Origin of the sequence: Pseudomonas sp. AAC (genome assembly GCF_000725445.1) — a bacterium.
In the GTDB taxonomy this organism is placed as follows: Bacteria; Pseudomonadota; Gammaproteobacteria; order Pseudomonadales; family Pseudomonadaceae; genus Pseudomonas; species Pseudomonas citronellolis.
In genome coordinates this window covers 702341-814679 of record NZ_KL647098.1, presented here as the reverse complement: position 1 = coordinate 814679, position 112339 = coordinate 702341, and the positions used below count along the sequence as shown (strand labels likewise).

Here is a 112339-nt window from a genome sequence, read left to right as displayed (position 1 = left end):
GACGGCGCCTACGAACTCAAGCAGAGCCAGGGCCAGAACGGCGAGGAGCTGCTCAAGCAGGCGGCCCAGGTCGGCCAGCTCTACCGCCTGGTGCTGCAGGGCCTGAACGAGGCCCGCGCGCGCCTGGAGCAGAAGGACGGCGAGGCTGCGGGCGATGCGCGCATCAAGTCCGCCGACGAGGCTCTGGAGCTGTCGAAGCAACTGCAGACTGCAATCACCGACCCGGCCTACGTCTCGGTGATCAAGGACGTGGCCACCAACATCGACGGCTTCGGCAACAACCTCGGCGACTACTCCGCCGGCCTGGCCAAGGAACAGCAGGCGCACCGCGAGATGTCGCAGCGCGCCGAAGAGATGATGCAGCAGGTGGATGCCTCCTACGCCACGCAGCAGGCGGCCATGGTCAGCGTGTTGCACAGCAGCGTGGGCGCGATGCTCGGTTCGGCGGCGCTGGCGCTGCTGGTCGGTACCCTGGCTGCGCTGCTGATCAGCCTGCTGATCGTGCGCCCGTTGCGCCAGGTGATCGGCATGGCCAGCCGCATCGCCGAGGGCGACCTGAGCCAGACCATCCGCGTCGAGCGCAAGGACGAGGTGGGCCAACTGATGGCCGCGGTGGACGCCATGGCGCAGAGCCTACGCGGCATCGTCAGCCGCCTGCATGAAGGCGTCGGCCGCATCACCTCCTCGGCGCAGGCGCTATCCGGCGTCACCGAGCGCACCCAGAGCGGCGTCAACAGCCAGAAGGCCGAGACCGACCAGGTGGCCACGGCGATGAACCAGATGGCCGCCACCGTCCACGAGGTGGCGCGCAACGCCGAGGCCGCGGCGCACTCCGCCGAGCAGGCCGACGGCACCGTGGCCAGCGGCCAGCAGGTAGTGCGGCGCACCCTCGGGCGCATTTCCGAGCTGGCCGAGGCGGTGCGCGAGGCCTCCGCCAGCATCCACGACTTGGGTCGCGAGAGCCAGAACATCGGCAGCGTGCTCGACGTGATCAAGGCGGTGGCCGAGCAGACCAACCTGCTGGCGCTCAACGCCGCCATCGAGGCGGCCCGGGCCGGCGAGCAGGGCAGGGGCTTCGCCGTGGTGGCCGACGAGGTGCGCGCCCTGGCGCGGCGCACCCAGCAGTCGACGGCGGAGATCGAGAAGCTGATCGGCGCGCTGCAGAACGGCGCCCAGGCCTCGGTGCAGCACATGCAGCACAGCCATCAACTGGTGGAGAAGAGCGTTGGCGACGCCGAGCAGACCGAGACCGCGCTGGGCGAGATCGCCGCGGCGGTGGCGGTGATCCACCAGATGAACCAGCAGATCGCCGCGGCCTCCGAGCAGCAGAGCGCGGTGGCCGAAGAGATCAACCGCAGCGTCACCAGCATCCGCGGCATCGCCGACGAATCGGCCCAGGCGATGGAGTCCACGGCCTCCTCCAGCGTCGAGCTGGCCCAGCTCAGCCGCGACCTGCAGGGTATGGTGGGGCAGTTCCGCCTGTAGGCAGCACCGAGCCCCTGTAGGAGCGGACTCTGTCCGCGATTCGCGCGCAGGGCGCGCTCCTGCAGGGGAATGACATCTGCGCTCGGGCTTTTCCCTCACCCCAGCCCTCTCCCGGAGGGAGAGGGGCTAGTCGGTGCCGAGAGACGGCCCGGTTTCAGCCGGCAGTCCCTGTGCTAGCCGGCTAACGCCGAAACACCCATGTACTCCGAACGGTCCCCTCTCCCTCCGGGAGAGGGTTAGGGTGAGGGGGCCGCAGGCCTGCCCAGGGCAAGAACAGTTGCGCTTGCGGCGGCCTCCTGCTGGCGCTTGTACCAGCGCCGGTAGGCGTTCACCCCCGCGCGCACCGAGCTGAACACCAGCGGCGGCTTCAGCTCGCCCAGCTGGCCGGAGCGCTCCAGCATCGCCAGGGTTTCCCGCGGCACCCGCGCCAGGGACAGGTGCACGTCCTGCGCCGCCAGGGTCTGCTGCACCTCGCGCAGCACCGTCAGGCCGCTGACGTCCAGGTTCAGCACGCCCTCGGCGTTGAGCAGCACGGCGCGCGGCGCCTTGGTCTGCGCCACCACCTGCAGCAGGCGCTGCTTGAAGTAGTCGGCGTTGAAGAACAGCAACGGCGCGTCGAAACGGTAGATCACCAGGCCCGGCAGGGTGTGCGCCTGCGGGTAGCGGCTCAGCTCGACCTGGCCGTCGATGCCGTGGACCCAGCCGAGCACCGCGTCGCTCGGCTTGTAGGTCAGGTACAGCAGGCGCAGCAGGGCGATGACGATGGCCACGAAGATGCCCGGCAGCACGCCGACGCTGAGCACCCCGACGGTGGTCAGCAGGCACAGGCCGAACTCGAAGCGCGACAGGCGCCAGAAGCCCTTCAGCGCGCTGAAGTCGATCAGCCCCCAGCCGGCCATCAGCAGCACCGCGCCCAGGGCCGGCATGGGAATCCAGCCCAGCGGCGCGCTGAACAGCACCAGCGCCAGGCCGATGACCAGGGCGGCGACTATGCCGACCATCTGCGTCTGGCCGCCGACCATGTCATTGACCGCGGTGCGCGAGTCGGCGCCGCTGATGACGAAGCCCTGGGACACCCCGGCGCCGATGTTGGCCACGCCCAGGGCGACCATCTCGCGGCTGGCGTCGATGCTGTAGCCGTGGCGCGCGGCGAAGCTGCGGGCGGTGAGCATGGCGCTGCAGAAGCTGACGATGGTGATGCCCAGGGCGTCGCGGAACAGGTTGCCCATTTCCTGCACGCTGGTGCGCGGCCAGCTCAGCTCCGGCAGGCCCTGGGGCACCGCGCCGAGCAGGGCGACGCCGTAGCGGTCCAGGCCCAGCGCCACGCTGGCCAGGGTGGCGAACAGCACGCCGACCAGGGCGCCGGGGATCTTCGGGTAGCGCCGCGGCAGCAGGATCATCAGCAGCAGAGTGGCCGCGCCCAGGGCGAGGGTCGGCCAGTGGGTGCTGCCGAGGTTGCGCAGCAGCGCCAGCAGGCCGGCGAGGAAGCCGCTGGTCTCGGTGTGGTAGCCCAGCAGCTTGCCCAGTTGGCCGGCGATCAGGCTCAGGCCGATGCCGTTGAGGTAGCCCACCAGGGTCGGCCGCGACAGGAAACTGGCGATGAAGCCGGCGCGCACCAGGCCGCCGACGATGGACAGCAGGCCGACCATCACCGCGACGATCATCGACAGTTGCAACAGGCGCTGCGGGTCGCCCGCCGCCAGCGGGGTGATGGCCGCCGCGACCATGGCCGCGGTGGCGGCGTCGGGGCCGACCATCAGCTGTTTCGAGCTGCCGACCAGGGCGTAGATCAGCATCGGCAGGATGCAGGCATAGAGCCCGACCTGGGCCGGGAAGCCGATGATCTGCGCATAGGCGATGGCGGTGGGAATCTGGATGGCCGCCACCGACAGGCCGGCGACGACATCCGGGCGCAGCCAGGCGGAGCGGTAGTGCAGCAGGTTGTCCAGGCCGGGCAGCCAACGGGTGAGGGGCATGGGTGTCTTCCGTGAAACGTCGGGCTGAAGCTTAGCCACAGTGTAGGGCCGCGGCTTGCCCGGCGTCAGTCCCGGGCGAAGGAAGACGAAGGATTTCGAGAGGACGCTAGAAGGGCTGCGCCGGGATGCTCTTCGTAGGATGGGTTGAGCTTGCGAAACCCATGCGGTCACGGCGATGGGTTTCGCAAGCTCAACCCATCCTACGTCAGCGTTTCTCCTGCACCTGTAGGAGCGGGCCCTGCCCGCGATTCGCGCCCAGGGGGCGCTCCTGCAGGGTGTCGCAAAGCCTTCAGAGCTTGAGGATGAGTTTGCCGAAGTTCTCCCCGCTGAACAGCTTGAGCACCGTCTGCGGGAAGGTCTGCAGGCCTTCGACTATGTCTTCCTTCGATTTCAGCTTGCCCTCGGCCAGCCAGCCGGCCATCTCGCGCATGGCCTCGGGGAAGCGGCTGGCGTAGTCCATCACCACCATGCCTTCCATGCGCGCGCGGTTGACCAGCAGCGACAGGTAGTTGGCCGGGCCCTTCACCGCCTGCCTGTTGTTGTACTGGCTGATGGCGCCGCAGATCACGATGCGCGCCTTGGGCGCCAGGCGCGCCAGGCAGGCGTCGAGGATGTCGCCGCCGACGTTATCGAAGAACACGTCGATGCCGTTGGGGCAGCAGCGTTTCAGGCCCAGGGCGAGGTCTTCGTTCTTGTAGTCGACGGCGCCGTCGAAGCCCAGTTCCTGCACCAGGTAGCGGCACTTGTCCTCGCCGCCGGCGATGCCGATCACGTTGCAGCCCTTGATCTTGGCGATCTGCCCGACCACGCTGCCCACCGCGCCGGCCGCGGCGGAAACCACCACGGTCTCGCCGGCCTTGGGCAGGCCGACGTCGAGCAGGCCGAAGTAGGCGGTCATGCCGGTCATGCCCAGGGCCGAGAGGTACAGCGGCAGCGGCGCGCGGTTCGCGTCGACCTTGTAGAAGCCCCTGGGCTCGCCGAGGAAGTAGTCCTGCACGCCGAGGGCGCCGTTGACGTGGTCGCCGACGACGAAGGCCGGGTTGTTCGAGGCCACCACCTGGCCCACGCCGAGGGCGCGCATCACTTCGCCTATGCCCACCGGCGGAATGTAGGACTTGGCGTCGTTGAGCCAGCCGCGCATGGCCGGGTCCAGCGACAGGTACAGGTTGCGCACCAGCACCTGGCCCGGGCCGGGCTCGCCGAGCGGGGTTTCCTGGTAGCGGAAGGTGTCCTGGTCGATGGCGCCCTGGGGGCGCTGGGCGAGCACGAACTGGCGGTTGAGCGGGGCGGTCATGGCAGTGGCCTCGGGGAGGGGGAAACCTAGGGATAGTCCGCGGCAGCGGCGTCGGCAAGCTGCCGCCGACCACGAGAATGCCCGGTTATCCATGTAAATGATCCAGGCGCGAGGTATTCATCACTCGCACGGATAGTACGAGCTACAGCGGCCTGATAATGCTTTGCCCGCGGTGGGCGCCGGCTAGACTCGGACGATTCTCCATCCGTTCGAGGACAGTCCATGAGTCAGCTGCTTTCCGGCCAGGTCGCCCTGGTCACCGGCGCCGCCGCCGGCATCGGCCGCGCCACCGCCCAGGCCTTCGCCCGCGAGGGCATCAAGGTGGTGGTTTCCGACGTCGACGCAGCTGGCGGCGAAGCCACCGTCGAGCTGATCCGCGCCGCCGGCGGCGATGCGCGCTTCATCCGCTGCGACGTGACCCGCGACGCCGAGGTCCAGGCGCTGGTCGCCGCCACGGTGGAGGCCTACGGCCGCCTGGACTACGCCTTCAACAACGCCGGCATCGAGATCGAGCAGGGCCGGCTGGCCGAGGGCAAGGAAAGCGAGTTCGACGCCATCATGGGGGTGAACGTCAAGGGCGTCTGGCTGTGCATGAAGCACCAGATCCCGGTGATGCTCGCCCAGGGCGGCGGCGCCATCGTCAACACTGCCTCGGTGGCCGGCCTGGGCGCGGCGCCGAAGATGAGCATCTACGCCGCTTCCAAGCACGCGGTGATCGGCCTGACCAAGTCGGCGGCGGTGGAATACGCGAAGAAGAAGGTGCGCATCAACGCCGTGTGCCCGGCGGTGATCGACACCGACATGTTCCGCCGCGCCTACGAGGCCGACCCGAAGAAGGCCGAGTTCGCCGCCGCCATGCACCCCGTCGGCCGCGTCGGCCAGGTCGAGGAGATCGCCGCGGCGGTGCTCTACCTGTGCAGCGACAACGCCGGCTTCACCACCGGCATCGCGCTGCCGGTGGATGGCGGGCACACCGCGCTCTGAGGCTCAGTGCCTGGCCAGGCGCTGCGCCAGGCCGCTGCGGCGGATCACCCACTTCTCCAGCTCGGCGCCGAGGAACACCAGCAGCCCGGCGCCCAGCGCCCGTAGCCATTCGGCCGGGCTCAGGCCCCTGGAGCCGAAGATCTCCTGCATCCAGGGCGCGTAGGTGAAGGCCAACTGCAGCGGGATGCACGCGGCGATGGCCAGCAGCACCCAGCGGTTGCCGAACAGGCCCTCGCGGTTGAGCACCGAGCCGAAGATCGAGCGGCTGTTGATCAGGTAGAACATCTCCCCGATCACCACCGCGTTGACCGCCATGGTCCGCGCCGACTCGATGCCGGTGCCGCGCTGCAGCTCCCAGAGGAACAGGCCGAAGGCGCCGAGCATCATCAGCAGCGCCACCATCAGCACGCGCCAGACGAAGAACCCGGAAAGCAGGGCGTTGCCCGGCGGCCGCGGGCGGCGGCGCATGATGTCGCGCTCGGCCGGCTCGAAGGCCAGGGCCAGGCCCAGGGTGCTGGAGGTGACCATGTTGATCCACAGCACTTGCGCCGGCGTCAGCGGCAGGCCCAGGCCGAGGAACAGCGCGGCAATCACCACCAGCGCTTCGCCGCCGTTGGTCGGCAGCATGAACAGGATGAATTTCTTCAGGTTGTCGTAGACCGCGCGGCCCTCGCGCACGGCGCTGGCGATGCTGGCGAAGTTGTCGTCGGCCAGCACCACGTCGGCGGCCTCGCGCGCCGCCTCGGTACCCTTGCGGCCCATGGCCACGCCGACCTCGGCGCGCTTGAGCGCCGGGGCGTCGTTGACGCCGTCGCCGGTCATCGCCACCACCTGGCCGTCCTCCTGCAGGGCCTGCACCAGGCGCAGCTTGTGCTCGGGGCTGGCGCGGGCGAACACGTCCACCTCCAGGGCCACGCGGCGCAGTTCGGCGTCGTCCATCAGCGCCACCTCGGCGCCGGTCACCGCCGGGCGGCCGACGCCGATGCCCAGCCGCGCGCCGATGGCGCGGGCGGTCTCGGCATGGTCGCCGGTGATCATCTTGACGCGGATGCCGGCCTGCTGGCAGTGCGCCACGGCGGCGATGGCCTCGGCCCGCGGCGGGTCGATCAGGCCCACCAGGGCCAGCAGAGTGAAGCCCTCGGCGACGTCGTCGAAACCCAGTTGCGCGCCCTGCGGCGCCGCCTGCCGCGCGGCCAGGGCCAGCAGGCGCAGGCCGCGGGCGGCGGTGTCGGTGGCCATGCGCCGCCAGTAGTCCGGGTCCAGCGGCGCCGCGCCGGCATCGGTGAGCTGCGTCGAGCACATTTCGAGGATGCGCTCCGGCGCGCCCTTGACCAGTATCCACGGGCGGCCTTCGGCGTCCTGGTGGCTGCTGGCCATGAAGCGGTGCTGCGACTCGAAGGGAATGCTGTCCAGCCGCGGCCAGTCCCGGGCGCAGGTTTCCTGGGGCAGTCCGGCCTTGGCGCCGAGCACCAGCAGCGCGCCTTCGGTGGGGTCGCCCTCGATGCTCCACTGGCCGCCGTCCTCGCGCAGCTGGGCGTCGTTGCACAGCACCCCGGCGCGGATCGCCTGCTGCAGCGCCGGTTGCGCGTCCGGCTGCACGGCGCGGCCGTCGACGCTGAAGCCGCCCTCGGGGACGTAGCCGACGCCTTCCACCTCATACACCCGCTCGGCGCAGACCAGGCGCTGCACGGTCATCTCGTTGCAGGTCAGGGTGCCGGTCTTGTCCGAGCAGATCACCGTCACCGAGCCCAGCGTCTCCACCGCCGGCAGGCGCCGCACGATGGCGCGCTGGCGGGCCATGCGCTGCACGCCCAGGGCGAGGGTCACGGTCATGATCGCCGGCAGCCCCTCGGGGATGGCCGAGGCCACCAGGGCCACCACCATCATGAACATCTGCTCCGGCGTCTCGCCCAGCCACAGGGTGCCGAGCAGGAACACCAGGGCGCCGATGCCGAGGATGACCATGGCCAGGATGCGGCCGAAACGGTCGATCTGCCGCAGCAGCGGGGTGGTCAGGTTCTCCACGCTGCTGAGCATCTGGTTGATGCGCCCCAGCTCGGTGTCCGCCCCGGTGCCCACCACCAGGCCGCGGGCCTGGCCGTAGACCACCAGGGTACCGGAGTAGGCCATGCCGTAGCGGTCGCCCAGGGGCGCGTCGGCGGCCACCGCCTGGGCGTTCTTCTCCACCGGCAGGGATTCGCCGGTCAAGGCCGCCTCGTCGACGCGCAGTTCCTTGCCGCCGAGCAGGCGCAGGTCGGCCGGCACGCGGTCGCCGGAGGCCAGCAGCACCAGGTCGCCGGGGACCAGGGCGGCGGCGTCGATCTGCTGGCGCTTGCCCTGGCGCACCACGGTGGCGGTGGAGGAGAGCATGCCGCGGATGGCGTCCAGCGCCGATTCGGCCTTGCCTTCCTGGATGAAGCCGATCACCGCGTTGATCAGCACCGCGCCCAGCAGCACCGCGGTGTCCACCCAGTGGCCGAGCAGCGCGGTGACGAGCGCGGCGGCGAGCATCACGTAGAGCAGGATGTTGTGGAACTGCAGCAGCAGGCGCAGCAGCGGGCCGCGCCGGCGCGGCGGCGCCAGGCGGTTCTCGCCGTATTGCTGGCGGCGGCTTTGCACCTCGGCCTCGTCGAGGCCGGTGGGGCCGCTGCGCAGGCGGGCCTGGACCTCGTCGGCGGCGAGGCTGTGCCAGGGCGTGGCGCTGGCGTCGGAGTGGGAAACGCGGCGTCGGCTCATGCAAGGCTCCTGTCGGATGGGGCAGGGATGAGCTACAGCATGGACAGGCGGGCGTCCGCCGGGCTTGACCTGGAACAGCGCAGGCGACCGGCGTCCGCCCAGTGTTTTGCATTCTGTTACAGCAGGAGCCTGTTTTGGCCGGCAGGGAGAGGGGACCGTTCGGCGTGCGTGGGTACTCCACAGTTAGCCGGCAACACCGAAGGTTTCCAGCTGAAACCATTCCTCCTCTCGGCACGGACTAGCCCCCTCTCCCTTCAGGGAGAGGGCTGGGGAGAGGGGCTCTTGCTCAACCCCTGAACTCTCCTCACCGTGTGCGCAACATCAAATCGCCCGACGCCAATTCAACACCAACTGCGTCATCAACCCCGCCACCAGCCCCCAGAAAGCCGAGCCCACGGAAAACAGCGTGAAACCCGAAGCAGTCACCAGGAAGGTAACCATCGCCGCCTCACGCTGGCGGGCCTCGGCCATGGCGTTGCTCAGGCCGTTGGTGATGGAGCCGAGCAGCGCCAGGGCGGCGATGGACAGCACCAGTGCCTTGGGCAGGGCGGCGAACAGCGCCGCCAGGGTGGCGCCGAAGATGCCCGCCACGCCGTAGAAGACCCCGCACCAGAGCGCCGCGGTATAGCGCTTGTGCGGGTTCTCGTGGGCTTCCGGACCGGTGCAGATGGCCGCGCTGATGGCCGCCAGGTTGATGCCGTGGGAGCCGAACGGCGCCAGCAGCAGCGAGGCGATGCCGGTGCTGGAGATCAGCGGCGAGGCCGGCACCTGGTAGCCGTCGGCGCGCAGCACGGCCAGGCCCGGCATGTTCTGCGAAGCCATGGCGACGATGAACAGCGGGATGCCGATGCTGATGGTGGCGGCCAGGGAGAAGCTCGGCGTGGTCCACACCGGTTTCGCCAGCTCCAGCTGGAAGTGGCTGAAGTTCAGCAGGCCCAGGGCGCCGGCCAGGGCCACGCCCACCAGCAGCGCGACGAACACCGCGTAGCGCGGCGACAGGCGCTTGGCCAGCAGGTAGCTGAGGAACATCGCCGCCACCAGCAGCGTCTGCTGCTCGGCCGCGCGGCAGATCTCGATGCAGATGCGGAACAGCACCCCGGCCAGCAGTGCCGCGGCCAGCGAACCGGGCACCTGGCGCATCAGGCGGTCGAAGCTGCCGGTGATGCCGCACAGGGTGATCAGCGCGGCACAGACGATGAAGGCGCCGATGGCCTCCGAGTAGGGCACGCCCGGCAGGCTGCTGATCAGCAGCGCGGCGCCGGGGGTGGACCAGGCGATGACGATGGGTGTGCGGTAGCGCAGGGTCAGGCCGATGGTGGTCAGCGCCATGCCGATGGACAGCGCCCAGATCCACGAGGAAATCTGCGCGTTGCTCAGCCCGGCGGCCTGGCCGGCCTGGAACATCAGCACCAGCGAGCTGGTGTAGCCGGTGAGCATGGCGACGAAGCCGGCCACCACGGCGGCGGGGGAGGAGTCGGCGAAGGGGCGCAGGCGCGCGCTGGTCGAATCGGTCATGCGGGGGTGATGTCCACGAACAGGGGGTAGAGGGAGGCTACCAGCAGCAGGGCCATGCCGATATTGAACACGCGGCGCCGCGCCGGCTGTTCCAGCCAGTGCCGCAGGCAACTGCCGAGCACCGTCCAGACGCCGACGCTGGGCAGGTTGACCACGGCGAACAGCACCGCGATCAGCAGCACGTTGCCGGCGAAGCCCTGCTGCGGGGTATAGGTGGTGATGGCGCCGATGGCCATGATCCAGGCCTTGGGGTTGACCCACTGGAAGGCCGCCGCCTGCAGGAAGCTGAACGGCTTGCCGCTGCCGCGCCCGTTGGCCTGCGGCGCGCCGGCGCGGGCGATGCCCCAGGCCAGGTACAGCAGGTAGGCCGCGCCCAGGTAGCGCAGCGCCTGGTAGGTGAAGGGGAAGGCGTGGAACAGCTGGTCCAGCCCCAGGCCCACGGCGACCACCAGCAGCAGGAAGCCGATGCTGATGCCGAGCATGTGCGGGACGGTGCGGCGCACGCCGAAGTTCACCCCGGAGGCCAGCAGCATCATGTTGTTCGGCCCGGGCGTGATGGAGGTGACGAAGGCGAAGCCGATGAAGGCGGCCAGGAGTTCGAGGGGCATGGCGGCACGCGTCTTGTGGTTTTTCCGCAGCCTAACCCCCGGCCTGCGGGCTGTCGCGTAACAGCCAGGGGCGGATCGGGCCGTACAGTGGCGCGCCCGGCGTGCTGTGGATATGGTGGGCAGGTCGCAGTCGTGGAGTCCCGCCATGGACCACAACCCCTATGCCGCGCCCAAGGTCGAGCTGATCGAGGCGCGCACCCCGGCCAGCCTCGCCGGCGGCCGCTGGAGCCCCGGCCACCTGCGCCTGCTGGCCTGGTTGAGCCTGGCGCTGCTGCTGGCGCAGAGCGTGCTGTTCGGCCTGTCGTTCCTCGGCGGCAGCGGGCGCGGCGACGCCCTGGACAGCTACAGCCTGTGGCTGGGCGTGCTCTGCACGCTGCTCGGCTGCTACCTCAGCTGGCGCGCCACGCAGTTCCTGGTCGAGCGCTTCGGCGCCCGCGGCATGGCCTGGCCGCTGTGGCTGTCCATCGGCCTGGCGCTGGTGATCCAGGCCTACGCGGTGATCTTCGACGCCCAGCTCGACGGCACGCCCAACGCCGCCCTGGCCGGCTTCATGGCGCTGTTCCTGCCCAGCGGCCTGGTGGGCCTGTGGTATGGCGTGCGGGTGCTGAAGATCGGCCTGCCGTACCCCTCGGTGAAGGTGCTGGGCTGGCTCGACGTGCTCTCGGGCGTGTGCATGGCCAGCATCCTGCTGTTCATCCCCGGCACCGTCCTGGCCGCCGCGGCGCTGCTGCCGCTGGCGCTGATGTTCCTGCGCGGCGCGCGGGAGCTGGAGGGCGGCGCTCAGGTTTCCTGAAGCGGCTGCGCCAGGGCCTGGTTGACCGCCAGCCAGCCGTGCACCGCCTCTTCGCCGGCCTCGGCGAAGGCGCGCTGCAGCAGGCGCGCCTGCTCGTTGCGCAGGGCCCGTTCCAGCTTGGCGCCCTCGGCGGTGAGGCTGAGCAGGCGCTTGCGCTTGTCGGCCGGCGAGGCTTCGCTGCGGATCAGCTGCATCTCCTGCAATTGCCGCAGCGGCATGTTCAGCGCCTGCTTGCTCACGCCCAGGGTGGCCAGCAGTTCCTTCACGCTCAACCCGCTCTGGCGCGCGACGAAGAACAGGATGCGGTGGTGCACCCGGCCCAGGCCGCGGCGGGCGAGGATCTCGTCCGGCTTGGCGGTGAACGCCCGGTAGCTGAAGTAAAAGGCTTGCATGGCTTCCGACCAGGTGTCGGAGGGCAGAAGGTCAGGCATATTGACGTATCCGTTCGGCCGTCGTAGCTTCGGTCAACCAGTTTGACCCATTTGCTCCTGCCTCCGCTACCGGTGACCCCATGGCCTTCTCCGAACGTATCGCCCGCCTGAAAAGCTCCCTGATCCGTGAAATCCTCGCTGCGGCGCAACGTCCGGAGGTGATGTCCTTCGCCGGCGGCCTGCCGGCCGAACCCATGTTGCCCAAGGTGGAATGGGCGGACATGCCGGCCAGCATGGGCCAGTACGGCATGAGCGAGGGCGAGCCGGCCCTGCGCGAGGCCATCGCCGCCGAAGCGCGGGCCCTGGGCGTGCCCTGCGATGCCAGCCAGGTGCTGATCGTCAGCGGTTCGCAGCAAACCCTCGACCTCGCCAGCAAGCTGTTCATCGACCCGGGCACCGAGGTACTGCTCGAAGCGCCGACCTACCTGGCCGCGCTGCAGGCCTTCCAACTGTTCGGCGCCGACTGCGTGAACGTGCCGCTGGGCGCCGAGGGCCCGGACGTGGCCGCCCTGCGCCAGCGCCTGGAGCGGCACAAGCCGGCCTTCGCCTACCTCATCCCGACCTTCCAGAATCCGTCCGGCGTGCGCTACAGCGAAGAACGCCGCGACGAAGTGGCGGCGCTGCTCGACGAGTTCGGCGTGACCCTGATCGAAGACGAACCCTACCGCGAGCTGGTGTTCGACGCCGGCAGCGCCACCCCGCTGGTCAGCCGCCTGAAGAAGGCCAGCTGGATCTACACCGGCACCGTCTCCAAGACCCTGCTGCCGGGCCTGCGCGTGGGCTTCCTGATCGCCACCCCGGACCTGTTCCCGCACCTGCTGCGCCTGAAGCAGTCGGCCGACCTGCACACCAACCGCATCGGCCAGTGGCAGGCCCTGCAGTGGTTCGGCACCGAGGCCTACCGTGGCCACCTGGCCGAGCTGCGCGACTTCTACCGCATCCGCCGCGACGCCATGCAGGCCCAGCTGGAAGAACACTTCGCCGACCTGGCCGAGTGGAACGTGCCCCAGGGCGGGCTGTTCTTCTGGCTGACACTGAAGCAGCCGCTGGACACCCGCGGCCTGCTGGACGAGGCCCTGCAGCAGAACGTGGCCTTCATGCCCGGCGAACCCTTCTTCACCGACCCCGATGCCAACCCCGGCCACCTGCGCCTGAACTTCAGCCACGTGGCGCCGGAGCGCCTGGGCGAAGGCCTGCGCCGCCTGGCTGCGGTGATCCGCGAAGCGCAAGCGGCCCAATCTGCCTGAGGAGGCGCCATGTACACCGTCTACGGCGACCGGTTGTCCGGCAACTGCTACAAGGTCAAGCTGGTCCTGCACCTGCTGGGCCTGCCGTACCAGTGGCGCGATGTCGATATCCTCAAGGGCGAGACGCAGACCCCCGGATTCCTGGCCAAGAACCCCAACGGCAAGGTGCCGGTGTTGGAACTGGAGGACGGCAGCTGCCTGTGGGAGTCCAACGCCATCCTCAACTTCCTCGCCGACGGCAGCGAGCTGCTGCCGAAGGAGCCGCGCCTGCGCACCCAGGTGCTGCAGTGGCAGTTCTTCGAGCAGTACAGCCACGAGCCCTACGTGGCGGTGGCGCGTTTCATCCAGTTCTACCTGAAGATGCCGGACGAGCGCCGCGCCGAGTACGAGGACTGCCTGAAGGGCGGCTACAAGGCCCTGGACGTGATGGAGCAGCAGCTGGCGCGCACGCCCTACCTGGTGGGCGACAGCTACTCCATCGCCGACATCACCCTGTACGCCTACACCCACGTGGCGCACCAGGGCGGTTTCGACCTCTCCGGCTACCCGGCGATCAACGCCTGGATGGCGCGCGTCGCGGCGCACCCGCGGCACGTCGGCATGCTCGACTGAGGGGCCCGAAGTGTCAGAAGAAGCCCGCCATCGCGCGGGCTTTTTCGTATTCGTGCGCTCTGGCTCGCAGTTTAAGGGCCTCCCCATTGACGGGCATCATGGCGCGCGCCGTTTCGCCTCCCTACCCTGGACCCAGCCAACAATAGAGCAGTAGCCGGGCCGCGGCGGCAGGAATGCCGGCGACCGGTGGGGGAGGGAAAAATGGCCTATCTGGTCTGGCAGGATGACCTGAACACCGGCATCCAGGTGATCGACAACCAGCACAAGCGAATCGTCGAGATGATCAACCAGCTGCACGAGGCCCAGGGCACCCTGGACAAGGCGCGGGTCGGCGAGGTGATCGAGGAACTGGTGGACTACACCCAGTCGCACTTCGCCTTCGAGGAAACCCTGCTGGAAGACTCCGGCTACCAGTTCACCCGCGCCCACAAGAAGGTCCACGAACTCTTCATCAAGCGCGTATCCGACTACCGCCTGCGCTTCGCCGCCGGCGAGGACGTCGCCGAGGAACTCAAGGGGTTGCTCGGGCGCTGGCTGTTCACCCACATCCGCAACGACGACGCCAACTACGTGGAGTCGGTCAAGGCCAGCATGCACGAGCTGACCCACGACCAGAGCCACGGCGGCTGGCTGTCGCGCTCGATGAAGCGCTTCTTCGGCTGACGCCGGCGGGCGAAACCGCGGCGGCCATCTATGCTCAGTCCAGAACAAGAAGGGACGACATGGAGGACCCTGCATGAAACGCCTGTTCAGTGCGCTGCTGTTCTGCCTCGCCTGCCTGGCCCCGCTGCACCTGCCGGCCGCCACCAGCACCGCGGCCGACGCCGCCCAGGCCCAGCGGGCCCGGCAGTTGCTGGAGAAGGCCGTGGCCTACTACCGCCAGGAGGGCGACAAGGCCTTCGCCGCGTTCAGCCGCCAGGGCGAGTTCATCGATAACGAGCTGTACGTCTACGTCGTCGACAGCAAGGGCGTGATGCTGGCCAGCGGCGGCCCCTCGGTGGTGCTGATCGGCCGCGACGTCTCGCAACTGCTCGACCCGAACATGCGCAAGCAGTTCGCCAAGGCCCTCAAGGCCCCGGAGAACGGCAAGGTGCAGGAAACCGAGTACCGCTGGAAGAACTGGGCCGACGGCCGCGTCGAGCGCAAGCACACCTACTACCAGCGCATAGGCGACCGCTTCCTGGCGGTGGGCTACTACATCCCGCGCGCCGACGCCCGCCAGGCCGAGGCCATGCTGGAGAAGACGGCGAAGGCGGTGGAAGGCGCGCCGGAAGCGACCTTCAAGCGCATCAACGACCTCGACAAGGCCTTCATCGAGGATGACCTCTACGCCTTCGTGGTCGACATGGACACCGGCAAGTTCGTCGCCCACGGCTACAACACCCGGATGGTCGGCACCGACTTCGCCAGCCTCAAGGACCCGGCCGGCAACGCCATCGGCCAGGCCATGCTGGCGCTGGCCAAGAGCAAGGGCGAAGGGCAGTTCGACTACCAGTGGCGTAACCCGGTGACCGGCAAGGTGGAGAACAAGCACGCCCTGCTGCGCAAGAGCGGGCATTACCTGGTGGCGGTGGGGTACTACACGGCGGGGGGCTGAAAAGCCCTGAGGGCTGTTCGTAGGAGCGAGCAAGCTCGCGAACGGGGTTTGCTGGGGGCTGTGGTGTTGGGTTCAAGAGCGCCCTCTCCCCAACCCTCTCCCGCAAGCGGGAGAGGGGGCTTGTCCTGAGTGAGGGGGGAATCCTGAGTCATCCTGAAACGCCCAACCATCCCCGTCATTTCCGCGAACGCGCACTGCTGTCCGGCACGCCTCTAACAGCTGCCCCTGACGCAGGTTGATCTCGCGTATTCGCTCCTGCCGTCGTCGGTAACGTTCGGCCTCCAGGCCAGGACGCTGAAACAGCGTCGCCTGTACCTCCACCATCAGCATCCACAGGCTTTGCCGCGTTCCCGTCCTGCGTTGGTAAAGGTTCAGCAGCAAGTAGCTGATCAGCGCACAGAGAATCTGGAGGCGCACGGCATTCTCGCTACGACCCAGGAAACGCCTGACCTTCAGGTGTTGCTTGATCCATTTGAAAAACAGCTCGATCCGCCAGCGATCCCGATAGCGCTCGGCGATTTCTGCCGCCGGGCTGCTCAGGTCGTTGGTCGCTAGGCTCAGAGGCGGCTCATCGCCTGGGCGGTTCACCAGGATCCGCCGCAGGGGCTGGGTGTAGTGATTACGCCGTCGGCCACCTGGGTTGCGGTTGGAGAAGCTCACCTCTTCGTCTCGCAGGATCGTTTCCCGGTCTTGCTGGGGAACCTCGCGATGGGCCAGGACCTTGAGCCGCACATTGGACTTGAATCGTGTGACGAAGCGGGCCTTCTGGGCATCCAGGCTCGACCACCAGTTGAAGTCGTAATAGCCCTTGTCGAATACGTAGGTGGCCTGTGGCTCGATACCCAGCATCCGGCCTTCGTCGATGTCGTTGACGTTGGCTGCGCTGAAGCTGCAATGCACCGGCGCCGCCGCCTGCTCGGCATACAGCACATGGACTTTCAGCCCCTGGGAGCGGGTTCGATTGGACAGCGTCCATTCGTCGAAGCCAGGGCCCTTGAGGGTGATCGTGGTGGAGTCCAGCAGGTACAGCAGTTCCTTCCCGTCACGGCGTAACTGCCGGCAGACGCCCGCCATCAGGTAGTGCGCGACCTGGGCGAAGACCTCGGTATTACGGCGTTCGTTGGCGTCGGCCAGGGTGGAACGCCGGATCGGGCCCGTACCCAGGTGATAGTGCTGATGGGGATGGCTGTTGAAGCTGGTTTCAAGCGCCCGCAGGCTGCTCACGCCGGCCAGTTGGGCATACACCATGGCGACCAGGTGATCCCAGCTGCCAAAGCGCTTGCTGTGCTTGTCGGCGCCGTGTTCGGCGACCAGTCGATCGAAGACGCCGCGAGGCAGCGCTTTTAGTACATCGTGAAAACGGCTTATCCTGAACATCTTGCGGGGGCTGTGAGGTTGAGTTGGCGCTCAACGGTTTAACCCGTGCCTTCAGCCCCCGCAAGCCCTCCAGACGCCCCCTCGAAAATATTCCGGACAGTAGTGCGCGTTCGCGGGAATCCAGTGACGAGCGGTTCGCGAGCAAGCTCGCTCCTACGAAAAGCCAAAGCGCATTCGCTCTGGCTTTTGCTCTTGAGACTTCCAGAGAAACATCCGCGCACTCCGGAATGCCCCTTCAGAAGGCCGAACGAAACCGGCGCTCAGGAGGTCATGCGACATGGATGTCGCGAGAGCCCCGATGGGCTACAGGGACGTACCCTCGGGGCGGGCCTCCGTGGCGGGGGAATTCGCGAGGGTAGCCCGGCTCCATCGGGCCCGTATGTCGGGGCAAGCCTTTTTGGTTCCTTTTGTGGCGTTTGACAAAAGGGACTCGCCCGAGGGGGCGAAACCAGAAACCTCCGAACACTCGGTGCGGCGCGTCACACCCAAGCAGGAAGTCTCTGGGTGCCCGCGTTCGCGGGAATGACGGGGGGTAGGAGGATGGCGCCTGACTGACAAGCAGCTCAGGACAGCCCCCTCTCCCTTCAGGGAGAGGGTTGGGGAGAGGGCGCTCTTACACCCAACACCTACGTCACCGGTAACCACCGTTCGCGAGCAAGCTCGCTCCTACAATCCACATGAGGCACGGTGGTATTCCCCCGTAGGAGCGGACTCCGTCTTACAGGCAAGAAAAAACCGGCCCCACAGGCCGGTTTTCCATCCCCGCAAGCGACCTCAGCGAATCAGGCTGAGAAACTCGCTGCGGGTAGCGGCGTTCTCGCGGAACTCGCCGAGCATCACCGAGGTGACCATGGAGGAGTTCTGCTTCTCCACGCCGCGCATCATCATGCACATGTGCTTGGCCTCGATGACCACCGCCACGCCCAGGGCGCCGGTGACCTGCTGCACGGCCTCGGCGATCTGCCGCGACATGTTCTCCTGGATCTGCAGGCGGCGGGCGTACATGTCGACGATGCGCGCTACCTTGGACAGGCCCAGCACCTTGCCGTTGGGGATGTAGGCCACGTGGGCCTTGCCGATGAAGGGCAGCAGGTGGTGCTCGCACAGCGAGTACAGCTCGATGTCCTTGACCAACACCATTTCGCTGTTGTCGGAGCTGAACAGCGCGCCGTTGACGATCTCGTCCAGCGTCTGCTGGTAGCCGCGGCAGAGGTACTGCATGGCCTTGGCGGCGCGCTTGGGCGTGTCGAGCAGGCCTTCGCGGGTGACGTCCTCGCCGAGCTGGCTGAGGATCTGCGAGTAGTTTTGTTCCAGGGACATGTTCTACCTGTTGGGACTCGTTGAAGCGCAGAGGCGCAGGGTAGGGCGCGCGTGGCGTGCTGGCAAGGGCGCGGTGCGCCAGCGGGAGCGACGGATTATTCGTCGCGCCCCTCCAGCATGGTGCGGCGCAGCATCACGTAGAGCGAGCCGGTGCCGCCGTGGCGCGGCAGGGCCGAGGTGAAGCCCAGGACCTGCGGGTGCTGGCGCAGCCAGGTGTTGACGTGGCTCTTGAGCAGCGGCCGGCGACCGTCGGTGCGCGCCGCCTTGCCGTGGGTGACGCGCACGCAGCGCACCTCCAGGCGGGTGGCCTCGGCGAGGAAGTCCCAGAGCAGCTCGCGGGCCTTCTCGATGTTCATGCCGTGCAGGTCGAGGCTGCCCTCGAAGCCGATCTGGCCGGCCTTGAGCTTGCGCATCTGGCCTTCCTGCACGCCGTCGCGGGCCCAGTACAGCTCGTCCTCGGCGCCGACGTCGATGACGAACAGGTCGGACAGCCCGTCGACGCGCTGGTTTTCCACCTTGGTCGTGGCGTTCTGCTGGCGCAGCTTGACCTGCTGGCGGTCGGCCTTGGGCTTGCCGGTGTCGGCCTGGTCCACCTGGATGCGCTTGACGCCGCGCATCTCGTTGGCGAACAGGGAAAAATCGTCGTCTTGCATGGAGCCTCCGCGAAGAGGCGGCATTCTAGCGGATCGCGGGCGCTTTGCGGCAAGCCGCTCAGCCGCGCTTCTTCATCAGCCGCGGCGACAGGCTGAGGCCGTCGCCACGCCGCGCGCGGCGTCGCGCCAGGCGCCAGAACAGCACGCCCAGCCACAGGGCGAGCAGGCCGATCACCAGCAATACCGCGCCGGCCGCCGGTTCGATGTGCATGACCCCCGCCGCCGGTTGCCGGCGCAGCAAGGCCGCGCCGCCGGCCAGGGCGCCGAGCACGCCGAACGCGGCGATCAGCGCGGCCACGGCGGCCACGAAGCGCCAGCGCCAGCGGCCCGGTCGCTTCGGGCGTAGCGTGCGTGGATCGAAACTGTCGGACATCTTCATCCCGGCTTCCTCATCTGCTGAACGAGGCTATGACCGGTGTCGGCGGGAGGGGGTTCCGCCCCCGCAGGGAATGCCTGGCCCGCCCGTCCGGCGCGTGCCCGCTGGATGTGTCGCCTTACAGCCTAATAGCTGCGGCGGCAGCTTGCCGCCGCAGCGGGACGGACGGCGCTCAGATCAGCGCCTGGGCCTCGCCGACCACGGCGGCGAAGTTGTCGCCCAGGGCGGCCATTTCCGCGTGGTGCAGGTCGCGCGCCGAGAGCACGCCGCCATCCGGGGTGGGGATGTCGCGGGTGGCGCAGGCGGCGGTGACCAGGGTGCAGCGGTAGCCGTAGTCCTTGGCCGCGCGCACGGTGGTGCTGATGCTCGAATGGGTCATGAAGCCGCAGACGATGATGTCCAGCCGGCCGTTGTGCTGCAGGCGGTCGTGCAGTTCGGTGCCGGAGAAGGCGTTGGGCAGGCGCTTCTCCACCACCACCTCGCCGGGCAGCGGCGCCAGTTCGGGCAGGAACTGCCCGCGCGGGCCCTGCGGGTCGAGCAGGCCGCCATGGATGCCCAGGTGGCGCACGTGGACGATCGGGGTGCCCTGGCTGCGCGCGGCATCCAGCAGTTGGCGGATCTGCGCGACCGCCGGTTCCAGGCCGGGCAGGGCGAGGACGCCGCTGCGGTACTCTTCCTGGGCGTCGATGATCAGCAGCGTGCTCTGGCGGAGGGTGGCGGGCGGATAGCCGCGTCCGCTGATCTTCAGCATGCTGAGCGGTTGAGACATGACGAACTCCTATGATGCGTATGCCACCATTGTGGTCTGTTCCGCGGGCGCTGTGAATCTATGCGAAACCCGCGCAAAGTGGTATTGACCCCCTCGACGCCGGTGTGCGCCCGCGGCAGGCCGCCTTGGGCTAGAATGCCGGCCTTTTTGCCCGCCGCGAGGACCCTGCGCCGTGACCGAATCCCGTTTGCTGACCCTTCGAGACCATATCCGCTGGGCGGTCAGCCGCTTCCATGCCGAGGGGCTGTACTTCGGACATGGCACCGACAACGCCTGGGACGACGCCCGCCTGCTGGTGCTCGGCGCGCTGCACCTGCCGTGGGAAATGGCCGATGCGTACCTGGATTGCCGCCTCGAGGACGACGAGCGCGAACACCTGCGCGAACTGCTGCGCCGGCGCATCGAGGAGCGTGTGCCCACCGCCTATCTGCTGGGCGAGGCCTGGTTCTGCGGCCTGCCGTTCGTGGTCGACGAGCGCGTGCTGGTGCCGCGTTCGCCCATCGCCGAGCTGATCCAGCAGCGCTTCGAGCCCTGGCTGGCGGCGGAGCCGGCGCGCATCCTCGACCTGTGCACGGGCTCGGGCTGCATCGGCATCGCCTGCGCCTATGAATTCCTCCAGGCGGAAGTGGTGCTGGCCGACCTGTCCTTCGAGGCCCTGGAAGTGGCCAACGTCAACATCGAGCGCCACGAGCTGGGCGAGCGCGTCTACACCGTGCAGGGCGACGGCTTCGCCGGCCTGCCGGGGCAGCGCTTCGACCTGATCGTCTCCAACCCGCCCTACGTCGACGCCGAGGACTTCGCCGACATGCCGGCCGAGTACCGGCACGAACCGGAACTGGGCCTGGCTTGCGGCCACGACGGTCTGGACCTGGTGCGGCGCATGCTCGCCGAGGCCGCCGACCACCTGACCGAACAGGGCACCCTGATCGTCGAAGTGGGCAACAGCCAGGTGCACGTCGAGGCGCTGTACCCGGAGGTGGACTTCACCTGGCTGGAATTCCGCCACGGCGGGCACGGGGTGTTCCTGCTGTCGGCGGCGCAGTGCCGGGAGCACCAGGCGCTGTTCCGCTCGCGGGTGAACTGAGGCGCCGCGGGCCCTGCCCGCGATTTCGCGCGCAGGGCGCGCTCCTACAGGGGGCGATACCGGGGGCTCCTGCGAAACCCATGCGGCCGTGGCGATGGGTATCGCTTCGCTCAACGCCATCCTACGGGTCTTGTGTTTGCCGTATGCCGTGGGGCACGGCATTTTCTTGTTGGAGCAACTGTCTTGCCGACTGCGCCGAGGTGCTTTTCGTAGGATGGGTTGAGCTTGCGAAACCCATGCGGCCGTGGTGATGGGTATCGCTTCGCTCAACCCATCCTACAAAAGTCTCCCGCGGCCGTGCTCTTCGTAGGAGCGAGCCGTGCCCGTCCGTCCGCGCCGGCCCTCAGTGCGTCGCCATCCAGATCAGCAGCCCGGCCTGGAACACCGCGAACACCGTCAGGCAGGCGATGATGAAGCGCAGGCTGGTGTCGTCGCGGCGGAAGGTCTCGATGCGCTGCTGCAGCTTGCGGATTTCGTTGTCCTGGCTGGCCAGGTTCTGGTCGGCCTGTTCCAGCATGGCCGCGGCGTCCAGCAGCGGCAGCAGTTGCACCTTGTCCTTGTTCCAGTCGTCGTACAGCTCGCTCACCCGCCCGGCGCCGTAGCGGGCCTTGAGCAGGCGCGAGTCCTCGTACTCCACGTCGAAGCCCTGGGCGCGCAGGAAGTGGTCGCGGCGCAGGCGGATGTCCTCGTTGGGCGCGTCCTTCACCCCCAGCACGCCGCCCTCGACCTTGTAGTGCGCCCACTTCTGCCGCGCCCAGGCGATGCCCTGGGCCAGCAGGAAGCGGCCCAGGCCGCGGTTGATCGGCTCCAGGGCGAAGCCGCTGTCGGCGCCGAAGCGCACTTCCTTGTTGCGATGGTCGGCCCACACCTCGAACAGGTTCTGCTCCTTGCGCAGGGCCTGGCCGGGCAGCTGGATGCTCAGGCGCAGCAGGCTCTGCTCCGGGGCGTGGCGTTCCACCCGGCCGAGCTGGACGAAGCGCAGGGCGCGGGCGCCGGTGCTGCGGTCGGTGGGCAGGGGCGCCAGGCGCAGCAGGCGGAAATGCTCCGGCGCCAGCTCCGCCCAGGGATGGGGCGGAGTCGGTGTTTCGGCGGGGGCGGCGGCGTCGCTGCGCGGGTCGGCGTCGGTCATCGGATTCCTCGGGCCTGGCCGACGGCCAGGGATCAACTCAACTTCTGTAGGAAGCGTGTAAGTAACGACTTTCATACAGGGGCTAAGCGATTATCGACGCCGACAGTGATTTCTTGAGACGCCCGTTTCAGCTCATGCCTTCGGCCGATGGAGTCTGCGGGCGGGTTCGCAGGATGAAGCCGACCAGCCGCTGGACCAGGTCGCGAGCCAGCGGCAGCCCGGGGTCGTTGTAGGACGCCAGCTGCTTCTTCACGTCGGCCGGGACGATGCGCAGGATGTGGTTCATGCCGGAGATCAACTGCAGCTCGGCGTCCGGCCTGGCGCGCTGCAGCGCCTGGGCGTCGGCCACGTCGACCTGGATGTCGCTGGTGCCCTGCAGGATCAGCGTCGGCTGGCGCACCCGGGCCAGCGCCCGCGCCGGGTCGTGGCGGAACAGCGAGATCAGGTAGGGCTGCACGCTGGGGCGGAACAGCGCGTTCAGCTGCGCCGGCACCTCGGGCACCTGGTGGCCGCCGCGCAACCGGTCGAGGATGGCGTCGGCCTTCGCCAGCAGGGGCGGCGGCAGGCGCACCGAGAGCTGCTCGCGCAGCACCTTGTCGATCGGCCGGCCGCTGCCGGCGATCAACACCAGGGCCGCGGCCTTGCTGCGCGGCGCGGCCAGGCTGGCGATCAGCGCGCCCTCGCTGTGGCCCACCAGCACCTGCGGGCCGAAGCGCGGGTCCTCGGCCAGCCGGTCGCTCCAGGCCACCAGGTCGTCGACGTAGCCGTCGACGCTCAGTTGCCGTTCGTCCGGCGCGGCGTCGCGACTGCGGGCGATGCCGCGCTTGTCGTAGCGCAGGCTGGCGATGCCGTTGCTGGCCAGGGCCTCGGCCAGGCGCCGCAGGTAGGCGTTGTTGCCGCCCTCGGGGTTGTTGCCGTCGCGGTCGGTGGGGCCGGAGCCGGCCACCAGCAGTGCCAGCGGCGGCGGGCTGGCGGTCTGCGGCAGCAGCAGGGTGCCGCGCAGCACGCCGTGGCCGGTGTCCAGGTCGTAGGGGCGTTGCAGGATGGTGGGGGAGGCGGCGTAGGTCATTGCGGCGAACAGCCAGCAGGAAAGAAAGGCGATAAGGCGCGGCATGGAAGGCTTCATGGACTGCATGATAGCGGTTTGACGGCGCGCGCCGCGGAAGGTTCGCAGGGCGGTATGTCGCAGGTATACTGCTGGGCCTTTTCGTTCACCCAAGTCTTCCGCGGAGCCTCGCATGTCCGGCAACACCTACGGCAAGCTGTTCACCGTCACCACCGCTGGCGAAAGCCACGGCCCGGCGCTGGTCGCCATCGTCGACGGCTGCCCGCCCGGCCTTGAACTCTCCCTGGAAGACCTGCAGCTCGACCTCGACCGGCGCAAGCCCGGCACCAGCCGGCACACCACCCAGCGCCAGGAAGCCGACGAGGTGGAAATCCTCTCCGGCGTGTTCGAAGGCAAGACCACCGGCACCCCGATCGGCCTCTTGATCCGCAACACCGACCAGAAGTCCAAGGACTACTCGGCGATCAAGGACCTGTTCCGCCCGGCCCACGCCGACTACAGCTACCACCACAAGTACGGCGTGCGCGACTACCGCGGCGGCGGCCGTTCCTCGGCCCGCGAGACCGCCATGCGCGTGGCCGCCGGGGCCATCGCCAAGAAGTACCTGGCGAGCCTGGGCATCCGGGTGCGCGGCTACATGAGCCAACTGGGCCCGATCGAAATCCCCTTCAAGACCTGGGACAGCGTCGAGCAGAACGCCTTCTTCAGCCCCGACCCGGACAAGGTGGCGGAGCTGGAGGCCTACATGGACCAGCTGCGCCGCGACCAGGATTCGGTGGGCGCGAAGATCACCGTGGTCGCCGAAGGCGTGCCGCCGGGCCTGGGCGAGCCGATCTTCGACCGCCTGGACGCGGAACTGGCCCACGCGCTGATGAGCATCAACGCGGTCAAGGGCGTGGAGATCGGCGCCGGTTTCGCCAGCGTCGCCCAGCGCGGCACCGAGCACCGCGACGAGCTGACCCCCGAGGGCTTCCTGTCGAACAACGCCGGCGGCATCCTCGGCGGCATCTCCAGCGGCCAGCCGATAGTCGCGCACCTGGCGCTCAAGCCGACTTCCAGCATCACCACCCCCGGCCGCTCCATCGACGTGAACGGCAACCCGGTGGACGTGGTCACCAAGGGCCGCCACGACCCCTGCGTGGGCATCCGCGCCACGCCCATCGCCGAGGCGATGATGGCCATCGTGCTGATGGACCACCTGCTGCGCCAGCGTGCGCAGAATGCCGACGTGCGCGTCAATACGCCGGTGCTGGGGCAGCTCTGAGCCAGAAGCTGGAAGCCTGAAGCCCAGAGCCGCCACTTCCAGCTTCGAGCTTCCAGCCCATGGCTGCTTCTTTCCCCTACTGGCGCCTGTCCAGCTTCTACTTCTTCTATTTCTGCCTGCTGGGCGGGACCGCGCCTTTCCTCGCCCTGTACTTCCACCACCTGGGCTTTTCCGCCGCGCGCATCGGCGAGCTGGTGGCCATCCCCATGCTGATGCGCTGCGTGGCGCCGAACCTGTGGGGCTGGCTGGGCGACCGTTCCGGCCAGCGCCTGCGCATCGTGCGCTTCGGCGCGCTGTGCACGGCGGCGTGCTTCGCGCTGATCTTCCTCGACCACAGCTACGCCTGGCTGGCGCTGGTGATGGCCGGGCATGCGTTCTTCTGGCACGCGGTGCTGCCGCAGTTCGAAGTCATCACCCTGGCCCACCTGGGTGAGCGCACCGCCAGCTACAGCCGCATCCGCCTGTGGGGCTCGATCGGCTTCATCTGCACCGTGGTCGGCCTCGGCTGGCTGTTCGAAGCCACCAGCCTGGACTATTACCCCGTGGCGCTGCTGGCGATCATGCTGGGCATCGTCGCCGCCAGCTGGTGGGTGCCCAACGCGCAGCCGGCCTGGCGCCACGGCGACGCGCCGGCCAGCGGCTTCCTGGCCCAGCTGCGCCAGCCGGGGGTGGTCGCCTTCTACCTGTGCGTGTGCCTGATGCAACTGTCCCACGGGCCGTACTACACCTTCCTCACCCTGCACCTGGAGGCCCTCGGCTACAGCCGCGGGCTGATCGGCTGGTTGTGGGCCCTGGGCGTGGTGGCCGAGGTGCTGCTGTTCCTGGTGATGCCGCGCCTGCTGGGGCGTTTCAGCCTGCGCCAGGTGCTGGCGGCGAGCTTCCTGCTGGCGGCGCTGCGCTGGCTGCTGCTGGGCAGCCTGGCCGACCACCTGGGCCTGCTATTGTTCGCCCAGCTGCTGCACGCGGCCACCTTCGGCGCCTTCCACGCCGCCGCCATCCATTTCGTCCAGCGCAGCTTCCAGGCGCGCCAGCAGGGCCAGGGGCAGGCGCTCTACGCCGCGCTGGCCGGCACCGGCGGCGCCCTGGGCGCGCTTTACTCCGGCTACAGCTGGGCCAGCCTGGGCCCGGCCTGGACTTTCGCCATCGCCAGCCTGGCGGCGCTGGCCGCAGCCGTTATCATCCGTACCCGTCTGAAAGAGGAGCGGCCATGAGCAACAACCGTGAACACCTGACCCGCCAGATCATCGAGGCCGGGCGCTTCCTGTACGGCCGCGGCTGGTCGCCGGCCACCAGCAGCAACTATTCCGCGCGCCTGGCCGCCGACCGCGCGCTGCTCACCGTCTCGGGCAAGCACAAGGGCCAGCTGGGCGTCGACGACGTGCTGGAGACCGATCTTGCCGGCAACAGCCTCGAGGCGGGAAAGAAACCCTCGGCGGAAACGCTGTTGCACACCCAGCTGTACGCCTGGCGCGCCGAGATAGGCGCGGTGCTGCACACCCACTCGGTGAACGCCACCGTGCTCTCGCGCCTGACCCAGGGCGACCGCCTGGAGCTTGAGGACTACGAGCTGCAGAAGGCCTTCGCCGGCGTCACCACCCACGAGGGCCGGGTGACGGTGCCGATCTTCGACAACGACCAGGACATCGCCCGCCTGGCGGGCAAGGTCCAGCCCTGGCTGGACGCCCACCCGGACTGCCCCGGCTACCTGATCCGCGGCCACGGCCTGTACACTTGGGGGCCGCGCATGGAAGACGCCCTGCGCCAGGTGGAAGCCTTCGAATTTCTCTTCGAATGCGAACTTAAAGTGATCAGCCTTCGCGGCGGCACGCGCTGAGCGAATCCGGCAGTACCCGAGGACCCGAGCATGAGCAGCCTGACCGTCTACCACGAATCCGCCCCCGAGCAGCCGCTGAAGCTGCTCACCCACGCCGAGGACATCGCCGCCACCCTGGCCGAGCTCGGCGTGCGCTTCGAGCGCTGGCAGGCCAGCGCGCCCATCGCCCCCGGCGCCAGCCCCGACGAGGTGCTGGCCGCCTACGCGCCGGAGATCCAGCGCCTGAAGGACGAGCAGGGCTACGTCACCGTCGACGTGGTCAGCCTCAGCGCCGACCACCCGCAGAAGGACGAGCTGCGCGCCAAGTTCCTCGACGAACACCGCCATGGCGAGGACGAAGTGCGCTTCTTCGTCGCCGGCCGCGGCCTGTTCACCCTGCACGTCGAGGACCACGTCTACGCCGTGCTCTGCGAGAAGAACGACCTGATCTCGGTGCCGGCCGGCACCCGCCACTGGTTCGACATGGGCGAGCGCCCGCACTTCGTGGCCATCCGCCTGTTCAACAACCCCGAGGGCTGGGTGGCGAAGTTCACCGGCGACGAGATCGCCAGGCGCTTCCCGCTGCTGGAAGACTGACACCCCGCGCTCTATTTCTTTCGTAGGAGCGGATCTCATCCGCGAATCGCGCCGGAACCTCCGGCCATCGCGGACAAGGTCCGCTCCTACGGATAGCGTTACACCGGAGTTACCATGCCGATCAAAGCCATCCTCACCGACATCGAAGGCACCACCAGCGCCGTCAGCTTCGTCTTCGACGTGCTCTTCCCCTACGCCGCCGCGCACCTGCCGGATTTCGTCCGCGAGCACGCCGGCGAGCCGGAAGTGGCCGCGCAGCTGGACGCGGTGCGCGCCGAGAGCGGCGAAGCCGGCGCCGACGTCGAGCGCTGCATCGCCATCCTCCTGCAGTGGATCGCCGAAGACCGCAAGGCCACGCCGCTGAAAGCGCTGCAGGGCATGGTTTGGGAGCAGGGCTACCGCGCCGGCCAGCTCAAGGGCCACGTCTACCCGGACGCGGTGGAGGCGCTGCGCCGCTGGAAGGCCGAGGGCTATGACCTGTACGTCTACTCCTCCGGCTCGATCCAGGCGCAGAAGCTGATCTTCGGCTGCTCCGAGGCCGGCGACCTGGCGCCGCTGTTCTCCGGCTACTTCGACACCACCAGCGGGCCCAAGCGCGAGGCCGCCTCCTACGCGCGCATCGTTGAGGCCATCGGCCTGCCGGCGGAGCAGGTGCTGTTCCTCTCCGACGTGGTGCAGGAGCTGGACGCCGCCCGCGAAGCCGGCCTGGCAACCATCGGCCTGGCCCGCGAAGGCGGCGCCCTGAAAGGCCACGAGACGCAGGCCAGCTTCGCCCTGATCGACCCGGCCCGCTGCTGAGGCCACTGCCGTCTATGCTGGAGGGCACACCTCCAGCAGCGGGAGCGGCGCCATGGGTTCGACCTTCAACGGCCTGATCGGCCTGATCATCTTCGCCCTCGACGTCTGGGCGATCATCAGCGTGCTCAAGAGCAGCGCGGACGTGCCCATCAAGATCATCTGGGTGCTGGTGATCCTCATCCTGCCCTTGCTGGGGCTGGTGATCTGGGCGATCGCCGGGCCCAAGGGCAACGTGCGGGTGTAGCGGGGGCGGGGGGTTTCGTAGGAGCGAGCTTGCTCGCGAATGGAATATCCCCGAAACACGGAAACCACCTGGAAACCCCATCAAACCAACTCCAACTCTCGCGATTCCCCCACCATCACCCCCTCCAGCCGCAGCAGCGCCTCCTTGCGCGGCAGGCCGCCGCCGTAGCCGGTCAGGCTGCCGTCGCGGCCGATCACCCGGTGGCAGGGGATGATGATGCTGATCGGATTGGCGCCGTTGGCCGCGCCCACCGCGCGCACCGCCTTCGGCCGGCCGATGCGTTCGGCCAGGTCGGCGTACCAGGTGGTGTGGCCGTAGGGAATCTGCGTCAGCGCGTGCCAGACCTGGCGCTGGAACTCGGTGCCCTGGGGCGCCAGGCGCACGTCGAAGACCTTGCGCTTGCCGGCGAAGTATTCGTCCAGCTGCTTCATCACGGAATCCAGCTGGCTGCTGGCCTCGCGCCAGTCCGGGCCCGGCTCGTGGCCTTCGAAGGGGGTCATGTAGAGCATGCGCAGGCCCTGTTCGTCGCCGGCCAGCAGCAGGCGGCAGAGGGGGCTGTCGTAGTAGCGGTAGTGCATGGCTTCATCCTCCGATGCGGCTGCCTTGCGAGTAGGCTTGCCAGAGATAGACGGCGGCGTAGGCGCGCCAGGGGCGCCAGGCCTCGGCGCGGCGTTGCAGGTCGCGGGCGCTGGTGCCGGCCTCGCCCCAGACCGGCGACTTGAGCAGGCCCAGGTCGGCGGTGGGGAAGGCGTCGGCCTCGCCGAAGGCGCGCAGGGCCACGTATTCGGCGGTCCAGGGGCCGATGCCGGGCAGCTCGCAGAGGCGCTTCACCAGCGCTTGCGCGCCATCCTCCACATGCAGTTCCAGGGCGCCTTCGGCCACCGCCGCGGCGAAGCGCTGCAGGCTGGCCACGCGCTTGCCGGGCATGCCGATGCCGTCCAGGTCCGCCTCGGCCAGGGCCTGCGGGGTAGGGCAGAGGTACTGCGGGCCGTCGGCCACGGCGTTGCCCAGGGGCTGGCCGAGGCGCTGCACCAGGCGGCCGGTGATGGTCACCGCGGCCTTTACCGTGACCTGCTGGCCGACGATGGCGCGCACTGCCTGCTCGAACGGATCGAAGGCGCAGGGCAGGCGCAGCCCTGGCCAGGCTTCGACGAGCGGGCGCAGCAGCGGGTCGGCGCCCAGGTGCGCGGCCACCGCCCGCGGGTCGCTGTCCAGGTCGAACATCTTGCGCACCCGCGCGGCCAGCGGGGCGCTGTCGGCGCCGGCGCCGTCCAGGTGCAGTTCCAGGCGCAGGGCCGGCTCGTCGGCCAGCGGGCGGATCTCCATCCAGCCGGGCACGCCATCCAGGCGCAGGCTGCGCCGGTAGTGCGCCTCGCCCAGGGTTTCCACCCCGGCCAGGCGGCGCAGGGCGAAATGGGCGTGGAACTGTGCCCAGTCCCAGGGCGGCTGGTAGGGCAGGTGCAGGACGAGGGGCGTGATGGGTGCGTTCATGGCGCTGACCATAACCCGCCGCTGCCGCGCTGTCGTCCCGCAGCTGGCTTTCAAACTGAGCGGGCAAAGTGAGCGGGCAAACTGAGTGGGCAAGGTGAATGGGCGAAGTGCGCGGGTTCGACCTGTCATGCCTCGCACAGTAGAATGCGCGCCTTTCACGGCCGGCCCTCGGCCCGCTTCATTCACCGTTGAACCGGGAGACCGCCCATGCGCGATTACCAGGAAACCCTCTACGAAGGCTACGGCCAGCGTTTCAGCGTCGACCAGCTGCTCCACGAGGTGCGCACCGAGCACCAGCACCTGGTGATCTTCGAAAACGCCCGCATGGGCCGGGTGATGGCCCTGGATGGGGTGATCCAGACCACCGAGGCCGACGAGTTCATCTACCACGAGATGCTCACCCACGTGCCGATCCTTGCCCATGGCGCGGCCAGGCGCGTGCTGATCATCGGCGGCGGCGACGGCGGCATGCTGCGCGAGGTGTGCAAGCACGCCAGCGTCGAGCACATCACCATGGTCGAGATCGACGGCACCGTGGTCGACATGTGCAGGCAGTTCCTGCCGCGCCACTCCAACGGCGCCTTCGACGATGCGCGCCTGGACCTGGTGATCGACGACGGCATGCGCTTCGTCGCCACCACCGAGCGCAAATTCGACGTGATCATCTCCGACTCCACCGACCCCATCGGCCCGGGCGAGGTGCTGTTCTCCGAGAACTTCTACCAGGCCTGCCACCGCTGCCTGAACCCGGGCGGCGTGCTGGTCACCCAGAACGGCACCCCGTTCATGCAACTGGACACCGTGCGCAACACCGCCGGTCGGATGAACGGCCTGTTCGCCGACTGGCACTTCTACCAGGCGGCGGTGCCCACCTACATCGGCGGCGCCATGACCTTCGCCTGGGGCGCCCTTGAGCCCGCCCTGCGCCGCGTGCCGCTGGAAACCCTGCGCCAGCGCTTCGCCGCCAGCGGCATCGCCACCCGCTACTACAACCCGGAAATCCACCAGGGCGCCTTCGCCCTGCCGCAGTACGTGCTGCAGGCCATCGGCAAGCCGCACAACGACTGATCCGCAAGCGCCGTTGTCGGAACCATCCGGCGGCGGCGACTCTTTTTTCACCTGCGTTGGGCATAATCCGACACCTTGACGGCATTTTCTTAAGGTCTGGCTAATTTTCACCGACTAGAATGCGCCGCCCGCTCCACGTCCGGCTCCCGGACGTGGAGCCTCCGCACCTCCCCGCAGGGGAGGGCGCCCGAACCGAACGTTGCACAGAACGGAACCTGAAACATGGGCCAATCGGAAGTCCTGAATACCCGCCAGCGCGCCGCCAACCTGGCGCGCGCCACGGTGTCCAGCCACCTGGGGTTCATCCTGCTCGGCAGCCTGGCGCTGATGCTGATGTTCTCCCTGCTGCGCCTGGCGCTGCTGATCTACAACCGCGAGCTGATCGGCGATACCCCGGCCAGCGCCTTCGTCGAGGCCTTCGTCACCGGGCTGCGCTTCGACATCCGCGCGGTGATATTGATAGTCGCGCCGATGATCTTCGCCCTGGCCAGCGTCACCGCCATGCGCTGGCGCATGTTCTGGCGCCTCTGGCTGACCGCCCTGGCCAGCCTGACGCTGTTCCTCGGCGTGCTGGAGCTGGACTTCTACCGCGAGTTCCACCAGCGCCTGAACAGCCTGGTGTTCCAGTACATGTCCGAAGACCCGAAGACGGTCATGAGCATGATCTGGTACGGCTACCCGGTGGTCCGCTACCTGCTGGCCTGGGCCGTGGCCACCTGGCTGCTGTTCATGCTGTTCCGCGGCGTCGACCGCGCCACCCGGCCCAGCGCCGTGGGCGCCTCGGCCGCGGCCTGGTACCTGCGCGTGGCCGCCCTGCTGGTGGTGGTGCTGGTGGCCGGCGTCGCCTACCGCGGCACCCTGCGCCAGGGCCCGCCGCTGCGCTGGGGCGATGCCTTCACCACCGACTCGATGTTCGCCAACCACCTGGGCCTGAACGGCTCCATGACCCTGCTCAAGGCCGCCGAGGACCGCTTCGGCGAGGACCGCGCGAACATCTGGAAGGCCACGCTGCCCGACGACCAGGCCCGCGACACCGTGCGGCAGATGCTGCTGACGCCCAACGACAAGCTGGTGGACGCCGACGACGCGGCCATCCGCCGCGACTTCACCCCGCCGGCCGAAGGCACGCTGCCGGGCGTGAAGAACGTGGTGGTGATCCTCATGGAAAGCTTCGCCGGCCACTTCGTCGGCGCCCTGGGCGCGCCGGGCAACATCACCCCGTACTTCGACAAGCTGTCGAAGGAAGGCCTGCTGTTCACCCAGTTCTTCTCCAACGGCACCCACACCCACCAGGGCATGTTCGCCACCATGGCCTGCTTCCCCAACCTGCCGGGCTTCGAGTACCTGATGCAGACGCCCGAGGGCGGCCACAAGTTCTCCGGCCTGCCGCAGCTGCTCAGCGCGCGCCAGTTCGACGACGTCTACGTCTACAACGGCGACTTCGCCTGGGACAACCAGTCCGGCTTCTTCGCCAACCAGGGCATGACTACCTTCGTCGGCCGCAACGACTTCGTGAACCCGGTGTTCTCCGACCCGACCTGGGGCGTGTCCGACCAGGACATGTTCTCCCGCGGTAACGAGGAACTGGACCGCCTGGCCGCCAGCGGCAAGCCGTTCTACGCCCTGCTGCAGACGCTCTCCAACCACGTGCCCTACGCACTGCCCAAGGACCTGCCGGTGGAGCGCGTGACCGGCAACGGCAGCCTCGACGAGCACCTGACCGCCATGCGCTACTCCGACTGGGCGCTGGGCCAGTTCTTCGAGAAGGCGAAGAAGTCGCCGTACTACAAGGACACCCTGTTCGTGGTGGTGGGCGACCACGGCTTCGGCGCGCCGGAACAGCTGACCGAGATGGACCTGTTCCGCTTCAACGTGCCGCTGCTGATCATCGCCCCGGGCATCCAGGAGAAGTACGGCGCCAGCCGCGACACCGTCGGCACCCAGATCGACATCGTGCCGACCATCATGGGCCGCCTGGGTGGCGAGGTGCGCCACCAGTGCTGGGGCCGCGACCTGCTGAACCTGCCGGCCGGCGACAAGGGCTTCGGCGTGATCAAGCCCTCGGGCAGCGAACAGGTGGTGGCCATCCTTTCCGGCAACCGCATCCTGATCAAGCCCAAGGAAGGCGACATCCGCGTGTACGACTACCAGGTCGGCGCCCATCCCAAGGCCGAGCGCGTGCAGGGTGTGCCGGACGAGGCCGAGCTGAAGAAGCGCCTGGAATCCTTCATCCAGACCGCGACCAAGAGCCTGCTGAACAACACCACTGGCGTGGTGGACAGCAAGCCGGACAGCGACTGACCGGCGCGTGACGGAGAAGGGGCCTGCGGGCCCCTTTTTCGTGGGCGGCGCTTTAAGATTTGGTTATAAATTAAGTCGATATTGATATAAGCGCTTATAAGGAAAGCCGCTATCCTGCCCGCCGGTTTTCGCAAGCCGTTCACGGCTTTCAGGAAGGGTTGATGGAATTCGGCGTCCTTGGTTTCGTTGTCGCAGGCTTGCTGGTCGGGTTCATCGTGGGTATGACCGGCGTCGGCGGCGGTTCGCTGATGACGCCCATCCTGCTCTGGTTCGGCATCAACCCGGCGGCCGCCGTGGGCACCGACCTGCTGTACGCAGCCATCACCAAGTCCGGCGGCGTGCTGGTGCACACCCGGCACAAGAACGTCGACTGGCGCATCACCGGCTGGCTGACCCTCGGCAGCGTGCCGGCAGCGGGCCTGACCCTGCTGTTCCTGCACAGCCTGGGCGCCGACACCCAGGCGCTGAACACGGTGATCAAGCACGCCCTGGGCGTGGTCCTGCTGCTCACCGCCCTGGCCATCCTGTTCAAGCAGAAGCTGCTGGCCTTCGCCCACAAGCATGCCGGCGATCATTACCACCTGGGCGGCGCCAGCCTCAACGGCCTCACGATTCTCACCGGCGTGGTGCTCGGCGCCATGGTCGCGCTGACCTCCATCGGCGCCGGCGCGCTGGGCACGGTGGCGTTGTTCGTGCTCTATCCCTTCCTCGCCACCCGCCGCCTGGTGGGCACCGAGATCGCCCACGCGGTGCCTCTGACCCTGGTGGCCGGCCTGGGCCACGCCAGCATGGGCAACATGGACTGGCAACTGCTGGGGTACCTGCTGTGCGGTTCGCTGCCGGGGATCTACCTGGGGAGCCATCTGTCCGGGCGCATCTCGGACAACGTCCTGCGGCCGTGCCTGGCGGTGATGTTGTTCAGCATCGGCTACAAGCTGGTGTTCTGATCCGGTTCGGCGGTTCTCCCGGTTCGTGGGAGCGAGCTTGCTCGCGAATGGAGCTTCCCGGCGGTGTAGGCGCTCTTAACCCCTACGGCACTGCGCCGGCAGATGCTCCAGTCACTACCGCGCGAATGAAAAAAGCCGCGCAGGAGTGAGGCGCGGCTGGAAGCGGCGGGCGTCGGGAGGGGCCCGCCGAAAGCGTCGGCTTCAGTGGTGCCCGCAGAGGGCGTCGCGGCCACGTTCGCCGAGGATGTTGAACAGCAGGTTGAGCAGCACCGCCCAGATCGCGGTCATGGCGATGCCGCTGTGGGTGATCGGTTCCATCCAGGCGGGCAGGGCGGCGAAGAAGTCCGGGCGCACCACCGGGACCATGCCCATGCCGATGCTCACCGCCACCAGCAGCTGGTTGCGGCGGTCGACGATGTCCACCTCGTGGAGGATGCGGATGCCGCTGGCGGCGACCATGCCGAACATGGCGATGCCGGCGCCGCCGAGCACCGCCGGCGGGATCGAGGCGACCACGTAGGCGGCCTTGGGCATCAGGCTGAGGAGGATCAGGAAGCCGCCGGCGGCCACGGTGACGAAGCGGCTGCGCACCCCGGTCATCTGCACCAGGCCGATGTTCTGGGCGAACGACGAATGGGTGAAGGTGTTCATGAAGCCGGCGAAGAACGACGCCGTGGCATCGCACAGCAGGCCGCGGCGCAGGCGCTTGGGGCAGATCTCGTCGCCGGTGATCTTGCCCAGGGCGAGGAACATGCCGGTGGACTCGACGAAGATGATCAGCACCACCAGGCACATCGACAGCACCGGCGCCAGGTGGAAGCTGGGCGCGCCGAAGTGCAGCGGGGTGACCACCTCGAAGGCCGGGCGGGTATCGATGCCGGACAGGTCGACCATGCCCATGGCGCTGGCGACGATATAGCCCAGCAGCATGCCGATGAGCACCGAGACGTTGGTCCAGAAGCCCTTGAGGAAACGGTTGACCAGCAGGATGGCGGCCAGCACCAGGCTGGACAGGAACAGGTATTCCAGGGCGCCGAAGTTGGCCGCGCCCTTGCCGCCGCCGGCCCAGTTGATGGCCACCGGGAACAGGCACATGCCGATGGAGGTGATCACGGTGCCGGTCACCAGCGGCGGGAAGAAGCGCACGATGCGGCTCATGAAGGGCGCGACGAGCATGCCGAACAGGCCGGCGGCGATGGTCGCGCCGAAGATGCCGTTGATGCCCACGCCGGGCATCCCGGCCATGGCCACCATGCTGCCGACGGCGGCGAAGCTGGCGCCCATCATCACCGGCATGCGGATGCCGACCGGGCCGATGCCCAGCGACTGCACCACGGTGGCGATGCCGGCGACCAGCAGGTCGGCGTTGATCAGGAAGGCGATTTCCTCGCGGGACAGGCCGGCGGCCTGGCCGACGATCAGCGGGACGGCCACGGCGCCGCCGTACATCAGGAGCACGTGCTGGAATCCCACCAGCAGCAGTTGCAGCAACGGCAGACGCTGGTCGGCGGACGAGCCGGCCGCGTGGCGCTCAGTTACCTCGGACATGCAACACCTCGATTTTTATTGTTGTGTCACTGGTGGACGCCGATCAGGCTCGGCGGCCGGGTAGTACTGGCTCGCCACACCCCCGGGGCCGTGCGGGTGAAGCGGTGCGGGACTTTATAGCGTCGATGTGTATTCGCTTCAATATGTTTTTGTATACAACTCTCCGGTCGGCTTGTGAATGATGGGTTTCGGGTCGCTCTAGGCCGCGTGTTCCGTGGTCTTGGCGGGATGTAGCCGTAGGTCGGGTGGGACTACATTTTTATTTCATGGGTTCGATGTTCCTCCAGGTGGGTTCAAAGCCTCGTAGGATGGGTTGAGCGAAGCGATACCCATCGCCACGGCAACATGGGTTTCGCAAGCTCAACCCATCCTACGAAGAGCGCCCCTGACGCAGTCGGTAAGACAGTTGCTCCTACAACTCGCCAGCTCGCCGTGAGCCCCCGCGGGCATAAAAAAACCGCACCCGAAGGTGCGGTCTTTCTGGTTCCGGCGAACCGCGGTGGCTCAGTTGGTCTGGGCGCCCTTGGCGATCCAGTTGCCGAGCAGGTTGCGCTCGTCCTGGGTCATCTGGGTGATGTTGCCCAGCGGCATGACCTGCGAGGCCACGGCCAGGGCCTGGATCTTCGCGGCCTGGGCCTGGATCTGCTGCGGGGTGTCGAACATCACGCCGGCCGGGGCCGCGCTGAACAGCGGGCTGGTCGGCTTGGCCGAGTGGCAGGCCACGCAGCGCTCCTGGATCACGTGATGAACCTTGTCGAAATCCACGCCAGCGGGCGCCGAGGCTTGCGCCTGGGCCTGCGCGGCGGCGGGCTTGTCGGCCTCTTCCTTGGCGCGTTCGGCGGCGGTCTTGCCGCCGATGGCGGTTTCCGGCAGCGGCTGGTACTGCACCTGCGCGGCGTTGCCGGCGGGGGCGGCGCTCTGCAGCGTCGGGCCGGTGACGAAGGCCAGGGCGATCATGCCCACGGCGCCGGCGGGCAGGGCCCAGGCCATGCCGTTGCCGTTGTGGCGGGTGTTGAAGTAGTGCCGCACTATCACCGCCAGCGCCGCGATGCACGCCAGGATCAGCCAGTTGTAGTGGCTGCCGTAGGTGCTCGGGAAGTGGTTGCTGATCATGATGAACAGCACCGGCAGGGTGAAGTAGTTGTTGTGGCGCGAACGCAGCAGGCCCTTGGCCGGCAGCACCGGGTCGGGCTCGCGGCCTTCCTCGATGGCCTTAACCAGCGCGCGCTGGGCCGGCATGATCACCCGGAACACGTTGCCGACCATGATGGTGCCGATGATCGCGCCGACGTGCAGGTAGGCGCCGCGGCCGCTGAACACCTGGCTGAGGAGGTAGGCGGCGAGCACCAGCAGGGCGAACAGGATGGCGCCGAGCAGGGCGGGGGTCTTGCCCAGCGGCGAGTCGCACAGGCCGGAGTAGATGAACCAGCCGGCGATCAGCGAGCCGATGCCGATGGCGATGGCCGCGGCGGGCGCCAGGTCGCTGCCCGGGGCCACCAGGTACAGGCTGGGGTTCAGGTAGAAGACGATGGTCAGCAGGCACACGCCCGAGAGCCAGGTGGAGTAGGCCTCCCATTTGAACCAGTGGAGGTTGTCCGGCATCTTCGGCGGCGCCAGCTTGTATTTCTCCAGGTGGTAGATGCCGCCACCGTGGATTGCCCAGAGGTCGCCCGAGAGCCCCTCGCGCGGGTTGACGCGGTTGAGGTTGTTTTCCAGCCAGACGAAGTAGAACGAGGCACCGATCCAGGCGATGCCGACGATCATGTGAATCCAGCGAACCAGCAGGTTCGCCCATTCGATGAGATGTGCTTCCACAGTCATTACCTCTTGCCCGGGCGCCGGCGTCGCGGCGGACGGGCCTCTCTTATTAGTTTAGTTGGGGGTCGAGGAGCAGTTGCTCGTCCTCGGTGAAGAAATGCTCGTCGCAGTTGTTGCCGGAACCGCTGCGATCGACCACCAGGAAGTCATCCCGCTTTTCGATCGTCAGCACCGGGTGGTGCCAGACGCCGCGGTGGTAATTGATGCCCTGCCTTCCGTTGGTCAGGAAGGCGCGGACAAGGCCCGGTACAGGTACGTCGCCAAGTGGCGCGACCACGACCAGAAAGGGGTTGCCGAGCAGCGGGATGAAGGCCTGGCTGCCCAGCGGATGACGCTCCAGCATGCGGATGCGCAAGGGCATCTCCAGTGCTTCGGCGCTGAAGATGCTGATGATCGCCTTATCCTCGGGCTGCGCGGTCTCGACCGTGGCGAGCTTGTGATAGCGGCGGGTGGAACCGTTGTTGATCATGAAGTGGGCGCTGCCCTCGGTCTCGATGACATCACCGAACGGGGCGAAGGCTTCCTTGGTCAACGGTTCGATCTTCAGGGTACGCATGGCTGGTCACTTGTATTTGTTGTACTGAACCCGGGCGGGGCCCGGGAACCGTTTTTTCCGTCACTCCCGCGAACGCGGGGGCCCAGTGTCTCTGGCCCCCCGCGCCAGCGGGGACGACGGCAGTGTTTCGCTTACTTGGCCACCTTGCCGAACAGGCGCAGACGGCTGACGCCACCGTCCGGGAAGATGTTCAGGCGCACGTGGGTGATCGGGCCCAGTTCCTTGATCTGCTCGATGAAGGTGTGCTCGTTGTGCATCTGCAGCTTCTGGCTGGGCAGCAGTTCGCGCCAGTACAGGCTCTGGGTGGCGATCTGGCTGTCGGTGCCGCCCTTCACGAAGGCCGCCTGGATGTTGCAGCTCTCCGGGTAGTTGCCCTTGAAGTGCAGGGTGTCGACGACGATCTTCTCGACGATGCCGGCGTGGCCCAGCGCGACAATCACCCAGTCGTTGCCCGGGGTGCGGCGGCGGCCGGTTTCCCAGCCGTCGCCCATGTTCACGCCGCGGCCGGGGTTGAGGATGTTGCTCATGCGGCCGAAGTGTTCGTCGGAGCAGGCGAGGGCGCGGCCGCCGTTCAGTGCCGCGGCCAGGTCGACCTGTTCGTCGGGGTTCTGCTGGGCCCAGTCGCGGAACGGGATGCCGTACACGCGCAGGCGCGCCACGCCGCCGTCCGGGTAGATGTTCAGGCGCAGGTGGGTGTAGGGGCGCTCGTCGCTGATCTCGTGGTAGTGGTGGCTGTTGCCTTGCAGCTCGACGGAGGACAGCACTTCGGTCCACTGGGTGTCGTCGTTCGGCTCGCCCTCGGCCACGAAGCAGCCGTCGAGGGAGGCCGACGGCGGGAAGTTGCCGGTGAAGAAGCTGGTGTCGATGTCCACGCCCTTGATCGAGCCCGGCACGCCCAGGCGGATCACCGCGTGGTCATAGCCTTCGAAGCGCTTGCGGCGGGATTCCCAGCCGTCCATCCACTTGCCGTTGTCGTCGAATACGCCTTCCTTCCACACCGCGGGGGTGGGCTGCAGCATGCGGCTGGCAGCGGCGAACCATTCGTCGGTGACGCTGATCACCTTGCTCCCCAGGCGCTCGTCGGCCAGGTTGACGAATTTCTCGAAGGGAGCGTTGTAGGTTCTCATCTTGTTCTCCTTGGTGACGTGAATTTCCGGTTGCGCGGCTCAGAGCTGCTGCAGGCGGAACATCGCGATCTTGTTGATCTCGGCCAGGGCGGTCTGGAATTCCTGCTCCGGCGTGTTGTGGATGCGCTCCTCGAAGGCCGCGAGGATCTGGTGGCGGTTGCTGCCCTTCACCGCCTTGATGAAGGGGAAGCCGAATTTCGCCTTGTACGCATCGTTGAGTTCGTTGAAGCGGGCGAATTCCTCGGCGCTGCACTCGTGGATGCCGGCGCCGGCCTGCTCGGAGGTGCTGGAGGCGGTCAGCTCGCCGCGCACCGCGGCCTTGCCGGCGAGGTCCGGGTGAGCATTGATCAGTGCCAGTTGGGCTTCATGGCTGGCCGACAGGAGGATGTCGGCCATGCGCTGCTGCAGGCTCTCGATGTCGTTGAGGCTTTCGTCCACGCCCAGGTCGTAGGCCTTCTCGGCCACCCAGGGGGAGTGCTCGTAGATGTCGGCGAAGGCGGCGACGAAGGCTGCGCGGTCGAGGCTGGCCGGGGTGAGGGTCTGGAAGCGGCTCATGCCTGGCTCTCCTTGAACGGGTGCTTTTCGTGCCAGTGGCGGGCGATGTCGACGCGGCGGGCGATCCACACTTTCTCGTGGCCCTTCACGTACTGGATGAAGCGCTCCAGCGCGGCCAGGCGCGCCGGGCGGCCGAGCAGGCGGCAGTGCATGCCGATGGAGAGCATCTTCGGCGCGCCCTCGGCGCCTTCGGCGTAGAGCACGTCGAAGGCGTCCTTGAGGTATTCGAAGAAGTCGTCGCCCTTGTTGAAGCCCTGCACCTGGGTGAAGCGCATGTCGTTGGTGTCCAGGGTGTAGGGGATCACCAGGTGCGGCTTCTCGGCGGTGCTCTGCGGGTCCCAGTAGGGCAGGTCGTCGTCGTAGGTGTCGGAGTCGTAGAGGAAGCCGCCTTCCTCGCGCACCAGGCGCCGGGTGTTCGGGCCGGTGCGGCCGGTGTACCAGCCCAGCGGGCGCTCGCCGGTCAGCTCGGTGAGGATGCGGATGGCCTCCAGCAGGTGCTCGCGCTCCTGGGCCTCGTCCATGTACTGGTAGTCGATCCAGCGGTAGCCGTGGCTGCAGATCTCGTGGCCGGCGGCGACCATCGCCCTGATCACGTCCGGGTGGCGCTGGGCGGCCATGGCCACGGCGAAGATGGTCAGCGGCAGGTCGTATTTCCTGAACAGCTTGAGCAGGCGCCAGACGCCGGCGCGGCTGCCGTATTCGTAGAGGGATTCCATGCTCATGTTGCGCGCGCCCTGCAGCGGCTGGGCGGCGACCATCTCGGAGAGGAAGGCCTCGGATTCCTTGTCGCCATGGAGGATGCAGCGCTCGCCGCCTTCCTCGTAGTTGAGCACGAAGGACAGCGCGATGCGGGCGTCGCCCGGCCAGTGCGGGTGGGGAGGGTTGTCGGCGTAACCGATCAGGTCGCGTGGGTAGTCAGCGCTCACTGCAGTGTTCCTTCTTGTTGGGGGTGGCGCGGGCGGTAGGGCGTGCGTCACCGTGTTGCGAGACATTGTATACAAGTTGTGTGGCCGTATGTAAATACAATCCCGCGTGCCGATTTCGCCATCCGTCGTCATCCGCATCCGTCGGTAAAGCAAGCAAACTGCCTGCCCGAACGGTCAGCCCGGCGGGCTGTGGCCTCCCTGGCTCCGGCTGCGGATCGAAATGCCGCGTGCTGGTGCGTGGGTGCCGTTTCGGGGCGCTGGAGCAAATTTTTTGTATACAATGTTTGGGTGATGGCGTATTTTCGTCCCATCCAACCCACCCGGCCGGCCGCTGCCTGCGGGGTGCAACCCACACCACACCGAGAAGGAGGACGGCGTCCGCCGGCCGCGCCGGGGATGCCCAGAGCCCATGGGACGTTTGACGACGCACGTACTGGATTCCGCCCACGGCTGCCCCGGCCATGGCATCAAGGTCGAGCTCTACCGCGTGGAGGGCCAGCAGCTGGAACTGGTCGCCACCCGCGTGACCAACGACGACGGCCGCTGCGACGAGCCGCTGCTGCAGGGCGAGGACTTCCGCGCCGGGGTCTACCAGCTGCAGTTCAACGCCGGCGACTACTACCGCGCCCGTGGCCTGCAACTGCCGCAACCGGCCTTCCTCGACCAGGTGGTGCTGCGCTTCGGCATCGCCTCGGAAAGCGACCACTACCACGTGCCGCTGCTGATCTCGCCGTACAGCTACTCGACCTACCGCGGCAGCTAGGCCGCCACCGACTTCCCACCCGACTCTTCGTGGAGTCCCATCGGCCCGCCTCTGGCGGGTCTTTTTTTGCCTGTGTGCTTTTGCGCCGAGGTGCTTTCGTAGGATGGGTATCGCTCCACTCCACCCCCACCGCGTTCCCATGTAGGAGCGCGCCCTGCGCGCGAAATCGCGGGCAGGGCCCGCTCCTACAGGTTGATGCCGAACCTCTCGTTCGCGCTGGACAGCTCCCTCTCCCTTCAGGGAGAGGGTTGGGGAGAGGGGCGGAGTCAGCCCTGAACACGATTGCTGCCGGTAAACACCGTTCGCGAGCAAGCTCGCTCCTACGAAGAGCGTTGGCGCCTGTAGGAGCGAACTTGCTCGCGAACGGTTCTATGGGCCTCAGCGGCTCAGCAACGAAGCCCCGCCAGCGGTGGCGAAGAGCGCGGCGCTGCCGCGGTTGAACCAGGCCTGGCCCTTGCCCGAGCGCAGGAAGCGCGCGGCGCCGCGGGCGCTGAGGCCGTAGAACAGCTTGCAGGCGAAGTCGAGCAGCGCCCAGGTGAGGATCATCACCAGCAGCTGCTGCCACAGCGGATGGTCGGCCTTGAGGAATTGCGGCAGGAAGGCGGCGAAGAACAGGATGTCCTTCGGGTTGCTGGCGCCCAGGCCGAAGGCCTTCCAGTACAGGCTGCGGAAGCCCGGGTTGACCGGCATCTCCTCGGCGGCGCGCGGCTGGCCGGCGATGCGCGATTCCTGCCAGCTCTGCCAGGCCAGGTAGAACAGGTAGAGCGCGCCCAGCACCTTGAGCACGCTGAACAGCTTCTCCGAGGCCAGCAGCAGCGCGCCCAGGCCCAGGGCCGAGGCGCTGAGCAGGCAGATGGAGGCGCTGACCCCGCCGAGGAAGGCCGGCAGCGAACGGCGCAGGCCATAGTTGAGGCTGTTGCTGACCATCAGCAGCGACAGCGGGCCGGGAATCAGGATCACGATCAGGGCGGCGCTGCTGTAGAGCAGCCAGGTTTCCAGGTTCATCGCGGGCTCTCGAATGCAAAGGCCCCGACGCAGGCATGCGTCGGGGCCGTGGCGGGGCCGCTCCAGATTACAGGAAGATGAATTTGGCTACAAATATTGCGCAGAGTGCATACAGACTGACGGTCACGTCCTTGTGGCGGCCGGTGAAGACCTTCATCGCCACGTAGGTCACGAAGCCCATGGCGATGCCGTCCGCCACCGAGAAGGTCAGCGGCATCATGATCACGGTGACGATGGCCGGGATGGTCTCGGTGTGTTCCTGCCAGTCGATGTGCGCCAGACCGCCCATCATCAGCATGGCCACGTAGATCAGCGCGCCGGCGGTGGCGTAGGCGGGGATCATGCCGGCCAGCGGGGCGAAGAACATGGCGGCGACGAACAGCGCGCCGACAGTCACCGCGGTCAGCCCGGTGCGGCCGCCGGCGGCCACGCCCGCGGCGCTTTCCACGTAGCTGGTCACCGGCGGCACGCCGAGCACGGCGCCGACCACGCTGGAGGTGCTGTCGGCCTTCATCGCCTTGGACAGGTTTTCGATGCGGCCGTCCTCGCGCACCAGGTGGGCGCGCTGGGCCACGCCCATCAGGGTGCCGGCGGTGTCGAACATGTGCACGAAGAGGAAGGCCAGGATCACGCTGATCATGGTCACGTTGAAGGCGCCGGCGATGTCCATGGCCAGGAAGGTCGGCGCCAGGCTCGGCGGCATCGAGAACACCCCGCCGAACTGCACCAGGCCCAGGGCGATGCCGGCCGCGGTGACGGTGAGGATGCTGATGAGGATGCCGCCGAACACCCGGCGGTATTCCAGCACGGCGATCATCAGGAAGCAGATCGCCGCCAACAGCGGGCCGGGCTTGGTCAGGTCGCCCAGGTGCACCAGGGTGGCGGGGCTGGCGACTACGATGCCGGCGGTCTTCAGGCCGATCAGCCCGAGGAACAGCCCGACCCCCGCGCCCATGGCGAAGCGCAGGCTCGGCGGGATGCTGTTGAGCAGCCATTCGCGGATGCGCGAGAAGGTCAGCACCATGAACAGCACGCCGGAGATGAACACCGCGCCCAGGGCGATCTCCCAGCTGTAGTTCATGGTCTTGACCACGGTGTAGGTGAAGAAGGCGTTGAGGCCCATGCCCGGCGCCAGGCCCACCGGCCAGTTGGCGTACAGGCCCATCAGGAAGCAACCCAGGGCGGCGGCCAGGCAGGTGGCGACGAAGGCCGCCCCGTGGTTGACCCCGGCGTCGGCCATGATGTTGGGGTTGACGAAGATGATGTAGGCCATGGTGATGAAGGTGGTCAGGCCGGCGGCCAGTTCCGTCTTCACCGTGGTGCCGTGCTGGCTGAGCTTGAACAGGCGTTCGAGCAGGCCGGTGGCGGGTGGGCTGGAGGCGACAGCGGTTTGTTGTTCTTGTTTGGTGCTTTCCACAGCGGGTACTCCTCAACGCTCTTGTTGTTGGTCCTTGCCGTCGGCTGGTTCACCTGCGTCCCTGGCTCGGCGGAAGGCTTGAGGGTGTGTTCTTGACTTGCTAGTCAGGAAGTCACGCCGGCGATTATGAGGTTGTATACAAAAAAATCAAATAATGTTTCGTACCTACCTCCCGCCTTCTTCCAAACAATTCATCGGAAGATTCGCTCAGGCATTGCGCGGAATTTGTACAGAGGGGACGGCTGAATGCCGCATGGCAGGGGGGATGCGCCGGGTGCGCGGTGCTGGGCATTTTGTGTACACTGGTGGCCATCATTTCGTCGCGCCCGCGTACCTGGTAGCGGATTGCCCAGGCCGCCGGTCCGCCCAACAAGGTTGAGGATCCATGACCGACCCGCTGCAACAGATCAAGAAGCCGGCGCGCAACGGCAAGAGCCGTACCGGCACGCAGGACGAGATCGTCTACGCGCACATCTTCGACGCCATCCTCGAACAGCGCCTGGCGCCGGGCACCAAGCTGAGCGAGGAGGCCCTGGGCGAAATCTTCGGCGTCAGCCGCACCATCATCCGCCGCGCCCTGTCGCGCCTGGCCCACGAGCAGGTGGTGCTGCTGCGCCCCAACCGCGGCGCGGTGGTGGCCAGCCCGAGCATCGACGAGGCCCGGCAGATCCTCTTCGCCCGGCGCACCGTCGAGCGCGCCATCACCGAGCTGGCGGTGGACAACGCCAGCGCCGAGGCCCTGGCCGAGCTGCGCGAGATGGTGGTGCAGGAACAGGCCAGCTTCGCCCGCGGCGACCGCGGCGCGGGCATCCGCCTGTCCGGCGAGTTCCACCTCAAGCTGGCGGAAATGGCCAGGAACGCCCCGCTGGTCAGCTTCCAGCGCAGCCTGGTGTCGCAGACCTCGCTGATCATCGCCCAGTACGAGGCGGGCGGCCGCTCGCATTGCTCGTTCGACGAGCACAACGAAATCCTCGACGCCATCGAGAAGGGCGAGAAGGAAAAGGCCGTGACCCTGATGATGCACCACATGGCGCACATCGACGACAAGCTGAACCTGGAGGGCGACAGCGCCTCGGGCGACCTGCATGCGGTGTTCTCGCATCTGCTTGGTGGCAAGAAGAAGGGCGGGCGTACTGCGGCGCGTTGAGGTTTGCGCCAATGGAAAGCCTTGCCTGAGCGCGTAATGCTGTTCACTTAAGAAAGGATGCCGTTTCTCTGCCTGGGGAAACGGTATTTTTCATTTGGGGTTATGGCTTGGCTCGCGAGGCTTGCCCCTCTCCGGCCTTAAGCTCGTCATTGCCGCGAACAATACTTGCGCTGGCCCGAAGGGGAATAACCCAGTTGCCTTGGCTTGGGTGTTTCTGCGCCGCACCGAGTCTGCCCGACCGTCTTGTTTCGCCCCCTCGGGCGAGTCCCTTTTGTCAAACGGTGGAAGGCCACCCCCGCAAAAAGGAACCAAAAAGGCTTGCCCCGACATACGGGCCCGATGGAGCCGGGCTACCCTCGCGAATTCCCCCGCCACGGAGGCCCGAACTAGGGCGTCCCCCCCCCCCGAGCGTACGTCCCTGTAGCCCATCGGGGCTCTCGCGACATCCATGTCGCATGACCTCCTGAGCGCCGGTTTCGCTCGGCCTTCTGAAGGGGCGTTTCGGTGCGCTCGGCTATTTCTCTGGAAGTCCGAATCGCGGACAAGGTCCGCTCCTACGGTTCCAGGAAGCACGGGCGTAGGAGCGGACCTTGTCCGCGATTGGACTCAACGCCCCGCCGGACACCCCGGTGGCACGAATGGCCCCCTCTCCCGCTTGCGGGAGAGGGCTGGGGAGAGGGTGCTCTTGATCCCCGGCACCTATCTCCGCGGCAAACACACCCGTAGGATGGGTATCGCTTCGCTCAACACCATCCTACGAAAAGCCATGCTTGCTCATGCGGTAGGGGCGGGCCTCAATCCCCGCGATACTCACACCCACTGGTGCAAGTCTCATGCACCCGCACCCGCGACAATTCCGGCAGCAGCGGCTTGACCTGCTGCCAGATCCAGCGCGAGAGGTTCTCGCTGGTGGGGTTTTCCAGGCCGGGGATGTCGTTCAGGTAGTTGTGGTCGAGCTGTTCGTAGATCGGCTTGAAGATCTGCTTGATCTCGGAGAAGTCGCGGATCCAGCCGGTATGCGGGTCGACCTCGCCCTCAATGTACAGCGCCACGCGGAAGGAGTGGCCGTGCAAGCGGCCGCACTTGTGGCCCTCCGGTACGTGGGGCAGGCGGTGGGCGGACTCGAAAGTGAATTCCTTGAACAGTTCCAAGAGGTGGCCTTCAGATCATCAGTGGGCAATTGCAACCGCCCATTGTACCCACTTTGCCCGCCGGCCGGGCACACCCCGTCGGCGGCTCAGCGCGTCAGCTCGACCTGGACTTCCTCGCCCTCGCGCAGCGTCAAGGGCGCCATGACGGTGGCGCCCACCGTGGTCGGGCCGTTGGCGCCGGTGGTTTCCCAGGTCACTTCGCAGCTCAGGTAATAGCGCCCCGCCGGCACCTGGGCGAAGCTGAAACGGCCCTCGGCGTCGGCGCGCACCGTGCGGGTGTAGATCTTCGCCCGGGCGTCGGGCTCGCCTAGCGGCCGCCGCTCCTGGTAGGCCTTGTACAGCGGCGCCATGTAGCGCGTCGCCGGGATCAGCGCCACGTCCTTGCCGGCCGCCGGCTTCAGGGTGCCGGCGCGGGTCTTGAGGAAGGCGCGGCCGTCGATCCTGCCGTTGCCGTGGACCGCCAGCGCCTGGTACTCGGCGCTGGGGAACTCGCCGAAGTTCAGCGGCCGGCCCTGGTTGGGCGAGATGCAGCCGGCCAGGGCGAGGCCGAGCAGGGCGACGAACAGGTGGCGCATGAAGGCTTCTCCGGGGCATGGGCTATGCGTCTGCAAAGATAGCCCAGGCCCGGCTCACTTGAGGTCCAGGCGCCTGGCCAGGCGGTTCAGGTTGGCCCGGTCCACCCCCAGTTCGCGGGCCACGGCCGCCCAGTTGCCGGTGTGGCGTTGCAGGCTGGCGGCGATCAGCTGGCGCTGGAAGTCGTCCAGCGCGGTGCGCAGTTCGATGCCGGGTTTGGGCAGCTCGCGGGCGGGGGCGGACTTGCCGGTTTCCGGCAGGTGCAGGCCCTGTTCGAGGCCGAGGTCGTCGAGCTCCAGGGTGAGGATGCGCGGGCGTTCGGGGCTTGAGGCCAGGGCCTTGAGCGAGGCGCGGCCGATCAGGTGTTCCAGTTCGCGCACGTTGCCCGGCCAGGGGTAGCCGAGCAGGGCGGCCTGGGCCTCGGCGCTCAGGCGCAGGCTGCGCAGGCCCAGGCGCGGGCGGTTCTGTTCGAGGAAGTAGCCGGCCAGCAGCAGGATGTCGTTGCCGCGCTCGCGCAGCGGCGGCACCCGCAGCGGGTAGACGCTCAGGCGGTGGTAGAGGTCGGCGCGGAAGCGCCCGGCGCGCACTTCCGCGGCCAGGTCGCGGTTGGTGGCGGCGATCAGGCGCACATCCACGCGGTGCTCGCGGTCCGAGCCCAGGCGCTGCAGTTGGCCGCTCTGTAGCACGCGCAGCAGCTTGGCCTGGATCGCCAGGGGCAGCTCGCCCACTTCGTCGAGGAACAGGGTGCCGCCGTCGGCCAGTTCGAACTTGCCGCGGCGCTCGCCCACCGCGCCGGAGAAGGCGCCGCGCACGTGGCCGAAGAGTTCGCTCTCCACCAGGGTTTCCGGCAGCGCCGCGCAGTTCAGGCTGATCATCGGCTGGGCGTGGCGCAGCGAGCGCTGGTGGATGGCCTGGGCCACCAGTTCCTTGCCCACGCCGGTCTCGCCGGTGACCAGCACGCTGAGGTCGCTACCGGCCACCAGCTTGATCTCGTCCACCAGTTGGCGGTGCGCCGGGCTCTGCCCGACCAGTTCGCGCGGGGCCTCGCCGGCGGCGCGCTGGTAGGCGTCGGCGCGCTGCTGCTCGTGCTCGGCGCGCAGGGTGAGGTCGAGCATGCGCTGGCTGGCCTTCACCGTGGCCGCCGCCAGGCTGGCGAAGGCCTGCAGGTTGTCCAGGTCGCCGCTGGAGAAGCGCCCGGGCTCGAGGGCGTCGAGGGTCAGCAGGCCCCAGGGCTGCTCGTCGAGGTACAGCGGGCAGCCCATGCAGTCGTGCACTTCCAGGTGCACGCCTTCCACCAGGCCGTCGTAGGGGTCGGGCAGGCCGCAGTTGGCGTCGAACAGGGTAGGGCCGGGGCGTTCCAGCAGGGCCTGCAGGCGCGGGTGTTCGGCGATCTTGAAGCGGCGGCCGAGGGTGTCCGGGCTCAGCCCGTCCACTGCCAGGGGTACCAGTTGCTCGCCTTCCAGGCGCAGCAGGGCGCTGGCGTCGCAGGGCAGCAGTTCGCGCAGGGCTTCCAGCAGGCGGCGGTAGCGTTCTTCGTCGGGCAGTTCGCGGGACAGGTCGTCGACCAGGGGGAGCAGGGTGGCAAGCAAGGGGTTACTGGTCATTCTGACCTCTATGTAGTCCGTATGACTCGAATGATTGCTGGTCATTATGACTTCTGACGCCGCGGAAGTCCCGCGAATACTGGGCGCCGGCCTTGGCACGTTTTCTGAAGGATTACAGGCAGTTCCCACCCTGTCTTGCGTTCCAAGGAGATCCGCATGCTGTCCAACGAACAACGCACCCTGATCAAGGCGACCGTCCCGCTGCTGGAAACCGGTGGCGAAGCCCTGACCCGGCACTTCTACCAGCTGATGCTGACCGAGTATCCGCAGGTGCGTCCGCTCTTCAACCAGGCCCACCAGGCTTCCGGCGACCAGCAACGGGCCCTGGCCAACGGCGTGCTGATGTACGCCCGCCACATCGACGAGCTGGAGCGCCTCGGCCCGCTGGTGGGGCAGATCGTCAACAAGCACGTGTCGCTGCAGATTCTGCCGGAACATTATCCCATCGTCGGCGCCTGCCTGCTGCGCGCCATCCGCGAAGTGCTGGGCGAGGAGATCGCCACCGACGAGGTGATCGCCGCCTGGGCCGCCGCCTACCAGCAACTGGCCGACATCCTGATCGGCGCCGAGGAATCGGTATACGCCCGCAATGCCGCCGAAGAAGGTGGCTGGCGCGGCGCGCGGCGCTTCCGCGTGGCGCGCAAGGTGGCCGAGAGCGAGGAGATCACCTCCTTCTACCTGCAACCGGTGGACGGCGGCGCGCTGCTGGACTTCGAGCCGGGCCAGTACATCGGCCTGCGCCTGGATCTGGATGGCGAGGAAGTGCGCCGCAACTATTCGCTGTCGGCCCCGGCCAACGGCCGCGAGTACCGCATCAGCGTCAAGCGCGAGCCCGAGGGCAGGGTTTCCAACTACCTGCACGACCAGCTCCACGAAGGCGACGAGATCGACCTGTTCCCGCCGGCCGGGGACTTCGTCCTGGACGACAGCGACAAGCCGCTGGCGCTGATCACCGCGGGCGTCGGCATTACCCCGTCGCTGGCCATGCTGCAGCAGGCGCTGGACGCCGGCCGCGTTGTGCACTTCATCCACTGCGCGCGCCACGGCGGCGTGCACGCCTTCCGCGAGTTCATCGAGAACCAGGCGCGCAAGCACCCGACGCTGCTGCACTTCTTCTGCTACAGCGAGCCGCGCGAGCAGGACCAGGCCGATGCCGAGGGCTTCATCAGCCAGCAGCTACTGAGCAACTGGCTGCCGGAGCAGCGCGACCTGGACGCCTACTTCCTCGGGCCCAAGCCGTTCATGGCCCAGGTGAAGCGCCTCCTGCGCGAGCTGGGCGTGCCGGAAAAGCAGTGCCACTACGAGTTCTTCGGCCCCGCCAGCGCGCTGGAGGCCTGAGGCTAGACCGGCCGGCCCATGCGGGCCGGCCACCCCGAACTACCGGAGGTGTGTGATGAAAGGCTTCTTCGCCTGTCCGCAACGCAATCTCAGCCATTCCAACGCCCTGCTCAGCGCGGGGGCCGCTATGCTGCTGGGAGGCATCTTCGGCGCCTATTTCATCGACGCCTTTCTCAACCTGCCGCAACTGGTGGCCGCCCACGCCCTGACCGTCCTCGGGCCGACCGCCATCAAGCTGGGCTACGTGCTGCGCCTGATCGCCCAGCGGCAGATGCGCCAACCAGGCTGGGAGGTCTGTTGTGCTGTTGGTTGATCGCAAGGTTCTATTGGCGATTCCGCCGCTGTGGCGGCTGGGTTTCCGTCCTTTCTTCCTCGGCGGGGCGCTGTTCGCGGCGCTCGCCATATTCCTCTGGCTCGCCGCGCTGGCCGGCTGGCTGCCCGCGTGGCAGCCGCTGGGCGGCTGGCTGGGCTGGCACCGCCACGAGATGGTGTTCGGCTTTGCCCTGGCGATCATCGCCGGCTTCCTGCTCACCGCGGTGCAGACCTGGACAGGCCGCCCAGGCCTCAGTGGCGCGCCGTTGCGCAACCTGGCGGTGCTCTGGCTGGCGGCACGGCTGGCCTGGCTGCTGGGCGCGCCCTGGTGGCTGGCCACGGTGCTGGAGCTGGCCTTCCCGCCGGCGCTGGCCTGGTTCGTCGGCCGCAGCCTCTACCAGGTGCGGCAGACGCGCAATTACCCGGTGCTGATGGTGCTGGTCCTGCTGACCCTGGCCGACGCCCTGGTCATGGCCGGACAGGCGCTGGGCAACGAGGCCTGGCAGCGTGGCGGCGTTCTGGCTGCGCTGTGGCTGGTGGTGGCGCTGATGAGCCTGATCGGCGGGCGGGTGATTCCCTTCTTCACCCAGCGCGGCCTGGGACGTACCGCCCAGGTGCCGGCCTGGCCGTGGCTGGACTGGGCGCTGCTGCTGGGTGGCGCACTGCTCGCGGTGCTCAGCGCCACCGGCCCGGCGTTGCAACCGGGGCCTGTGCTGGCGCTGCTCTTCGGCCTGCTCGGCCTGGGCCACCTGGTGCGTCTGGTGCGCTGGTACGACCGCGACCTGTGGAGCGTGCCGCTGCTGTGGTCGCTGCACCTGGCCTATGCCTGGATGACCCTGGCGCTGTTCGGCCTGGCGGCTTCCGCGGCCGGTGCGGCGCTGCCCTCCAGCCTGCCGTTGCACGCGCTGACCGTGGGCGGCGTCGGCGGGCTGATCCTGGCGATGATCGCCCGCGTCAGCCTCGGCCACACCGGCCGCGCGCTGCAGCCGCCGAAGGCGATGGCCTGGGGCTTCGCCCTGCTCAACCTGGGCGTGGTGGCGCGGGTGCTGGTGGTGTGGTGGCTGCCGCTGGGTGGCCTGCTTCTGGCGGCGCTGTGTTGGTCGCTGGCGTTCCTGATCTTCGCCGGGTACTACGGGCCGATGTTGTGGAAGGCCCGGATCGACGGGCAGCCGGGGTAGGGGATTCATCTGTGGGGCGTGGTGTGCGGGCTCGGCCCATCGCGGACGGAGTCCGCTCCTACGTACGTGCTTCCCTGTTGAGCCTGGCGCGGCTTTGATGGCGGCTCCGTGCTCGGCAACGAGCGGGATTATGGCCAAGGCCAAGCGGCGGATAACGCCGTAGGCGTTATGCGCCCTACGCCAAGCTCACCATGGACGTAGGGCGAATAACCGTTCGCGGTTATCCGCCGCTACACCTTCCTCGCCGGCCGCTGCATGGCTGAACCTGGCGCGGCTTTGATGGCGGCTCCGTGCTTGGCAGCGAGCGGGATTATGGCCAAGGCCAAACGGCGGATAACGCCGTAGGCGTTATGCGCCCTACGCCAAGCTCACCATGGACGTAGGGCGAATAACCGTTCGCGGTTATCCGCCGCTACACCTTCCTCGCCGGCCGCTGCATGGCTGAGCCTGGAGCGGCTTTGACGGCGGCTCCGTGCTTGGCAGCGAGCGGGATTATGGCCAAGGTCAAACGGCGGATAACGCCGTAGGCGTTATGCGCCCTACAACGGCACCAACCTTTCCCCCAGGCGCCCGCCGTCGACCAGTTCGAGGAACTCGTCGCCCATCCGCCGGCTTTCGTCCATCGCCTTGTTCCAGTAGCGCTCGCGGCCGGCGTCGTCGCCCAGGTAGCGCTTGAAGTCCTTGCGGTCCGGCAGCTTGTTGTGCGGCAGGCGTGCCAGGTACTCGGGGGAGGGGGCGAGCAGCAGCACGTCCTGCAGGCGGGTGGCGTCGCCGCGGCGCCAGGGCAGGCCCTTGTCGAACCAGCCGGGGATGACCTTGTCGGTGAAGTGCGGGTAGAGCACCACGCCGTCGGTTTCGTAGGGCAGGTCCAGGTGGTAGTCGAGCAGGCCGCCGTCGCGGTAGGTGCCCGGGCCGGCGCCGGGGATGTCGCGCACGCCCTGCATGACCATGGGGATGGAGCCGGAAGCGAGCAGCGCGTGGCGCAGGTTGCCGACGTCCAGCGGCAGGCAGCGCGAGGGGAAGTCCCGCAGCGGCGCCAGCGGCGGGGCCAGGCGCGCGTCATGGAGGATCACCCGTTCGAAGTGGCGGTGCAGGTGGCGGCGGCCGAGCAGGTTGTCGCGGATCACCGCGCCCAGGCCCAGGCCGAGCGCGCGCTTGCCGTCGTCGGCCAGGCGCCCGTGGCTCTTCACCACCACCACGTTGAGGCGGTAGTGCGGGTTGGCCAGTACGCTGGCGTCCTGCCCGGCGAGCAGGTCGTCGAGCATCCGCGTGCAACTGGCCGAGACCTCGGCTATGTCCGCATTGCGCGAGAAGCGCTGCTGCGTGTACAGCTCGCCCAGGCGGCGGATGCCGGCGGCGGCGTCCGCCAGGCAGGCGCTGGCGAAGCGCCAGGAGCCGATCGAGGCGCCGATCAGCGAGCGCTCGCGCGGCGCGCGCGGCAGCCATTCGCCGAACAGCGCCAGGTCCAGCCCCTGGATGCCCAGCGCCTTCGGCCCGCCGGCGGCGCCGGGCAGGATGCCGACGTCGGCGGGGCCTAGGCCGCGCTCGCGGATGCGCCGCAGGGCGCGGGCGCCGGCCTTGAGGGTGAGGGCGGGGGACTTGATGTGGATGGCGGTCATGGGGGCACTCTCTGGCGAGCCGCCGATTATAAGCGCTGTATTTTCCTAGGCAGCATCCTTCATCCGGTGAATGATCCGTCCTGCATCCATTCAGCTTGAGTTAATGGCCTTTCGATAGCCTGCGAGCATTGGCAATTCGCAGGAGCCTTCCCATGCAAACCCTCACCCGTCTGATCGCCGCCACCGCTCTTTTCGGCGCCTCCAGCCTGGCGCTGGCCCACGACATCGGCCCCGACGAGGCCCTGCGCCTGCGTGACGCCGGCACCATCCAGGACTTCCAGCGCCTGAACCAGGCCGCGCTGGCCAAGCACGCCGGCGGAACCGTGTACGATAGCGAGCTCGAACTGGAACACGGCCGCTACCTGTACAAGGTCGACATCAAGGACGCCCAGGGGGTGAAGTGGGATGTCGAGCTGGACGCGGTGAGCGGTGAAGTGCTCAAGGACCGCCAGGACCACTGATGACCTATCCTCTGCGTTACGCGCTGCTCGTCGCGGTCTGCCTGGCCGGGGCGGCGTCGGCCCACGACATCAGCCAGGACGAGGCCCTGCGCCTCACCCGCGAAGGGGTGATCCGCCCCTTCGAGTCGATACTGCCGGCCGCGCTGCAGCGCTACCCCGGCTCGCGCCTGCTCGAGGCGGAGCTGGAGAAGGAGCACGACGCCTACATCTACGAGATAGAGTTGCTCACCGCCGGCGGCGTGGTCCGCGAACTGGAACTGGATGCCCGTGACGGGCGCATCCTCAAGGATAAGGAAGACGACTGATGCGTCTGCTGCTGGTGGAGGATCACGTCCCCCTCGCCGACGAACTGCTGGCCGGGCTGAGCCGCCAGGGCTACGCCGTGGACTGGCTGGCCGACGGCCGCGACGCCGCGGTGCAGGGGGCCAGCGAGCCCTACGACCTGATCATCCTCGACCTCGGCCTGCCGGGCCGCCCCGGCCTGGACGTGCTGCGCGAATGGCGCGGCCTGGGCCTGGCCACCCCGGTGCTGATCCTCACCGCGCGCGGCTCCTGGGCCGAGCGCATCGACGGGCTGAAGGCCGGCGCCGACGACTACCTGACCAAGCCCTTCCACCCCGAAGAACTCTTCCTGCGCATCCAGGCCCTGCTGCGCCGCGCCCACGGCGTGGCCAATCAGGCCCAGCTGGAGGCCGGCGGCCTGCGCCTGGACGAGGCGCGCCAGTGCGTGCAGCAGGATGGCCGCGAGGTCGACCTGACCTCCGCCGAGTTCCGCCTGCTGCGCTACTTCATGCTCCACCCGGGCCAACTGCTGTCCAAGTCGCACCTGGCCGAGCACCTCTACGACGGCGAGACCGAGCGCGACTCCAACGTCATCGAGGTGCACATCAACCACCTGCGCCGCAAGCTCGGCCGCGAGATCATCGAGACCCGCCGCGGCCAGGGCTACCGCTTCGCCGGCAGCAGCGGGGGCGCGGCTTGATCTCGATCCAGCGGCGCCTGGGCTTCGGCCTCGCCGCGGTGCTGCTGGTGGTCGGCCTGGCGCTGGCCCAGGCCGGGCTCTGGCTGTTCGACCAGGGCCTGCGCCGCTACCTGGCCAGCGGCCTGCAGGACGAGGCGGAAAGCCTGCTGGTGGCGATCATTCGCGGCCCGGCCGGCCTGCAGCTGGACCCGCAGCGCGTCGACGGCGCCTACGAGCGGCTGTTCTCCGGGCGCTACTTCCAGATCCACTTCGAACAGACCGACTGGCGCTCGCGCTCGCTGTGGGACCACGAGCTGAAGGTGCCGGAGCGCACGGGCCTGCGCGAAGGCCTGGCCAAGGGCCCGGAAGGCCAGCGCCTGCTGGTCTTCCGCGGCGACTACAAGCGTTACGGGCGCAGCCTGCGGATCAGCGTGGCGCAGGACTACACGCCGATCCTCAAGAGCTTCAACCGCCTGCGCAACATTGGCCTGGGCGCCGGGGCGCTGGCGCTGCTGCTGATCCTGTTCTTCCAGCGCCTGACGGTGCGCCGCGCGCTGCGCCCGCTGGAGCAGGTGCGCCAGCAGATCGCCCAACTGCAGGACGGCCAGCGCAGCCAACTGGACACCCGGGTGCCGCAGGAACTGGAGCCGCTGGTGGAGCAGGTCAACCACCTGCTGCAGCACACCGAGGAAACCCTGCGCCGCTCGCGCAACGCCCTGGGCAACCTCGGCCATGCGCTGAAGACGCCGCTGGCGGTGCTGATCAGCCTGGCCGAGCGCGAGGAACTGCGGCAGCACCCCGAGCTGAAGCGGGTGCTGCAGGAGCAGCTGGAGCAGATCGACCAGCGCCTGGCCCGCGAACTGGGCCGCGCGCGCCTGGTGGGCGAGGCGCTGCCCGGCGCGCATTTCGACTGCGACGCCGAGCTGCCCAGCCTGCGCGAGATGCTCCAGCTGATCCATGGCGAACACCTGCGCATCACCTGCGAGGCGGCGCCCGGCCTGCGCCTGCCGTTCGACCGCGAGGACCTGCTGGAACTGCTCGGCAACCTGCTGGACAACGCCTGCAAGTGGGCGGCCGGCGAGGTGCGCCTGCAAGTGGAGAAGCGCGAGGACGGCTACCGCCTGCTGGTGGACGACGACGGCCCGGGCATCGCCGAGGAACTGCGCGACAGCGTGCTCGAGCGCGGCACCCGCCTGGACGAGCAGGTGGCCGGCCACGGCCTGGGCCTGGGCATCGCCCGCGACATCGCCGCGGCCTGCGGCGGCAGCCTGGCGCTGGAAGGCAGCGAACTGGGCGGCCTGCGGGTGCGGGTGGCCTTGCCGAGGCGGGCTGCGGCGTAGCGCTCTGCGCGGCGCTCAGTCGCCGAGGCGTTCCAGGGTGCGCAGCAGCACGTCCACCTTGGTCAGCGACTCCGCGTATTCCGCCTCCCAGTCCGAATCGGCGACTATGCCGCCGCCGCCCCAGCAACTGGCCTGGCCGTCCTTCACCAGCAGGGTGCGGATGGTGATGGAGCTGTCCAGCTCGCCGCGCACGTCCAGGTAGAACAGGCTGCCGCAATAGATTCCGCGGCGGCTCGGCTCCAGCTCGTCGATGATCTGCATGGCGCGGACCTTGGGTGCGCCGGTGATGGAGCCGCCGGGGAAGCTGCCCAGCAGCAGGTCGAGGGCGTCCTTGTCGGCGGCCAGCTCGCCGGTCACGCTGCTGACCAGATGGTGCACGTTGGGGTAGCTTTCCAGCGCGAACAGTTCCGGCACCCGCACCGTGCCGGGCGTGCAGCTGCGCCCCAGGTCGTTGCGCAGCAGGTCGACGATCATCAGGTTCTCGGCGCGGTCCTTGGGGCTGGCCAGCAGTTCCTCGGCGTTGGCCGCGTCCTCCGCGGGCGTGCGGCCGCGCGGGCGGGTGCCCTTGATCGGGCGCGTCTCCACCTGGCGCCGGTGCATGCGGATGAAGCGCTCGGGCGACAGGCTGAGGATGGCGCCGTCGCCCAGGCCCAGGTAGCCGGCGAAGGGCGTCGGGCAGGCCTCGCGCAGGGCCAGGTAGGCCAGCCAGGGCGAGCCGCTGCAGGGCGCGCGGAAGCGCTGGGTGTAGTTCACCTGGTAGCAGTCGCCGGCGAGGATGTAGCCTTGCACCCGCTCCAGGGCCTGGCGGTACTGCTCGCGGCTCAGGTCCGGCCGGAAGCCGGCATGCAGGCGGAAGGGCGGCAGCGCCGGCGCCGCCGCGTCGGCCTCGAACAGCGCCAGCAGGCGCTGGCGCTCGGCGGCTTCCAGGCGCGGGTGGAACACCAACTGGCTGGTGCCGCGCTGGTGGTCGGTGACCAGCGCCCAGGCGTACAGGCCGACCCGCGCATCGGGCAGGCCGAGGTCGTCCTGGCTGTGCTGCGGCAGGCGTTCGATGCGCCGTCCCAGGTCGTAGCTCAGATAACCGATCATTCCGCCGACGAATGGCAGGTCCGGAATTTCCCCCGCGTCGGCCTGTCCGAGGCTCTGCAGCGCCGTGCGCAGGCGGGCGAAGAACGCCTTGGCCGATTCGTCGGCACTTGGCGCCAGTTCTGCCAATGGCCAGGCGCTCATAAGGTCATAGCGTCCACGGTCGGCGCCAGGCCTGCCGGCGTCCAGCAGCACGGCGCCGGGCGCCTGGGCGATGCGGGCGAAGCGCGCCGTTGGATCTTCCCGGTAGGGGAGCGGGTGTACACAATAGCGGGACATAGGTAGGAACAGGAACCCTGGGCTAGGCTGAGAGCCATTCCTGCGCACGCCCGAAGAGTCGATGCTAGAGCCCTTCTCTTCGGTTTACGCAAGGTAAGCATTCTGATAAGAATTGGATTATCCCGCGGAAGCCATGCTCCGTACCACAACGATAATGAAACAGGGATAGAGGCCGTGGACGTAGTGCTAAAAACCGCAGCCGGCAGCCTTCTGCGTACCAGATCGACACCTCCCGGGGTGCCTGCCGAATACCAGTACCGCCCCCAGCTCCAGGCTGCCCTGGAGCGTTCCGCCCATCATCGCGTCCTGCTCTTCAGCGCCCCCGCCGGCTTCGGCAAGAGCGCCGCGCTGGCCATGCTCGCCGAGCGCCGCGAAGCGCAGGGGCAGAAGGTGGTGTGGCTTTCCCTGGAGGGCTCCGACGACGACCCGGGGCGCTTCTGCAGCAAGCTCACCGAGGCCCTGGCCGCCAGCCTGCCGGACGTCGGCCGGGACGCCGCGGCCTACCTGCACAACACCCTGCGGGTGCCGGCCGTGGCGGTCATGGAAAGCCTGCTTTCCGACCTGTTGCGCGTCGACGTGCCGCTGCTGCTGGTGCTCGACGACCTGGACCGGATCACCCAGCCGGACATCTTCGCCGGCCTCAACCGCCTGGTGCAGTACGCCCCGCCGGGCCTGACCCTGGCCATCGGCAGCCGCTCGCAGCCGCCGCTGAGCCTGGCCACCTGGCGGGCCAAGGGCCTGCTGCTGGAAGTCGGGGTGGAAGAGCTGCGCCTGTCCCAGGACCAGACCCGCGAATACCTGAGCGGCGAGGGCGTGGAACTCGACGAGGCCTGCCTGAAGGCCGTGTACGCCCGCACCGAGGGCTGGGTGATGGGTGTGCAACTGTTCGGCCTGTGGCTGCGCCAGCCGCCCGCCGGCGCCCAGCGCGACCTGGCCGAGCTGGGCGGCGGCCCCGCCGAGGTCGGCGACTACCTGCTGCGCAGCGTCTTCGAGCGCCTGCCCCGGGACATCCGCGACAGCCTGCTGACGCTCAGCGTGGCGAGCCGCTTCAACGGCGAGTTGGCCAACGCCCTGACCGGCCGCCAGGACGGCCAGGCCCTGCTGGAGCGCCTGGACAGCCTGCAACTGTTCCTCATGCCGCTGGACCGCGAGCGCCACTGGTACCGCTTCCACCAGCTGTTCGCCGACTTCCTCCGCGCGCACCTGCGCGAACGCGAGCCGGAACGCTTCAAGCAACTGCACTTCAACGCCAGCCTGTGGTTCACCAACCACCACATGCCGACCCTGGCCATCGAGCACGCCTGCCTGGCCGAGGACCCGGAGATGCTCGCCGCCCTGGTCGACGGCTACGGCCTGGAGCTGATCAACCGCGGCCAGCTGTACCTGATCTCGCGCTGGCGCCGGCAGGTGCCCGACGACATCGCCGCGCGCTACCCGATTCTGGTGCTCAGCGACGTCTGGACCCGCGCCAGCGAACTGAGCCTGCCCGAGGCCAACCGCATGCTCGACGAGCTGCTGGCGCGCTGGAGCGACGGCAAGCCGCAGACGCCGATGGGCGACCAGTACCTCTCGGCGCTGGCGGTCAAGGCCGTGCTGGCGCTGCAGAAGGACGACCTGGAGCAGTGCATCGCCCTGGCCCGCCGGGTGGAGAGCCAACTGGGGCAGAACTCGGCCTTCCTCGAATGCGCCATCCTGCTGGTCGCCGCCTTCGCCCAGGTGATGCACGGCCAGCCCGAGCAGGCGCGCCGCCTGATGGGCCTGGCGCAGCAGCGCAACCATTTCCTCGACGGCCGCTACCTGCACATGCAGCTGTCCACCATCGAGGTGATGCTGGCCCTGGAGCAGGGCCAGGTGAAGCAGGCGCAACTGCTGGTGGAGCGCGTCAAGCAGCAGGCCGTGCCGCTGTTCGACCGGCGCTCCCAGGCGCTGGCCCTGCCGGCCATCACCGAGGGCCTGACCGCCTACTACCGCATGGACGTCGACGGCCTGGAAGAGCGCCTGCGCTGGGCGCTGGGGCGCGTCGACGTGATCAACCCCATCGACCTCTACGCCCAGGGCATGCAGTGCCTGGCGCGGGTGCAGCGCCTGCAGGGGCGCGGCAAGGAAGCCCTGGCGACTCTCGGGCTGATGCAGAGCCTGGCCTCGCGCAACCATTCCTGGCGCATCTTCGCCATGGCCGTGGGCGAGGAGATCAACCTGATCCTTCAGGAGCCGGCGGCCGACCGCTGCAAGCGCGCCGAGCAGCGCCTCAACGGCATCGACTGGCAGAAGCTCGCCGCCTCCTACCGCCAGGGCCCGTTCAACCCGGTGCTCTGGGTGCGCGGCCTGAGCCGCGTGCGCCTGTTGCAGGCGCGCGGCCATTTCAGCGAGGCGTTGCACGAGATCACCCAGCTGCGCGGCCTGCTGCAAGCCAACTGGCACGGCCTGCAGCGCCTGCGCCTGGACCTGCTGGCGGCGCTCAGCTACCAGCGCCTGGGCTACCAGGAGCGCGCCAACAGCCTGCTCGGGCAATGCCTGGTGGGCGCCGAGCGCGAAGGCGTGCGCAGCCTGTTCATCGAGGAAGGCGAGGGCATCCGCCAGATGCTCCAGCAACTGGAGGCCACCGAGCGCCAGCCGGCGCTGCAGGTGTTCATCCGCAGCCTGCTGGGACTGTGGCCCGGCCAGGAAACGCGCAAGGCACAGGACGTGCTCGAGGAAGGGTTGACCGACCGCGAGCGGGAAGTGGTGTGCCTGGCGGCCCAGGGGCTCTCCAACGAGGAGATCGGCCAGCAGCTGTCGCTGGCCCTGGGCACCGTCAAATGGCACCTGCACAACATCTACGAGAAGCTCAAGGTGCGCAATCGGACCCAAGCGATTCGCCGCGCCCGCGAGCTGAGCCTGCTCTGACATGACCACACTCAACTCCCAGCAGCCGCCCCTGCCGCTGCTGCGCACCAAGCTGTTCCCGCCGCGCACCGACGGCGCCCTGCTGTTGCCGCGGCGGGCGCTCATCGACCGCCTGTTCGCGGCGCGCCAGCAGCGCGCGCTGATCCTCAGCGCGCCGGCCGGCTTCGGCAAGAGCACCGTGCTCAGCCTGTTCCGCGAGCGCCTGCTGGCCAGCGGCGCGCTGGTGGCCTGGCTGTCCTGCGACGAGGGCGACAGCGAGCCGCAGCGCCTGCTGCAGTACCTGGTGGAGAGCATCCGCAGCGTCGTCCCCGGCTTCGGCGCCAACACCTCGAACCTGCTGCAGTCGGACATGACCCTGCCGCTGGAAGGGCTGCTGGATGCCTTCCTCGCCGACCTCAAGCGCATCGACGGGGCGCTCTACCTGTTCCTCGACGACTTCCACCAGATCCGCCACCCGGCCCTGCAACCGGGGGCGCGCTACCTGATCGAGCACCTGCCGGACAACGTGCGCCTGGTCACCAGCACCCGCTACCGCCCGCGCTTCCTGGTGGACGAGCCGGCGCTGGCGCCCTGGGCCTTCTGCCTCAACGGCGCCGACCTGCGCCTGACCCGCGAGGAGGCCGACACCTACCTGCTGGAGCTCAAGGGCCTGCAGCTGGACGACGCCGAGCTGGGCCTGCTGTACAAGCGCACCGAGGGCTGGATCACCGCGCTGCACCTGGCCGCCCTGGCGCTGGCCCGGCACAGCGACCGCGAGGGCTTCCTGCGCGGGCTGTCGGGCACCGAGCGGGACATCGCCGACTACCTCGCCGAGGACGTGCTGGCCAGCCTGCCGCCGGCGCTGCAGCAGTTCCTCGACCAGACCTCGGTGCTCGACGAGTTCTGCGCCGAGTTGTGCAACGCCCTGACCGGGCGCCGCGACGGCCTGGACATGCTCATGCGCCTGCAGAACGAGCAGCTGTTCATCATCCCCCTGGACGATACGCGCGAGTGGTTCCGCTACCACCACCTGTTCGCCGACTTCCTCCAGGGCCGCCTGGCCCGCAGCGCCGACCCCACGCCGCTGCTCAACGCCGCCGCGCGCTGGTGCGAAAGCCGCGACATGGCCGACCGCGCCGTGCGCTACGCCCTGCGCGCCCGCGACTACGCCTTCGCCGCCGACCTGCTGGAGCGCCAGGGCGCGCGGCTGATCGCCGGCAACCGGGTGTACAGCATCCTCGGCATGCTCGGCGGCATTCCCGCCGAGGTGATCCGCGAGCATCCGGTGTTCCAGATCTTCTACGCCTGGCAGCTGGCCTTCGAACAGAAGTTCGCCGAGGCCGAGGCGCTCATCGAGGAACTCAGCGCCCGCCTGCTGATGGGCCAGGGCAAGGCGCGCAACTTCGGCCTGGCCGAGTTGCTGGCCGTGGCCCAGGTGCTCAAGGCCCTGGTGCTGCTGTACCAGGACAAGCTGGAGGCCAGCCTCAAGGTGTCGCGCCAGTGGCTGGCGCTGGTGCCGGCCAACCAGCCGGTGTTCCGCGCCAGCCTGGCCTGCATCCTGGCCGCGGCCCATGCGCTGCTGGGCGACTACGCCGAGGCCGCCGGCGCCATCGGCGTGGCCCGCGAGTGCCTGCGCATGGCCGACAGCGAGTACCTGCAGGTGGTGGCGAGCATGATCGAGGCGCTGATCTGCAAGGAGAGCGGCGAGCTGGAGCGCGGCCGGACCATCGCCGAGGGCGCGCGCAGCCGCGTCGAGCGCGTGTTCGGCCGGCGCAGCCGGGTGGGCGGGCCGCTGGCCCTGGCCTACGCCGACATCCTCTACGAGCAGGACCGCCATGCGGCCATCCTCGCCGAACTGCCGCTGGCCACCACCTGGCGCGACGTCGCCACGCCCATGGAGCTGATCAGCCGCGGCCAGTTGGTGATGGCCAAGGCGCGCTTCTTCGCCGGCGAGGCCGAACAGGGCCTGGCCCAGCTCGACGAATGGCTGGCCGGCCTGCAGTCGCCGGGCTACGAGCGCGTCTACGCGCTGGCCATGGGCTGCAAGGTGCAGCTGCTGCTGTGGCTGCGCCGGCCGAACGAGGCCGAGCGCGTCTGCCTGCAACTGGCCCGGCACCTGTCGGGGCTGTCCGCCGAGCGCTATGCCGATGCCCAGGCCGCGCTGGCCCTGGCCGAGGCGCGGGTGGCGTTGTCCGAGCGGCGCGCCGAGCGCGCCCAGCAGCGTCTGGAATCGGCGCTGGCGGCGAACGCCTCGCCCTATCAGCGCGACCGGCGGTTGCGTCTGGCCTTGTTACTTTCTGTGGCGTATTGGCAGAAAGGTAACAGCGAAAAGGCCTTCGCCCTGTTCGCGCCCACCCTCGAGGAAGCCTGGAACCAGGGCTACCGCCGACTGTTCCAGGACGACGCCATCTGGCTGCTGCCGTTCTGGGACGCCTGGCGCGAGGCCGAACCCAAGCGCGCGGCGGCCTGGCAGGGGGTGGCGGAACTGCTCCGCGAACAGTGCCGCAGGCTGTCCGTCGACCCAGCAGGTTTCGAGGAAAATCAAGATGTTAGCCACCGCGAGCGGGAAATCCTGCGGCTGGTGGCGGCCGGGCTTTCGAACCGCGACATCGCCCAGGCGGTGCATCTGTCGGAGGCCACCATCAAGTGGCACCTGCACAACCTGTTCGCCAAGCTGGGGGTGCGCAGCCGCACCCAGGCGGTACTCAAGGGCAAGAGCCTGGGGTTGCTCAGCGAAGCCTGAGGCGAACGGCGTTTCCGGCTCCATCCCTTGGATGGGCTGGCAGGTGGGGGGTTGCCCAGTAGCTTGGGAAACAGGACGCGAAGCCTGGAGCTTCACGAATCCATGCCCGCGGCACCTAGGGAAGACGGCGCGGGTCTGGAGGGTCGGCTTGGCCGGCCAACCTGCAGCGGGGCAGGACGCCCCCTGCAGTGCCCTGGGGCAACCCCACCTGAACACTGGAGAGAAACAAGAATGAAAAAAATCAAACAACTGGTTCTTGCAAGCGCTGTTCTGGCCGCTCCCTTCCTGGCCCATGCCGATCTGAAATCCATGGACGACAGCGCGCTCGCCGGCGTGACCGGCCAGGACGGCATCAGCATCGCCGGTGACTTCAAGGCGAGCATCGGGGCGGTGGTCTACACCGACAAGATCGACGACACCAAGTCCGGTTCCCTGCGCCTGGAGAACATCACCCTGACCGGCCCGGGCGGCACCGCCCTGAAGATCGACGATGCCAACCCGCTGACCGTCGACGTGGTCACCACCAAGATCGGCACCGCCGACACCCAGCAACTGGCCCTGGGCCTGCCGGGCATGACCGGCGACGTCTCGGTGGGCGCCATCAAGGTGGGCGACACCAGCGCCGCCAGCATCGGTTCGCTGACCGTGTCCAACCTGAACATGGCCGGTTCCCAGGTTCGCATCTGGGGCCACTGATCCATCGGTCGTGTGACGCGTATCCCCTTGCCGGCCCGTGCCGGCAAGGGTTCTTCCAGGAGAGAGGAGAGGGGATGTTCGAGATACTGCTGGGAAGCCTGCTCGGCCTGTTCGGTTTCACCCAGACGGTGGATACCCAACCGCAACCCCGGGGCACGGTGAACATCACCCAGCAGCTCACGCCCAACGGCCCCTTCCGCGAGGCCGTGCAACTCGAACCCATGAGCCAGGTGCAGTTCCGCAACGTCATCCGCCAGGCCTACGACTACAGCTGCGGCTCGGCGGCGCTGACCACCCTGCTGGACTACTACCTGGGCCGCGACCTGCAGGAACGCCAGGTGATGGAAGGCCTGCTGAAGTACGGCGAGGCCGACAAGATCGTCCAGCGCCGCGGCTTCTCGCTGCTGGACATGAAGCGCTACGCGGCCGCGCTGGGCTACAGGAGCGGCGGCTTCCGCGCCGAATTCTCCGACCTGGATTCGCTGGAGCACCCGGCGCTGGTGCCCATCCACTACGGTGGCTTCAAGCATTTCGTGGTGGTGCGCGACGTCTACAACGACCACGTCTTCGTTGCCGATCCTGCCCTGGGCAACATCAGTTTCACCCGCAGCCGCTTCGAGGCGATCTGGGACCAGAACGTGCTCTTCGTCATCTACCCAAGCGGCCAGGAGCCGAAGAACGCCCTGGCCCTGAAGGAGCAGGACCTGCGCCTGGTGGACGACCGCACCGTGAGCCTGCTGGCCTTCCGCGAGTTCCCGGAAATGAGCAAGTTCACCAGCAACCGGATGATCGAGGCCGCATCCAAAGGCGACGTGCAGTTCATACGCAGCAAGTGATCGACGTTTCATCCTTCCATAAGAACAAGACCAGGGGATTGCATCATGAGATTCAGGGGGTATGCGTGCGCCGCCATACTGGCCTTGCTGGCATCGGGCCCGGCGCCGGCCGAGGAAGGCTCGGTCGATCAGGCGCGTGACGCGCTGGCCAAGAAGGCCGACGACGCCGACAGCGCCAAGGCTCTGGAAGAGGTGTTCCAGGCGGCGGAGAAGAGTTACACCCTGCTGAAGAAGGGCGAGCGGACCCTCACCTACGGCCTGGACTACTCGATGATGCGCGACACCCGCATCCAGCAGGTGCGCACCGGCGACAGCGTCTACAGCGTGCTGGCGACCAGCGAGGCGCAGCACACCTTCACCAACTCCTTCACCTTCGACTACGGCATCTGGGACAACCTGACCTTCAGCCTGCGCCTGCCCTTCGTGGCCAAGTACGACACCGAGAGCGACGTCCACGCCTACAGCCTCGGCGACATTTCCGCGACCCTGCGCTGGCAGCCCTGGGCGGCGATGCGCGGGCGCCCGGTCACCACCTTCTACGCCACCCTCGGCCTGCCCACCGGCGACAGCCCGTTCGACATGAACCCGGACAAGGACGTGTCCACCGGCAACGGCTACTACAGCCTCGGCGTGGGCGCCAACATGTCCTACGTGATCGACCCGGTCGTGCTCTACGGCTCGCTCGGCTACACCTACAACCTCAAGGTCGACAACATCCACCAGAACCAGTACGGCGAGGAGCTGAACAAGGTCACCCCGGGCGACACCCTGAACTTCGCCATGGGCATGGCCTACGCGCTGTCCTACGACGTGTCCCTGGCCACCTCCTACCAGATGGCCTACCAGATGAAGAGCCGCTACCACTTCGACACCCGCACGGTGGAGGCTCCCGAGCAGACCAGCGCGGTCATGAACTTCTCGCTCGGCCTGCGCACCTCGCCTGACTACATCGTCAACGTGAACGCCGGCTTCGGCTTGACCGAAGACTCACCGGATATCTTGCTGGGGGTTTCCCTGCCCCTGGATATCAAGGGCCTTAAGCCCGACTAAACGGCGAGCGGAGTTCCCATGACGAAGCGCATTTCGCCACTTCTGCTGGCGATGGCAGGGGCGGGGCTTGGCTGGATTCTGCCGGCCCAGGCCCAACTGGCCAACGACATCACCATCGGCAACCCCAAGGCGATGGCCCTGGGCAACGCGGTCACCGCCGATTCCACCGGCATCGACGCCGTGCACTACAACCCCGCGGCGCTGACCAAGCTCAAGGGCCGGCAGACCACGGTGAAGCTGGTCAGCGGGGTGATGGACATCCGCGCCGGCTTCCACGCGCCGCCGAACTACGGCGAGAGCACCTTCGGCGTGTCCGACGACCCGGTGGCCAACTCCCACAGCCGCACCATGACGCCGACCATGTACCTGCCGGGCCTGGGCGGCATGACCGACGTGCCCATGCTGGTGGCGCCCCTGGCCGGCCTGTCGATCAACCCGCCGGGCTCCAAGTTCACCTTCGCCACCAACGTCTACACGCCCCAGGCGCTGGGCTACTCGCGCGACTCGGACGGCGACCCGGGGCGCTACGACGGGCGCCGCGTGTCGCTGCAGCGGCTGACCTACTTCTCGCCCTCGGTGGGCTACCAGATGAACGACACGCTGTCGTTCGGCCTGTCCATCGGTTTCTCGCACCAGGCCATGGCCCTGGACACCGACTTCCGCAACCCCGGCCTGCTCACCGGCCTGCTGCAGACCCTCCACGACACCACCTGCGTGCCCGGCGCGCAGGAGATCGTCGAGCTGGTGTTCAACGTCTGCGGCGGGCGCATCGGCCCCTACGACACCCTGGCCAACCTCAAGCTGGACATGCAGCAGACCCTCTCGCCCAGCTACAACCTGGGCGTGCTCTGGGAGCCCACCGACTGGTTCGCCTGGGGCGCGGTGTACCAGAGCGAGTCGCGCATGAAGCTCAAGGGCAAGTACCGGGTGGACTACACCAAGGACTGGCAGGGCTTCTGGTCCGGCCTGCAGAACTCGGTGTTCGGCGCCTTCCTCAGCCCGCTGTTCCCCTACGGTAACGCCGAGGAGGAGCACGGCGTGGCGACGCTGAAGATGACCAACCCGGACAACTTCTCCACCGGCATCAAGCTGCGCCCGTTCGATGACTGGCAGTTCAACTTCGACCTGAAGTGGAGCGGCTACAGCGACTGGAACAACCTGGAGATCGAGTTCGACAGGGAACTGGACCTGCTGCGCATCGCCAAGAACTTCGCCCCCAACGGCGCCACCGACCACAGCATCATCCTCGACCGTGGCTACCGCGACACCTGGAGCTACGCCATGGGCGTGCAGTACGACGTCAACGACCGCCTGCAGCTGCGCGCCGGCTACGAATACCGGCCCTCGGCGATCCCCAAGAGCAAGGCCGACGCCCTGGTGCCCATCGGCGACGCCGACCTCTACGGCCTGGGCCTGGGCTACCGCTGGGACAAGGACACCAACATCGACCTGGGCTTCAACTACTTCGTCTCCAAGCAGAGCATCAAGGCCGGGCAGAGCTGCAACCTGACCTGCACCGGCATCGACAACCTGGTCTACAACCCCTATGCCGGTATGGATGTACATACCACGGTGAAGGCCTATATCTTCGCCCTGACCTACAACACCACCTTCTGAGGAGCGGCCCGATGCAGCGTTCCCGCCACCTGTTCCTCTGCCTGCTGGCGGCCGCGCCGCTGCCGGCGCTGGCCGACGCCGGGCGCTACCTGTCGTGGATCGACGACAACGGCCAGGTGCACAACACCTTCGTCGACGCCGGCTACGGCCAGCAGCAGCGCCAGGCGGCCAGGCGCATCGACCAGAGCGACCGCGCCCGCCTGCGCGACGACGGCGGCACCCTCTGGCCCGGCAGCGCGCCGGCGGGGGAGAGCAAGCGCCGCTACTTCACCTGGGTGGACGGCCAGGGCAACCTGCAGAACAGCTTCTACGCCGGCAACCAGGTGCCCGCCGGGCGCGGCGACTACGTGCTGCCCAACGGCGACCATTCCTCCGAGTACATCGACGCCGAGGCCTACGAGGACAAGGGCTTCGTCCGCAGCGAGAACGGCAACCCGTACTACACCTGGGTCGACGAGCAGGGCCGCATGCACAACTCGCCGATCACCGCCCAGGACCGCGCCGACGGCATCCGCCGCAACCAGATCGCCTTCACCGAGGGCCGCGAGGTGCAATTCAAGCAGCGCCCGCAGGCTCTGCCCGGACTGGACGGCAGCGGCGAACAGACCGACGCCATGAAGGCCCTGCTCAAGGGCAGCGGCAAGACCCTCGATGACCTCTACCAGGACCTGCAGCGACGCTGCTGCGAGCAGATCGCCGAGGGCGAGTTCACCGAGCTGAACGCCGACGAGCCGCGCTACGAGGAGCTCAACAAGTTCTCGCCGAGCTTCGACTTCCCCATGGGCAAGAGCTACTACGTGGCCATGAAGCTGCCGGCCTCGCAGCAGGTGTACGGCCTGCGCGTGCGCAGCTTCTCCAACCACCAGGTGGTCTACCCGTCGCTGCTGTTCCTCGACGAACGCAAGCGCCCGACGCGCCTGGTCAGCGACGCGGTCTACAAGCTCAACCCGGAAACCTGGTACCGCTACGCCTTCATCGAAGGCACGGTGCCGGTGCGGGCCAACCAGGGCGAGCGCTACGTGCTGCTGCTGACCACCGACGAGGACCGCGCCCTGCAGACGCTGGACAACAAGCCCTACAAGCGCCCGCTGGAAAGCCTGGCGGTGAACGAGGAGGGCATGAAGGTGCGGCAGCATGCCGACCAGGGCGGGTTCGAGCTGGCGGTGGTGCGCTGAGCGTCACCGGATAGCCCGCTGCGGGCGGTTGGTCGATCGCGGATGGAGTCCGCTCCTACGCCCGTGCTTCCCTGAACCGTAGGATGGGTTGAGCTTGCGATACCCATGCTGCCGCGGTGATGGGTATCGCTTCGCTCAACACCATCCTACGAAAAGCCGTGCTTCCTGGAACCGTAGCGGATCTCATCCGCGAATCGCGCCGGAGGTTCCGGCTATCGCGGACAAGGTCCGCTCCTACAGGGAAACACCATGCTCCCCCGGCGGATTGTAGGAGCGGGCCCTGCCCGCGAAATCGCGCGCAGGGCGCGCTCCTACAGGGAATGGTGTGGGTGGGGTGGTGTAGGAGCGGATCTCATCCGCGAATCGCGCCGGAGGTTCCGGCTATCGCGGACAAGGTCCGCTCCTACGGGGAAACACCATGCTTCCCGGCGGATTGTAGGAGCGGGCCCTGCCCGCGAAATCGCGCGCAGGGCGCGCTCCTACAGGGAATGGTGTGGGTGGGGTGGTGTAGCGGACCTTGTCCGCGATTCGGATTTCCAGAGAAATAGCCGAGCGCACCGAAACGCCCCTTCAGAAGGCCGAGCGAAACCGGCGCTCAGGAGGTCATGCGACATGGATGTCGCGAGAGCCCCGCGGGCTAAGGCGGGAGGGGCCTGCCGGGTACGTGGGTGCTCGGGCTTGGCTCCGCTCCCTCTCCCTAACCCTCTCCCTGAAGGGAGAGGGGACCGTTCGGAGTGCGTAGGTATTCCTGAGTCAGCCGGCAGCACCGAAGGTTTCCGGCTGAAACCATTCCTCCTCTCCGCACGGACAAGCCCCCTCTCCCTTCGGGGCGGGGCGCGCAGCCGAGGCTAGGGAGAGGGGCTCTTGAACCCAGCAGCTAGCTCACCGGTAACCACTGTTCGCGAGCAAGCTCGCTCCTACGAAAAGCCCCCGACTCCGCCTCAGATCTCCCGCGTCGGCACATGCCCGAACAGCTTCTGCGAGAAACGCACCCGCTCCTCCGGCGTCTCCTGCACGCCCTTGGCCTGCAGCTCCACCAGGTGGGCCTCCACCGCCTGGGCACGGCCGGTCAGGCCGCAGTCGTTGGCGATCTGGATGTTCAGTCCGGGGCGGGCGTTGAGTTCGAGGATCAGCGGGCCCTTGTCCTGGTCCAGCACCATGTCCACGCCGATGTAGCCCAGGCCGCACAACTCGTAGCAGCCGGCGGCCAGCTTCATGAAGCCGTCCCAGTGCGGCAGCTGCACGCCGTCCACCGCGTTGGTGGTGTCCGGGTGCTTGGCGATCTTGCGGTTCAGCCAGGTGCCCTGCAGGGTGATGCCGGTGGCCAGGTCCACGCCCACGCCGATGGCGCCCTGGTGTAGGTTGGCCTTGCCGTTGGACTGGCGCGTCGGCAGGCGCAGCATGGCCATCACCGGGTAGCCCATGAGGACGATGATGCGGATGTCCGGCACGCCCTCGTAGCTGATGCTGCGGAAGATCTGGTCGGGGGTGACGCGGTACTCGATCAGCGCGCGGTCGCGGTGCCCGCCCAGGGAGTACAGGCCGGTGAGGATGCTGGAGAGCTGATACTCGATCTCCTCGCGGCTGATGATGCGCCCGGAGACGGTCTTGAAGTTGCCCTCGAAACGGTCGGCGATCACCAGGATGCCGTCGCCGCCGGCGCCCTGCGCCGGCTTGATGACGAAGTCGTTGCGCTCGCCGATGATGGAATCGAGCTTCTCGATCTCCTTTTCGGTGGAGATGATCCCGTACATCTCCGGCACGTGGATGCCGGCGGCGATGGCGCGTTCCTTGGTGATGATCTTGTCGTCGACGATCGGGTACAGGTGGCGCTTGTTGTACTTCAGCACGAAGTCCGCGTTGCGCCGGTTGATGCCCATGATGCCCTTGGCTTCCAGGGCTTTCCACCGCTTGATCAGGCCGAACATGGCTCAGTCCTTCAGGAAGGCTTTGAAGCGGAACAGCTCGGTCAGGCGGTAGCCGCGGTAGCGACCCATCGCCAGCATGAAGGCCACCAGGAGCAGCAGCACCGCCGGGAAGGTGAACACGAAGTACACCAGCTCCGGCACGCGCATCAGGATGTGCGCCAGGGCCGCGGCGAACAGGGTGCCCACCGCCGCCTTCATGGCGTGCGCGGCGCCGCGTTCTTCCCAGGTGATCGACAGGCGCTCGATGCTCATGGTCAGGATCACCATGGGGAACAGCGCCACCGACAGGCCGCTCTCGAAGCCCAGGCGGTGGCTGAGCAGGCTGATGGCGGCGATCATCACCACCACGAAGGTCAGCACCACCGACAGCCGCGGCAGCATCTGCAGCTTCAGGTGCTCGAGGTAGGAGCGCAGCGACAGGCCCAGGGCGGTGATCACGGTGAACAGGCCGATGCCCCACTGCAGGCCGGTCTCGCGGAAGGCGAGGGCGATCAGCACCGGGGTGAAGGTGCCGAGGGTCTGGATGCCGATCAGGTTGCGCAGGACCAGGATCACCAGCACGCCGAAGGGGATCATGATCATGATCTGGAAGGTCTGCTGGGTGGACAGCGGCAGGCCGTACAGCGAGTAGTCGAGGAAGGACGCGTCGGTGTTCTCGTTGGTCAGCTTGGCCAGGCGGATGGCGTTCATCTCGCTGTTGTTCAGGCTGAAGCTGATCAGTGCCTTCTTGCCGCCTTCCACCGCCAGCAGCGGCTCGTCGCCCAGCCACCAGATCAGGCGGTCGGCGGGCAGGCCGCGCTCGCCGGTTTCCGGGTTGAAGTACAGCCAGTCCTTGCCGTTGTAGCTGCGCAGCCACAGTTCCGGGCTCTGCGCCTGGTTGGCCAGCAGGCGCAGGGTGTGCACGCGCTCCATGGGCACGTGGGCCTGGGCCAGCAGGGTCTCGACGATGTACGAGCGCTTCTCCAGGCTGGTGTCGCCGGCCAGCAGCAGCTTGACGTTGTCGTCGGCCAGGTTGTTGGCGCGCTTGATGGTTTCGCTGACGAAGGTCTCGATGTCCGCCGAGTGCTGGCGGATGGGCGCGATCAGCGCTTCGGCGGCGATCTTCTCCGGGCCTTCCAGGGGCGGGCTGTCACGGAAGATCGGGCCTTTTTCCTTGGGTTGCTCGCCGCTGAAGCGCTTGGTCAGCACCAGGCGGTAGTAGAGCGTCTGCTTGCCGTTGGCGCGGCGCGAGGACCAGGTCACCTTGCGGTTGCCGTCGGCGCGGTTGATGCTCACCCCGTAGTTGTTCGAGACGAAGCTCTCGTTGAGGCTGACGTAGCTCTGGGTCAGCGGCGGCACGAACATCTGCACCTTGACCGGGGTCTTCGGCGTGGCGAGGAATTCGACCTTGGCGTCGATGTTCCACAGGTCGTCGGTTTCCGCCTCGGTCATGGGGATGCCGAGGATGAAGATCTGGTAGGCGGTGATGGAAACGCCCAGGACCACCAGGATGGCGATCAGGATCTTCAGGTGCAGGTTGATGGAGCGCATGGGCTTTACTCGGCAGGTTTCGCAACGGGGCAGCCGGGCTGGCCGGCGGCGTATTTCAGGCTGGGGTCGACCAGGGCGCCGAAGCGCTTGAGCGCGTCGGAGCCGATCAGCAGGGGATATTGGAATGCGCTGCGGTCGGTAAGGTTCACTTCGATGGTGCGGCGCAGCCTGCCCAGGCAGACGTCCAGTTCGATGACCGGGCGCGCTGTGTAGGCCTTGCCCTCGTCGGGGTCGAAGTCGCCGTGGCGCCGCTTGATCTTGCTGATGCGCGCCAGCGGCCGCTCCAGCGGCTGGCTGTCGGCGGTGTCGGTGGCCAGGTAGAAGCGCACCCAGGTTTCGCCGTCGCGCTTGAAGCGCTTGATGTCGCGGGCGCTCAGGGAGGCGGTCTTGGCGCCGGTGTCGAGCTTGGCCGCCAGTACCTGGTCGAGCTGGCCGATGTGGGCGTATTCGATGAGCCCGTAGACGGTCTTGCCGGCGGCGCCGGCGGGGCCGCCGAAGGCCGCCAGGAAAATCAGGAGCAGCAGGGCTGTGGGCTTGAGTCTCATAAGTCCTGAGCGCTGGGGGCCGTAGGCCAGTGAACGGGTACATCCGGCAAACGCCACGGCCTGCGGGCGAGTCATCCTTGGCCGGGGCCTGGGCCCCCCAGGAGGGATGCGGGGCGCGATTCTAGCACGCAGGTGCCGTGTGACGACACCCGCCAGGCCCCGGCGGGCGGCAGCGTGAGCCGGTTCACAGGGCCGCGCGGGGCTACTTCAGGCGGCGCTCGACGCCTTTCTCCACCATGATCTTGGCGGCGATCTCCTCCACCGAGAAATGGGTGGAGTTGATGTAGGCGATGTTCTCGCGGCGGAACAGGTTCTCCACCTCGCGCACCTCGAACTCGCACTGGGCGAAGCTGGCGTAGCGGCTGTTGGGCTTGCGCTCGTTGCGGATGGCGGTGAGCCGGTCGGGGTCGATGGTCAGGCCGAACAGCTTGCCCTTGTAGGGCTTGAGGGCGTTGGGCAGCTGCAGGCGCTCCATGTCCTCCTCGGTCAGCGGATAGTTCGCCGCACGAATGCCATATTGCATTGCCATATAGAGGCAGGTGGGCGTCTTGCCGCAGCGCGACACGCCGACCAGGATCAGGTCGGCCTTGTCGTAGTAGTGGGTGCGGGCGCCGTCGTCGTTGTCGAGGGCGAAGTTGACCGCGTCGATCCGCTCCATGTAGTGCGGATTGTGGCCGATGCTGTGGGATTTTCCGACGGAATACGACGAGTCCGCGGATAATTCCTGCTCCAGAGGGGACAAAAAGGTCGAGAAGATGTCGATCATGAAGCCGTTCGACTGGGCCAGGACCGCCCGGATCTCACGGTTGACGATGGTGTCGAAGATGATCGGGCGGGCGCCGTCCGCCTGCGCAGCCGCGTTGATTTGCTGTACCATGACGCGCGCTTTTTCTTCGGTGTCGATGTACGGTCGCGTCAGTTTGTGGAAATGGATGTTCTCGAACTGCGCAAGAAGACTCTGGCCGAGGGTTTCGGCGGTGATGCCGGTTCCGTCGGAAATGAAGAAAGCCGTACGTTTCATTGCGCTGCGGGCCTTAATGTAGGAAAGAATCCTGAGTATGATAGGCCGCGCTTTTGCAAGGCCTCCTGCCGGGGCATTGTCACTTATTTTTCTGGCCGCGGCCAGAAAGGGGCGGTGTCGCGGTGGCCCGTTTGAGCTTTTCCAACATTCAGTGGAGAGATCACCTTGGTAGAGTACGTAGTTTCCCTCGATAAGCTCGGCGTCCATGATGTCGAACGTGTGGGGGGCAAGAACGCATCCCTGGGCGAAATGATCAGCAACCTCGCCGGTGCTGGGGTTTCGGTTCCCGGTGGTTTCGCCACCACCGCCCAGGCCTACCGTGACTTCCTCGAGCAGAGTGGCCTGAACGACCGCATTCACGCCGCCCTGGACGCCCTCGATGTCGACGACGTCAACGCCCTGGCCAAGACCGGCGCGCAGATCCGCCAGTGGGTGATGGACGCCGAGTTCCCCGCCCAGCTGGACGCCGACATCCGCAAGGCCTTCGCCGAGATGGCCGGCGGCAACGACAACATGGCCGTTGCCGTGCGTTCCTCGGCCACCGCCGAAGACCTGCCGGACGCCTCCTTCGCCGGCCAGCAGGAGACCTTCCTGAACATCCGCGGCGTGGACAACGTGATCCGCGCGGCCAAGGAAGTCTTCGCCTCCCTGTTCAACGACCGTGCCATCGCCTACCGCGTGCACCAGGGCTTCGACCACAAGCTGGTCGCCCTGTCCGCCGGCGTGCAGCGCATGGTCCGCTCGGAAACCGGCACCGCCGGGGTGATGTTCACCCTGGACACCGAGTCCGGCTTCCGTGACGTGGTGTTCATCACCGGCGCCTACGGCCTCGGCGAGACCGTGGTGCAGGGCGCGGTGAACCCCGACGAGTTCTACGTGCACAAGCCCACCCTGGAAGCCGGCCGCCCGGCGATCCTGCGCCGCAACCTGGGCAGCAAGGCGATCAAGATGATCTACGGCGACGAAGCCAAGGCCGGCAAGTCGGTCAAGGTGGTCGACGTGGAGAAGGCCGACCGCGCGCGCTTCGCCCTGTCCGACGCCGAGGTCACCGAACTGGCCAAGCAGGCGCTGATCATCGAGAAGCACTACCAGCGGCCGATGGACATCGAATGGGCGAAGGACGGCGACGACGGCAAGCTGTACATCGTCCAGGCCCGCCCGGAAACCGTGAAGAGCCGTTCCAGCGCCACCGTGATGGAACGCTACCTGCTCAAGGAGAAGGGCAAGGTCCTGGTGGAAGGCCGCGCCATCGGCCAGCGCATCGGCGCAGGCCCGGTGAAGGTCATCCACGACGTCTCCGAGATGGACAAGGTGCAGCCCGGCGACGTGCTGGTCTCCGACATGACCGACCCGGACTGGGAGCCGGTGATGAAGCGCGCCAGCGCCATCGTCACCAACCGCGGCGGGCGTACCTGCCACGCGGCGATCATCGCCCGTGAACTGGGCATCCCGGCCGTGGTCGGCTGCGGCAACGCCACCGCCGTGCTGAAGGACGGCCAGCAGGTCACCGTGTCCTGCGCCGAAGGCGACACCGGCCTGATCTACGAAGGCCAGCTGGGCTTCGACGTGCGCCAGAACTCGGTGGACGCCATGCCCGAGCTGCCGTTCAAGATCATGATGAACGTCGGCAACCCGGACCGCGCCTTCGACTTCGCCCAACTGCCCAACGAGGGCGTGGGCCTGGCCCGCCTGGAATTCATCATCAACCGCATGATCGGCGTGCACCCCAAGGCGCTGCTGAACTTCGCCAGCCTGCCGGCCGACATCAAGGAAAGCGTCGAGAAGCGCATCGCCGGCTACGACGACCCGGTGGGCTTCTACGTCGAGAAGCTGGTCGAGGGCGTCAGCACCCTGGCCGCGGCCTTCTGGCCGAAGAAGGTCATCGTGCGCCTGTCGGACTTCAAGTCCAACGAGTACGCCAACCTGATCGGCGGCAAGCTCTACGAGCCGGAAGAAGAGAACCCGATGCTCGGCTTCCGCGGCGCCTCGCGCTACATCAGCGAATCCTTCCGCGACTGCTTCGAGCTGGAATGCCGGGCGATGAAGAAGGTCCGCAACGAGATGGGCCTGACCAACGTCGAACTGATGGTGCCCTTCGTGCGCACCCTCGGCGAGGCTTCCCAGGTGGTCGAACTGCTGGCCACCAACGGCCTGAAGCGCGGCGAGAACGGCCTGAAAGTCATCATGATGTGCGAACTGCCGTCCAACGCCCTGCTGGCCGAGGAGTTCCTGGAGTTCTTCGACGGCTTCTCCATCGGCTCCAACGACCTGACCCAGCTGACCCTCGGCCTGGACCGCGACTCGGGCATCGTCGCGCACCTGTTCGACGAGCGTAACCCGGCGGTCAAGAAGCTGCTGGCCAACGCTATCCAGGCGTGCAACAAGGCCGGCAAGTACATCGGCATCTGCGGCCAGGGCCCCTCGGACCACCCGGACCTGGCCAAGTGGCTGATGGAGCAGGGCATCGAGAGCGTCTCGCTGAACCCCGACTCGGTGCTCGACACCTGGTTCTTCCTGGCCGAAGGCCAGGCCTGACGCCAACCGGACCTGCGGGTTCAGGAAGGGCGGGTGCTTGCACCCGCCCTTTTTCGTGCCAACCCATTCCACGACATGCACAGCAGTAGCCGACTCTTTCCCGTGGCGCTCGTCAGCGCCGAACTGCGTGGCGACCTCACCGAGGACGTCTACCGCCTGAAGCCCAACAACAGCCCGGACCCCAGCGTCGAACTGGCGCTGACCCGCCTGGGCCTGCCGGGCCGCGAGCAGCGCGGTGCGCCGGTGATCCTGGTGCATGGCAGCTTCTCCAACCGGCGCTTCTGGTACTCGCCCAAGGCCATCGGCCTGGGGCCGTACCTGGCGCGCGCCGGCTTCGACGTGTGGATACCGGAGATGCGCGGCCACGGCCTGTCGCCGCGCAACCTCGACTATTCGCGCAACAGCGTCGCCGCCTACGCGCGCTTCGACCTGCCGGCCATCGCCGCCTTCGTCGTCGAGCAGAGCGGCCAGGCGCCGCACTGGATCGGCCATTCCCTGGGCGGCATCAGCCTGGCGGCGACCCTCGGCGGCGGCTACCTGGCGCCGGAGCAGGTGGCCAGCGTGGCCCTGTTCGGCAGCCAGGTCAGCCGCGACTACTGGGCGCTGAAGCTGCCGCCGGTGGCCTGGAGCGGGCGCCTGCTGCTCAAGCGCATGGGCGTGATCCCCGGCCCGCGCCTGCGCCGCGGCCCGGAGGACGAGCCCATCGGCCTGGCCCTGGAGGCCTTGCGCTGGCATGGCCTGTTCGGCCGCTTCGGCGAACGCGACAACGACTGGTGGGGCGGCCTGGCCAAGGTGACGGCGCCGGTGCTGGCGGTCAGCGCCGAGGGCGACCGCCAGGACCCGCCCTGGGCCTGCCGCAAGCTGTTCGAGCAGTTCGGCTCGGAAGTCCGCGAATACCTCTGCCTGGGGCGCCGGCAGGGCTTTTCGGAAAACTTCGGGCACGTCGAGATGCTGGTGAGCAAGGGCGCCCAGCGCGAGGTGTGGCCGCGGGTCCTGCACTGGCTGGAGCGCCAGGCCTTGCCTCCCGGCAACCCGTAGGATTACAGGCTGCGCCGAGGTGCTTTTCGTAGGAGCCATACTCGCCAGCGGGCCCTGCCCGCGATTTCGCGCGCAGGGCGCGCTCCTACAGGGGAATGACGCGGGTGGGGCAGCGTGGGAGCGGATCTTATCCGCGATCCGCGCCGGGACGTCCGGTTATCGCGGACAAGGTCCGCTCCTACGGGGGAGGAATACCGTGCCATCCGGCGGGCTGTAGGAGCGGGCCCTGCCCGCGATTCGCGCGCAGGGCGCGCTCCTACAGGGGAATGGTGCAGGTGGGGCGGCGTAGGGCGAATAACCGTTCGCGGTTATCCGCCGCTGCACCGAGGCCATGGCCAATGCCCAGGTCAACCCCGGCGCCGCCGGCAATCAAGGCCAGGCGGCGGATAACGCCGTAGGCGTTATGCGCCCTACGCGTGCCTCTCGGCGAAGGCCGCCAAGCCGCGGAGCAGGGCGGCGGGCGTAGGCGGATGGCGTGACAGTCGCTAGACTGTGACGCCAGGCCGGGTTCCGGTCATTCCGGGCTTCATCGCCGCTCCGCCGGTCCGCCGCAGGTTCATCCCGACACTCCAAGGAGTCTCTCCATGCAATACGTCACCCCTGATCTGTGCGATGCCTATCCCGACCTGGTCCAGGTCGTCGAGCCCATGTTCAGCAACTTCGGCGGTCGCGACTCCTTCGGCGGCGAGATCGTCACCATCAAGTGCTTCGAGGACAACTCGCTGGTCAAGGAGCAGGTGGACAAGGACGGCAAGGGCAAGGTGCTGGTGGTCGACGGCGGCGGCTCGCTGCGCCGCGCGCTGCTGGGCGACATGCTGGCCGAGAAGGCGGCGAAGAACGGCTGGGAAGGCATCGTGGTCTACGGCTGCATCCGCGACGTCGACGTGATCGCGCAGACCGACCTGGGCGTGCAGGCCCTGGCCAGCCACCCGATGAAGACCGACAAGCGCGGCATCGGCGACCTCAACGTGGCCGTGACCTTCGGCGGCATCACTTTCCGTCCGGGCGAGTTTGTCTACGCCGACAACAACGGCATCATCGTCTCCCCCCAGGCCCTGAAAATGCCCGAGTGAGCTGAACGCCGGGCGCCTTCGCCGGTCAATGGTCGAGCCCGCCGGCGGCGCCCGGCACTTCATGGCATTTCTGGAACAGGCGATGCAGCAATACGAAAGCGGCACCGAGCGTGGGCTGATCTACGGCTACGTCCTCGATGGCCACGGCGGCGGCCGGCAGATTTCCCGCAGCGAACTGCCGCTGCTGGACCTCAAGCCCGAGGAAAGCCTCTGGGTGCACTGGGACCGCGGCGTCCCCGAGGCGCAGTCCTGGCTGCGCGACTCCAGCGGGTTGAACGAATTCACCTGCGACCTGCTGCTGGAGGAGGCGACCCGCCCGCGCCTGCTGGACCTGGGCGCCGAGCGCCTGCTGCTGTTCCTGCGCGGCGTCAACCTCAACCCCGGCGCGGTGCCCGAGGACATGGTCTCGCTGCGGGTGTTCGCCGAGAAGCAGCGGGTGATCTCCCTGCGCCTGCGCCCGCTCAAGGCAGTGGCCGACCTGCGCCAGGACCTGGCCGCCGGGCGCGGCCCGAAGAACGCCTCGGAGCTGGTGCTGAGCCTGGCGCACTACCTCACCGACCGCATCGATACCCTGATCGGCGGCCTGGCCGACGAACTCGACGCCATGGAGGAGGCCATCGAGGAAGACGAGCGCAACGTGCCCGACCAGGCCGAGCTGCGCGCCCTGCGCCGGCGCTCCGCGGGCCTGCGGCGCTACCTGGCGCCGCAGCGCGACATCTACTCGCAGCTCACGCGGATCAAGCTGTCCTGGACGCTGGGCGACGACGCCGACTACTGGAACGAGCTGTACAACCGCCTGACGCGCAACCTCGAGGAACTGGAGCTGGTGCGCGAGCGCATCTCGCTGATCCAGGAGGCCGAGCACCGGCGGATCACCGAGCGGATGAACAAGACCATGTACATTCTTGGTATCATCACCGGCTTTTTCCTGCCCATGAGTTTCGTGGCCGGGCTTCTGGGCATCAACGTAGGCGGGATTCCGGGCTCCAGCGCGCCGCACGGCTTCGCCATGGCCTGCCTGCTGATGGCCGTGATCGCCGCGACCCAGTGGTGGATCTTCCGCCGCCTGCGCTGGCTCTGATGTGACTTGTGGGGGTGTGGCTGCGTCAAGGCAGCACACGAAGGAGAGCTGTGCATGCACGATCCGTTCGAAGAATCCCTGCGCAACCTGCTGCGCATGCCGGACCAGGAGCCGGAGGAAGACGCGCGCCTGGGTCGCGTGCTGAAGACCGCCAACCGCCAGGTCGGCGCCGGCGACCTGTTCAGCCTCATGGGCCACTGGCTGCAAGCCCTGAGCCTGGGCGTAAGCCGCGGCGCCGCCCACCTTGCGCCGGTGTCCCGGCGCCCGCAGAATTCCGCCCCTTCCGCTGACAAGGCCGACTGAAGATGCAATTCGATATCTGGACGCAAAGCCTGCTCACCGCCATGAACACCCTGTGGGGCAAGCTCGCCGGGTTCATCCCGAACCTGCTCGGCGCCCTGGTGGTGGTGCTGCTGGGCTTCGTCGTGGCCAAGCTGCTCGACGCCCTGCTGTCCAAGCTGCTGGCCAAGCTCGGCCTGGACCGCCTGATGGGCGGCACCGGCCTGACCAAGCTGATGGCCCGCATCGGCATCCAGGTGCCGGTCTCGACCCTGGTGGGCAAGATCGTCTACTGGTTCGTGCTGCTGGTGTTCCTGGTCTCCGCCGCCGAATCCCTGGGCCTGCAGCGCGTCTCCGCCACCCTCGACGTGCTCGCCCTGTACCTGCCCAAGGTGTTCGGCGCGGCCCTGGTGCTGATCGTCGGCGTGCTCCTGGCGCAGTTGCTCAACAGCGTGGTGCGCGGCGCCGCCGAGGGCGTCGGCCTGGAATACGCCGGCGGCCTGGGGCGCGTGGCCCAGTGGCTGGTGATCATCATCAGCATCTCGGTGGCCGTCGGCCAGCTCGAGGTCAAGACCGACCTGCTCAACTACATCATCGCCATCGTGCTGATCACCGTCGGCCTCGCCGCCGCCCTGGCCCTGGGCCTGGGCAGCCGGGAGATCGCCGGGCAGATCATCGCCGGTATCTACGTGCGCGAGCTGTACCAGGTCGGGCAAGAGGTGAAAGTGGACGATGTCGAAGGCATCATCGAAGAAATCGGCACCATCAAGACTATTCTGATGACCGATGAGGGCGAGTTGGTGTCCATTGCCAACCGCGTGCTCCTCGAGCGCCGTGTGACCAGCCGCTGAGATGATCCCGTGCAACGCCGACGCCGCTTCGCGTAAGCCGCGTCGGCGGCCGACATGACCTGGCCCGAACCCGACTTGAACAAGCCGCAACCATTGTCCCAGCGCTACGACCCGCGCCAGCTGACCGACGAGGAGCTGGTGGAGCGCGCCCATGACGAGCTGTTCCACGTCACCCGGGCGTACGAGGAGCTGATGCGCCGATACCAGCGCACGCTGTTCAACGTCTGCGCGCGCTATCTGGGCAACGATCGGGATGCCGACGACGTGTGCCAGGAAGTGATGCTCAAGGTGCTGTATGGATTGAAGAACTTCGAGGGCAAATCGAAGTTCAAAACTTGGTTGTACAGCATCACTTACAACGAGTGCATAACCCAATATCGCAAGGAAAGACGAAAGCGCCGGCTGCTCGATGCGCTGAGCCTGGACCCGCTCGAGGAGGCTTCCGAGGAGAAGGCGCCGAAGGTCGAGGAGCGAGGCGGCCTGGACCGATGGCTGGTACATGTCAATCCCATCGATCGGGAAATTCTGGTGCTACGATTTGTCGCAGAGCTCGAATTCCAGGAGATCGCCGACATCATGCACATGGGCCTGAGTGCGACTAAGATGCGATACAAGCGTGCACTGGATCGGCTGCGCGAAAAGTTTTCGGGCATATCCGAAACATAGTTGGGTAAATGTTGTCTCTCTAATTCGCAAGTTCTGATAAACTTGCCCGCAAGTTGTATGGCCTGCCTTTTGTCGGCGGTCATCGGCTTACTGACCACCAAGATGGGGATTTAACGGATGAAACTGAAGAACACCCTGGGCGTCGTGATCGGCTCCATGATCGCTGCTTCCGCCGTGAATGCTTTCGCTCAAGGCCAAGGCGCAGTCGAAGCCGAAGCCTTCGGCAAGCGCTACTTCACTGACAGCACCCGCAACATGAAGAACGGGGACCTCTACGGCGGTTCCGTCGGCTACTTCCTGACCGACGACGTCGAGCTGGCGCTCTCCTACGGTGAATACCACGACATTCGTGGCACCTACGAGTCCGGCAACAAGAAGGTCCATGGCAACCTGGCTTCCCTGGATGCCATCTACCACTTCGGTACCCCGGGTGTCGGCCTGCGTCCGTACGTTTCCGCCGGCATCGGTCACCAGAGCCTGACCAACGTCAACAGCGAGAACGGCGGCCGTCAGAACCTGACCATGGCCAACATCGGCGCCGGCCTGAAGTACTACTTCACCGAGAACTTCTTCGCCAAGGCCAGCCTCGACGGCCAGTACGGCCTGGAGAAGCGTGACAACGGTCACCAGGGCGAGTGGATGGCTGGCGTCGGCGTCGGCATGAACTTCGGTGGCGGCGCCAAGCCGGCCCCGGCTCCGGAGCCGGTCGCCGAAGTCTGCTCCGACGAAGACCACGACGGCGTCTGCGACAACGTCGACAAGTGCCCGAACACCCCGGCCAACGTCACCGTTGACGCCAACGGCTGCCCGGCCGTCGCTGAAGTCGTCCGCGTCCAGCTGGACGTCAAGTTCGACTTCGACAAGTCCAAGGTCAAAGAGAACAGCTACGCTGACATCAAGAACTTGGCTGACTTCATGAAGCAGTACCCGTCCACCTCCACCACCGTTGAAGGCCACACCGACTCCGTCGGCACCGACGCCTACAACCAGAAACTGTCCGAGCGTCGTGCCAACGCCGTTCGTGACGTGCTGGTCAACGAGTACGGTGTGGAAGGCGGCCGCGTGAACGCCGTGGGTTATGGTGAGAGCCGTCCGGTTGCTGACAACAGCACCGCTGAAGGCCGCGCCGTCAACCGTCGCGTAGAAGCCGAAGTGGAAGCCCAGGCCAAGCAGCAGTAATTGGTCTGAGTTCCAGGAAAAACCCGGCCTAGGCCGGGTTTTTCTTTGTCTGGGGAAAAGCTCGTTTAGGTGGTTGGGATGGGGCTATGGATTCGCTTGCGAGCCCTTGCACCCAACCTAATCTCGTCATTCCCGCGAACGCGGGACGCGGCTTCATCGCGAACAGCGCTTGCGCTGGCCCGAAGGGGGATAACCCCAGTTGCCTTGGCTTGGGTGTTTCTGCGCCGCTCCGAGTCTGCCCGACCTTCTTGTTTCGCCCCCTCGGGCGAGTCCCTTTTGTCAGTCGCCACAAAAGGAACCAAAAAGGCTTGCCCCGCCATACGGGCCCGACACAGTCGGGCTACCCTCACGAACTCCCCCGCCACGGAGGCCCGCCCCGAGGGTACGTCCCTGTAGCCCATCGGGGCTCTCGCGACATCCATGTCGCATGACCTCCTGAGCGCGGGTTTCGCTCGGCCTTCTGAAGGGGCGTTTCGGTGCGCTCGGCTGTTTCTCTGGAAGTCCAAGAGCAAACGCGCTTTTGCTTTTGCTTTTCGTAGGAGCGAGCTTGCTCGCGAACCCGCCAGTCACTGGGTTCCCGCATTCGCGGGAATGACGAGGGAGAGTGAGGAGTTTCAGGATGACTCTCTGAACTCACCACTCACTCCGAACGGCCCCCTCTCCCTTCAGGGCGGGGCGCGCAGCCGAGGGCTGGGGAGAGGGCGCTCTTACCCCCGACACCCCAGCCACCGGCAAACCTCGTTCGCGAGCAAGCTCGCTCCTACAATCATGATGGCATCGGCGCACCGGCCAACGGCGTATAACCGCGAACGGTTATACGCCCTACGTTCCCGCGCAGGAGCAACGGGGGGAGTGAGGAGTATCAGGACGACTCCAAACTCCCCACCCACTCCGAACGGCCCCCTCTCCCTCCGGGAGAGGGCTGGGGTGAGGGGGCTCTTGAACCCAGCACCTAAGCCACCGGGAAACCCCATTCGCGAGCAAGCTCGCTCCTACAGCCCTGATGGCATCGGCGCACTGGCCAACGGCGGATAACCGCGAACGGTTATCCGCCCCACGTCTCGGAGCAGTCGTTCAGGCGCTGCGCGCCAGCTCCAGCGCGGCCTCGGCGGCCACCTCGCCGATCACCAGGATGGCCGGGCTGCGCAGGCCGAAGGCGGTGGCGTCGTCGAGCATTGCACCCAGAGTGCTGCGGCATTCGCGCTGCCGCGGCAGCGAGGCGTTTTCGATCATCGCCATCGGCATGCCCCGGCGCATGCCGCCCGCCAGCAGGCCGTCGCGGACTTCCGCCAGGCGTGCCACGCCCATGTAGATCACCAGGGTGGTGCCGGACTGGGCCAGCGCCGGCCAGTTCGGCTCGCTGTCGTCCTGGGTGTGTGCGGTGACCAGGCTGACGCCGCGGCTGATGCCGCGCAGGGTCAGGGGAATGCCGCAGGAAGTGGCGCCGGCCAGCCCGGCGGTGATGCCGTTGACCAGCTCGCAGGCGATGCCGCGGGCCTCCAGCCAGGCCGCTTCCTCGCCGCCACGGCCGAAGATGCACGGGTCGCCGCCTTTCAGGCGCACCACGCTGAAGCCCTGGCGGGCGTAGCGCAGCATCAGGCGCTGGATGAAGTCCTGGGGCGTGGAGCGGCAGCCGCCGCGCTTGCCCACGCGCACCACCCGGGCGCCGGGGCAGTGCTCCAGCAGTTGCGGGTTGACCAGGTCGTCGAGCAGTACCACCTGGGCGCCGGACAGGGCGCGCACGGCCTTCAGCGTCAGCAGCTCCGGATCGCCGGGGCCGGCGCCGACCAGCCAGACTTTTCCACTCATCTTCTCTCTCCTCAGGCGTTGGCGGCGAGGGCGCCGGCTTCGCTGGCCAGCAACCGCCGTATTTCGGGAACACAGGAACCGCATTGGCTGCCGCAGCCCAGTTCGCGCTTCAGGCCGTCCAGGTCCAGGCCGCGGACGATGCCTTCGCGCACCTGGCTCAGGCGCACGTTCCTGCAGTTGCACAGAGTCTTGTCGCTGGCCGCGGCGACCTGCGCGCCAGGTGGGGCGAGCAGTTTGCGGCGCAGGTCGGCGTCGCTTTCGCCGGACAGCCACAGCGCCTTGAGCCAGTCGCTGGCGATGCCGCTGCCGGCCAGGCGCAGGCCGGCGATGCGGCCGTCTTCCAGGCGCACCCGCTTGCCCTGGACGCGGCGCGGGTCGTCGTAGGCCAGCACCGGGCCGTCGAGCAGGTCGAGCAGCGCATCGACCTGCTGCAGCCAGGCGGCGTCCGGCGCCGCGCTGGCGGCGGCGCGCACCTGCAGGGCAGGGCGCTCGCGGCCGGCCAGGGTGAAGCTGGCGTAGTCCAGGCCGTCGAACAGCGGGCGCAGGGCCTCGAAACGTTGTTGCAGGTCGCCTTCGACCAGCGCGTAGAACTGCCAGGGCAGCGTCACGGCGGCGACTTCCACGGCGGCGTGCTTGAGTTCCGGCTGCCGCGACAGCGGGTCGAAGGCCGGCAGGGTCAGGGCGTTCACCCCCAGGCCCTTGAGGAAGCGTTCGCCCCAGTGCATGGGCAGGAAGGCCTGGCCGGGCAGCAGGCCGTCGTCGGCCTGCACCGGCAGCACCAGGCTGCCGCGGCGGCTGCTCAGGCGCACCAGCTGGCCGTCTTCCAGGCGCCGTCGGCGCAGTTCCGCCGGGTGCAGGCTCAGGCAGGCTTCCTCGACGTGGCCGAAGGCGCTGGCGGCGGTGCCGGTGCGCGTCATGCCGTGCCACTGGTCGCGCAGCCGGCCGGTGTTGAGGATCAGCGGGAAGCGCGCCTCGCGGCGTTCCTTCGGTGCGCGGTAGGCGTCGGCGATGAAGCGCGCGCGGCCGTTGGCGGTGGCGAAGTTGCCGTCGGCGTAGAGGCGCTTCAGGCCCTGGCTGGCGCCCTCGGGCAGCGGCCATTGCTGCGGGCCGCGCGCATCCAGCAGGGCGTAGCTGATGCCGCCCAGGTCGAGATCGCGGCCCTGGGTGAGCGGGCGGTATTCGTCGAACAGCGCCTGGGGTTCGGCGAAGTCGAACAGGCTCGGCCGGCCGGGGCGCAGGCGGCGCTCCAGGCGGCGGGCGAAGTCGCAGGCGATGGACCAGTCGGCGCGGGCCTCGCCGGGGGCCGGCACGGCGCGGCGCACGTGGCTGACGCGGCGTTCGGAGTTGGTCACGGTGCCTTCCTTCTCGCCCCAGCTGGCGGCCGGCAGCAGCAGGTCGGCGTAGCGGCAGGTCTCGCTGGTGGCGAAGGCTTCCTGCACCACCACGAAGGGGCAGGCTGCGAGCGCTTCGCGTACCCGCGCCTGGTCCGGCAGGGATTGCGCGGGGTTGGTGCAGGCGATCCACAGGGCCTTGATGCGCCCGTCGCGCACTGCGTCGAAAAGCTCGATGGCGGTCAGTCCGGGCTGCTCCGGCAGCGCTTCGACGCCCCAGTACCGCGCGACTTCGGCGCGGTGCGCGGCATCGCCGGCGTCGCGGTGGCCGGGCAACAGGTTGGCCAGGCTGCCGGTCTCGCGGCCGCCCATGGCATTGGGCTGGCCGGTGAGGGAGAAGGGCCCGGCGCCGGGACGGCCGATCTGCCCGGTGGCCAGGTGCAGGTTGATCAGCGCGCTGTTCTTGGCGCTGCCGGCGCTGGACTGGTTCAGGCCCATGCACCACAGCGAGAGGAAGCTCGGCGCATGGCCGATCCACTGCGCGCAGCGTTGCAGGTCCTCCACGGCGATGCCGCAGATTTCCGCCACCGCCACCGGGCCGTAGTCGCGCACCAGGTTCTTCAGCTCGTCGAAGCCCTGGGTGTGCGCCTCGATGTAGGCGCGGTCCGCCCAGCCTTCCCAGAGCAGCAGGTGGAGGATGCCGTGGAACAGCGCCACGTCGGTGCCGGGCTGGATCGCCAGGTGCAGGTCGGCCAGCTCGCAGGTGTCGGTGCGCCGCGGGTCGATGACGATCACCTTCATCTGCGGCCGCGCCGCCTTGGCCGCCTCCAGCCGGCGGAACAGCACCGGATGGGCGTAGGCCATGTTGCTGCCGGCGATCAGCACGCAGTCGCTCTGCTCCAGGTCCTCGTAGCAGCAGGGTGGGGCGTCGGCGCCGAGGCTGCGCTTGTAGCCGACCACCGCCGAGGACATGCACAGCCGCGAGTTGCTGTCGATGTTGTTGCTGCCGACCAGGGCCCGAGCCAGCTTGTTGAAGGCGTAGTAGTCCTCGGTCAGCAGCTGCCCGGAGACGTAGAAGGCCACGCTGTCCGGGCCGTGCTCGCGGATCGTCTCGGCGAACACCCCGGCGGCGTGCTCCAGGGCGCTGTCCCAGTCCACCCGGCTGCGCGCCAGTTGCTTTCCCAGGCGCAGCTCGGGATGCAGCGCGCGGGCGGCCAGGTCGCCGGTCAGGTGCAGGCTGGAACCCTTGCTGCACAGGCGCCCGAGGTTGGCCGGGTGGTCCGGGTCGCCGCGCACGCCGAGGATGCGCTCGCCGTCGTGCTCGATCAGGACGCCGCAACCCACGCCGCAATAGCAGCAGGTGCTGGCGGTGACTTGGCGTTCGCTCATGGGGCTCTCCCGTGTCGCGGCCGCCTCAGGCGCAGGCGGCCAGGTCTTTCAGGGCCAGCAGCACGCGGCCGTTCTCCACCTTCACCGGGTGGCGGTGGGCGCAGCCGACGTCCGGGGCCACGGCGTTGCCGCTGTCCAGCTCGATCTGCCAGTTGTGCAGCGGGCAGGCCACCCGCTTGCCGAAGATCAGGCCCTGGGACAGCGGCCCGCCCTTGTGCGGGCAGCGGTCGTCGAGGGCGAAGACTTCGTCGTCGGCGGTGCGGAACAGGGCGATGTCGCCACGGGGCGCGGCGATCACGCGCGAGCCCAGCGGCTGGATGTCTTCCAGGGCGCAGATGTCTTGCCAGTTCATGGTGTGTTCTCCCAGGCCGGTCAGGCGGTTTCCAGTTGCACGAGCGGGATGCGTTCGAATTCCTGCTTCAGCCGTGGCTGCTCGATGCGCTGTTGCCACGGGTCCTGCTCCAGCGACAGGGCGTACTGCAGGCGCGCGTTGAGCGCCTTGCGGTTCTCCGCGTCCTCCAGCACGGCTTTCTTGATGTGCTCCATGCCCACGCGCTGCAGGTAGTGCACGGTGCGCTCCAGGTAGAAGGCTTCCTCGCGGTAGAGCTGGAGGAAGGCGCCGCTGTACTCGCGCACTTCGTCGGCGCTCTTGAGCTTGACGAAGAACTCCGCCACCTCGGTCTTGATGCCGCCGTTGCCGCCGATGTACAGCTCCCAGCCGGAGTCGACGCCGATGATGCCGATGTCCTTGATGCCGGCCTCGGCGCAGTTGCGCGGGCAGCCGGAGACGGCGAGCTTGACCTTGTGCGGCGACCACATGTTGAACAGGTCGTGCTCCAGGTCGATGCCCAGCTGCGTCGAGTTCTGCGTGCCGAAGCGGCAGAACTCGCTGCCCACGCAGGTCTTCACGGTGCGGATGGACTTGCCGTAGGCGTGCCCGGAGGGCATGTCGAGGTCCTTCCAGATCGCCGGCAGGTCTTCCTTCTTCACCCCCAGCAGGTCGATGCGCTGGCCGCCGGTGACCTTGACCATGGGCACCTGGTACTTGTCGGCGACGTCGGCGATGCGCCGCAGCTCGGCCGGGTTGGTGACGCCGCCCCACATGCGCGGCACCACCGAGTAGGTGCCGTCCTTCTGGATGTTGGCGTGGGCGCGTTCGTTGATCAGGCGCGACTGCGCGTCGTCCTTCGCCTCGCCCGGCCAGGTGGAGATCAGGTAGTAGTTCAGCGCCGGGCGGCAGGTGGCGCAGCCGTTGGGCGTGCTCCAGTCCATGAAGCGCATGGCCTCGGCCATGGAGGTCAGGTGGTGCTCGCGGATGGCCTTGCGCACCTGGCCGTGGTTGAGTTCGCTGCAGCCGCAGATGGCCTTCTCGCTCTTGGGCTTGACGTCCGCCGCGCCGCCCACGGTGCTGATCAGGATCTGCTCCACCAGCCCGGCGCAGGAGCCGCAGCTGCTGGCCGCCTTGGTGTGCTTCTTCACCTCGTCGACGCTGAACAGGCCGTTCTCCTGGATGGCCTTGACTATGGTGCCCTTGCACACGCCGTTGCAGCCGCACACCTCGGCGTTGTCGGGCATGCTCGCGGCGCTGCTCTGGCCCTGGTGGCCGGCGTCGCCCAGGCTGCTTTCGCCGAACATCAGGTGGTCGCGGATCTGCGCCACGTTGTGGTTCTCGCGGATCTGCCGGAAGTACCAGCCGCCGTCGGCGGTGTCGCCGTACAGGCAGGCGCCGACCAGCACGTCGTCCTTGATCACCAGCTTCTTGTAGACGCCGCCGATGGGGTCGGAGAGGGTGATGGTCTCGGTACCTTCGCCGCCCATGAAGTCGCCGGCGGAGAACAGGTCGATGCCGGTGACCTTGAGCTTGGTCGAGACCACCGAGCCCTTGTAGCTGGCGAAGCCGAACTGGGCCAGGTGGTTGGCGCAGACCTTGGCCTGCTCGAACAGCGGCGCCACCAGGCCGTAGGCGATGCCGCGGTGGCTGGCGCATTCGCCGATGGCGTAGATGCGCGGGTCGTAGGTCTGCAGGGTGTCGTTGACCAGGATGCCGCGGTTGCAGGGGATGCCGGATTTTTCCGCCAGCTCGGTGTTGGGACGGATGCCGGCGGCCATCACCACCAGGTCGGCGGCCACCACGTCGCCGTCCTTGAACTGCACGGCGCAGACGCGGCCGTCGCCGTTGTCCACCAGCTCGTCGGTGACGGTGTTCAGGCGGAAGCGGATGCCGCGCGCCTCCAGGGCCGATTGCAGCAGCTTGCCGGCGGTGCGGTCGAGCTGGCGCTCCAGCAGCCAGTCGGCGAGGTGCACCACGGTGACGTCCATGCCGCGCTGCTTGAGGCCGTTGGCCGCTTCCAGGCCGAGCAGGCCGCCGCCGATGACCACCGCGTGGCTGTGGCTTTTCGCGGTGTCGATCATGGCCTGGGTGTCGGCGATGTCGCGGTAGCCGATCACGCCCTCCAGGCGGTTGCCCGGCACCGGCAGGATGAAGGGGTTGGAGCCGGTGGCGATGACCAGGCGGTCGTACTCGGCCTCGCTGCCGTCGGCGGCGTAGACCTTGCGCAGGCGGCGGTCGAGCTTCACCACCTTGCGGTCGAGCAGCAGGCGGATGCCGTTGTCGGCGTACCAGTTGAGGTCGTTGAGGACGATGTCCTCGAAGGTCTGCTCCCCGGCCAGCACCGGCGAGAGCAGGATGCGGTTGTAGTTGGGGTGGGGCTCGGCGCCGAACACGGTGATCTCGTAGAGGTCTGGGGCGATCTTCAGCAGTTCCTCGAGGGTGCGGATGCCGGCCATGCCGTTGCCGATCAGGACGAGCTTGAGCTTCTTCATGCAAGGGCTCCTGGTATCACGGAAAACAAAAAAGGCGTCCCGCCGGTTGCCCGGCGAGGACGCCTTTGTCCAAGTCCCGATCGATCGGGAAGTGCGAGCCTCTTCGTTGAGGGACGCGCTTTTGTAGATTGTTGCCAGTGCTCTTGCAGGTGCCGTGCCAGGTCGTCGGAAGGCAGATTTAGCGGGGTTTCGCGGTGCTGCCGGGGTTTTCCTGCACCGTGATGAGGCGGGCGGGTTCGAACTGGTGCGCGCTCAGTGGCGCAGCAACCAGGCCAGCAACGCCAGGTTGAGCAGCAGCGAGGCCAGCGCCAGGCCGCGCCAGAAGCGCAGCGGCTCGCGTTCCAGCAGCGGCCGCGGGCGGCTGGCCAGGCCGGCCTGGCGTTCGCCCTGTTCCAGCGCCAGCAGGGCTTGCTCGGCGGTCTCGAAGCGCTGCGCCGGGTCGGCGGCCACGGCGCGCAGCAGCCAGGCGTCGAGCCAGGCCGGCAGGTCGGGGCGGTAGCGGCTGGCCGGCGTCGGGCTGCCGAAGCGCGGGTGCTGGAAGGCTTCGATTTCGCCGTAGGGGTAGCGTTCGCAGAGTAGGCGGTAGAGGGTGACGCCGGCGGCGTAGAGGTCCTGGCGCGGCTTCGGGGCGGCGCCCTGAAAGCTTTCCGGGGCCAGGTAGGAGGGCGTGCCGGGCAACTGGTGGGCTTCGTCGCCGGACAGGCCCGGGCAGTAGGCCAGGCCGAAGTCCAGCAGGCGCAGCTCGCCGTCCTCGCCCAGGTGCAGGTTCTCCGGCTTGACGTCGCGGTGCAGGATGTTGCGCCGGTGCAGCTGGCCGAGGGCATGCAACAGGCGTGGCGCCAGGGATTGCCATTGGGCCAGCGGCAGGGGCCCCTGGCGCTGGCGTTCGGCCAGGGTCTGCCCGGGGTATTCGCGCATCACGTAGTACAGGTGCTGACGCTGCGGCAGGCCGTGCAGCTCGGGGAAGTGGCGGCCTTGCACGCGGCGCAGGAACCATTCCTCCAGCAGCAGGGCCTGGCTGGCCCGTGGCTCGTCGTGCAGCGCCGGCGGCAGCGTCTTCAGCAGCCAGGGGCGTTGCTGGGCGTCGCGCACGCGGTAGATCAGCGATTGCCGCGACTGCGCCAGGCGGCCTTCGACCTGCCAGCCCTCGAACATCTGGCCTTGGCGCAGTTCCGGCGGCAGCGGCCAGTGCTCCAGCTGCGCCAGGGTGTCGCCCAGGCCGCTGGCGGGCAGGGCGTCGATGCGCACCAGCAGGGCGCTGGCATTGTCCTGGCTGCCGGCCAGGTGCGCGGCCTTGACCAGGGCTTCGGCGGCGCCCCGCGGTTCGCGGGCGTCGGCGAGGATGCGGCGGATGCCGGCGTCGCCCAGGGTGGCCCAGACGCCGTCGCTGGCCAACAGGAAGCTCTCGCCCTCCTGCAGCTCGCCGTCGCGGTAGTCCACCACCAGGTGCTGGTCCAGGCCCAGGGCGCGCTTGAGCACGTGCTGCATGCCCGGCTGTTCCCAGACGTGGTCCTGGGTCAGGCATTCCAGCTCGCCGTCGCGCCAGCGGTACAGGCGGCAGTCGCCGACGTGGGCGAGGGTGAAGCGCTGGCCGCGCAGGACCAGCGCGGTGAGGGTGGTGAGCAGCGGCTGGCCGCCGCCGTTGGCCTGCAGCCAGCGGTTCTGCGAGAGCAGCAGGCGGTCCAAGGCCTGGGCGATGGCCCAGGTTTCCGGGGTGGCGTAGTAGTCGCTGGCCAGCGCCTGCACGGTCAGGCGCGCGGCCAGGCCGCCGTCGGCGCACTGGCTGACGCCGTCGGCCAGGGCGAACAGGTGGCCCTTGCTGGCGGCCAGGTCGGCGGGCGGGGTGACCACCCGCAGGGCATCCTGGTTCTCCGTGCGCGGGCCGGTGGCGCTGGCCTGGGCGATGGTCAGTTGCAAGGTCATGGGGGCGTTCTGCTCTTCGTAGGAGCGAGCTTGCTCGCGAAGGGGGTTGGGCTGCGGTGAATCAGGTTGACTCCGCGCCCTCACCCCAGCCCTCTCCCAGAGGGAGAGGGGGCCGTTCGGAGGGGGCTGGGGGACCGTCTTCATCCTTTCACCTCGTCATTCCCGATCCGCCTTTTCAACGGCGGATAACCGCGAACGGTTATTCGCCCTATGTTCCCGCGTTCGCGGATGAGGAGTATCAGGATGACTCCAAACTCCCCACTCGCTCAGGACAGCCCCCTCTCCCTTCAGGGAGAGGGTTGGGGAGAGGGCGCTCTTACACCCAGCACCTACGCCCCAGGAAGCCTTCAAACCCGCGCCGCAGTCACCGCAGCGCTGCCCCAGGTGGTACGCCAGCGCCGCTTCACCCCATGCAGACCGAACCAGGCCAGCACGCCGAGGGCGGCGAACAGCCACAGGCCCAACTGGTAGTCGCCGCTGGCCTGCTTGATGGCGCCCAGGCCCGCGGTCAGGCAGAAGCCGCCGATGCCGCCGGCCATGCCGATCAGCCCGGTCATCACCCCGATGCTCTGGCGGAAGCGCTGCGGCACCAGCTGGAACACCGCGCCGTTGCCGGCGCCCAGGCTGAGCATGGCGGCCACGAACAGACCCAGGGCGGCCACCGCGTTGGGCAGGTGGAAGCCGACCGCGGCGATGCACACCGAGGCCACCGTGTACATCGCCAGCAGGCTGCGGATGCCGCCGATGCGGTCGGCCAGGGCGCCGCCCAGCGGGCGCATCAGGCTGCCGGCGAAGACGCAGGCGGCGGTGTAGTAGCCGGCGGTGACCGGGTCCAGGCCGTACTGGTCGTGGAAGTAGCCGGGCAGGGTGGCGGCCAGGCCGAGGAAGCCGCCGAAGGTCACGCTGTAGAAGAACATGAACCACCAGCTGTCGCGGTCGCCGAGGGCCTTGAGGTAGTCGCCCAGGGATTTCGGCGCCGGCCGATCGGGGGCGTTGCGGGCGAGCAGGGCGAATACCGCCAGGGTCAGCAACAGCGGGATCAGGGCGAAGCCGAAGACGTTCTGCCAGCCGAAGGCCGCCGCCAGCACCGGGGCGAACAGGGCGGCGAACACGGTGCCGGAATTGCCCGCGCCGGCGATGCCCATGGCCTTGCCCTGGTGCTGCGGCGGGTACCACTGCGAGGCCAGCGGCAGGGCCACGGCGAAGGAGGCGCCGGCCATGCCCAGCAGCACGCCGAACAACAGCGCCTGCTCCAGGTTGTGGATGCCCAGGCTCCAGGCGCCGGCGAGGCTGGCGATGACGATCACCTGGGCGAACAGGCCGGCGTGCCTGGGCGACCAGCGGTCGGCCAGCAGGCCCATGACGAAGCGCAGCAGCGCGCCGGAGAGGATCGGCGTTGCGACCATCAGGGCGCGCTGCTGGGTGGTCAGCTGCAGGTCGGCGGCGATCTGCACGGCCAGCGGGCCGAGCAGGTACCAGACCATGAAGCTCAGGTCGAAGTAGAGGAAGGCGGCGAACAGCGTCGGCGCGTGGCCGGCTTTCCAGAAGCTGGTGTTCATGGAGGGTACCTCGTCAGCAACGGTAGAGGGGTTCGTGGCGCCGCCGTCAGCGGCGGTCGCGCGTCTCGTTCAGGTCCCGCACACCCCTGCGCCGGGGTGAAACGAAAAAGGCGCCGCTCCGCGCACTACCCCAGGGGGCAGGTGCGGATGCGACGCCTTTGTCGTGTGAATGGGGGATCGCCGTTGATCGCCACCGCAGGTGCCACAGCAAGGGCCGGGCCAACCGCGCAGGTGGCGTGGAATCGGCTACCTGGCCGGCGAAACCGGCCCCGGGGCGAACCAGAAAGGGGCGCCGGGGCGGGCCCGGTGCCCGCCGATGGGGCGCTTCAGTCCACCCGGTTGACCGCCGGGAAGGCCGCCCTCATGGCCTCGGGCATGGGCACCACCTTGCGCTGGCGGTAGTCGAAGAACACGAAGCCGGACTTGGCCATGGCCACCAGGGTGGCATCGGCCGGGCGGGTGATGCGGAAGATGATGTCGCCGCCGTACCTGTTGAAGTCCATCACGCCCACCTCGAACAGCAGGCGGTCGCGGGCGTGGGCCTCGGCGCGGTAGGTGGTGGCCAGGTCGGTGACGATGATGCCGACGCCGTCCGCGCCGACGCCCTCGCTGATGCCGAAGTCGAACAGGAAGCGCGCGCGGGCCTCGGAGATCATCGAGATCATGGAGTCGTTGCCCAGGTGGCGGGCGCCGTTGATGTCGGTGACGCGGACGGTCAGCTGGGTCTGGTAGCAGAACAGTTCCTCGGGGAACTGCAGGTCGAGGCGGGCCATGGGTACCTTGCGCGAAGCGGTGGAAGAGGGGGCCGATTCTAGGCCCTGGCGGCCCGCCCGGGCAGCCTGCCGGCGGGCGATTTCAGCGGTGGGCGATGTTGATGTGGTAGAAGGTCACCCGCGCGCCCTCGTCGCTGGGGCCGTAGTTGTCGGCGATGTAGGCGCCGGCCTTGAAGTACAGCAGCTGTTTCGACCAGGTGCTGCTGAGCGCCTTGCTGTAGTAGTTCTCCGCGCCGTCGGCGCTGCGCGCGCGGATGCCCAGGTTGCCCGAGGAGGTGACGCGCAGGCTGTAGGTGACGCGCTCGCCCAACTGCACGCCGTTGAGCAGGGGCACGTTGACCACCGCGGAGTCGTCGGGGTGGTTGCGCACCAGGGCCTCGATGCGCCCGCTCTCCTGGCCGGGGATGTAGTGGTACTGCAGCTTGACCAGCGGCTCGCCGTCGTTGCTGTAGGGCGACTTGCTGTGGATCTGGCCGATGATCACCTTGTTCTTCGACGGCACCTGTTCCACCGTCAGGGTGGCGCGCAGCTCGTTGTCGGCGGCGCGGTAGTACCAGTTGTAGATGGAGCCGTCGGGCAGCGTCTCGCGCAGTTCGCTGCGCGGGAACACGCTGTCGGAGGTGTGCGAGCCGGTGACCGGCACCCAGAAGGTCATCCGTGCGCTGTTGCGGGTGAAGAAGTGGCTCTGGTAGCCGCGGGCGATCTGCTGGGTGGTGACCTCGGTGGGCCTGGGGTCGGTGGGAACGCTGAGGTTCCAGGTACTGATGTCGAGCATGGGTGCCTCTGCTGGGCCGGCGTGCCGGCGCTGACGGGTGGGCGTCCGGGGGCCTGGCCAGGCGCGCCCACTGCGGGCTTCCGCGCAGGCGGCGGAAGCGGGTCCTGGCCCCGCCATGGCGGCGGGGCGGCGGCAGCATAGGCGGCTTCGCTCGCGAGCTGGGCCAGCAGTGGCGCTGGCGCGATGATCGCGCGGTGCCGCCGCTGGCCAGTGGCCGCGGCTCAGTGGCCCAGCATCTCGTGCATTGCGATGATCTGCTCGGCGACCTGCACCAGCTTCTGCTGGCGGCTCATGGCCTGGCGGCGCATCAGGGTGTAGGCCTCTTCCTCGGGGCAGCCCTTCATCTTCATCAGCAGCCCCTTGGCCAGCTCGATGCGCTTGCGTTCCACCAACTGCTGCTCGCGGGCCTGCAGCTGGGCGCGCAGGGCCTGGTCGCTCTCGAAGCGGGCCATGGCCACTTCGAGGATCGGCTGCAGGCGCTCGGCCTGGATGCCTTCGACGATGTAGGCGCTGACCCCGGAGCGGATGGCCTGGCGCATCACCTGGGGGTCGTGCTCGTCGGTGAACAGGACGATGGGGCGGGGCTGGTCGCGGCTCACCAGCACCACCTGCTCCAGCACGTCGCGGCCGGGCGAGGCGCTGTCGATGAGGATCACGTCCGGGTGCAGGGCCTGGACCCGCGCCGGCAGGTCGACGCTCAGGCCGGATTCGTCGAGCACTTCGAAACCGGCCTCGACCAGTGCGGCGCGCAGGCGCCCGACCTTGCTGGCGGTGTCGTTGATCAGCAGGATGCGCAGCATCTTCGCAGCTCCCTCAGGCGTCGTTCAGGGCGTGCAGGGCGAAGCCGCGGGCGTAGCCGGCGGGGTCCGCGCCATCCCAGGGCTTGCCGTCGAGCAGCGTCGAACTGCGCAGGCCGCGCTCGTCCACGGCGATGCCCTGGGCCTGGGCGGCTTCGCGGTACAGCGCCTGCTGCTGCACCTGCCCGGCGATGGCGAGGTAGTCCGGCTCACCGCGCAGCAGGCCCCAGCGGCGGAACTGGGTGATGAACCACAGGCCGTCGGACAGCCAGGGCTGGTTGGCCCGCCCGGCGTCGTGGAAGCGCAGCGGATGGGCGTCCTTCCAGGCGTGGCCGAGGCCGTCCTGGTAGTGGCCGAGCAGGCGCGGCTCGATGCTCGCCAGGGGCGCGTCGAGGTAGTCGCTGCCGCTGATCAGCTGGGCGGTGCCGCGCAGGTTCGCCTCGCTGGCCTCGATGAAGCGGCTGGCGTCGAGCAGGGCCATGACCAGGGCGCGGGCGGCGTTGGGGCATTCCTCGACGAAGGCGCGGGTGGCGCCGAGGACCTTTTCCGGGTGGTCCGGCCAGATGGACTGGCTGGTGGCGACGGTGAAGCCCATGCCTTCGTCGATGGCCAGGGCGCCCCAGGGCCCGCCGGCGCAGAAGCCGTCGATGCGCCCGGCGCGCAGGTGCTCGACCATCTGTGCCGGCGGCACGACCAGGGTGTCGACGTCGCGCAGCGGGTGGATGCCCAGGCTGGCCAGCCAGTAGTAGAGCCACAGGGCGTGGGTGCCGGTGGGGAAGGTGTGCGCCAGGGTCAGCCGCGCGCCCTGGTCCAGGACCAGCCGGCGCAGGGCCTCCGCGCTGGTCACGCCGTCGCGCTGCAGGGCGGCGGAGAGGTTGATCGCCTGGCCGTTCCGGCACAGGCCCATGAGCACCGCCATGTCGGTGGCCGGCACCCCGCCGATGCCCAGCTGCACGCCGTAGACCAGCCCGTACAGGCAATGGGCGGCATCCAGCTGGCCGCCGAGCAGGCCGTCGCGGAGCATGGCCCAGGAGCCCTGGCGGTGCAGGTTGAGCGTCAGCCCGTAGGGCTGGGCGAAGCCCTGGGTGGCCGCGACTATCAGCGAGGCGGCGTCGCTCAGGGCCATGAAGCCCAGGTCGAGCACGCTCTTTTCTGGTGCATCGGAGCCCGCGACCCAGGCCAGTGGGTGCAGTTCGGCGGTCATGTCGGTCATCGCTACCTCGGAGCAAAAAGGCGCCGCTTCGCCCCGCGCCAGGCGGGCGGGCGAAGGGACGCCGGTGTCGGTGGACGACCCGCCGTTGGGCCGTGCCGCAGAAGCTCTAGCAAGGGCAGTGCCAGGGGCAAGGACAGCGCCAGGCGACCGCCAGGGCATAAAGAAGCCCCGCCGGACGGCGGGGCTGGGAGGCAGGGAGCAATCCTCGAGAGGCTACAACTGGCACGGGCTCCGTCGCGGATATCGGCAGGGCCTGTATTCCACCTTAGTCACCCGGCCGTGGAGCGCAATGTTCAATAGGTACTAGGCCCAAAGTCCTAGATGGCACCTGGCCACGCCTCTTCGCGGGGCGTGGCGGTGGCCGCTCAGCGCGCCTGGATCTGTTCTATCCACGGCTCCAGGCGTTGGCCGAAGGCCACCTCGGCGCCGAAGGGCTGCGGCTGCTCCTGGGCCGCGCGCTGTTCGGCGCGCGGGGCCAGGCCCTCCAGTTCGTCGTGCCAGCGTTGCGGCACGTTGAGCGCGCGCACGCCCTCGGTGCTGGCGCTGCCGCCCAGGGCCCAGGCGCGGTTGCGGTACAGCGAGATGGGCCGCACCTGGCCGTGGACGATGGCGTAGTGCTGGCGGTCCGGGTACTGCTGGCGCAGGGCCTGCAGGTCGGTGCCGGCGTCGGCCAGGAACAGCCGGCTGGCGCGCTGTTCCTCGTTGTCCAGGGCGCTGCGCTGGAAGTCGCGCTCGCTCTTCAGGTGCACGTCGTCGGGGCTGGCGGCCAGGCGTTTTTCCGCCTGGGCCAGGCGCTCGCGGGCCAGGGCCAGCTCGCGCTGGTACAGCGGGCCGTCCAGTTCCAGCACCAGCAGGGCGTCGCGGGCCTGCTGGCGGTCGAAGGCCAGGGCGCTGTCGCGGTCGACCTTGTCCGGCACCTGGAAGCCCAGCGCGCGCATGGTCTCCAGCGGGATGCGCGGGGCCCAGGCGGCATTGGCCTCGTCGCCGGGGATGCGCCACAGCAGGCGCAGGCTCACGCCGCTGTTCTCGCGGTGCCAGTCGCTGTTGCGCTGCAGCTCGCGCTCGCTGAGGCTCAGGCGGCTGTCCGGCTCGCCGCTGCGGTTCCAGGCCGCGGCGCCGAGGGCGGCGGCGTTGCTCAGCAGGATCAGGCCCAGCCCCAGCAGCAGGCCGTGGTTGCGGGTGATGTTCATCACAGGCGTCCTCCCAGCAGGCCGTGGGCGTTGCGCAGGTAGCGCAGGAACAGCAGGATCAGCACCGCCGCCACGCCCAGGGCGAGGAAGAACAGGTACTTGGGCAGCACCTCCCACCACCAGTCGTAGAACTTGGTGAAGAGGAAGATGACGAAGAACGCCAGCCCCGTATTGACCACCTCCGGCCACTCGCGGTGCGCGCCCAGCCAGATGGCCGCAGCGGCGCAGACGAAGCCGAGCACCTGGTACAGCCCCTCGATGCGGTGCGGCGCGAAGGGCAGGTAGCTGCCGTTGCCCCAGTTGGCCAGCACCAGCATGGGCACGAACAGCGCCAGCAGGCCGAACACCCGGTACAGCGCGGCGAAGCCGTCGAAGCGGCGCTGCTCGAACGCCAGCGGCACCAGGAACACCAGCACGGCGGCGGGAAAGAAGTTCTCCGGGCGCTCGCCCGCGTCCAGCCAGTAGACGCCGCCCCAGGTGCCGAAGCGCGCGGCGACGAAGCCCATCAGGCAGAGCAGCCCTGCGCCCAGCAGCAGGCGCGCGTCGCACAGGTAGGCCAGCAGCAGGGCGTAGGCCGCCCAGGGCAGCAGGGCGCGCTCGGACGGGGTGATGTTGAAGATCTGCCCGAGCATGCTGATGTTCAGCACCAGCGCGGCGAAGGCCAGCATGGCCGCCAGCTTGGCGAAGTAGCCGGAAGCGTCGCGGCGTTGCAGCCAGAAGGTGGCCAGCAGGGTGATCACCGAGGCGCCGACGAGGATGCCCACCTGCACGGCTTCGCCGAATAGGCCCCAGAACTGGTAGAAGAGGAAGAACAGGCTGGCGGCCAGGGCCAGCGCGCCGAGGAAGGAGGCGATGCGCATGCCCAGGGACAGGCGGCTGTCCTGGCTGTCGCGGTCGATGTCGAACCGCTCGCGGTATTCGTCCAGCAGGCGCAGGTGGTGCGCCTGCAGGCCCTCGCGCTGGGCCGCGTCCAGGCTCAGCGCGCCTTCCTCGCCCAGGCGCTGCAACTCGCGGGTGAAGGCGTGGATGTCATCGACGCGCTGCTGGGCGTCGTGATGGCTGAGCGTGGGCATGGCACACCTCGTAGGAGCAACTGTCTTGCCGACTGCACCGGATCGCTCTGCGTAGGATGGGTTGAGCGAAGCGATACCCATCATCACGGCAGCATGGGTTTCGCAGGCTCAACCCATCCTACGAGTGCGTTCATCCCGTGGAGTAGGGCCGGTCACCTTTCCACTCTAGCGATTCCCGCGGCGGCTCTCCACTGCGGCGCTCAGCCGCGGCCGAGCCGGGTGCGCCAGTCGAAAGTCGGTGTCGGCCGGCGCGCGGCCCGCGGCAGACTGCGCGGACCATCCACCCCATCGGAGTCGCCCATGTCGCACCTGCTGTCCTTTGCCAAGGGCGCGCTGGCCATGTTCTGGCTGGCCGCCGCGGTCAACCTGCTGTACCCGTTCGGCGAGCTGTACCGCCCGCTGCTGTTGCTCTCGGTCGTGCTGCTGGCGGTGCACGCCGGCGAGGTGCTGCTGCTGGGCCGGCGCCTGAAGGCGCGCCGGCAACCCTGGCTGGAGCGCCTGCAGGTACTGTTCTTCGGCGTGCTGCACCTGCCCGCGCTGCGGGTAAATCCGTGATTTACATAAGCTTTACCCTGTAGCCGGGCACCGCCGCCGGGGCGCCGGGTCTGATCCTGCAAGCCGCTGATTCGAAGCGGATGCCGATCAGGAGTTAGCCATGCGTCGCCTTCTCGTTGCCCTGCTGTTGTTCCTGCCGCTGTCCGGCTGCGTGGTCTACGAACACGACCACGGCGGCTGGCGCGGCGGCCATCGCTACTACGCGCCTCCGCCGCCGCCGGTGCGCTACGCCCCGGCCCCCGGCTACTACTGGCATCGCTGATGCCCCTGCTGACGGCACCTTCGGGTGCCGTCAGTCGTTCTGCGCCGGGCCTTCGACGCCCTGGCCGTCGACCTGCAGCAACAGCTCGACGAACGCCTGCGCCGCCGGCGACAGGCTGCGGCTGGCGTGGCGCACCAGGCCGTAGGCCGAGCCGCGCAGCGCGGCGTCGCCGGCCTGGCGCGGCCAGGGCAGGGTGGCCAGGCGCCCGGCGGCGACGTCGGCGGCCACCACGTCGGCCACCGCCAGGCACAGCACGTCGCTGCCGCGCACCAGTTCCTTGAGCATCAGCACGTCGTCGCACTGCACGTCCAGCGGCTGCTCGCGGCCCAGGCTGCGGGCCAGGCGCTGGTGGGCGTCGCGCGGCAGGCGCGGGCCGGCCAGCGGGTAGTCGCGCAGGTCGTCGATGGCCAGGCGCCCGCGCGCCAGCAGCGGGTGCCCGGGGCGGCAGAACAGCAGGCTGTCGTGCTCGCGCAGCGGCTGGATGTCCAGGCGCGGGTCGCCCTGCAACTCGCGGCAGTCGGCGACGAACAGTTCCAACTCGTCGTCCAGCAGGCGCCGGTGCAGCACCTGCCAGTTCTCGATGGCCAGCGCCACGCTGACCCGCGGGTGGGCCCGGCTGAAGGCCGCGAGGGTCTGCGGCAGCAGGCGCGCGGCGGGGAAGGGGCCGGCGCCCAGGCGCAGTTCGCCGGCCTCCAGGTTGCCCAGCTGGCTCACCGCGTTGTCCAGCGCGCGGCTGCCGGCCAGCAGGCGGCGGGCGTGTTCCAGCACCAGCCGGCCGTGGGCGGTCAGGCTGATGCCGCGCGGGTTGCGGTCCAGCAGGCGGCAGTCGAGCTGGCTTTCCAGGGCCTGGATGCTGCGCGAGAGCGCCGGCTGGCTGAGGTTCACCGCTTCGGCGGCGCGGGCGAAGTGGCCGTGTTCGGCGAGGGCGACGAAATGGCGGAGCTGGCGCAGGTCGGTCATGCTTTGTTTGCATCGGGATTGGTAAAGGAATGCATTGGAATTATTGCCATGCCTGCGGGCATAGTGCCAGGCATTCCCATAACAAGAACCGGAGTTTTCCATGCTGCGCCTTTCCGCCGCCGTCCTGCTGGCCGGCCTGTCGCCCGTGCTGTTCGCCGCCGACGACCCCGCCGATGCGCCCAAGCCGCCCAGCGCCTTCACCGTGGCCCTGCAGCAGAAGGTCCGCGAGGCGCTGCCGTTCAACGACCGCGCCGACTTCGCGCGGGTCGAGCAGGGCCTGATCAAGCGCCCGGAACAGCTGGTGATCCGTAACGACGACGGCAGCGTGGCCTGGCAACTGGGCGGCTTCGGCTTCCTCGATGCCGGCCAGGACATCGACAGCATCAACCCCAGCCTGCAGCGCCAGGCCCTGCTCAACCTCAAGTACGGGCTGTACAAGGTCGCCGACGGCATCTACCAGGTGCGTGGCTTCGACCTGGCCAACATCACCTTCATCCAGGGCGACAGCGGCTGGATCGTCATCGACACCCTGACCACCCCGGCCACTTCCAGGGCTGCCTATGCCCTGGTCAGCCAGGAGCTGGGGCAGAAGCCGATCAAGGCGATCATCTACAGCCACGCCCACGTCGACCACTTCGGCGGGGTGAAGGGCCTGGTGAGCCAGGAACAGGTGGACAAGGGCGAGGTGCAGATCATCGCGCCCAAGGGCTTCATGGAGTCGGCGATCAAGGAGAACGTGCTGGCCGGCAACGCCATGCTGCGCCGCGCCACCTACCAGTACGGCACCGAGCTGCCCCAGGGCCCGCGCGGGCTGGTGGACATGGCCATCGGCAAGGCCGTCGCCCACGGGCCGATGAGCCTGATCGCGCCGACCCGGCTGATCGAGAAGGACGACGAGCAGCTGCGCATCGACGGCGTCGACTTCGCCTTCCAGAACACCCCCGGCACCGAGTCGCCCTCGGAGATGAACGTCTGGCTGCCGAAGCAGAAGGCCCTGCTGATGGCCGAGAACGTCACCGGCACCCTGCACAACCTCTACACCCTGCGCGGCGCCGAGACCCGCGACGCGCTGGGCTGGAGCAAGTACATCAACGAGGCGCTGCACCGCTACGGCAACCAGGCCGAGGTGATGTTCGCCGTGCACAACTGGCCGCGCTGGGGGCATGAGGACATCGTCCGCACCCTGGAGAAGCAGCGCGACCTCTACGGCTACCTCAACGACCAGAGCCTGCACCTGGCCAACCAGGGCGTGACCATCAACCAGATCCACGAGCGCTTCCAGCTGCCGCCGGAGCTGGCCAACGAGTGGTACAACCGCGGCTACCACGGCTCGGTCAGCCACAACGTGCGCGCGGTGGTGAACAAGTACCTGGGCTATTACGACGGCAACCCGGCCACCTTGAACCCGCTGGCGCCGGAGGATTCGGCGAAGAAGTACGTGGAATTCATGGGCGGCGCCGAGCACGTGCTGCAGATGGCGCAGAAGTCCTTCGACCAGGGCGAGTACCGCTGGGTGGTGGAGGTGGTCAACAAGCTGGTCTTCGCCGAGCCGGACAACCAGGCCGCCCGCCGCCTGCAGGCCGACGCCCTGGAGCAGCTGGGCTACCAGGCGGAGAACGCCGGCTGGCGCAACAGCTACCTGGCCGCGGCGGACGAGCTGCGCCACGGCGTGCCGCGCGACCTGCCGTCGCTGAAGACCTCCAGCGCCGATGCCCTGGCCGCCATGGACACCGGCCTGCTGTTCGACTACCTGGGCGTGCGCCTGAACGCCGGCAAGGCCGAGGGCGAGGACTTCGCCATCAACCTGGTGCTGCCGGACATCGGCCAGGAGTACCTGCTGGAGCTGAAGAACTCGCACTTGAACAACATCCGCGGGGTGCACAGCGAAGACGCCGGGCAGACGGTGACCATCGACCGCGCCGACCTCAACCGCCTGCTGCTCAAGGAGGCCAACCCGGTGGTGCTGATCGCCCAGGGCAAGCTGAAGAGCTCGGGCAACCCGCTGTTGCTGGCCAAGCTGTTCGGCATGCTGGATGACTTCGAGTTCTGGTTCGATATCGCCACGCCGGGGAAGCAAGAGGGGTGATGCGGGAAGACGTACCCTCGTAGGATGGGTATCGCAAGCTCAACCCATCCTACGCAGAGCATCGCGGCGCAGGCGGCGGGCCAGTTGTTCACTCCCGGAAGAGCGCCCTCTCCCCAGCCCTCTCCCGCAAGCGGGAGAGGGGGCTGTTCGGAGCGGGGGATAGTTCAGTGTCAGCCGGCGAGTTCGCAGGGCGGATAACCGTTCGCGGTTATCCGCCGCATTTCGGCGCCCCTACAAGCACGGCATTTCCCCGGAGCGGACCTTGTCCGCGATGGCCGGAACCACCGGCGCGGTTCGCGGATAAGATCCGCTACGCCGCCCCACACCGCGGTGTTCCCATGTAGGAGCGCGCCCTGCGCGCGATATCGCGGGCAGGGCCCGCTACAGTCCGTCGTGAGGCACGGCATTTCCCCGTAGCGGACCTTGTCCGCGATGGCCGGAACCACCGGCGCGGTTCGCGGATAAGAGCCGCTCCTACGCCGCCCCACCCGCGCCATTCCCCTGTAGGAGCGCGCTCTGCGCGCGAAATCGCGGGCAGGGCCCGCTCCTACGGTGTTCCGCTCAATAGGCCACGGTGAAGCGCTGGCGGTGGTGGGCGGGGCGTTCTGCTTCGTCGAGCATGGCCACGGCCAGGTCGGGGAGGGAGATGCGGCTTTCGCCTTTGGCGTCGAACAGCACCTGGTCGCCGCCGATGCGGAAGCTGCCGGTGCGCTGTTCGCCTTCCAGGAGCATGGCCGGGCTGAGGAAGGCCCAGTCCAGGGCCTTTTCGCCGCGCAGTTGGTCGAGGGCGTCGGCGGCGCCGAGGGCGCCCTGTTTCCAGGCTTCCGGGAATTCCGGGCTGTCCACCAGGCGCTGGCCGGGGGCGATTTCCAGGCTGCCGGCGCCGCCGAGCACCAGCAGGCGCTTCACCCCGGCGGCCTTGGCGCCGTCGAGGATGGCCTGGCTGCCGCGGGCATGGGCGGCGCGGATGTCCGGGTTGCCCCAGCCGGCGTTGAAGGCGCTGATGACCACGTCATGGCCGGCCACCGCCTTGGCCACCTGCGCGGCGTCGTAGACGTCGGCGCGCACGACGGTGAGGCCGGCGCGGTTGGCCAGCCTGGCCGGGTCGCGGACCAGCGCCGTCACCAGCAGGCCGCGGCGCAGCGCTTCTTCCAGGAAATAATGGCCGACATGGCCGGTGGCACCGATCAGGGCGATTTTCATCGTTAAGCTCCAGGGCAAAGGCCGTAACACGGCGGAATGGCGCCCATGATCGGCCACGCCCTGCGCGGGAAAAACCGGCCGGGCCGCCATGCACTCGTAAGCTGTGCTTCACAATCCCTGGTCGAACAGCTTCTGCACCACCGAGAAGTCCTTGTCGCCGAAGCCCTGCTTGAGCAGCAGGCGGTAGAGGCTGGTGGCCAGGCTACCCAGCGGCGTGCTGTTGCCGGTGAGTTGCGCGGCCTCCTGGGCCAGGCCGAGGTCCTTGGCCATCAGCGCGCTGAGGAAGCCGCCCTCGTAGCCGCGCGAGGCCGGGGCGTTTTCCATCACCCCGGGCCACGGGTTGTAGACCTCCAGCGCCCAGTTGCCGCCGGAGCTGCGCCGCATGATCTCGGACAGCACCAGCGGGTCCAGGCCGTTGGCCACGCCCAGGGCGAGGGATTCGGCGGTGCCGATCATGAGGATGGCCAGCAGCTGGTTGTTGCACACCTTGGCCACCTGGCCGGCGCCGTCGCTGCCGGCGTGGAAGATGTTGCGGCCCATGGCGGAGAAGATCGGCCTGGCCTTCTCCAGCACCTGGGCGTCGCCGCCGACCATGAAGGTGAGGGTGCCGGCGACGGCGCCGCCGACGCCGCCGGAGACCGGCGCGTCGAGCATGGGAATCCGGCGTTGCGCCGCCGCATGGTGGACCTTGCGCGCCGAGGCCGGGGCGATGGTGGAACATTCCAGCACCAGGGTGCCGGGGGCGATGTGCTGCAGCAGGCCCTGCTCGCCGAGGTAGAGCCCCTCGACGTGCTGGCTGGCCGGCAGCATGGTGATCACCACGTCGACGCCGTCCACCGCGTCGTGGGCGCTGCGCGCGGCGCTGGCGCCCAGCGGCACCAGGCCGTCGACGGCGCTCTGCACCAGGTCGAAGACCCGCAGCAGGTAACCGGCCTTGAGCAGGTTGGCGGCCATGGGCGCGCCCATGTGGCCGAGGCCGATGAAGGCTATCTGTTTCATCCGCGTTCTCCTCTGGTTGCCAGGGGTGAACGCCACGAAGCACGTCTTTCACGGGGAGGGGGCGGGGCTACAGGTCCGCCAGCGGGTGCGCGCCCTCCCAGGTCGCCTCGAAATGCGCGTCCACCACTGCCTCAGGTATGGCAGCGATCTGTGGCCAGTGCCAGTGCGGTGTGTTGTCCTTGTCGATCAGCCGGGCGCGCACGCCCTCCGGGAATTCCGGGTGGCGGCAGCAGTTCAGGCTCATGGCGTATTCCATGCGGAACACCTCGGCGAGCGACGAATGGCGCGCGCGGCGGATCTGTTCCCAGACCAGCCGGGCGGTCAGCGGGCAGCCGCTGGCCAGGGTCCGCGCGGCCTTGGCCAGCAACGGATCGGCGTCGTTCTGCAGGGCGGCCAGGGCCTGCCAGGCGTCGTTGGCGTCGGCCACGTCGAGCAGCTGGTCCAGGCGCTCGCGGCGCGGCAGCAGCTGGGCCTCGGGCAGTTCGCCGCGGGCCTCGTGCTCCAGGGCGCGGAGCAGGCTGTGCAACTGCACCTCGGGCTGTTCGCGCCAGTTCAGCTGGATCAGCCCGGTGATCAGGTCCTCCTGCTGGTTGTCCAGCAGGAAGCGGTCGGCCAGGTCCAGGTCCAGCGCGTCGCGGGCGTTCATCTGGGTGGCGCCCAGGCCGAGGAACAGGCCCAGGCGCCCCGGCAGGCGGGCGAGGAACCAGCTGGCGCCGACGTCCGGGTACAGGCCGATGCTCACCTCCGGCATGGCCAGGCGGCTGGATGGGGTGACGATGCGCACCCCGGCGCCCTGCATCAGGCCCATGCCGCCGCCCATGACGTAGCCGTGGGCCCAGCACAGCAGCGGCTTGCCGTAGCTGTGGATGAGGTGGTCGAGGCGGTATTCGTCGGCGAAGAAGCGCCGCGCCAGTTCCGGCACCTCGCCGGGGTGTTCGCGGCAGGCGTCGACCAGCTTGCGCACGTCGCCGCCGGCGCAGAAGGCCTTGGTGCCGGCGCCGCGCAGCAGCACGCAGGCGATGTGCGGGTCGTCGCGCCAGATCTGCAGGCGCTGCAGCAGCGCCTCGATCATCGGCAGGCTGAGGGCGTTGAGGCTCTTTTCCGCATCCAGGGTCGCTATGCCGATGCGGAAGCCGTGCAGGCCGTGGCGTTCCTCGAAAAGTACATTCATCGGGTCATCCTTACTTGTTGCGCCAGTTCGGTTCGCGTTTCTCCAGGAAGGCGTTGACGCCCTCGCGGGTGTCGTCGGCGTCGAACAGGTCGACGAAGCGCTCGCGTTCCTCCGGTAGCCAGGTGTTCGGGCCGCGCTCGCGGGCGCCCTGGATCAGCGGCTTGATGGTGCGCACCGCCACCGGGCTCTGCCGCGCCACCTTGGCCGCCAGCAGCAGGGCGGTGCCGCGGGCCTCGCCGCTGTCCACCACCTGCTCCACCAGGCCGATGCGCTGGGCGGTCTCGGCGTCCACCCGCTCGCCGCAGAGGATCATGCGCTTGGCCCAGCCTTCGCCCACCAGCCAGGCCAGCGCCTGGGTGCCGCCGGCGCACGGCAGCAGGCCCACCGCGGCCTCGGGCAGGGCCATCTGCGCGTGGCGCTCGGCGATGCGGATGTCGCAGGCCAGGGCGCATTCCAGGCCGCCGCCCATGGCGTAGCCGTTGATCGCGGCGATGGACACGCCGCGGAAGTCGCGCAGGGCCTCGAAGGCCTCGCCGAAGCGCCGGGCCATTTCGCGGGCGCGGGCCTTGTCGCCGTCGGCGAACATGTTCAGGTCGGCGCCGGCGGAGAAGAACTTCGGCCCCTGGCCGGTGATCACCAGGGCGTAGATGTCGTCGTCGCGGTTGAGGTGCTCGACGAGCTGGCGCAGGCCGATCAGCGAGTCGCGGTCCCAGGTGTTGGCTGGCGGGTGGTTGATGGTGACCAGCGCGGTGTGGCCGTGCTTCTCCACGGTGAGCTTGTGGGTCAGGTCGAAGTGGCCGGGCTTGTAGGGTTCGACTGCGGTGCTCATGGGGTTCTCCTTGGCAGGGCGCGGGCCGTGGCCGGCGCCGGGGTATGCGGGGACTCTAGGGGGCCCGGGCCCGGGCGTCCATGTCCGTTGCGTTCGGATTGGACCGCCCGGGCGGGCGTTTTTTCCATCTTTCTGCGCTTGCCGACACCCCACGTAGGATGGGTTGAGCTTGCGAAACCCATGCGGTTGGGCGGGGTGATGGGTATCGCTTCGCTCAACCCATCCTACGGGCGAGGGCCGGGTGCGGGGCGGTTACAGCAGGCGGTCGAGCATGCCGCCCTGGTCGAGCAGGCGGCGCGCGACTATCACCCGCATGATTTCGTTGGTGCCTTCGAGGATCTGGTGCACGCGGCTGTCGCGCACCCAGCGCTCCAGCGGGTAGTCGTTGAGGTAGCCGTAGCCGCCGTGCAGTTGCAGGGCCTCGTTGCACAGGGCGAAGCAGCGGTCGGTGGCGAAGCGTTTGGCCATGGCGCAGTACAGCGTCGCCTCGGCGTCCTTGTGGTCCAGCTTGTGCGCGGCCAGGCGCACCATCTGGCGGCTGGCGGTGAGGTCGGTGAGCATGTCGGCCAGCTTGAACTGCAGGGCCTGGAACTCGGCCAGGGCCTTGCCGAACTGCTTGCGTTCCTCGACGTAGCGCAGCGACTGCTCCAGCGCCGCCTGGGCCGCGCCCAGGGAGCAGCTGGCGATGTTCAGGCGGCCGCCGTCCAGGCCCTTCATGGCGTAGACGAAGCCCTGGCCTTCCGGGCCGATGCGGTTGCCCGCCGGGATGCGCACGCCCTCGAAGGTGATGGTGCGGGTGGGCTGGGCCTTCCAGCCCATCTTGTCCTCGTTGCGGCCGTAGCGGATGCCCTCGGCGTTGGCCGGCACCAGGAAGCAGGAGATGCCCTTGGCGCCGTCCGCGCCGGTGCGTGCCATGACGATCAGCACGTCGGTGGAGCCGGCGCCGGAGATGAAGGTCTTGGCGCCGTCCAGCACGTACTCCTCGCCGTCGCGGCGGGCGCGGGTGCGCAGGTGCGCGGCGTCGGAGCCGGCGTCCGGCTCGGTGAGGCAGTAGGAGGCCAGCGACTCGCCGCCGATCAGCCCGGGCAGCCACTGCGCCTTGAGCGCGGCGTCGCCGAAGCTGGCGAGCATCCAGGCGGCCATGTTGTGGATGGTGATGTAGGCGGTAGTGGCCACGCAGCCGGCGGCCAGTTGCTCGAAGATCAGCGACGCGGACAGCCGCGACAGGCCCAGGCCGCCGTCTTCCTCGGCGATGTAGAGGCCGAGGTAGCCCTGCTCGGCAGCGCGGCGGATGACGTCGACCGGGAAGTGGTGCTCGCGGTCCCAGTCCGCGGCGTGCGGCGCCAGTTCGTGGCGGGCGAAGGCCTTGGCGCTTTCCACCAGCAGGCGCTGTTCTTCGCTGAGATCGAATTCCATGGAGCTTCCTCGGTTTGTTCTTGTGAAGTGGGACAGCCTGCCACGGTTATAGCGCGAGGCGGGCCCCGCTGTGGATTGACGATCTTGCCTCGGGGATGGACGATCTTGGCATTGGATCGACTTCCCAGGGTATTCATCCGCATGTCCGGCAGCCCGCTTCTCTCGGCCTGGCCCCTGCCGCAGCAGGGTGTCCGCTTCATCACCCCGCCGCGGCTGCGCCGCGCCCTGGCCCGGCACCCGCTGGGCCAGGCCTGCTACCCGCTGGCGCTGGGCTATTACCCGGCCGCTGCCGGGCACCGCATGGAGCGCCAGGCGCCGGACGACCACCTGCTGATCTACTGCAGCGCCGGGGAGGGCTGGCTGAGCTGCGCGGATGGACGATTCGAGGTGCTGGCCGGCGACCTGCTGGTGCTGCCCAAGGGCCTGGCCCATGCCTATGGCGCCGCGCCCGGGCGGCCCTGGTCGATCTACTGGGTGCACCTGGACGGCGCCCTGGCCGAGGAGTTCCTGCGCCCGCTGGGCTCCTCGCCGCGCTTGCGGGTGGGCGTGCAGCCGCGCCTGCGCGGGGAGTTCGACGCGCTGCTGGCGCTGCGCCGCCAGGGCCTGAGCCTGCCGCACTTCATCCACGCAGCGCATTTGCTGCAAGCCCTGCTGACCTCCCTGGCGCTGCGCCCGGTGCGCGCCCGGCTGAAGTCCGGCGCGGTGCTGGACATCGAGGCGGTGCAGGCGCTGATGCGCGAGCACCTGGACAGCAGCCTCAACCTCGACGAGCTGGCCGCGCAGTTCCGCCTGTCGCGCTTCCACTTCGCCAAGACCTACCGCGCGCTGACCGGCCAGGCGCCGATCCAGGATTTCATCCGGCTGAAGATGACCCACGCCTGCCGCCTGCTCGACCAGGGCCACCTGGAGGTGCGCCAGGTGGCCGAGCAGCTCGGCTATGCCGATGCCTATTACTTCTCGCGGCTGTTCAAGCGGGTGGTGGGGATGGCGCCCAGCCACTACCGGGCGCTGCACCAGGGCTGAGGCTCAGCGGCCGGCGAGCAGGCGCTGCCAGAGCTTCACTTCTTCGTTCAATTGCGCGCGCAGCTGCGGGATGGGCTGTTGCAGCGCCGGGCAGCCCTGCGCCAGGCGGCGGAAGGCCGGCAGCTCGGCCAGGGCATCGCCGGCCAGGGCCGGATTGCGCAGTTGCTCGGCCACCTGCACCAGGTCGGCGAGGTCGGCCGGGCCGTCGTGCTCGCGCTCCCAGCGGCTGCGCTGGCGGGCGCATTCGATGGTCAGGGTGGGCAGCTTCCAGACGGTCATGATGACCACGCCGATGTCGCCGGACAGTTGCTCGCACAGGCGCTGCAGCGACTCGGCATCGCGCGGGTACTGCGGCCAGCGCTCCAGCTCGGCCAGCAGCGGCAGGCTGCCGACGTCCTGCAGCAGGCCGGCGAGGATGGCATCGTCGGCCTCGGCCACCTGGCTGTGCTGGGCGAGCAGGGCGCTGTAGGCGGCGCGCTCGCGGGCGGCGTTCCAGCGCGCGCGGAACATCTGCTGGAGGATGCGTTCCTTGCCGATGTAGAGGTTGCGCAGGGAGAAGCCCAGCACCAGGTTGCCCAGGCGCCGCGTGCCCAGGCGCGCCAAAACGTCGCGCAGCGAGGCGCAGGGGCGGGCGCCGCGCAGCAGCGGGCTTTCGGCGAACTGCATGAGGTAGGCGGCCAGCGGCGGGTCGGCGTTGATCACCCGCGCCAGTTGCTCCAGCGAAGTGCGCGCATCGCCCAGCAGGCGGCGCACGCGCAGGTGCGACTCGGGCATCTGCGGCACCTTGGCCTCGCCCTTGAGGAAACGGTTGTACAGCGCGAAGCGCACGGCGTCGGCAGGGGGGATGGCAGGAGAGCTTTCCGAGGGATCCATGGACTTTGCCGCATTGACAAGGGGCGGGAGCTTTTCTTAGGGTGCGGCGGCCATGTTCCATCAGGTGTCCCATGACCGAGACCGACGATCGTATCAAACTGGAAGAGAGCTGGAAGAGTGCTCTGCGCGAGGAGTTCGACAAGCCGTACATGCGCGAGCTGGGCGAATTCCTGCGCAGGGAGAAGGCCGCCGGCAAGGTGATCTACCCGCCGGGCCCGCTGATCTTCAACGCCCTCAACTCCACGCCGCTGGACAAGGTGAAGGTGGTGATCATCGGCCAGGACCCCTACCACGGTCCCGGCCAGGCCCACGGCCTGTGCTTCTCGGTGCAGCCGGGAGTGCCGGCGCCGCCGTCGCTGCAGAACATCTACAAGGAGCTGCAGCGCGACCTCAACGTCCCCATTCCCAACCACGGCTACCTGCAGCACTGGGCGGAGCAGGGCGTGCTGCTGCTCAACACCTCGCTGACGGTGGAGCAGGCCCGCGCCGGCTCCCACGCCCAGGCCGGCTGGCAGCAGTTCACCGACCGGGTGATCGAGGTGGTCAACGAGCGCTGCGACGGCGTGGTCTTCCTGCTCTGGGGCTCCCACGCGCAGAGCAAGCAGAAGCTGATCGACCCGCGCAAGCACCTGATCCTCAAGTCCGCCCATCCGTCGCCGTTGTCGGCCTACCGTGGCTTCCTCGGCAACGGGCATTTCAGCCGGACCAACAAGTTCCTCGAGCAGAATGGCAAGACGCCGATCGATTGGGCGTTGCCGGAGGTTTGAGGGCTGGGGTGGTGTGGTGTATGCCGGGTGTTTCGGTGCTGGGGGTGGCCGCGCGCCCTCTCCCCAACCCTCTCCCTGAAGGGAGAGGGGGCTGTCCTGAGCGGAGTGGGAGTCAGGAGTCATTCTGAAAGTTCTACTGCGTTGCGGTATCAGGCTGAAACCGATCAACCCGGCCGCGCCGAACGGCCCCCTCTCCCTCTGGGAGAGGGCTGGGGTGAGGGCAAGGAGTCAACCCGAAACACAATTGCCGACGGGGAGCACAGTCGCGGACGGAGTCCGCTCCTACCCCCTCCGGTAAGCACAAGACCCGTAGGATGGTGTTGAGCGAAGCGATACCCATCGCCGCAACTGCCAGCGGTGAACACCGTTCGCGAGCAAGCTCGCTCCTACGAAAAGCCTTCAGCCTTCCCCGTTCAACTCTCCGGCAGCGTGTAGCGCTCGGCGAAATACTGCCGGAAGAACTCCACCGCCACCCGCACCCTGGCCGAGCTGGCCAGGGGCGCGGCGTGCACCGCCCAGATGTCCGCCTGCTGCTGGTATTCCGGCAGCACCTGCACCAGGCGGCCGTCGGCCAGGCTGTCGTGCACGTCCCACCAGGAGCGCAGGAGGATGCCACGGCCGTCCAGGCACCACTGGTGCACCACCTCGCCGTGGTTGGATGACAGCGGTCCGGTGACCTTCACGTTCTCCTCGCCGCTGGGCCCCTCCAGGTGCCAGACGCCGAAGGGGTGGTCGCGCTCCTTGATCACCAGGCAGTCGTGGCTGGTCAGCTCGGCCAGGCTGCGCGGGGTGCCGCGTCGTTCCAGGTAGGCCGGCGCCGCGCAGAGCACCCGGCGGTTCTTCGCCAGGGGCTTGGCGATGAGGTTGGCGGCGATCTCGTTGCCCACGCGGATGTCCAGGTCCACGCCCTCGGCCACCAGGTCCACCAGGCGGTCGTGGACGTCCAGGCGGATGTCCAGCTGCGGGTAGCGCGCCGCCAGCTCCGACAGCGCCGGGGCGACGAAGCGCCGGCCCAGGCCCAGGCTGCTGGCGATGCGCAGCTGGCCGCTGGGTTCGCGGTGCAGCGCCGAGACCTCGTCGCCCATGCGCTGCACCGAATCGAGGATGCGCAGCGCCCAGTGGTACACCCGTTCGCCGTCCTCGCTCACCGACACCCGCCGGGTGGTGCGATGCAGCAGGCGCACGCCGAGGTTCTGCTCCAGCAGGCGGATGCGCTTGCTGATGAAGGCGGTGGACATGCCCAGCTCGCTGGCGGCGGCGGCGAAGCTCGCGCGCCTGGCGACCTGGACGAAGACGGCGAGGTCTTCCAGGTTCGGCAGATTGTTCACGATTCGTGTCTTAAGAATCCATGGAAAGCAGGATTATGTTTTCGAATGGCGCTTATAGCATGGTCGGCACGACAAGCCCTACAGCCACAAGAGTGTGCCCAGCATGAGCAAGACCTATCGCATCGCCGCCATCGCCGGCGACGGCATCGGCAACGAAGTCCTCCCCGAAGGCCTGCGCGTCGTCCAGGCGGCGGCCGCCAAACACGGCCTGGCGCTGGAGTTCGAGCACTTCGAGTGGGCCAGCTGCGACTACTACCTGCAGCACGGCAAGATGATGCCCGACGACTGGTTCCAGCAGCTGCAGGGCTTCGACGCCCTGTACTTCGGCGCTGTCGGCTGGCCGGACAAGGTGCCCGACCACATCTCCCTGTGGGGCTCGCTGCTGAAATTCCGCCGCGAGTTCGACCAGTACGTGAACATCCGCCCGGTGCGCCTGTTCCCCGGCGTGCCGTGCCCGCTGGCGAACAAGCAGCCCGGCGACATCGACTTCGTGGTGATCCGCGAGAACACCGAGGGCGAGTACTCCTCCCTGGGCGGGCGCATGTTCGAAGGCACCGAGAACGAGTTCGTGCTGCAGGAATCGGTGTTCACCCGCCGCGGCGTCGACCGCATCCTCAAGTACGCCTTCGACCTGGCCCAGAGCCGCGAGCGCAAGCGCCTGACCTCGGCCACCAAGTCCAACGGCATGGCCGTGAGCATGCCCTACTGGGACGAGCGCACCGAGGCCATGGCCGCGAACTACCCGCAGATCACCTGGGACAAGCAGCACATCGACATCCTCTGCGCGCGCTTCGTGCTGCAGCCGGAGCGCTTCGATGTGGTGGTGGCCTCCAACCTGTTCGGCGACATCCTCTCCGACCTCGGCCCGGCCTGCGCCGGCACCATCGGCATCGCGCCCTCGGCCAACCTCAACCCCGAGCGCAGGTTCCCCTCGCTGTTCGAGCCGGTGCACGGCTCGGCGCCGGACATCTACGGCAAGAACATCGCCAACCCCATCGCCATGATCTGGTCCGGCGCGCTGATGCTGGACTTCCTCGGCCAGGGCGACGCGCGCTACCGCGCCGCCCATGACGACATCCTCGCGGCCATCGAGCAGGTCATCGCCGAAGGCGAGGTGACCCGCGACATGGGCGGCCAGCGCTCCACCCAGGAAGTGGGCGAGGCC

99 protein-coding genes and 1 pseudogene (1 of these 100 only partly in view) are annotated in these 112339 nt (G+C 68.2%); 48 read left to right on the top strand and 52 right to left on the bottom strand.

From position 1 onward, the window contains the following. Positions 1-627 (top strand): annotated as a pseudogene (locus FG99_RS33330) (HAMP domain-containing protein) (its annotated part extends 639 nt beyond the left edge of the window); the annotation flags it as partial. After that, complete coding sequence (locus FG99_RS33325; protein ID WP_371263881.1) at positions 604-1485, top strand: methyl-accepting chemotaxis protein; 882 nt, start codon at positions 604-606, stop codon at positions 1483-1485. The pseudogene FG99_RS33330 and the gene FG99_RS33325, both read left to right, overlap by 24 nt. Before the next feature lie 236 nt (positions 1486-1721). On the opposite strand, the gene FG99_RS21165 is transcribed toward FG99_RS33325, so the two are convergent. Together FG99_RS21165 and FG99_RS21160 are read right to left on the bottom strand one after the other, a co-directional pair. Beyond that, complete coding sequence (locus FG99_RS21165; RefSeq protein WP_043272168.1) at positions 1722-3461, bottom strand: SulP family inorganic anion transporter; 1740 nt, start codon at positions 3459-3461, stop codon at positions 1722-1724. A gap of 289 nt (positions 3462-3750) precedes the next feature. Continuing rightward, positions 3751-4755 carry an NADP-dependent oxidoreductase gene (locus FG99_RS21160; protein WP_043272167.1) on the bottom strand — a complete coding sequence of 335 codons (1005 nt, stop codon included), beginning with the start codon at positions 4753-4755 and terminating at the stop codon, positions 3751-3753. Positions 4756-4977: 222 nt separating this feature from the next. Here FG99_RS21160 and FG99_RS21155 point away from each other — a divergent pair, with 222 nt between their 5' ends. Then, on the top strand, positions 4978-5739 hold the full coding sequence (locus FG99_RS21155; protein ID WP_009618602.1) for an SDR family oxidoreductase: 762 nt from the start codon (positions 4978-4980) through the stop codon (positions 5737-5739). A gap of 3 nt (positions 5740-5742) precedes the next feature. On the opposite strand, the gene FG99_RS21150 is transcribed toward FG99_RS21155, so the two are convergent. The 3 genes from FG99_RS21150 to FG99_RS21140 form a co-directional block, all read right to left on the bottom strand. Then, complete coding sequence (locus FG99_RS21150; RefSeq protein ID WP_043272166.1) at positions 5743-8475, bottom strand: cation-transporting P-type ATPase; 2733 nt, start codon at positions 8473-8475, stop codon at positions 5743-5745. A gap of 321 nt (positions 8476-8796) precedes the next feature. Next, positions 8797-9990 (bottom strand): benzoate/H(+) symporter BenE family transporter, encoded by a 1194-nt coding sequence (locus FG99_RS21145; RefSeq protein WP_043272165.1) that lies wholly within the window; start codon positions 9988-9990, stop codon positions 8797-8799. After that, a complete protein-coding gene (locus FG99_RS21140) occupies positions 9987-10598 on the bottom strand; it encodes a LysE family translocator (RefSeq protein ID WP_009618608.1) in 612 nt (203 codons plus the stop codon). Before FG99_RS21140 ends, FG99_RS21145 begins: the two co-directional genes overlap by 4 nt. Before the next feature lie 145 nt (positions 10599-10743). Here FG99_RS21140 and FG99_RS21135 point away from each other — a divergent pair, with 145 nt between their 5' ends. Continuing rightward, entirely contained in the window at positions 10744-11391 is a 648-nt protein-coding gene (locus FG99_RS21135) for a hypothetical protein (protein ID WP_043272164.1), read from the top strand. Here FG99_RS21135 and FG99_RS21130 read toward each other — a convergent pair. After that, a complete protein-coding gene (locus FG99_RS21130) occupies positions 11379-11822 on the bottom strand; it encodes a MarR family winged helix-turn-helix transcriptional regulator (protein ID WP_009618612.1) in 444 nt (147 codons plus the stop codon). The genes FG99_RS21135 and FG99_RS21130 overlap by 13 nt on opposite strands. Before the next feature lie 80 nt (positions 11823-11902). Here FG99_RS21130 and FG99_RS21125 point away from each other — a divergent pair, with 80 nt between their 5' ends. The 4 genes from FG99_RS21125 to FG99_RS21110 all read left to right on the top strand — a co-directional run bounded on the left by FG99_RS21125 (position 11903) and on the right by FG99_RS21110 (position 15278). After that, on the top strand, positions 11903-13069 hold the full coding sequence (locus tag FG99_RS21125) for an aminotransferase-like domain-containing protein (RefSeq protein WP_043272163.1): 1167 nt from the start codon (positions 11903-11905) through the stop codon (positions 13067-13069). A 9-nt stretch (positions 13070-13078) separates the two neighbouring features. Then, positions 13079-13681, top strand: coding sequence for a glutathione S-transferase family protein (locus FG99_RS21120; RefSeq protein WP_043272162.1), 603 nt, complete (start codon positions 13079-13081; stop codon positions 13679-13681). 201 nt (positions 13682-13882) lie between these two features. Next, positions 13883-14344 (top strand): bacteriohemerythrin, encoded by a 462-nt coding sequence (locus tag FG99_RS21115; RefSeq protein ID WP_009618618.1) that lies wholly within the window; start codon positions 13883-13885, stop codon positions 14342-14344. 73 nt (positions 14345-14417) lie between these two features. Next, positions 14418-15278, top strand: coding sequence for a cache domain-containing protein (locus tag FG99_RS21110; RefSeq protein WP_043272161.1), 861 nt, complete (start codon positions 14418-14420; stop codon positions 15276-15278). A gap of 72 nt (positions 15279-15350) precedes the next feature. Here FG99_RS21110 and FG99_RS21105 read toward each other — a convergent pair whose 3' ends face one another. From FG99_RS21105 to FG99_RS21085, 5 genes are all read right to left on the bottom strand, one after another. Beyond that, positions 15351-16655: an IS4 family transposase gene (locus FG99_RS21105; RefSeq protein WP_051879100.1), complete on the bottom strand. Its 1305-nt coding sequence runs from the start codon at positions 16653-16655 to the stop codon at positions 15351-15353. A 774-nt stretch (positions 16656-17429) separates the two neighbouring features. Further along, complete coding sequence (folE, locus tag FG99_RS21100; RefSeq protein ID WP_009618627.1) at positions 17430-17975, bottom strand: GTP cyclohydrolase I FolE; 546 nt, start codon at positions 17973-17975, stop codon at positions 17430-17432. 95 nt (positions 17976-18070) lie between these two features. Next, entirely contained in the window at positions 18071-18628 is a 558-nt protein-coding gene (locus tag FG99_RS21095; protein WP_043272160.1) for a Smr/MutS family protein, read from the bottom strand. A 58-nt stretch (positions 18629-18686) separates the two neighbouring features. After that, positions 18687-19007, bottom strand: coding sequence for a hypothetical protein (locus FG99_RS21090; RefSeq protein ID WP_009618630.1), 321 nt, complete (start codon positions 19005-19007; stop codon positions 18687-18689). 169 nt (positions 19008-19176) lie between these two features. Then, positions 19177-19773 carry a cysteine hydrolase family protein gene (locus FG99_RS21085; RefSeq protein WP_009618632.1) on the bottom strand — a complete coding sequence of 199 codons (597 nt, stop codon included), beginning with the start codon at positions 19771-19773 and terminating at the stop codon, positions 19177-19179. Between the two features lie 172 nt (positions 19774-19945). Between FG99_RS21085 and prmB the strand changes: the two genes are divergently transcribed. Continuing rightward, complete coding sequence (gene prmB / locus FG99_RS21080; protein ID WP_043272159.1) at positions 19946-20857, top strand: 50S ribosomal protein L3 N(5)-glutamine methyltransferase; 912 nt, start codon at positions 19946-19948, stop codon at positions 20855-20857. A gap of 343 nt (positions 20858-21200) precedes the next feature. On the opposite strand, the gene FG99_RS21075 is transcribed toward prmB, so the two are convergent. Then, positions 21201-21986 carry a hypothetical protein gene (locus tag FG99_RS21075; protein ID WP_043272158.1) on the bottom strand — a complete coding sequence of 262 codons (786 nt, stop codon included), beginning with the start codon at positions 21984-21986 and terminating at the stop codon, positions 21201-21203. 127 nt (positions 21987-22113) lie between these two features. Then, a complete protein-coding gene (locus FG99_RS21070) occupies positions 22114-23112 on the bottom strand; it encodes an alpha/beta hydrolase (RefSeq protein ID WP_043272259.1) in 999 nt (332 codons plus the stop codon). A 112-nt stretch (positions 23113-23224) separates the two neighbouring features. On the opposite strand from FG99_RS21070, the gene aroC reads away from it, so the two are divergent. From aroC to FG99_RS21040, 6 genes are all read left to right on the top strand, one after another. Beyond that, on the top strand, positions 23225-24316 hold the full coding sequence (aroC, locus tag FG99_RS21065) for a chorismate synthase (protein ID WP_043272157.1): 1092 nt from the start codon (positions 23225-23227) through the stop codon (positions 24314-24316). A gap of 59 nt (positions 24317-24375) precedes the next feature. Beyond that, the gene (locus FG99_RS21060) at positions 24376-25527 is read left to right on the top strand and encodes an MFS transporter (protein WP_043272156.1); all 1152 of its coding nucleotides are present in this window, start codon (positions 24376-24378) and stop codon (positions 25525-25527) included. Then, positions 25524-26150: a methylthioribulose 1-phosphate dehydratase gene (locus FG99_RS21055; protein WP_043272155.1), complete on the top strand. Its 627-nt coding sequence runs from the start codon at positions 25524-25526 to the stop codon at positions 26148-26150. Before FG99_RS21060 ends, FG99_RS21055 begins: the two co-directional genes overlap by 4 nt. A gap of 30 nt (positions 26151-26180) precedes the next feature. After that, positions 26181-26726 carry a 1,2-dihydroxy-3-keto-5-methylthiopentene dioxygenase gene (locus FG99_RS21050; protein ID WP_009618648.1) on the top strand — a complete coding sequence of 182 codons (546 nt, stop codon included), beginning with the start codon at positions 26181-26183 and terminating at the stop codon, positions 26724-26726. A gap of 114 nt (positions 26727-26840) precedes the next feature. Beyond that, positions 26841-27524, top strand: a complete 684-nt coding sequence (mtnC, locus tag FG99_RS21045) for an acireductone synthase (RefSeq protein ID WP_043272154.1) — start codon at positions 26841-26843, stop codon at positions 27522-27524. Positions 27525-27576: 52 nt separating this feature from the next. Next, the gene (locus tag FG99_RS21040) at positions 27577-27768 is read left to right on the top strand and encodes a PLDc N-terminal domain-containing protein (RefSeq protein WP_043272153.1); all 192 of its coding nucleotides are present in this window, start codon (positions 27577-27579) and stop codon (positions 27766-27768) included. 80 nt (positions 27769-27848) lie between these two features. Here FG99_RS21040 and FG99_RS21035 read toward each other — a convergent pair whose 3' ends face one another. Beyond that, on the bottom strand, positions 27849-28346 hold the full coding sequence (locus FG99_RS21035) for a methylated-DNA--[protein]-cysteine S-methyltransferase (protein WP_009618654.1): 498 nt from the start codon (positions 28344-28346) through the stop codon (positions 27849-27851). A 4-nt stretch (positions 28347-28350) separates the two neighbouring features. Further along, complete coding sequence (locus FG99_RS21030; RefSeq protein WP_043272258.1) at positions 28351-29259, bottom strand: DNA-3-methyladenine glycosylase family protein; 909 nt, start codon at positions 29257-29259, stop codon at positions 28351-28353. A gap of 207 nt (positions 29260-29466) precedes the next feature. Here FG99_RS21030 and speE point away from each other — a divergent pair, with 207 nt between their 5' ends. The 3 genes from speE to FG99_RS21015 all read left to right on the top strand — a co-directional run bounded on the left by speE (position 29467) and on the right by FG99_RS21015 (position 33575). Further along, entirely contained in the window at positions 29467-30327 is an 861-nt protein-coding gene (gene speE, locus FG99_RS21025) for a polyamine aminopropyltransferase (protein WP_043272152.1), read from the top strand. Between the two features lie 222 nt (positions 30328-30549). Beyond that, the gene (locus FG99_RS21020; protein WP_043272151.1) at positions 30550-32628 is read left to right on the top strand and encodes an LTA synthase family protein; all 2079 of its coding nucleotides are present in this window, start codon (positions 30550-30552) and stop codon (positions 32626-32628) included. Between the two features lie 161 nt (positions 32629-32789). Beyond that, positions 32790-33575 carry a sulfite exporter TauE/SafE family protein gene (locus FG99_RS21015; RefSeq protein WP_009618662.1) on the top strand — a complete coding sequence of 262 codons (786 nt, stop codon included), beginning with the start codon at positions 32790-32792 and terminating at the stop codon, positions 33573-33575. Between the two features lie 201 nt (positions 33576-33776). Here FG99_RS21015 and FG99_RS21010 read toward each other — a convergent pair whose 3' ends face one another. The 6 genes from FG99_RS21010 to puuE form a co-directional block, all read right to left on the bottom strand. After that, a complete protein-coding gene (locus tag FG99_RS21010) occupies positions 33777-35123 on the bottom strand; it encodes a nucleobase:cation symporter-2 family protein (protein WP_043272150.1) in 1347 nt (448 codons plus the stop codon). 504 nt (positions 35124-35627) lie between these two features. Next, on the bottom strand, positions 35628-36938 hold the full coding sequence (locus tag FG99_RS21005; RefSeq protein WP_043272257.1) for a urate hydroxylase PuuD: 1311 nt from the start codon (positions 36936-36938) through the stop codon (positions 35628-35630). 52 nt (positions 36939-36990) lie between these two features. Further along, on the bottom strand, positions 36991-37497 hold the full coding sequence (locus tag FG99_RS21000; RefSeq protein ID WP_043272149.1) for an ureidoglycolate lyase: 507 nt from the start codon (positions 37495-37497) through the stop codon (positions 36991-36993). Between the two features lie 131 nt (positions 37498-37628). After that, positions 37629-38624: an allantoicase gene (alc, locus tag FG99_RS20995; protein WP_043272148.1), complete on the bottom strand. Its 996-nt coding sequence runs from the start codon at positions 38622-38624 to the stop codon at positions 37629-37631. A gap of 39 nt (positions 38625-38663) precedes the next feature. Further along, the gene (gene uraD, locus FG99_RS20990; protein WP_043272147.1) at positions 38664-39179 is read right to left on the bottom strand and encodes a 2-oxo-4-hydroxy-4-carboxy-5-ureidoimidazoline decarboxylase; all 516 of its coding nucleotides are present in this window, start codon (positions 39177-39179) and stop codon (positions 38664-38666) included. After that, positions 39176-40105 carry an allantoinase PuuE gene (gene puuE / locus FG99_RS20985; RefSeq protein ID WP_043272146.1) on the bottom strand — a complete coding sequence of 310 codons (930 nt, stop codon included), beginning with the start codon at positions 40103-40105 and terminating at the stop codon, positions 39176-39178. The genes uraD and puuE overlap by 4 nt, the downstream gene beginning before the upstream one ends. Before the next feature lie 409 nt (positions 40106-40514). Here puuE and uraH point away from each other — a divergent pair, with 409 nt between their 5' ends. Next, a complete protein-coding gene (gene uraH, locus FG99_RS20980) occupies positions 40515-40868 on the top strand; it encodes a hydroxyisourate hydrolase (protein ID WP_043272145.1) in 354 nt (117 codons plus the stop codon). Between the two features lie 378 nt (positions 40869-41246). Here uraH and FG99_RS20975 read toward each other — a convergent pair whose 3' ends face one another. Then, positions 41247-41873 carry a LysE family translocator gene (locus FG99_RS20975; RefSeq protein WP_009618679.1) on the bottom strand — a complete coding sequence of 209 codons (627 nt, stop codon included), beginning with the start codon at positions 41871-41873 and terminating at the stop codon, positions 41247-41249. A 67-nt stretch (positions 41874-41940) separates the two neighbouring features. After that, the gene (locus FG99_RS20970) at positions 41941-43290 is read right to left on the bottom strand and encodes an NCS2 family permease (protein WP_043272144.1); all 1350 of its coding nucleotides are present in this window, start codon (positions 43288-43290) and stop codon (positions 41941-41943) included. Between the two features lie 385 nt (positions 43291-43675). On the opposite strand from FG99_RS20970, the gene FG99_RS20965 reads away from it, so the two are divergent. Next, positions 43676-44437, top strand: a complete 762-nt coding sequence (locus FG99_RS20965; RefSeq protein ID WP_043272143.1) for a GntR family transcriptional regulator — start codon at positions 43676-43678, stop codon at positions 44435-44437. A gap of 794 nt (positions 44438-45231) precedes the next feature. On the opposite strand, the gene queD is transcribed toward FG99_RS20965, so the two are convergent. The 3 genes from queD to norR all read right to left on the bottom strand — a co-directional run bounded on the left by queD (position 45232) and on the right by norR (position 47765). Further along, positions 45232-45588, bottom strand: coding sequence for a 6-carboxytetrahydropterin synthase QueD (queD, locus tag FG99_RS20960; RefSeq protein ID WP_009618684.1), 357 nt, complete (start codon positions 45586-45588; stop codon positions 45232-45234). Positions 45589-45674: 86 nt separating this feature from the next. Beyond that, complete coding sequence (locus FG99_RS20955; RefSeq protein ID WP_009618686.1) at positions 45675-46163, bottom strand: carboxypeptidase-like regulatory domain-containing protein; 489 nt, start codon at positions 46161-46163, stop codon at positions 45675-45677. A 54-nt stretch (positions 46164-46217) separates the two neighbouring features. Next, positions 46218-47765, bottom strand: a complete 1548-nt coding sequence (gene norR, locus FG99_RS20950) for a nitric oxide reductase transcriptional regulator NorR (protein WP_043272142.1) — start codon at positions 47763-47765, stop codon at positions 46218-46220. A 156-nt stretch (positions 47766-47921) separates the two neighbouring features. On the opposite strand from norR, the gene hmpA reads away from it, so the two are divergent. Genes hmpA through FG99_RS20935 form a run of 3 tightly spaced genes read left to right on the top strand, consistent with a single transcriptional unit; the run spans position 47922 to position 50593 of the window. Next, positions 47922-49103, top strand: coding sequence for an NO-inducible flavohemoprotein (hmpA, locus tag FG99_RS20945; protein WP_043272141.1), 1182 nt, complete (start codon positions 47922-47924; stop codon positions 49101-49103). A 55-nt stretch (positions 49104-49158) separates the two neighbouring features. Further along, on the top strand, positions 49159-49416 hold the full coding sequence (locus tag FG99_RS20940) for a hypothetical protein (protein WP_009618692.1): 258 nt from the start codon (positions 49159-49161) through the stop codon (positions 49414-49416). Continuing rightward, positions 49403-50593: an NnrS family protein gene (locus FG99_RS20935; protein WP_043272140.1), complete on the top strand. Its 1191-nt coding sequence runs from the start codon at positions 49403-49405 to the stop codon at positions 50591-50593. Before FG99_RS20940 ends, FG99_RS20935 begins: the two co-directional genes overlap by 14 nt. A 539-nt stretch (positions 50594-51132) precedes the next feature. Here FG99_RS20935 and FG99_RS20930 read toward each other — a convergent pair. Continuing rightward, a complete protein-coding gene (locus FG99_RS20930) occupies positions 51133-52212 on the bottom strand; it encodes a hypothetical protein (RefSeq protein ID WP_043272139.1) in 1080 nt (359 codons plus the stop codon). Between the two features lie 152 nt (positions 52213-52364). Here FG99_RS20930 and FG99_RS20925 point away from each other — a divergent pair, with 152 nt between their 5' ends. The 4 genes from FG99_RS20925 to FG99_RS20910 are packed head-to-tail and all read left to right on the top strand — an operon-like array spanning position 52365 to position 54974. Continuing rightward, positions 52365-52673 (top strand): PepSY domain-containing protein, encoded by a 309-nt coding sequence (locus tag FG99_RS20925; RefSeq protein ID WP_009618698.1) that lies wholly within the window; start codon positions 52365-52367, stop codon positions 52671-52673. Continuing rightward, the gene (locus tag FG99_RS20920) at positions 52673-52978 is read left to right on the top strand and encodes a PepSY domain-containing protein (protein ID WP_009618699.1); all 306 of its coding nucleotides are present in this window, start codon (positions 52673-52675) and stop codon (positions 52976-52978) included. Before FG99_RS20925 ends, FG99_RS20920 begins: the two co-directional genes overlap by 1 nt. Next, positions 52978-53655, top strand: coding sequence for a response regulator transcription factor (locus tag FG99_RS20915; RefSeq protein ID WP_009618700.1), 678 nt, complete (start codon positions 52978-52980; stop codon positions 53653-53655). Before FG99_RS20920 ends, FG99_RS20915 begins: the two co-directional genes overlap by 1 nt. Next, a complete protein-coding gene (locus FG99_RS20910) occupies positions 53652-54974 on the top strand; it encodes a sensor histidine kinase (protein ID WP_043272138.1) in 1323 nt (440 codons plus the stop codon). Before FG99_RS20915 ends, FG99_RS20910 begins: the two co-directional genes overlap by 4 nt. Positions 54975-54989: 15 nt before the next feature. Here FG99_RS20910 and pabB read toward each other — a convergent pair whose 3' ends face one another. Continuing rightward, positions 54990-56339 carry an aminodeoxychorismate synthase component I gene (pabB, locus tag FG99_RS20905; RefSeq protein ID WP_043272137.1) on the bottom strand — a complete coding sequence of 450 codons (1350 nt, stop codon included), beginning with the start codon at positions 56337-56339 and terminating at the stop codon, positions 54990-54992. 174 nt (positions 56340-56513) lie between these two features. Between pabB and FG99_RS20900 the strand changes: the two genes are divergently transcribed. From FG99_RS20900 to FG99_RS20870, 7 genes are all read left to right on the top strand, one after another. Next, positions 56514-59225 (top strand): winged helix-turn-helix domain-containing protein, encoded by a 2712-nt coding sequence (locus FG99_RS20900; protein WP_081884684.1) that lies wholly within the window; start codon positions 56514-56516, stop codon positions 59223-59225. 1 nt (position 59226) lies between these two features. Beyond that, positions 59227-61947, top strand: coding sequence for a helix-turn-helix transcriptional regulator (locus tag FG99_RS20895; protein ID WP_043272136.1), 2721 nt, complete (start codon positions 59227-59229; stop codon positions 61945-61947). 231 nt (positions 61948-62178) lie between these two features. Further along, positions 62179-62643, top strand: a complete 465-nt coding sequence (locus FG99_RS20890) for a DUF6160 family protein (protein ID WP_009618705.1) — start codon at positions 62179-62181, stop codon at positions 62641-62643. Between the two features lie 74 nt (positions 62644-62717). Further along, positions 62718-63479 carry a C39 family peptidase gene (locus FG99_RS20885; protein WP_009618706.1) on the top strand — a complete coding sequence of 254 codons (762 nt, stop codon included), beginning with the start codon at positions 62718-62720 and terminating at the stop codon, positions 63477-63479. A gap of 45 nt (positions 63480-63524) precedes the next feature. After that, positions 63525-64529, top strand: coding sequence for a transporter (locus FG99_RS20880; protein ID WP_009618707.1), 1005 nt, complete (start codon positions 63525-63527; stop codon positions 64527-64529). An 18-nt stretch (positions 64530-64547) separates the two neighbouring features. Then, positions 64548-66146, top strand: a complete 1599-nt coding sequence (locus FG99_RS20875) for an outer membrane protein transport protein (protein WP_009618708.1) — start codon at positions 64548-64550, stop codon at positions 66144-66146. 11 nt (positions 66147-66157) lie between these two features. Next, on the top strand, positions 66158-67321 hold the full coding sequence (locus tag FG99_RS20870) for a MalM family protein (protein WP_043272135.1): 1164 nt from the start codon (positions 66158-66160) through the stop codon (positions 67319-67321). A gap of 941 nt (positions 67322-68262) precedes the next feature. Here FG99_RS20870 and FG99_RS20865 read toward each other — a convergent pair. The 4 genes from FG99_RS20865 to FG99_RS20850 form a co-directional block, all read right to left on the bottom strand. Next, positions 68263-69249 carry an alpha-L-glutamate ligase-like protein gene (locus tag FG99_RS20865; protein WP_009618710.1) on the bottom strand — a complete coding sequence of 329 codons (987 nt, stop codon included), beginning with the start codon at positions 69247-69249 and terminating at the stop codon, positions 68263-68265. Positions 69250-69252: 3 nt separating this feature from the next. Continuing rightward, complete coding sequence (locus tag FG99_RS20860; RefSeq protein ID WP_043272134.1) at positions 69253-70779, bottom strand: osmotic stress tolerance membrane protein RloB; 1527 nt, start codon at positions 70777-70779, stop codon at positions 69253-69255. A 5-nt stretch (positions 70780-70784) separates the two neighbouring features. Further along, positions 70785-71324 carry a retropepsin-like aspartic peptidase RloA gene (locus FG99_RS20855; protein ID WP_043272133.1) on the bottom strand — a complete coding sequence of 180 codons (540 nt, stop codon included), beginning with the start codon at positions 71322-71324 and terminating at the stop codon, positions 70785-70787. Between the two features lie 202 nt (positions 71325-71526). Continuing rightward, entirely contained in the window at positions 71527-72345 is an 819-nt protein-coding gene (locus FG99_RS20850; protein WP_009618715.1) for a posphoenolpyruvate synthetase regulatory kinase/phosphorylase PpsR, read from the bottom strand. Positions 72346-72510: 165 nt separating this feature from the next. Here FG99_RS20850 and ppsA point away from each other — a divergent pair, with 165 nt between their 5' ends. From ppsA to FG99_RS20810, 8 genes are all read left to right on the top strand, one after another. Continuing rightward, the gene (ppsA, locus tag FG99_RS20845; protein WP_009618717.1) at positions 72511-74880 is read left to right on the top strand and encodes a phosphoenolpyruvate synthase; all 2370 of its coding nucleotides are present in this window, start codon (positions 72511-72513) and stop codon (positions 74878-74880) included. A gap of 75 nt (positions 74881-74955) precedes the next feature. Beyond that, positions 74956-75918, top strand: coding sequence for an alpha/beta fold hydrolase (locus tag FG99_RS20840; RefSeq protein ID WP_043272132.1), 963 nt, complete (start codon positions 74956-74958; stop codon positions 75916-75918). A gap of 584 nt (positions 75919-76502) precedes the next feature. After that, positions 76503-76991, top strand: coding sequence for a ribonuclease E activity regulator RraA (rraA, locus tag FG99_RS20835; protein ID WP_043272131.1), 489 nt, complete (start codon positions 76503-76505; stop codon positions 76989-76991). 82 nt (positions 76992-77073) lie between these two features. Next, positions 77074-78072: a zinc transporter ZntB gene (locus FG99_RS20830; RefSeq protein WP_009618723.1), complete on the top strand. Its 999-nt coding sequence runs from the start codon at positions 77074-77076 to the stop codon at positions 78070-78072. A gap of 54 nt (positions 78073-78126) precedes the next feature. Further along, positions 78127-78375, top strand: coding sequence for a hypothetical protein (locus tag FG99_RS20825; protein ID WP_009618725.1), 249 nt, complete (start codon positions 78127-78129; stop codon positions 78373-78375). Positions 78376-78377: 2 nt separating this feature from the next. After that, positions 78378-79202 carry a mechanosensitive ion channel family protein gene (locus FG99_RS20820; RefSeq protein WP_009618727.1) on the top strand — a complete coding sequence of 275 codons (825 nt, stop codon included), beginning with the start codon at positions 78378-78380 and terminating at the stop codon, positions 79200-79202. A gap of 75 nt (positions 79203-79277) precedes the next feature. Further along, positions 79278-79868: an RNA polymerase sigma factor SigX gene (gene sigX / locus FG99_RS20815; protein WP_024128632.1), complete on the top strand. Its 591-nt coding sequence runs from the start codon at positions 79278-79280 to the stop codon at positions 79866-79868. A 117-nt stretch (positions 79869-79985) separates the two neighbouring features. Further along, positions 79986-81047 (top strand): OmpA family protein, encoded by a 1062-nt coding sequence (locus FG99_RS20810; RefSeq protein ID WP_009618731.1) that lies wholly within the window; start codon positions 79986-79988, stop codon positions 81045-81047. A gap of 1074 nt (positions 81048-82121) precedes the next feature. On the opposite strand, the gene cobA is transcribed toward FG99_RS20810, so the two are convergent. The 12 genes from cobA to FG99_RS20750 form a co-directional block, all read right to left on the bottom strand. Next, positions 82122-82856 (bottom strand): uroporphyrinogen-III C-methyltransferase, encoded by a 735-nt coding sequence (gene cobA / locus FG99_RS20805; RefSeq protein WP_043272130.1) that lies wholly within the window; start codon positions 82854-82856, stop codon positions 82122-82124. An 11-nt stretch (positions 82857-82867) separates the two neighbouring features. After that, positions 82868-85576: a nitrate reductase gene (locus FG99_RS20800; RefSeq protein ID WP_043272129.1), complete on the bottom strand. Its 2709-nt coding sequence runs from the start codon at positions 85574-85576 to the stop codon at positions 82868-82870. Positions 85577-85601: 25 nt separating this feature from the next. Further along, positions 85602-85928: a nitrite reductase small subunit NirD gene (nirD, locus tag FG99_RS20795; RefSeq protein ID WP_009618737.1), complete on the bottom strand. Its 327-nt coding sequence runs from the start codon at positions 85926-85928 to the stop codon at positions 85602-85604. 20 nt (positions 85929-85948) lie between these two features. Next, complete coding sequence (gene nirB, locus FG99_RS20790) at positions 85949-88399, bottom strand: nitrite reductase large subunit NirB (protein WP_043272128.1); 2451 nt, start codon at positions 88397-88399, stop codon at positions 85949-85951. Positions 88400-88651: 252 nt separating this feature from the next. Continuing rightward, on the bottom strand, positions 88652-90322 hold the full coding sequence (locus FG99_RS20785) for a bifunctional protein-serine/threonine kinase/phosphatase (RefSeq protein WP_043272127.1): 1671 nt from the start codon (positions 90320-90322) through the stop codon (positions 88652-88654). Positions 90323-90669: 347 nt separating this feature from the next. Beyond that, positions 90670-91881 carry a nitrate/nitrite transporter gene (locus FG99_RS20780; protein ID WP_043272126.1) on the bottom strand — a complete coding sequence of 404 codons (1212 nt, stop codon included), beginning with the start codon at positions 91879-91881 and terminating at the stop codon, positions 90670-90672. Positions 91882-92207: 326 nt separating this feature from the next. Then, positions 92208-92654: a thioesterase family protein gene (locus FG99_RS20775; protein WP_043272125.1), complete on the bottom strand. Its 447-nt coding sequence runs from the start codon at positions 92652-92654 to the stop codon at positions 92208-92210. 82 nt (positions 92655-92736) lie between these two features. Further along, a complete protein-coding gene (locus FG99_RS20770) occupies positions 92737-93429 on the bottom strand; it encodes a polysaccharide lyase family 7 protein (protein ID WP_009618743.1) in 693 nt (230 codons plus the stop codon). A gap of 221 nt (positions 93430-93650) precedes the next feature. After that, positions 93651-94229 carry an ANTAR domain-containing response regulator gene (locus tag FG99_RS20765; protein ID WP_009618744.1) on the bottom strand — a complete coding sequence of 193 codons (579 nt, stop codon included), beginning with the start codon at positions 94227-94229 and terminating at the stop codon, positions 93651-93653. 13 nt (positions 94230-94242) lie between these two features. Further along, complete coding sequence (locus FG99_RS20760; protein ID WP_081884683.1) at positions 94243-95439, bottom strand: CmpA/NrtA family ABC transporter substrate-binding protein; 1197 nt, start codon at positions 95437-95439, stop codon at positions 94243-94245. 365 nt (positions 95440-95804) lie between these two features. Continuing rightward, positions 95805-96629 (bottom strand): DUF4824 family protein, encoded by an 825-nt coding sequence (locus FG99_RS20755; protein WP_043272124.1) that lies wholly within the window; start codon positions 96627-96629, stop codon positions 95805-95807. Continuing rightward, positions 96629-97702 (bottom strand): DUF2157 domain-containing protein, encoded by a 1074-nt coding sequence (locus FG99_RS20750; RefSeq protein WP_043272123.1) that lies wholly within the window; start codon positions 97700-97702, stop codon positions 96629-96631. Before FG99_RS20750 ends, FG99_RS20755 begins: the two co-directional genes overlap by 1 nt. 300 nt (positions 97703-98002) lie before the next feature. On the opposite strand from FG99_RS20750, the gene FG99_RS20745 reads away from it, so the two are divergent. Together FG99_RS20745 and FG99_RS32525 are read left to right on the top strand one after the other, a co-directional pair. Next, the gene (locus FG99_RS20745; protein WP_043272122.1) at positions 98003-98257 is read left to right on the top strand and encodes a DUF1145 domain-containing protein; all 255 of its coding nucleotides are present in this window, start codon (positions 98003-98005) and stop codon (positions 98255-98257) included. Between the two features lie 100 nt (positions 98258-98357). Further along, on the top strand, positions 98358-98519 hold the full coding sequence (locus tag FG99_RS32525; protein WP_009618749.1) for a hypothetical protein: 162 nt from the start codon (positions 98358-98360) through the stop codon (positions 98517-98519). A gap of 30 nt (positions 98520-98549) precedes the next feature. Here the strand turns inward: FG99_RS32525 and FG99_RS20740 are convergent, their stop codons facing one another. Beyond that, positions 98550-99479, bottom strand: a complete 930-nt coding sequence (locus FG99_RS20740; protein ID WP_043272121.1) for a LysR family transcriptional regulator — start codon at positions 99477-99479, stop codon at positions 98550-98552. Positions 99480-99579: 100 nt separating this feature from the next. Between FG99_RS20740 and FG99_RS20735 the strand changes: the two genes are divergently transcribed. Beyond that, on the top strand, positions 99580-101565 hold the full coding sequence (locus FG99_RS20735; protein WP_043272120.1) for an alkyl/aryl-sulfatase: 1986 nt from the start codon (positions 99580-99582) through the stop codon (positions 101563-101565). Between the two features lie 561 nt (positions 101566-102126). Here the strand turns inward: FG99_RS20735 and FG99_RS20730 are convergent. The 5 genes from FG99_RS20730 to FG99_RS20710 form a co-directional block, all read right to left on the bottom strand. Then, the gene (locus FG99_RS20730; protein ID WP_043272119.1) at positions 102127-102768 is read right to left on the bottom strand and encodes an NAD(P)-dependent oxidoreductase; all 642 of its coding nucleotides are present in this window, start codon (positions 102766-102768) and stop codon (positions 102127-102129) included. A 108-nt stretch (positions 102769-102876) separates the two neighbouring features. Next, complete coding sequence (gene mmsB, locus FG99_RS20725) at positions 102877-103767, bottom strand: 3-hydroxyisobutyrate dehydrogenase (protein ID WP_043272118.1); 891 nt, start codon at positions 103765-103767, stop codon at positions 102877-102879. Between the two features lie 67 nt (positions 103768-103834). Then, entirely contained in the window at positions 103835-104938 is a 1104-nt protein-coding gene (locus FG99_RS20720; protein WP_009618755.1) for an enoyl-CoA hydratase/isomerase family protein, read from the bottom strand. Positions 104939-104948: 10 nt separating this feature from the next. After that, positions 104949-105767, bottom strand: coding sequence for an enoyl-CoA hydratase (locus tag FG99_RS20715; protein WP_043272117.1), 819 nt, complete (start codon positions 105765-105767; stop codon positions 104949-104951). Positions 105768-106019: 252 nt separating this feature from the next. Then, positions 106020-107183 (bottom strand): isobutyryl-CoA dehydrogenase, encoded by a 1164-nt coding sequence (locus FG99_RS20710; protein WP_009618759.1) that lies wholly within the window; start codon positions 107181-107183, stop codon positions 106020-106022. Between the two features lie 141 nt (positions 107184-107324). Between FG99_RS20710 and FG99_RS20705 the strand changes: the two genes are divergently transcribed. Further along, the gene (locus FG99_RS20705) at positions 107325-108206 is read left to right on the top strand and encodes an AraC family transcriptional regulator (RefSeq protein WP_043272116.1); all 882 of its coding nucleotides are present in this window, start codon (positions 107325-107327) and stop codon (positions 108204-108206) included. 3 nt (positions 108207-108209) lie between these two features. Here the strand turns inward: FG99_RS20705 and FG99_RS20700 are convergent, their stop codons facing one another. After that, complete coding sequence (locus FG99_RS20700; protein WP_081884682.1) at positions 108210-109079, bottom strand: HDOD domain-containing protein; 870 nt, start codon at positions 109077-109079, stop codon at positions 108210-108212. Between the two features lie 71 nt (positions 109080-109150). On the opposite strand from FG99_RS20700, the gene ung reads away from it, so the two are divergent. Continuing rightward, the gene (gene ung, locus FG99_RS20695; protein WP_043272115.1) at positions 109151-109846 is read left to right on the top strand and encodes a uracil-DNA glycosylase; all 696 of its coding nucleotides are present in this window, start codon (positions 109151-109153) and stop codon (positions 109844-109846) included. Positions 109847-110259: 413 nt separating this feature from the next. On the opposite strand, the gene FG99_RS20690 is transcribed toward ung, so the two are convergent. Then, positions 110260-111174, bottom strand: coding sequence for a LysR substrate-binding domain-containing protein (locus FG99_RS20690; protein ID WP_043272114.1), 915 nt, complete (start codon positions 111172-111174; stop codon positions 110260-110262). 103 nt (positions 111175-111277) lie between these two features. On the opposite strand from FG99_RS20690, the gene FG99_RS20685 reads away from it, so the two are divergent. Next, positions 111278-112339, top strand: a 1062-nt coding sequence (locus tag FG99_RS20685; RefSeq protein ID WP_043272252.1) for a tartrate dehydrogenase, incomplete at its 3' end; no start/stop codon positions are given.

Excerpts from the sequence above, each read along its gene's own strand:
- FG99_RS20715 (WP_043272117.1), bottom strand. The coding sequence starts at position 105,767 with ATGAGCACCGCAGTCGAACCCTACAAGCCCGGCCACTTCGACCTGACC.
- FG99_RS20895 (WP_043272136.1), top strand. The coding sequence starts at position 59,227 with ATGACCACACTCAACTCCCAGCAGCCGCCCCTGCCGCTGCTGCGCACC.
- FG99_RS21115 (WP_009618618.1), top strand. The coding sequence starts at position 13,883 with ATGGCCTATCTGGTCTGGCAGGATGACCTGAACACCGGCATCCAGGTG.
- FG99_RS21040 (WP_043272153.1), top strand. The coding sequence starts at position 27,577 with ATGGGTTCGACCTTCAACGGCCTGATCGGCCTGATCATCTTCGCCCTC.
- FG99_RS20705 (WP_043272116.1), top strand. The coding sequence starts at position 107,325 with ATGTCCGGCAGCCCGCTTCTCTCGGCCTGGCCCCTGCCGCAGCAGGGT.
- FG99_RS20920 (WP_009618699.1), top strand. The coding sequence starts at position 52,673 with ATGACCTATCCTCTGCGTTACGCGCTGCTCGTCGCGGTCTGCCTGGCC.
- FG99_RS20850 (WP_009618715.1), bottom strand. The coding sequence starts at position 72,345 with ATGAAACGTACGGCTTTCTTCATTTCCGACGGAACCGGCATCACCGCC.
- FG99_RS20860 (WP_043272134.1), bottom strand. The coding sequence starts at position 70,779 with ATGCGCTCCATCAACCTGCACCTGAAGATCCTGATCGCCATCCTGGTG.
- FG99_RS21085 (WP_009618632.1), bottom strand. The coding sequence starts at position 19,773 with ATGTCTCAACCGCTCAGCATGCTGAAGATCAGCGGACGCGGCTATCCG.
- FG99_RS20965 (WP_043272143.1), top strand. The coding sequence starts at position 43,676 with ATGACCGACCCGCTGCAACAGATCAAGAAGCCGGCGCGCAACGGCAAG.
- FG99_RS20810 (WP_009618731.1), top strand. The coding sequence starts at position 79,986 with ATGAAACTGAAGAACACCCTGGGCGTCGTGATCGGCTCCATGATCGCT.
- FG99_RS21120 (WP_043272162.1), top strand. The coding sequence starts at position 13,079 with ATGTACACCGTCTACGGCGACCGGTTGTCCGGCAACTGCTACAAGGTC.
- FG99_RS20870 (WP_043272135.1), top strand. The coding sequence starts at position 66,158 with ATGCAGCGTTCCCGCCACCTGTTCCTCTGCCTGCTGGCGGCCGCGCCG.
- FG99_RS20765 (WP_009618744.1), bottom strand. The coding sequence starts at position 94,229 with ATGCTGCGCATCCTGCTGATCAACGACACCGCCAGCAAGGTCGGGCGC.
- FG99_RS21060 (WP_043272156.1), top strand. The coding sequence starts at position 24,376 with ATGGCTGCTTCTTTCCCCTACTGGCGCCTGTCCAGCTTCTACTTCTTC.
- FG99_RS20745 (WP_043272122.1), top strand. The coding sequence starts at position 98,003 with ATGTCGCACCTGCTGTCCTTTGCCAAGGGCGCGCTGGCCATGTTCTGG.
- FG99_RS21135 (WP_043272164.1), top strand. The coding sequence starts at position 10,744 with ATGGACCACAACCCCTATGCCGCGCCCAAGGTCGAGCTGATCGAGGCG.
- FG99_RS21165 (WP_043272168.1), bottom strand. The coding sequence starts at position 3,461 with ATGCCCCTCACCCGTTGGCTGCCCGGCCTGGACAACCTGCTGCACTAC.
- FG99_RS20885 (WP_009618706.1), top strand. The coding sequence starts at position 62,718 with ATGTTCGAGATACTGCTGGGAAGCCTGCTCGGCCTGTTCGGTTTCACC.
- FG99_RS21020 (WP_043272151.1), top strand. The coding sequence starts at position 30,550 with ATGGGCCAATCGGAAGTCCTGAATACCCGCCAGCGCGCCGCCAACCTG.
- mtnC (WP_043272154.1), top strand. The coding sequence starts at position 26,841 with ATGCCGATCAAAGCCATCCTCACCGACATCGAAGGCACCACCAGCGCC.
- FG99_RS20840 (WP_043272132.1), top strand. The coding sequence starts at position 74,956 with ATGCACAGCAGTAGCCGACTCTTTCCCGTGGCGCTCGTCAGCGCCGAA.
- ung (WP_043272115.1), top strand. The coding sequence starts at position 109,151 with ATGACCGAGACCGACGATCGTATCAAACTGGAAGAGAGCTGGAAGAGT.
- FG99_RS20730 (WP_043272119.1), bottom strand. The coding sequence starts at position 102,768 with ATGAAAATCGCCCTGATCGGTGCCACCGGCCATGTCGGCCATTATTTC.
- FG99_RS20755 (WP_043272124.1), bottom strand. The coding sequence starts at position 96,629 with ATGAACATCACCCGCAACCACGGCCTGCTGCTGGGGCTGGGCCTGATC.
- FG99_RS21075 (WP_043272158.1), bottom strand. The coding sequence starts at position 21,986 with ATGACCGACGCCGACCCGCGCAGCGACGCCGCCGCCCCCGCCGAAACA.
- FG99_RS20925 (WP_009618698.1), top strand. The coding sequence starts at position 52,365 with ATGCAAACCCTCACCCGTCTGATCGCCGCCACCGCTCTTTTCGGCGCC.
- FG99_RS21000 (WP_043272149.1), bottom strand. The coding sequence starts at position 37,497 with ATGCGTACCCTGAAGATCGAACCGTTGACCAAGGAAGCCTTCGCCCCG.
- FG99_RS20775 (WP_043272125.1), bottom strand. The coding sequence starts at position 92,654 with ATGGCCCGCCTCGACCTGCAGTTCCCCGAGGAACTGTTCTGCTACCAG.
- FG99_RS20975 (WP_009618679.1), bottom strand. The coding sequence starts at position 41,873 with ATGAACCTGGAAACCTGGCTGCTCTACAGCAGCGCCGCCCTGATCGTG.
- FG99_RS20760 (WP_081884683.1), bottom strand. The coding sequence starts at position 95,439 with ATGACCGACATGACCGCCGAACTGCACCCACTGGCCTGGGTCGCGGGC.
- FG99_RS20830 (WP_009618723.1), top strand. The coding sequence starts at position 77,074 with ATGCAGCAATACGAAAGCGGCACCGAGCGTGGGCTGATCTACGGCTAC.
- FG99_RS21160 (WP_043272167.1), bottom strand. The coding sequence starts at position 4,755 with ATGACCGCCCCGCTCAACCGCCAGTTCGTGCTCGCCCAGCGCCCCCAG.
- FG99_RS20785 (WP_043272127.1), bottom strand. The coding sequence starts at position 90,322 with ATGACCTTGCAACTGACCATCGCCCAGGCCAGCGCCACCGGCCCGCGC.
- FG99_RS21155 (WP_009618602.1), top strand. The coding sequence starts at position 4,978 with ATGAGTCAGCTGCTTTCCGGCCAGGTCGCCCTGGTCACCGGCGCCGCC.
- FG99_RS20750 (WP_043272123.1), bottom strand. The coding sequence starts at position 97,702 with ATGCCCACGCTCAGCCATCACGACGCCCAGCAGCGCGTCGATGACATC.
- norR (WP_043272142.1), bottom strand. The coding sequence starts at position 47,765 with ATGACCAGTAACCCCTTGCTTGCCACCCTGCTCCCCCTGGTCGACGAC.
- FG99_RS21015 (WP_009618662.1), top strand. The coding sequence starts at position 32,790 with ATGGAATTCGGCGTCCTTGGTTTCGTTGTCGCAGGCTTGCTGGTCGGG.
- nirB (WP_043272128.1), bottom strand. The coding sequence starts at position 88,399 with ATGAAGAAGCTCAAGCTCGTCCTGATCGGCAACGGCATGGCCGGCATC.
- FG99_RS21145 (WP_043272165.1), bottom strand. The coding sequence starts at position 9,990 with ATGACCGATTCGACCAGCGCGCGCCTGCGCCCCTTCGCCGACTCCTCC.
- FG99_RS20940 (WP_009618692.1), top strand. The coding sequence starts at position 49,159 with ATGAAAGGCTTCTTCGCCTGTCCGCAACGCAATCTCAGCCATTCCAAC.
- FG99_RS21070 (WP_043272259.1), bottom strand. The coding sequence starts at position 23,112 with ATGAAGCCTTCCATGCCGCGCCTTATCGCCTTTCTTTCCTGCTGGCTG.
- FG99_RS20865 (WP_009618710.1), bottom strand. The coding sequence starts at position 69,249 with ATGTTCGGCCTGATCAAGCGGTGGAAAGCCCTGGAAGCCAAGGGCATC.
- FG99_RS20800 (WP_043272129.1), bottom strand. The coding sequence starts at position 85,576 with ATGAGCGAACGCCAAGTCACCGCCAGCACCTGCTGCTATTGCGGCGTG.
- FG99_RS21010 (WP_043272150.1), bottom strand. The coding sequence starts at position 35,123 with ATGTCCGAGGTAACTGAGCGCCACGCGGCCGGCTCGTCCGCCGACCAG.
- FG99_RS20930 (WP_043272139.1), bottom strand. The coding sequence starts at position 52,212 with ATGACCGCCATCCACATCAAGTCCCCCGCCCTCACCCTCAAGGCCGGC.
- uraD (WP_043272147.1), bottom strand. The coding sequence starts at position 39,179 with ATGAGCCGCTTCCAGACCCTCACCCCGGCCAGCCTCGACCGCGCAGCC.
- FG99_RS20855 (WP_043272133.1), bottom strand. The coding sequence starts at position 71,324 with ATGAGACTCAAGCCCACAGCCCTGCTGCTCCTGATTTTCCTGGCGGCC.
- FG99_RS21030 (WP_043272258.1), bottom strand. The coding sequence starts at position 29,259 with ATGAACGCACCCATCACGCCCCTCGTCCTGCACCTGCCCTACCAGCCG.
- speE (WP_043272152.1), top strand. The coding sequence starts at position 29,467 with ATGCGCGATTACCAGGAAACCCTCTACGAAGGCTACGGCCAGCGTTTC.
- FG99_RS20700 (WP_081884682.1), bottom strand. The coding sequence starts at position 109,079 with ATGGATCCCTCGGAAAGCTCTCCTGCCATCCCCCCTGCCGACGCCGTG.
- pabB (WP_043272137.1), bottom strand. The coding sequence starts at position 56,339 with ATGTCCCGCTATTGTGTACACCCGCTCCCCTACCGGGAAGATCCAACG.
- FG99_RS20875 (WP_009618708.1), top strand. The coding sequence starts at position 64,548 with ATGACGAAGCGCATTTCGCCACTTCTGCTGGCGATGGCAGGGGCGGGG.
- FG99_RS21130 (WP_009618612.1), bottom strand. The coding sequence starts at position 11,822 with ATGCCTGACCTTCTGCCCTCCGACACCTGGTCGGAAGCCATGCAAGCC.
- FG99_RS21125 (WP_043272163.1), top strand. The coding sequence starts at position 11,903 with ATGGCCTTCTCCGAACGTATCGCCCGCCTGAAAAGCTCCCTGATCCGT.
- FG99_RS21090 (WP_009618630.1), bottom strand. The coding sequence starts at position 19,007 with ATGAAGATGTCCGACAGTTTCGATCCACGCACGCTACGCCCGAAGCGA.
- FG99_RS20735 (WP_043272120.1), top strand. The coding sequence starts at position 99,580 with ATGCTGCGCCTTTCCGCCGCCGTCCTGCTGGCCGGCCTGTCGCCCGTG.
- FG99_RS20915 (WP_009618700.1), top strand. The coding sequence starts at position 52,978 with ATGCGTCTGCTGCTGGTGGAGGATCACGTCCCCCTCGCCGACGAACTG.
- FG99_RS20890 (WP_009618705.1), top strand. The coding sequence starts at position 62,179 with ATGAAAAAAATCAAACAACTGGTTCTTGCAAGCGCTGTTCTGGCCGCT.
- FG99_RS20955 (WP_009618686.1), bottom strand. The coding sequence starts at position 46,163 with ATGCGCCACCTGTTCGTCGCCCTGCTCGGCCTCGCCCTGGCCGGCTGC.
- FG99_RS33325 (WP_371263881.1), top strand. The coding sequence starts at position 604 with ATGGCCGCGGTGGACGCCATGGCGCAGAGCCTACGCGGCATCGTCAGC.
- FG99_RS21140 (WP_009618608.1), bottom strand. The coding sequence starts at position 10,598 with ATGCCCCTCGAACTCCTGGCCGCCTTCATCGGCTTCGCCTTCGTCACC.
- FG99_RS20720 (WP_009618755.1), bottom strand. The coding sequence starts at position 104,938 with ATGAATGTACTTTTCGAGGAACGCCACGGCCTGCACGGCTTCCGCATC.
- FG99_RS21095 (WP_043272160.1), bottom strand. The coding sequence starts at position 18,628 with ATGCAAGACGACGATTTTTCCCTGTTCGCCAACGAGATGCGCGGCGTC.
- hmpA (WP_043272141.1), top strand. The coding sequence starts at position 47,922 with ATGCTGTCCAACGAACAACGCACCCTGATCAAGGCGACCGTCCCGCTG.
- nirD (WP_009618737.1), bottom strand. The coding sequence starts at position 85,928 with ATGAACTGGCAAGACATCTGCGCCCTGGAAGACATCCAGCCGCTGGGC.
- alc (WP_043272148.1), bottom strand. The coding sequence starts at position 38,624 with ATGAGAACCTACAACGCTCCCTTCGAGAAATTCGTCAACCTGGCCGAC.
- FG99_RS21035 (WP_009618654.1), bottom strand. The coding sequence starts at position 28,346 with ATGCACTACCGCTACTACGACAGCCCCCTCTGCCGCCTGCTGCTGGCC.
- FG99_RS21050 (WP_009618648.1), top strand. The coding sequence starts at position 26,181 with ATGAGCAGCCTGACCGTCTACCACGAATCCGCCCCCGAGCAGCCGCTG.
- FG99_RS20820 (WP_009618727.1), top strand. The coding sequence starts at position 78,378 with ATGCAATTCGATATCTGGACGCAAAGCCTGCTCACCGCCATGAACACC.
- FG99_RS21055 (WP_043272155.1), top strand. The coding sequence starts at position 25,524 with ATGAGCAACAACCGTGAACACCTGACCCGCCAGATCATCGAGGCCGGG.
- rraA (WP_043272131.1), top strand. The coding sequence starts at position 76,503 with ATGCAATACGTCACCCCTGATCTGTGCGATGCCTATCCCGACCTGGTC.
- uraH (WP_043272145.1), top strand. The coding sequence starts at position 40,515 with ATGGGACGTTTGACGACGCACGTACTGGATTCCGCCCACGGCTGCCCC.
- FG99_RS20780 (WP_043272126.1), bottom strand. The coding sequence starts at position 91,881 with ATGAACACCAGCTTCTGGAAAGCCGGCCACGCGCCGACGCTGTTCGCC.
- FG99_RS20825 (WP_009618725.1), top strand. The coding sequence starts at position 78,127 with ATGCACGATCCGTTCGAAGAATCCCTGCGCAACCTGCTGCGCATGCCG.
- FG99_RS20770 (WP_009618743.1), bottom strand. The coding sequence starts at position 93,429 with ATGCTCGACATCAGTACCTGGAACCTCAGCGTTCCCACCGACCCCAGG.
- FG99_RS21150 (WP_043272166.1), bottom strand. The coding sequence starts at position 8,475 with ATGAGCCGACGCCGCGTTTCCCACTCCGACGCCAGCGCCACGCCCTGG.
- FG99_RS32525 (WP_009618749.1), top strand. The coding sequence starts at position 98,358 with ATGCGTCGCCTTCTCGTTGCCCTGCTGTTGTTCCTGCCGCTGTCCGGC.
- folE (WP_009618627.1), bottom strand. The coding sequence starts at position 17,975 with ATGTCCCTGGAACAAAACTACTCGCAGATCCTCAGCCAGCTCGGCGAG.
- mmsB (WP_043272118.1), bottom strand. The coding sequence starts at position 103,767 with ATGAAACAGATAGCCTTCATCGGCCTCGGCCACATGGGCGCGCCCATG.
- cobA (WP_043272130.1), bottom strand. The coding sequence starts at position 82,856 with ATGAGTGGAAAAGTCTGGCTGGTCGGCGCCGGCCCCGGCGATCCGGAG.
- FG99_RS20740 (WP_043272121.1), bottom strand. The coding sequence starts at position 99,479 with ATGACCGACCTGCGCCAGCTCCGCCATTTCGTCGCCCTCGCCGAACAC.
- FG99_RS20710 (WP_009618759.1), bottom strand. The coding sequence starts at position 107,183 with ATGGAATTCGATCTCAGCGAAGAACAGCGCCTGCTGGTGGAAAGCGCC.
- FG99_RS21105 (WP_051879100.1), bottom strand. The coding sequence starts at position 16,655 with ATGTTCAGGATAAGCCGTTTTCACGATGTACTAAAAGCGCTGCCTCGC.
- FG99_RS21110 (WP_043272161.1), top strand. The coding sequence starts at position 14,418 with ATGAAACGCCTGTTCAGTGCGCTGCTGTTCTGCCTCGCCTGCCTGGCC.
- FG99_RS20880 (WP_009618707.1), top strand. The coding sequence starts at position 63,525 with ATGAGATTCAGGGGGTATGCGTGCGCCGCCATACTGGCCTTGCTGGCA.
- aroC (WP_043272157.1), top strand. The coding sequence starts at position 23,225 with ATGTCCGGCAACACCTACGGCAAGCTGTTCACCGTCACCACCGCTGGC.